Genomic DNA, 95,428 nt, shown 5'->3' with positions numbered 1-95,428 from the left:
CCTCTTTGCTTCCAGACCTGAAAAACCGGGTCTGCGACGTTATTAATTATTCATTATTAACTATTAATTAAATTTTCACCGTGCGTTTGACCGCCATCACCTGACTCATGGTGTTGTCGCCATGGGCGGTCAGCTGCCAGAGTGGCAGGCCCCGGCTGTCCTTTTCTGCCGACCGGTTGATCAATCCCAGTGCCCGGAGATGGATTTTCACCTGATTAAAGGCATGGGCTGCCAGCACCACATTGCGCACGGCGTGGGCTCGAGGGAAATCGTTCTGCACATCCCCCAGAGCCTTGCGGCCGATAAAATCTTCCAGCGCTTTCTGCAACACCGATTCCGCCGCCGGGTTCAACATCAACGGCGCCACACAGGAAAAGGCCTGATCCCAGCTAATCTTGGTGGTCACCATGGCCAGCTTGCAGTCACCGCCTTCATACACATTGCAGGAATAATCCAGCGCCACCTGGTCCCCGGCACGGGCCAGGGTCTTCAAGGGGGGGCGCGCCTGGCTGAGCGCTTCTTCACGCTCTTTTTCCAGCAGTTCAATGCGCGCCTTGAGCGCCTCCGCTTGGGCACCACCGCCCTCGCCCGCCTGATCGGCACGCACCCAACCCACTGCATGGTGTTCACGCATCAGGTGGGGAATCACCTTGCCAGCCAGCTCGTTCAGGCCTGCTTCAGTACTCCAGCGATAGCACGTCACCTTCTCTTCCAGCAGGCGCACAAAATCGTCACGGCGCACCTGACCGTCCCGGGTCGGCTCACGCTGCGCTTCCGGCAGGGCGGAGGGATTTTCATGGATAAAGGCAATAATCGGTTTGCGCTTGGTGGCGGCGAAGATGTACTCACGGTGGATCTCGCTGAGCCCCATCGGCGACAGGGTGCCGTAGCGGCCGCCCACAATCAGGATGAAATAATCACTGGTTTCGATCAGCTTCTGGATCACCGGCAACAAGGTATTGCCGTCCGCCGCCGCACTATCCAGGCCGGTAGGAATCAGCCCGTGCTCCAGCATGGGCAGTATCAGTGCCTGGCGCGCGCCCTGCATATCAGGGAACGTGGCGCTGATAAAGACTTGATAGCGTTTGTTGGCTGTCGCGCTCACCCTGATCAAAACCTCTTTCTTTGTTATTCCGGCCCGCCGGGCCGTGCCTGTGGAGGGCTATTAAAGCGCCTGAATGCCCTGATCACAAGCCAGCCCGCTGACCCAAAAGCCGGGTCTGGCCATGACATGGGACATTTCACCGGTTCGTGCTAGCCTGAGCCCAGCCTATAACGCGGCCGGGGCCGCTATAATGGCTGGTCGCACGGGCAGGCAGACGGGAGCCCCGGGCACTCCACTCTCAAAGCTTACAGGAAAGGGACGCCATGCAAACCATTGCCTTTTACAACCTGAAAGGGGGCGTAGGTAAAACCACCACCGCAGTCAATGTGGCCTGGCACGCTGCCCGCTGGAAACACCGCACCCTGCTCTGGGACCTGGACCCGCAAGGGGCCGCCAGCTTTTACCTGGGTGTGGACGATGGCGATGGCTACAAGGCCGCCAACCTGATCAAGGGCAAGCAGCCCATTGGCCGCCTGAAACGGGAAACCCGCTGGGCCAACCTGGATGCGATCCCCGCCGACCTGTCCATGCGCAATGCCGATATCAAGCTGCTCGAGAATGGCGGCGCCAAAAACCGCCTGAAACAGCTCATTGCCCCGCTGGGGGAAAGCTACGAACTGGTGATTCTGGACTGCCCGCCCACCCTGAGTCCGGTGGCGGAAAGTATCTTTGCCGCGGTGGATTACCTGTTTGTCCCGGTCATCCCCACCCACCTGTCCGTGCGCGCCTTCCAGCAGGTGCTCGACTGGATCGACAGCAAGAACTACAAGAACCTGACCGTAGTACCGTTCTTCAACATGGTCGACCGCCACCGCGATCTGCACGTGGAAATGCTGGTGAAACGCCCCAAGGCCATGAAGGGCGGATTGAAAGGCTGGATCCCCTACTCCACCCACGTGGAGCAGATGGGCGACCACCGGGCCCCGGTCGGCGAATTCGCCCCCTACACCCCCTCCGCCCAGGCCTTCCGCGCCATGTGGTTCGAGATTGCGGGGAAACTGAAACTCTAATGAATAGCTGGCGCGAGCCCGCTCCAGGGTGTTTGAAACGCAAGAGGCCGCGTCCAGTATCTGGACGCGGCCTCTTTGCTTTCGGAATCAGAAACTCCTGATCCGCGACGTTATTAATTATTCATTATTAACTATTAATTGCCTTCCCACGGGTTCGCCCGCTTCAGCACCTCATCCAGATCCAGCCCTTTGGGCAAGGTCCCGTAGTTGCGATCCCCATGCTCACCCAGTCGCGAAGCAATGAACGCTTCAGCCACGGCGGTATTGCCGGCGGCCACCAGCTGGCTGGCCTGCATGGTCAGTGATACCCGATCCACGATATCGCGGGCCCGGTATTCAGCCTCATCCATATCGCTGAATTCACGCTTGAGCGTGTCCACGGCCTTGTCCAGACGGGCATCACTCCCCTGGGTCTTGGCCAGTTCCGCAAACCAGGTATCCAGCACTGCCGGCGTTTTACCGAGGGCGCGAAGCATATCCAGCGCTTGCACATTGCCGGAGCCTTCCCAGATCGCATTGATTGGCGCTTCGCGATACAGGCGCGCCATGATGAAGTCTTCCGTCACGCCGTTGCCACCCAGGCACTCCATGGCCTCGTAGGCATGGAATGGGGTGCGTTTGCAGATCCAGTATTTGCCGGCGGGCAAGCCCAGACGCAGCAGCAGGCTTTCATGGCTGTTGGACGGGTCCAGCGTGGACTGATCCAACGCTTCGCCCATGCGCATGGCGATGGCCAGGGAGCCTTCCACTTCCAGCTGCAGATCCGCCAGCACATTACGCATCAAGGGCTGGTCCAGAAGCGTTTTGCCGAAAGCTGCACGCCCGGCCGCATGGTTCACGGCCTGGGCCACCGCCTGACGTTGCCCCGATGCCGATCCGATCATGCAATCGAAGCGGGTCATCGCCACCATTTCGATAATCGCCGGCACCCCGCGGCCTTCTTCGCCGACCAGCCAGCCCAGCGCACCGCGCAACTCGATTTCCGAGGAAGCGTTGGACACGTTACCCATCTTGTTTTTCAGGCGCTGTACCTGGATCGGGTTCTTGCTGCCATCCGGGCGCCAGCGCGGCACCAGAAAACAGCTCAACCCGCCTTGCGTCTGCGCCAGCACCAGAAAGGCATCGCACATGGGTGCAGAGGTAAACCACTTGTGCCCAACCAGCTCATAGGCCTCCCCCGGCCCTTCATTGCCAATGGCGGTAGCAACGGTGGTGTTGGCACGCACATCAGAACCGCCCTGCTTTTCCGTCATGCCCATACCGATGGTCAGCGCCTGTTTCTCGGTATGGGGCACATTGCGCGGGTCATAGGCGTTATTGAGAATCTTGGGCAACCACTCCTTCGCCAGTGCCGGCGTCAGGCTGATGGAGGGCACCGAGGCAAACGTCATGGTCAGCGGGCAACCGTGACCGGCGTCGACCTGCGCCTGTAAATAGCTCTGCGCTGCCCGGGCCACGTGTGCACCTGGCTTGGGGTTTGACCAAGGCGAGGAGTGCATGCCGGACTCCAGCCCCAGGGCCATCAACCGGTGGTAGGACTCGTGGTATTTCACCAGGTCCACCCGGTACCCCTGACGATCGTGGGAAAAAAACTGTGGCTTGTGTTCGTTGGCCAGAAAGCCCCATTCGATCACCTCGGCACTGCCGGTGCGGGCACCGTGGGCAGACAGGGCATCCTCCGCCCAGCTCGCGCCATGGCGGGCCACCGCCTCGCGCAGGGCCGTATCGTTGTCGTAAGCGTTGTAATCTTCCAGCGCCCGGGCCTGGTTGAAGACCTCATGGGTCTGGGCCAGCGGGTCCGCTTTCAGGGTATCGTGCTTGGCATTCATGTGAGCTCTCCCGGTTTATTAACGCAGCGTGTTTCACGCTTCATGCAACAAGCTCCACGCCCCACACAGGGAAAGCGCGCTGCCGTTGCCGCTTTTTACGCAGTCTGTTGCTGCTGAATAGCTTGCGCCTGTGCCCGGGGAGCACCCACCGCGCGCAGACAAAATTGGGTCAGGGATTCCGCCAGGCTGGCCTTGGGCAGCGGTTCGGACAGCGGCCCCACCAGCGCCTCGGCAATGGCACCCACCAACGCGGCGGCACTGACGGCTGTGTCCTGCAGCGGCAGGGAGCCCTGGCTGACACCGTCACTCAGCAGTTTCTGGTACAGCTCGGCATAACGCTGACGGTAGATCAGACGCTCCGCGTCCACGGCCGGGTCTACCGGCTCGGCGATCAACGACCAGGCCAACGTAGGCGCGGCTTGCGCCCGGCGTACAAACACCTGCAGCACGTATTCCAGTCGCTGGGCAAAATCGCCGTCTTGCTCCATGGCCTGGGCCACTGCCGCCACTTCCCGCTCGGTGGCCAGGCGAAACACCTCCGCCGCCAGCACCGCCTTGTTGTCGAAATAGCGATACAGGGTGCCGACGCCAACGCCAGCCTGGCGGGCCAGCGTCTGCATGGTCAGCCCGGCAAAACCGCTGTCACGCACCAACTGCTCTGCATTACGCAGCAAGTGGGCACGCTGAGCCGCCTTGCGGGCTTTCACATTGTCGGTTTCCCGGTACGCCATAAACGGAATCCACATTCATTTCTTATAAGAAGTGAATCATGGTTCCGACTTTCGAGCAAGCACCACCTGTCGCGCGGCTCTCTGCGGCAGGAGCGTCGCTGGCGACGCGCCTACAACAAGCCTGCCAACACCCCCAGCCCCGCCATGCCCAGCAGCATCCCCCACAAGGGCACCGTCTTGCTGCGCAGCACCACGAATCCCGCCACTACGACCAACAGGTCCCACCCATCATGCACCGCAGAGACGAACACCGGCTGATACAGCGCCGCCAGCAGCAACCCGACCACCGCCGCATTGATGCCCGCCACCGCACCGGCCAGTGCCGGGCGGGAGGACAACCATTGCCACCCTTCCATCATTCCCAGCACCAGCAAAAAGCCGGGCAAAAAAATCGCCAGTGTGGCCAGCAAGGCGCCCCACCAGGGGCTGGCTGGCAGCAAAACCGCCCCCAGATAGGCGGCCAGCGAGAACATCGGGCCGGGCACCGCCTGGGCAGCCGCATAACCGGTAAGGAACGAGTCCGGGCTCATCTGTGGCCCTACCAGCTCCTGCAATAATGGCAGCACCACATGGCCACCACCGAACACCAGCGCACCGGCGGTGAAAAAATCATTCCAGAGACCCAGCAGCCGCCCGGCGGGCAGCACCGCCACCAGCGCCAGCAGCACCAACAGCCCCAACGGCAACCAGCGCCAGACCGGCTTGCCCTGCAACGGCTCCACGTTTGCGGGGCGCAACCAGTGCCAACCCACCGCTGCCGCCAGCAGCAAGGCCGCCACCTGCCCCCAGAGCGCAGGCCAGAGCACCAGCAACAGGGCCACACCCAGTGCCAGCCCCCGTGTCAGCGGGGCCGTACAAAAGCGCGCACCCATATTCCACACGGCATCGGCCACCACCACCACCGCCAGCCACTTCAGGCCTGTGACCACACCGCCCTGGAGCCACTCCGGCAGTGCTGCCGCATACATGGCCAGCAGTGCCATCAACAGAAAGGACGGCAAGGTAAAGCCCACAAAGGCAACAAAAGCCCCCGCCACGCCACCGCGCACCCGACCAATGGCGAAGCCCAACTGGCTGGACGCCGGACCCGGCAGAAACTGGGTGAGAGCCAGCAAGCGGGCAAAGTCCGCCTCGCTCAACCATTGCAGTTGCACCACAAATCGCTGGTGAAAATACCCCACATGGGCCGCCGGGCCGCCAAAGCTGATCAACCCCAGCAGCAGAAACTGGCGAAAAATGTCTGTCATCACCTACACTCTTTCCCATCCACAGGCCCAGAACGCTACCACACCGTCATGGCAATCGAATGCCTGTTGCCCGGATGTCATCGTCCCGGCCCCACGGGTATACTCCCGGCCATGCAATCCAATGCCCACTCCGTTCTCGAACATGTCTTCGGCTACCACCAGTTTCGCGGTGAACAGCAGACCATTATCGATACCCTGATACAGGGCGACGACGCGCTGGTGCTGATGCCCACCGGCGGGGGTAAATCCCTGTGCTATCAGATCCCGGCCCTGGTCCGTGCCGGCACCGGTGTGGTGATCAGCCCGCTGATTGCCCTGATGCAGGATCAGGTGGATGCGCTCAAGGCACTGGGCGTGAAAGCCGGCTTCCTCAACTCCACCCTGTCACTGGAGCAAGTACGCGAGCTGGAAAACGCCTTGCTGCAAGGCCAGCTGGACATGCTCTACATCGCCCCGGAGCGGCTGATACAGCCGCGCACGCTGGCGCTGCTGAAACAGGCCGAGATCGCCCTGTTCGCTATCGATGAAGCCCACTGTGTGTCCCAGTGGGGGCATGATTTCCGCAACGACTATCTGCAGCTGTCCCTGCTGCACCGGGAATTCCCGCAGGTGCCCCGCATTGCATTAACCGCCACCGCGGACCAGCGCACCCGCACGGAAATTGCCGAGCGACTGGACCTGACCCAGGCGCGACATTTTGTCTCCAGCTTCGACCGCCCCAACATCCAGTACCGTATCGAGCGCAAGGACGGTGCCCGCAATCAGCTACTGCGCCTGTTGCGTGCCGAGCACGCCGGTGAAGCGGGGATCGTCTACTGCCTGTCGCGCAACAAGGTGGACCGGGTGGCCGAATGGCTATGCCAGCAGGGCATTAATGCCCTGCCCTACCACGCCGGGCTTTCTGGCCCTGTGCGGGAAAAACACCAGCAGCGCTTCCTGCGCGAGGACGGCATTGTCATGGTCGCCACCATTGCCTTCGGCATGGGCATCGACAAACCTGACGTGCGGTTTGTGGCGCATCTGGATCTGCCCAAGAGCATTGAGTCCTACTATCAGGAAACCGGCCGTGCCGGCCGTGATGGCAACCCGGCCACGGCCTGGATGGCCTATGGGCTGGAAGATGCCATCAAGCTCAAACAGATGCTCGCCCAAAGCAGTGGCAACGAGCAGCACAAGCGCAACGAAAACCAGCGCCTGGAAAGCATGCTGGGGCTGTGCGAAATCACCCATTGCCGCCGCCAGGCATTGCTGCACTACTTTGCTGAAACCCTGGAAAAGCCCTGCGGTAACTGCGACACCTGCCTGCATCCACCGGAAACCTTCGACGCCACCGAAGCCGCCCAAAAGGCCCTGAGCTGTGTCTACCGCACCGGCCAGCGCTTCGGCGTCAACCACCTGATCGACGTGCTTACCGGCAACCGCTCCGACAAGGTCGCCAGCGCCGGGCACGACCATGTGTCTACCTGGAACATCGGCAACGAATTCAACGCCAACCAGTGGAAAAGCATCTACCGTCAACTGGTGGCCCGCGGCCTGCTCACCGTGGACATGAACGGTTACGGCGCGCTGCAACTGACCGACGCCTGCCGCCCCTACCTGCGCGGGGAACAGCCGCTGCACCTGCGCAAGGAAATCGCCAAAGCGAAAAAAACCGGCACCCGTAAAAGCCAGTCCAACGTGGCGGAAGCGGATCGCACCCTGTGGGAAGCACTACGCGCCTGTCGCAAACGGCTATCCGAAGAAGAAGGGGTGCCGCCCTACGTGGTCTTCCACGACGCGACCCTGATGGACATGCTCGCCATCCGCCCGCGCAATCGCATGGAACTTTCCGCCGTGAGCGGCGTAGGGGATCGCAAACTGGAGCGCTACGGCGACGACTTTCTTGCCGTTCTCAATAAAGCCGCGAATGGCAACAACACCAGCGAGGCAGAAACCACCGGCCCGGACAGCAACGAGATTCTCACTCTGGCTCTGGCCAACATGGCCCCGTCCGCCATCGCCCGGCAGCAGAACCTGAACGAGCAGACCATCTACCGGGAACTGAGCCAACTGGTGGTCAACGGCAAGCTGTCACTGGAGCAGGCACTGGGCCTCAGCGACGTGGAAATCGGCATCATTCAGGACGCCCTGCTCAGCCAGGCCAACCTGGCGGAAGACACTTTCAGCTACCGCCAGATCAAGGAACAACTGGCTGACGACTGGCCCACCGGCGTCCTTCACTGTGTCCGCCAGGCCATTCTGGCGCAGTGCTGATCCGCACTGAGCCAGATTCAGCACGGACGTTCAAATAAAATTCACTGGATCGTCAATCCTCCCACACACGCCCTCTCCACAATCCCCCGACCGACTCTTATCTGACTGGGGAATCCATTGTGAAACGGCTCAATTACAACCTTGCGGCTCTGCTTACCGCACTTGCGCTTACCGGCTGCGGGGGCGATTCGTCGTCCTCGTCCGACGACACCGACACAACTGATAAAGGCAGCACCCCCGCCACCACAACCACCCTGCGCATCGGCTTGTTGCCCGATACCCAGGGCGGCGGCGACAACGTGGCCATGCACCCGATGAAAGCCGTGCTGGATAAAGAACAGGCGTTGGGCGCCAACATCGTCATCCCCGTGGGCGACCTGACCGACCACGGCACCACCGGCGAATTTGAACAGTGGACCTCCATTGCCGAAGGTTACCGCGATGCCGGCATCGAATTTCTGCCATTGATGGGCAACCACGAAGACAGCTATGCCTACTCCGTGGAGTGGGTTGAAAACATGAAGCACTACATTCCCGATGACGCCGTCCATATGGCCGGCGCGCAGTACCTGAATTATTACGTGATCCGCGACAACGTGATGATTGTTCTGCTCAAGTACTACAACCTGCCAATCGCTTTTCAGTGGATCAAGCAGGCGGTCAATACCCATCGCGATGAGGTAGACCATATCGTGATCGCCAGCCACGACGGCCTGATCGGCGCCAAATACGGGGAAACCCGCGAAATGATCGTGGAAGGCGTGACCGGCGACAATCTGCTGATGAACCAGTGGGATGATATTCGCGCCTTTTTCGCCCGCAATGACGTGATCTGGGTACAGGGCCACGAGCACATGTATCAGCGCTCTGTTATCACCGCCCCGATTTATGTGGATCCCGCCTCCTGGACCGAAGAGGAAGGCAACTACCGGCTGCCGCAGTACACCCAGATCGTTTCCGGCAACGCGTCCTACAAAGGCTACGAATTCCGTTACGGGGAACGCGAGCTGGTGCAGCGCATCGTGCAGCAAAAAATGAACACCAAGAGCAACGGCTCCACCGCCTACGATGTGAATGCCTCAGTACTGACCTTCCAGGGCCCGCGAGTGGATTACGAGTCATGGTTTGCCGAGCACACTATCAATAGCAACGAAGACGGCGTGAAAGAACTGGCTGATCCGAACTGGCAATTGCTGGACCGTTTTTCACGTACCAGCAACCGCTGCGAGCGCGTGGTCTACCCCAACTCCATTCCCGACGGCACCCGCCCGGTCATGTATCTGGACAGCCAGTACATCAGCAATGACTGCCGCGCAGACGATGGCAGTACTGCCCGAATGGTGGCCGGCACCAACAACACCTTTAACCGCCTGGAAAGCCGCACCCGGGACATGGAACTGACCCCCGGGTTCAGCCGAGCCGAGAGCGTGCCGGATCTGATGCGCCTGTCTTACCAATATTTGTTCCAGTACAACCAGCCCTGGACCCCGAACCTGAACGCGGAAAACCGGGTCATCCCCAACAGCGGCGACAGCAATGTGCTGGATATTCCGGAAACCACCATGGACCTGAAAGAAGATGTGGCCATGAGCTGGCAACCTGCCACGGAAGACACCCTTAGCGACATTCTGATCATCAGTGGCACCCAGAACCAGACCGGCACTTATTCCAGTGCCTATGGCGCGATCAAGGATCTGGAAGCCGATACTGGCCTGCCAGGCAGCCAGCCGGACGGCACCGCCAAGCAAGCCCATACCTTGCCCGCCAGCGCCAGCAAGGACTGGGATTTGAGCAGTGCAGTCTCAGATCGCTACGCCCTCACCTTTGATGCCGCCGCCGGCATCGCCACTGAGACTACTACTCTGGGTATGCATAGTGAGTCCGGTTGGCAGGCTGTCACCTCAGCGGGTTGCGTAATCAACCAACCTTTCGATGAGAGCTTCCTGGCTACCCCGCCGGTGCGCAGCGCAGGCTGCGACGCGAAACCACTGGTGGGCTTCGATGCTGACCACGGGCAACGCTGGTGGGTCGTCCTGGAGCAGGACGCAGAACTGGCCTTGCTGGCCCGCTAACCTGCCACGGAAAGCCCTGTTACCCGGCCCTTCCCGTCACGCGGGGAGGGTCACCCCTCCTCTTCCTGGCGTTTGAATGATCGAGAAAACTGCAGAATCAAAAAATTGATCAGCGACAGCACCAGGGCAATTTCATAACGACTGTAAGCTACCGAAATACCGATCGCCCCGGTATTCCACAGGCTCGCCGCCGTGGCGGTACCGCTCACATTAGCCCCATCCTTGAGAATCGCCCCACCGCCGATAAAACCCATGCCGGTAATAATCCCGTACATGACCCGCGCTTCCGCATCGGAACCGGTGTACACCTGCATTCCCACCAACATATAGCCACAAGCCGCAATGGAGACCAACGGGAAGGTACGCAAGCCAGCACCTCGCGCCCTCTGCTCCCGGTTCCAGGCCACCGGCAGCGCCAGCACAAAAGCGGCGCCAAGCTGAATCAGGTGGGTCCCCACCTGCGCCCAGTCCAGTTCCTGCATATCGCTCTCCTTGCTTAAGAGGGGTACGGGGTTTTGCCCACGGCCACTGACAGCAACCCAACCCGGCTACCATTGAGACGCATATGTAAGCAAAAGCTTACATCGACACAACAGAAGCCCGCCGCCCGATCACGCTACCGTTAGTACACAGAATAAACAGAGGGGAAGGAAAAATGGAACAGGATGAGTCTCTGGATCTGAACTGGCTCCCCGAGCAGCTTGATGGCATCTTCGAAGACAGCCATGCCGCCGACGCCGGCCAATGGGAATCCATAGAAAGCCACGATATCAGCTACCAGGCGGCCTGAACCGGCCGTCGGCTTTACCAAGCATTACTCGTGTTCACGCCCCGGATCAGTTAGGCTTGCCGCCCTTTTCCAGCTGATCCTCCCAACTTCATGCATTTTTCAGATCTCGGGCTGTGTGATGCCCTGCAAGCGGCCGTGGCTGAGCGTGGCTACGACACGCCTTCCCCTATTCAGGCCCAGGCCATTCCCGCCGTATTGTCCGGCCGTGATGTGATGGCCGCCGCCCAGACCGGTACCGGCAAAACCGCCGGCTTTACCCTGCCGCTTCTGGAACGTCTGCGCACCGGCACCCCCGCACGCAACAATCAGGTCCGCGCCCTGGTACTCACGCCAACACGCGAGCTGGCCGCCCAGGTGGCGGAAAGCGTCTCCACTTACGGCAAGAACCTGCCACTGACGTCCAGCGTGGTATTCGGTGGCGTGAAGATCAATCCGCAAATGCAGCGCCTGCGTGGCGGTTGCGATGTGCTGGTGGCCACACCAGGACGCCTGCTGGACCTGTATCAGCAGAACGCGGTGAAGTTCGATCACCTGGAAGTGCTGATCCTGGATGAAGCCGACCGCATGCTGGACATGGGCTTTATCCACGACATCCGCAAGATCCTCTCGAAACTGCCTCCCAAACGGCAGAATCTGATGTTCTCTGCGACCTTTTCGCCGGAAATTCGTGCGCTGGCCAAGGGGCTGGTCAACGACCCGGTGGAAGTGGATATCAGCCCGCGCAACACCACCACCGAACTGGTCACCCAGTGGATCGCACCGGTGGACAAGAAGCGCAAACCCGCCCTGCTGACCCACCTGATTCAGGAACACGGCTGGTTCCAGGTACTGGTATTCAGCCGCACCAAGCACGGCGCCAACAAGCTGGCCAAGCAACTGGAAGCCAACGGCATTGAAGCCGCCGCCATTCACGGCAACAAAAGCCAGAATGCGCGCACCCGCGCCCTGGCAGACTTCAAGAACGGCAAGGTCCGCGCCCTGGTCGCCACCGATATCGCTGCTCGCGGGCTGGATATCGAGCAACTGCCCCAGGTCGTCAATGTGGACCTGCCCAATGTGCCCGAGGATTACGTGCACCGTATCGGCCGCACCGGCCGGGCCGGCGCCACCGGACAGGCTATCTCCCTGGTCAGTGCCGACGAATTCCAGCAGCTCAAGGACATTGAACGCCTGACCCAGCAACAGCTGGAGCGCAAAATCGTGGCGGGCTTTGAGCCCGGCGAACCGCTTCCTGCTGGCCGCGCGCCCCTGCCTCCGAAAAGCTCGCGGCCCAAGAAACCGAAAAAGCCCTCCTCCGGTGGTCACCGGGGCGGGCAGTCGTCCGGTAACGGCCAACGTGCCCAGCAAGGCAACAAGGCCAGCGGCAATGGCGGCAATGCGGGCGCCGGAAAACCTGCCGGGAACGGGCAGCGTCGGCGCCGGCCGCAACGCAACAACCGTCCGGCAAATGGCAATAAAGCCTGAATCGCGACATGCGACGGCGCCTGACGCCGCACAAAAAAACGGGGCCAACTGGCCCCGTTTTTTATGCTGACGCCAACCCTTAACGCTGGCGTAACAGCCCCTGATAGTGGGCCATATAACCTTGCAGCTCGGCGTCACTCAGGTCTTTGAGCACCTTGTTGTTCACCGCATGCACCGCTTTGCGGCTGCCATCCACCCCCACATTCAGGGCCTTCTGGGTCACAAACCCCACCTTCACTTCCTTGGTGTTGGCGACAAAGACTTCATCAATAATCTTGTCTGCCACATCGCCCATGGCGCGGGTGACCAGCGCCACATCCTCGGTGCCTTTGCCCGCCGCACACAACTCGGTGGCCTTGCGGAAGGTCTCGGCAAAGGCGTCATCCACCGGGAATGAAATATGGGCCTGGTTACCGTTATCGTCACCGGCCTGCCAGTACATGGCTTTCACGTTCGCCAATACCGGTGCAAATTCCTTGTTGGTGATTTTCTTGAAGATCTGGCGAGTCAGCATGCTGGACGCTTTACCCGCAGTAGAAACGGCAAAATCGATGACTTTTTTCTGGCCACCGGACAGTTCGGTCATGTTGGCCGGCTCCACCAGAAACAGGCTGAGAACACGGTCGGTCAGATGATCTGCCATCTGGATAAACTTCTCCGCGCTGTCCTTGCGGTCGTTTTCAACAGCGTGGATGAAATCTTCCGTGCTGTTCACCAGCGCCGGGTTTGCGGGAATCGCCACCACATTTTGCATTGTTATGTCCTTGCCTGTTCTGTGTGCCCAGGCCGCCCATCAGGCAGCCGATCAAGCTGGCCATAATAACGGGGCGATGGGCACAGGGGAAACGCCGATCAGGCCGGAATAACAAAGCTGATACGTCTTCAGGGCGAACTCGCACTTTGTGTAACCGCACCGGTTTGCGACGGATGGCGGATATCCACCTGTGGCGTAGTCAGCATGGTGCCATTCATGGCGCAATCCGGCCCCAGGTTAACCTGTTCAAAGCTGGCCGAGGCCTCAGCATTGCGCCATACCAGCGACACCGGGCCCGGACCGCAAACACCCCCGAGCAAAGGCACCCGGACTGTTACTTGCATATCATGCACCGTGAGCTTGCGAGGGCTATCCACCTGCCCTTGCCAGGGCAGGCCCAACGCCTTGATGCTTTTACACAAAGGATTGAGGCCACCGAAAGACACAGCCGTAACGCGCAAAGCCCCGTCACCGCCCACGCGGCCATCGAAGGTGGTATTACAGGACACGGGTATCCGGCCTTTTTTCATGGCCAGTTCACCGCTGGCGGAGAAGGGGCCAGCGGGCGCCACAGCCACGTCGGCATAAGCAGTGAAGGAAAGCGACAACAACACGATGGGCAAGAGCACGGTGCTCCTGCGGGCAATGACAGTCCTTATCATTGTTATTATTCCTGTTTCTGTTCTTATTTTGTCCGGTGTTTTTCTGATTATCTCCCCACACCCATACTGTCACGGCAATTCAATGGCTGCCAACCACAGCACGGCGGATCTTCGCCGCGCTGCTACCGTTTATCGCTCTCCGGAAAATGAACAACATTCACACCAATTGGTAACTGACACTGCCCAGTACCGCCAAAACCACTGCCCACTTGGCAGTCACATAGAATCGCTTGTTCTTCCGCTTCACCGATTTTAGGAAGCCTTTGTAGGCGATCACGCCCTTGCCCAGCTTGTTACCAATACCGGTGTGGCTGCTGTCCACGTTGTCGATCATGAACAGGCGATTGAAAAACCAGCCGAAGAACCAGTAACCCTTTTGCACCCATTTGCTCTTCAAGGGACGGTCCACGTCGGTCATCAGGATGATGCGGGGCGTCTCGGTGCGGTTCCACGCAGAATGAATATAGGTTTCATCGAAGATAATGCTGTCGCCATCGCGCCAGATGTAATCCTCTTCGTTTACCGTCAACCCGCAGTTTTCATCATTGGGCGTGCTCAGACCAATGGAGTAGCGCAGCGTGTAGGCAAACGGATCGTGGTGACGGTTCAGCTTCTTGCCCGGCATCAATACCGCGAACAGGGCGATATTCAGGGTGGGAATCTGCTCCAGCAACGCCATGGTTTTTGGCGCCAGGTCGTAGGCCGAAGGCAGCTTGTTGTCGTACACCTTCAGATAAAAACTGGTCCAGCGATTGTCCTTGTAAAAACTGCTAGCCGGCAGATCCTCTTTCGCCGTAATCAGGCCACCGTGGTACAGCGCCACCGCCTCATCGCGAATGGTTTCCCAGTTGTCTTCGATCAACTGTAATTCCGGCAGATGCGACAAGCTCAGGCGCGGCGTGGTTGGCACCTTGGACAGCAGATAGGCCGGAATATTGAACGGCACCATAAAGGTGGAAAAGTCCGACAGCTGGCGCTTCAGGCCAAACGGTTCCCGGTTACGCATCCGAATAAAAATAATGCAGCCTGCATAAATCAGCAGACAGGCCAGAATCACGGTCATCTGTTTTCCTTTGGTTCATTGATTCCAGGTTCGAGGCAACCCGCGCTGCCCAAAAAATCGACGGACGGGATTTTAAAGCAAAATCCCCCGTAAAACCGGGATAATACCTGCCAATTGCCGCCATTGCTCTGTCTGACAGGCCCGTCGGTCTGTTCGCTCCGGCCCTGCCGGGGCCGCCATCATTGGCCGACACCCCGGTTAGCGGTACATTCTAGCCTTGCCTTTGCACAACAGCCGCCACCCTTGAGGAATCCACCCTGTGACGCACCGAATTCTGCCCCTGATCGCCTGCCTGCTGCTCTTGGCACAGTGGAGCCACGCCGACGATAGCTCGCTGACCATCAAGGATGTCATTGATACAGGGGAGAAGGCCGAGGCGGTGATTGCTGACTCCCTGCAAGATGACAGCATTCGACCCGGCGATACCCCCCTATCGACCATGCTGGCCATCATGAACGCCGCCCAGGACGGAAACTGGGGCGCTGCCGGGGCTTACCTGGACATGCGTTACCTGCCCGCAGACATGGCCAACAAGGACGCCGCCACCTTGATGGAGCAGCTGAACATTGTCTGGGGACAGCAGCGCATTCTGGACCTGACCCGGTTATCCACCCACCCGGAGGGGCACCGGGATGACGGCCTGCCCAGCTACCGGGACAAGATCGCCACCCTGACCCTGCCGGACGACACCCTGACCCTCTATTTGCAACGGGTACCCGGCGATGACGATCGTCGTATCTGGAAAATTTCCAACGCCACGGTGCAGCAAATCCCCCATCTCTGGGAGCTGTTCGGTTACAACCCGACCATCACCCGCCTGGCGGATTATCTGCCGGATTTCACGATCCTCTATATGCAGAACTGGCAGGTGGCCGGGCTGATACTGATCATCATCGGCGCCTGGCTGGCCTCTTCCCTGCTGCGCCGGCTGACACTGCGCCTGCTGGCGTTCTCGGACCGCTACCGCGATACCCTGCACCAGTTCTTCTCCATGCCGTTTCGCTGGTACCTGTTCTTCAAGATGATGCAGCTGGGCGTCGCCGAACTGGGCCTGTCCATCCGCGCCCAGGTGTACCTGAACCAGTCCGCCCTGGGCTATCTGGCCACCCTCTTCCTGGCGCTGGGCATTATCGAGCTACTCTCTGCCCTGTTCCTTAGCAGCGCCCAGAACCAGAAGTACTGGTCCGGGATCATCCGGCCAGTTCGTACCATCCTGAAAATGATCGCCGCTGTGGTGATTTTTCTGCTGTGGCTCAGCGACTCCGGCTATGACATCACCACGGTGCTGGCCGGGCTGGGCATCGGCTCCATCGCCGTGGCGCTGGCCGCACAAAAAACCCTGGAGAACGTGATTGGCGCCTTCACCCTGTACATTGCCAAACCCGTTCAACCCGGCGACTTCTGCCGGGTTGGCACCACCGCCGGCGTCATCGAGGAAATCGGCCTGCGCTCTACCCGCATTCGCCAGACGGACCGCACCGTGGTGTACGTTCCCAACGCGGTACTCGCCAGTGCCAGTATCGAGAACATCAGCGAGTCCGATTTCCGTCGCTACCACCGCGACCTGCATATTCGCCTGGGCGCCAGCACCGACCAGCTGCGCCAGTTACTGGTCGACCTGCGGCGCTTGATTTACAGCCACCCACGGCTCACCGAGCGTGCGGCCAGGGTGCGTTTCGAAGAAATCCTGCGGGACGGCTACCGCATCTCGCTGAACTGTTATGTGGACAGCAGCGCCTACAGCGAATTCCTGGCCGTGGCTGAAGACCTGAACCTGCGCATCCTGCAAATCCTGGAGGATAACGACGTCCACCTGGCGGTACCGGTTCAGCAATGGGTCAACAACACCGAAGGCAGCACAGCCACGGTGCAACGCAACCAGGATGACGCTCTGCCCTTCCCGGACTTCAGCGACGACGACAAGGCCGCCATGAAAGGCAGCCTGGACTATCCGTACAAGGGTTAAGTCAGAATGTATATACATTGACTATCTAAAAGATAGCCTATAGCCTCATTGAAAGTCGAGCGTGAACCGGCGACGATGCGGCGTGATTTTTCATGGTGATGACCAATGGCAAAAAGCAAAGCCAAAAAGAAAAACAGCCAGCTTATCGTCCGAATCAACGACGAAGAGCGTGTGCGCTTTATCGAGCTCTGTGAGGAACTCGATACCAGTGCAGCAAGGGAAGTGCGCCGGTTTATTCGCGACTTTATCAAGAATCAGGAAGCGCCTTCCGGCGACTGACTGAAACCGATAAAACCTGTATTCGATATAAACGACGGAGCACACCATGTCTCAGAAGAAAAAGCTGAAAAAAGCCATCAAGAACAGTAAAGCCAAGATCAGCAAGCAAGAAAATGTTGTGAAGAAACTGAAGAAAAAGCTCAAGAAGCTTTAATCTTCCATTGAAGGGGCCGGCATCGCCGGCCTCCTTCAACCACGTTCAGCTTTCTTCAACTTCCTCCCCCTCCCTTTCACCCTATTGCATATCACCCCACGCACCCAACCGCGTACGGATTCAGTTTCAATCATCAGCATCCCGCCAATGGCAGTGTTAACATCAAGCTTCACGGGTTCAGGGGATGTTTGGGAATGATGCAACGGCTCGCTTTGCTATTCAGCCTTTTCACTTTCGCTGCCGCATGCAGTTTTCAACCCGGCATCGTCGACGACAACGCTCTGCGCGAAGGCGCCACGCAACATGCGGAACAAGCGCTGACCGTACGCGCCAGCGTCATCAGTGACAGCGATGCCCACGACATCTTTGGCGTGGCTCTGGGCATACACGGCATTCAGGCCGTCTGGCTGGAGGTGGACAACAACACCGGAACGCCGCTGTATTACCTGCCCGTCACCACCGACCAACAATATTTTTCGCCACTGGAAGTGGCCTGGAAAGTGAAGGGAAAGTTCGGCAAGGAAGATGAAAAAGCCGTGGACCGCATGTTCGTTTCCCGTGCCATGCCCATCAACCTGCCAACCGGCAAGCGCACCAGCGGCTTTGTATTCACCAATCGCGATCTTGGCGTCAAGGTGGTCAATGTGGACCTGCTGGGAGGTGGAAAAAGCTGGCAATCGTCATTCATCATCGACGTGCCTGGCATCAAGCTCGATGTGGAAAAAGTCGATATCACCACCCTGTATAACGAGCAGGACCACCTGGAAGTGGATCGGGACGGGCTTCGCGAATGGCTGAGGGGCCAAACGTGCTGCACGGCCAACGCCGACAACGACGCCAGCGGCGACCCGCTCAATTTTGTCCTTGTCGGCGACAGTCAACTACTGCTCAGCGCCATGGTGCAACGGGGCTGGGACCTGACCGAACGCATCCATGGTGGCTCGATCTGGAAAACTACCAAGTCCTTCCTGATGGGCTCCAGTTACCGTTACTCCCCGGTGAGCTCCCTCTATGCCCTGGATCGCCCCCAGGATATGGCGCTGCAAAAAGCCCGTGGCAATATTCACCAGCGCAATCACCTGCGCCTCTGGCGGGCGCCACTGCTGTGCGACGGTGAACCGGTCTGGCTGGGACAAATCAGTCGGGATATCGGCGTACGCTTTACCTTCAAGTCGCCCACCCTGACCACCCACAAAATCGACCCGGATGTGGATGAGGCCCGGGACTATCTGCTCCAGGACATGATTTTTTCCCAACGGCTGGCCGAGTTCGGGTATGTGCGCGCCATGGAAGCCAAACACATCGACAATCCCGGCCATAACCTCACCGGGGATCCCTTTATTACCGATGGCCTGCGGCTGGTGATGTTCTTCCATAGCCCCATGACGCCCATGCATGAAGTCAAAGACCTCCACTGGGAACAGCCGGACCGGAACCGCCGCCACTGGATAGAAAGCGATTCGGCCCCGACGGTGCCATCACCGTAATTTTTTGCTTTCTTTACAGATTGTCGCTTGAGTCCTTCAAACCAACCCGTAGGCTTTGTGGATACTGCTCACCCACTGACTGGAGCCAACCATGTTCACTCGATTGCTGACCGTGCTTGCCGCCGCGTCCCTGGCCGCCTGCGTGACCGCCGCCTCCCCGATCCGGGTTGCTGACGGAAACCAGAATGAAGGCACCGTGACCCTGGCCACCGACTATAACCTGATGCAGAACCCACAGATGGACTGGCAACAAGGCCTGCAAAAAGCCAGCGCGCAATGCCAGGGCTGGGGCTACAGCGGCGCGATTCCCAGTGGCAAACCCAGCCAGAACTGCAGCAATGAAACCCAGGACGGTGACTGTATCGGCTGGACGGTGAACGCGACTTTTCAGTGCACCGGGCAGGCTCCCCAGCAGTAACTTCCGCCGGCAATGAAAAGGGGTTATCGCGGAGAGTGACTGGCGACTGATGTCCGACTTTACCTGCGCAAGGAGCCTGCCTGCTGGCAGCTCCTTCTCTTCGCGAGGTTCGTCCCCCAAGAGGAACGCCTACAGCGGCGCTGTAGCAGGATTTTGTTTCCTGTTTGTGTAGCTTTCACGTCTGGTGTTTGGTGTCGAACGTTCTGCAAAGTGCAAAATGTTCTCGGCAGGTCCATTTAAAGACTGAACGTTTTTTCACTCTTATCCGCGAAAAACAAAAAAGCCTCTTAAAAGAGGCTTTTTTGTTTATCTTTCTGATGCCTACTGAGCGAACGTGCTCAGGTCAGCCCTGATTACTTGTCGGCGTCCAGCGCCTGGTAGTAATCCATCAGGATCTGCGCCACTTCAGGACGGGAAAATTCCGGCGGCGGGGCAATGCCCTGACCCAGCATCTCACGGACCTTGGTGCCTGACAGCAGAACAAAATCGTCCTTGGTGTGATCCGGCACATCACGCATCATCACCACACGATCGAGCTTCTTGGAGTAGGCGGTATGGTCGGCTTCGAAGATCTTGATCTCCAGGGCGCCTGCCGGCACTTTTTCCTGGAAAATGGTTTGTGCGTCGAAGGCACCGTAATAATCACCCACACCAGCGTGGTCACGACCCACGATCAAGTGGCTGCAACCACAGTTCTGGCGGAACACCGCGTGCAGCACCGCTTCACGGGGGCCGGCATACAGCATGTCAAAACCGTATCCGGTGATCATCACGCTATTGGGTGGGAAATACACTTCTACCATCTTGCGAATAGAGGCATCACGCACTTCAGCCGGAATATCACCGGCTTTCAGCTTGCCCAGCAACATGTGGATCAGAATGCCATCGGCGTTCAGCGCTTCCTGGGCCATGCGACACAATTCTTCGTGGGCACGGTGCATCGGGTTACGGGTCTGGAAAGCAACCACATTACTCCAGCCGCGCTCAACAAACTCATTGCGGATGGAAACGGCGGTGCGGAAGGTGTCGGGGAAGTCGTCAGCAAAGTAGGAATAGCTCAGCACCTGGATATCGCCGGAAACGATAAAGTTGCCCGCCGCCAGGAAATTCGCCACGCCCGGGTGCTGCTTGTCGTTGGTAGCGAAGACCTGCTCGGCCACCGCTTCCAGCTCCGCGTCAGAGGCTTCTTCGATAGCCGCCACGTCCATCACCGCAATCACCGGCTGACCGTCCACATTGGGGTCACGCAGGGCGATGCGCTTGGCGCCTTCAATCGCGCTGACATCCTTCAGCATATTGACGATCGGTACCGGCCAGAACAGGCCATCGGCAGTGGTCAGGTTTTCTGCCACTGACAGCATATCTGCCTTGTTCATGTAACCAGACAGCGGGGTGAAATAACCGGCCCCCATCATCACCGCATTGGCGGCAGCCGCGGAACTGATCACCACCGACGGCAGGGACTCCGCTTCATGCTGCAGGGCAACGCGGACAGCTTCATCGGCGACGTACAGGGGGGTTAATGCGTCCGCACCATGCGGCTTGACCAAAGCGACCATCTATTCACTCCAAATGCTTAATCAACGAGGGATCCATTTCGCGGCGCAGTATAGCAAAGGATCGGCACCAGGTCGGCCCGGCAATAAGTAATAAGGAAAACACAAACAAGAATAAGACAGACAGCGGCAACCGCCGTCCAATCAGACCGCCAGGGGGGACTCGCCCCCCTGACGCCTGCCCGAGCTGCAACAGGTTGCGGGCCGGATTATACGATTGGCGGCTCCCCCGACAGGGTCGGCCCTTCTTCGATATCGTGGGTGAACTCTTCCAGCGACTGCGCCACTTCCCCCACCTCCTCGAAACGGGCGATGTGGTAGAGGGCTTCGCCTTCGTTAACCAACGGCAGATTGTTGCGGCCGACCAGAATGCCGGCGGCAGGGGCGTGGATATTGATGTCATCGCCGCCAAAGGGGCTGGAGATACGGCCGATCAGATCCCCTTTCTTGATCCAGGCGCCCAGGGCCACCAGGGACAGGAAGACGCCGTCGCGTTCGGCACGCACCCAGCTGGAGGAGCGGGCGATATAGGGCTCAGCGGGTGCCTTGGTGCGGCGGGAACCGGTCATGCCCAGATGATGCATCACGTTAAGCACGCCTTTGACGCCAGCACGAATGCAGGACTCGTCAAAACGCAGTGCTTCACCGGCTTCGTAAGTGATAACGGGAATGCCCTGAGCTTCCGCCACTTCACGCAGCGTGCCCTCGCCCAGCACCGAGTTGATCACCACGGGCACGCCAAAGGCGTTGGCCATGGCACCGGTATCGTCGTTGGACAGGTTGGCACGAATCTGTGGCAGATTATCGCGGTGAATGGCGCCGGTGTGCAGGTCCACCGCGTGGGTGGCACGGTCCAGCACCTGGGTCTTGAACTGCCACGCCATGCGCGCGCCCAGGCTGCCGGTTTCCGAGCCCGGGAAGCAGCGGTTCAGATCCCGGCGGTCCGGCAGATAACGGGATTTGTGAATAAAGCCGAACACATTCACCACCGGCACCGCCAACAGGGTGCCGCTAAGGTTTTTCAGGGCAGAATGGCGCAACAGGCGGCGGATGATTTCCACGCCGTTCAGCTCATCGCCATGGATAGCCGCGCTAACCATGAACACCGGGCCAGGCCGGCGGCCGTTGATCACGTGAATAGGCACATTCAGCGGGGTCTGGGTATAAAGCTGAGCCAGCGGCAGCTCCACTTTTGTGCGGGAGCCGGGCTGAACGGTGATGCCATCAATTTCAAAGGGAGCGTTTTTCGGTTCTTTTGGATTTTTCATTTCTCACCCGAAACAGGCACTAAAATTTCATCCACTGTAGGCGCCTCCCATGAAAGATAACCCTACGGTGCAACATCTTCGCGTTCGCGCCTCAAGTGGCGCTCCTACAGAAGCGAGGATCAGCCTTTGGATCCTTTCGTCTGGGTTCTGTAGGGACGGGCATCCTTTTCGATGAACTTGATGATCATGCCAGCCACATCCTTGTTGGTGGCCATCTCAATCCCTTCCAGGCCGGGGGAGGAATTCACTTCCATCACCACCGGACCATGGTGCGAACGCAGGATATCCACCCCCGCCACATTCAACCCCATGATACGCGCGGCTCGCACAGCGGTGGCGCGCTCTTCCGGGGTAATGCGGATCAGGCTGGCACTGCCACCCCGGTGCAGGTTGGAGCGGAACTCGCCCGGCGCGGCCTGGCGTTTCATGGCCGCAATAACCTTGCCGCCCACCACAAAACAACGGATATCAGCGCCGCCGGCTTCCTTGATGTATTCCTGCACCATCACCGACACATTCAGCCCCATAAAGGCTTCGATTACCGATTCCGCCGCCTTGCGCGTTTCCGCCAGCACCACACCGATGCCCTGGGTGCCTTCCAGCATTTTGATCACCAGCGGTGCGCCGCGCACCATGTTGATCAGGTCGGGAATGTCATCCGGCGAGTGGGCAAAACCGGTGATGGGCAACCCAACGCCTTTGCGCGAGAGCAACTGCAGCGAACGCAACTTGTCCCGGGAGCGAGAGATGGCCACCGATTCATTGATCGGGAAGACACCCATCATTTCGAACTGACGCACCACCGCCGTACCGTACTGGGTAATCGAGGCGCCAATACGTGGAATCACCGCATCAAACCCTTCCAGCACTTCACCCTTGTAGTGAATTTCCGGCTTGTGAGCCACCATGCTCATGTAACAGCGCAAGGTGTCGATCACATGCATTTCATGGCCCGCTGCTTCGCCGGCTTCGACCATGCGTCGCGTGGAGTACAAGCGCTTGTTTCGGGAAAGAATCGCAATTTTCATGGTTGCTCTTTTGTGCCGCCAAGGAGGAATGACGCTGTCGGGTCCACGGTAATCAGGTCCATGGCGGTTCGTCCCAGCAGCATGCGGAATTTCATGTTCTCACGGTCCGTGAGAGTAATCTCAATGGGCCAGTGACGCCCGCCCAACACAATCTCGGTGCGAATCACCGGGCGCTCTTCCTTGTGCCCACCGGAGTCGGTGACCACACGGCGATCCAGCACCGGGGCTTCGCATTCACGGATAGTATCCTGATCCTGGATCGGGTGAATGCAAAAACGCACCCACTCGGCACCATCGCGCTCAAAGGTTTCCACCTGATAGGCGTGCAACGCGGACGTGCGGGCACCGGTATCCACCTTCATCTTGATGGCGTCGATACCCAGTTCAGGCAACGTCGCCCATTCCCGCCAGCCAACGGTGACCTTGTTCGTCACTTGCGACTCCTTCAATGCCATCAATCGCGTCCCAGCAATTCGATTTTATAGCCGTCCGGATCCTGCGCGAATGCCAGCACCGTGGTGCCGTGCTTCATGGGGCCCGGTTCGCGGGTGATACGCCCGCCTCTTTCCCGAATACGTTCACAAGCAGCGTACACGTCGTCCACGGCCAGAGCCACATGGCCATAGCCGTCACCCAGATCGTAGGACGACTGGTCCCAGTTACAGGTCAGCTCCAGCACCGCGCCTTCAGATTCCGGCTGGTAGCCCACAAATACATTGGTAAAGCGCCCTTCCGGGTAGTCCTTGCGCCGCAATTCGGTCATCCCCAGCACCTGGGTATAGAAAGCGACGGACGCCTCAAGATCACCCACACGCAGCATGGTATGCAGGATTCGCATGGTTAGAAAAACTCCTGACAACAAGGAAATGCACAGGTGCCGGAAGCGCCTGCCGTGTCAGGGCGAAGTGTGGTGCGAGAAGGGTCGATTGACAATGAAAAAGTGGGTTTGCGGAGGGGAACACTGTAAAACATACAGGTCACCGTCGCTCATAGCGGACACGCCGGGGGCTATCCCGACATCAGGTGCAAGTGGGTCACGAGATACGAGTCGCGAGAACCTGAAGATTTCACTCTTTGAGGTTTTGCCTTTCCACACTCGCTTCTCGCAACTCGCCACTGCTGTTATCGCGACTCAGGGCAGGAACAGTGACCCCTGATCCTCTACCCAGGCTTCCGGCACACTGCCCTCACGGATACGCTGCGGGTGATCCCCCACATCCACCCGGGCCACTTCCTGGCCGCTGGCATAATTGAACACTGACATCTGGTCGGTGCCGCTCCAGGACACATAGCAATGGTCACCGTCCTTGCTGGTAGTGACCCAGTAGGGCTTTTCGCCGATGCCGGTTTTCAGTTCGTAGGAGAAATCGTCACGGTCCACCAGCGCCACATAGTCACTCATGGTGCCGGCCACACAGAAGGTGCTGTCGTCCGCGCTCAGGGCAATGCCGTGGTGGGCGGAATCGTTCACGTAGGTTTCCCGGGTCACCAACGGGCCGGTGAGATCCGGCAACTCGGCCAGACGCAACACTTTCTGCTCTTCCATGTCGTACTCGATAAAGCCGTGCAGAAAAGACAGCTGGAAGTAGAAATAACGCTCATCTGCCGTGTGCGCCATGGGCCGCACTGCGGTGCTCAGGTTGCCGTGGCCGGCCGCCTCCAGATCGGCTTCCAGATCCAGCGTTTTAATAATTTCCAGGCTGTCGGCATCCACTACCTGAAACACCCGCTCCCCCTTGGTCGCATCCAGCAGGTTCTTGCCCAGCAGAGCGTCAGTGACGCCGCCCAGCAGCTCGCTGTCCAGCGGGGTGTACACGGTACCGATACTGGCGTGATAAATGCGCTTGCCGTCCTCGGAGTAGATATTTTCATGGGGCGAGTCACCGGACGGGAACTTGCCCTGCTCTTCACCGGTTTCCACATCGAGAATATGGACCACGTTGCCGGTGGAGGCGGACACGGCCACCTGGGTGCCATCCGGAGACAATGCCATGTGATCGGAACGGTAGCCGTCGACCTCAAAACGCCAGACCACCTCACCGGTGGCAATATCAATGGCGGCCACATCCGCATAGCTGGGGCGGGAGACGATCAGCAGGCGGCCGTCATTGGAGCTGTACATATCATCCACGTACTGGTGATGGCCTTCGCCAATCAACACGCGGATGCCCTGGAAAAACACCAGATCCACGGGGTTCATGGCAATCGCCTGCTCCCGCTCGGCCTGGTCCGGTATGCCATTGATGCGCCCCAGCCGCGTGTAGGTATTCGCGTCGATCACATCGACCATGCCTTCCCAGTTATTGCCCACGAAAATCACCTTGCGCGGACCATCAGGCTCGGCAGCCGGGTTGTCAGGGGATTCGTCCGTCGGCGCTTCCGGCTCCGCCACCTCCCGCTCTGCTTCCTGCGCCGGGCTACTGGCGGCGGGCGCATCACTGCTGCCTCCCCCACCACACCCTGACACCATCAAGGCGGCACTCAAGGCGATAGCCCCCAAAGCACGGGGAAAGAACGGGATCTCGAAAACCGGTTGGCGCAGCAGCATGGCGATTCCTCAATAGGCCTGTTGTTGTGGATATAGAGCTGTCGATATATCGCTGCTCACAGACTAATTGAGACTGACGTACAACCTAAATGGACTTTCCTTATCGTTATGTAACGTATTACGCCGGACGCCTGACATAAAAAACCGCCGCGAGCCCAAGGCTCGCGGCGGTTTTTTGTGGTGCTTTACCCGTCAGGCGTCGGGCGTCATGCATCCAGCGTAGATCAACCCAACTTGCGGCCCGTCTTGGCGGCAATACGCAGGCGCAGCGCGTTGAGCTTGATAAAGCCTTCCGCATCTTTCTGGTCGTAGGCGCCGGCATCGTCTTCAAAGGTAGCAATGGACGCATCGAACAGGCTGTCGTTGTCGGAACGACGGCCTACCACGGTCACGCTGCCCTTGTAGAGCTTCAGGCGCACTTCGCCGTTCACGTGTTCCTGGGTGGCATCGATCAGCTTCTGCAGAGCAAGGCGCTCCGGGCTCCACCAGTAACCGTTGTACAGCAGCTCGGCGTACTTGGGCATGACGGAGTCTTTCAGGTGCGCGGACTCACGATCCAGAGTCAGGGACTCAATGGCACGGTGGGCCGGCAGCATGATGGTGCCCCCCGGTGTTTCGTAGCAACCACGGGACTTCATGCCCACATAACGGTTTTCCACGATATCCAGGCGGCCAATGCCGTTATCGCCACCCAGCTTGTTCAGTTTTTCCAGCACCTGCGCCGGGCTCAGCGCATCACCGTCGATGGAGACGATGTCGCCCTTTTCGAAGCCCAACGTGATGTAGGTGGGCTGATCCGGTGCCGCTTCCGGGCTCACACTCCAGCGCCACATATCTTCTTCCGCTTCCCACCACGGATCTTCCAGGTTGCCGCCCTCGTAGGAGATGTGCAGCAAGTTGGCGTCCATGGAGTACGGGGATTTCTTCTTCTTGCTGGAGAAATCCACCGGAATATTGCGCTCTTCGCAGTACGCCATCAGCTTTTCGCGGGAGTTCAAATCCCACTCGCGCCAAGGGGCGATTACCTGAATACCCGGCGCCAGGGCGTAGGCGCCCAGCTCGAAGCGCACCTGATCGTTGCCCTTGCCGGTGGCGCCGTGGGAAATGGCATCAGCACCGGTTTCTTCAGCAATTTCCACCAGACGCTTGGCGATCAGCGGGCGCGCAATGGAGGTGCCCAGCAGATACTCGCCTTCGTAGATGGCATTGGCACGGAACATGGGGAATACATAATCACGTACAAACTCTTCGCGCAGGTCTTCAATGTAGATCTCTTTCACGCCCATGGCTTCTGCCTTGGCGCGGGCCGGCTCTACTTCTTCCCCCTGGCCGATATCAGCGGTGAATGTCACCACTTCACAGTCATAGGTATCCTGCAGCCATTTGACGATAACTGAAGTATCCAGGCCACCGGAATAAGCCAGTACCACCTTGTTGATCTTGGACATTGAAAGACTCCGCAAATGGGCGACCGGCAGCGCATGGGCCGGCCCCCGATGAATCGTGGGGCATATCGAGGGGGCGTATTGTACCCGTCCGCCCCCTTGCACGTCACCTCCAGGCAGCGCCGGGCCCGGTTTCGCCTGTTGCCGGGGTGGGGATTCCGGTAGCATAAGCCCCGCTCGCAGCTGCGCTTGCGGTTTCTGCGGGGTCTTTGTGTTTGATGGAGTGATCATGAGCGATCAGCATCCCAGCCTGGCGCTACGTTTCCGCGGCTTTTTGCCGGTAGTCATTGACGTGGAAACCGGGGGATTCAATTCCCAGACCGACGCGCTGCTGGAAATCGCCGCCGTCCTGATAGAAATGGACGCCCAGGGCAACCTGCGCCCGTCCACCCGCATCCAGTTCCATGTGGACCCGTTCCCCGGGGCCAACCTGGAACAGGCGGCACTGGATTTCACCGGTATCGACCCGAGCAACCCGCTACGCGGCGCCGTCTCGGAAGAAACCGCCTTGAAAGGGGTATTCGAGCCCATACGCAAGGCCGTGAAGCAACACGGTTGCAGCCGCGCCGTACTGGTTGGGCACAACAGCTTCTTTGACCAGGGCTTTCTGAACGCCGCCACCGACCGGGCCGATATCAAACGCAGCCCGTTTCACCCATTCTCCAGTTTCGATACCGCCACATTGGCCGGACTGGTGTACGGGCAAACGGTGCTGGCCAAAGCCTGCGAAGCCGCGGGGATCCGTTTCAGCCAGCGCGAAGCCCACTCCGCGCTATATGACGCCACCCGCACCGCCGAGCTGTTCTGTTCCATGGTCAACCGCTTCAAGACCCTGGGCGGCTGGCCACCACCACCCGCCAAAACCATCCCGCCAACCCTGGCGAAAGCGCTGGATTGAATTAGCGCAACACGCTCCACGCAGGCACGCCACACGCTAAAACCACCGCGTGCCCGCGTGTTGCATGCCGCATGAAGCACAAAAAAAGGGGCGCTATTTCTAGCGCCCCTTTTTTTGTGCTGCTTTCTTTTTACAGCTTGTCTGCATTACCAGACAGGTACTCGGCCACACCGTCCGGGGTGTCCTTCATACCGGAATCACCTTTCTGCCAGCCCGCCGGGCACACTTCGCCGTGCTCTTCGTGGAACTGCAGGGCATCAACCAGACGAATCAGTTCGTCCATGTTACGGCCCAGCGGCAGATCGTTAACGATCTGGCTGCGCACCACACCGTTCTGGTCGATCAAGAACACGCCGCGGAAGGCCATACCGCCTTCAGACTCAACGTCGTAAGACTGGGCAATACCGTGGTTCATGTCAGCGGCCAGGGTGTATTTCACCGGGCCGATACCGCCATCATTAACCGGAGTGTTGCGCCATGCGTTGTGAGTAAAGTGGCTGTCGATGGAAACACCGATCACTTCCACGTTGCGCTCTTTGAACGCGTCCATGCGGTGGTCCAGAGCGATCAGCTCGGACGGGCACACAAAGGTGAAGTCCAGCGGGTAGAAGAACACCAGGCCATACTTGCCCTTGATGGCTTCGGACAGGGTGAACTCGTCAACGATGCTGCCATCGCCCAGTACAGCAGGAACAGTAAAATCCGGTGCAGGTTTACCTACCAGAACGCCCATTGTTTCTCTCCATTGTTTCCATTCTTACGGTATAGCCAAAGCAACGTACTCGCTCTGGCCGCTTGAAATTCTGTGGAGCAGCGATCATACAACGCCCGCAGCAATACTGCATGGGCCGCTGAGTGCTGCTACGCACAATCATGGGGATTCCTCCCCGGCTTTCAACAGGTTGACCTGGTTGTTTGGCACGAATGTGAAGACTTTGCGCAAAACACCGCCAATTCAACGACGGGATCGGCTCCAGATCACAGTCCCCGTCAGCGCCAGAATCACCAGCACCAGCGCCGCCAGATCCATGACCAACTGCCCGGCCAGGCCAAACAAGCGCCCTGCGTGCAGATCCAGCAACAAGCGCTGCCAGTTCAGTGACGGCGGCACACTCTGCGCCACAATGCGCTGCTTCATGGTGTCAGGCAGCGACTGCTGGCGGGAAGGCGTCCAGGCGGCATCATCGGGCAACGCCACGCTGGCCAGCTGATCCACATCGTACTGGCTCAGCCCCTGCTCGGTTTTCAGCACCAGCCCCTGATCATTGCGCCCCATGGCACTGAATGCCGGCACCCCGTAGGCCGGGCCCATGCGTTCCACCTGCTGGCCCTGAGCATCCAGCAGCAACAGTGCGTCAGCACAGCCGACCACCGTCCAGCCGTTATCCTGCACCACGCCACGCAACGGCGCCCGACAATAGAGGCTCTTTTCCCCGTCAATAAACAGGCTGTCATTGGCCTGGGCATACCAGCGGTGATCCAGGGCGATACCCGACACGGACTCTGGCACCGGCGCACCATACCAGCGAGCCAGCAGCGGCGGCAGCGGCCGGGACGACCAGCCAAAGGAGTCGATATGATTGAGCAGGACGCCGGTGACAGACAGCACCAGCACGGGCAGCGCCACGGCCAACCCCAACCAGCGATGCCAGCGGCGCCACTGCCGGGTCGGTTTGCGTTGGTTCATGACGGCCTCGGTATTCAAAAAAACCCGTTAATGCGCAGCAACCGCTACGGCGTAAGCTGCTGATCCAGCCACAGAGCCAACCGGGCCGCACGCTGCAAGGCCTCCACCGACAAGGTCGCACCGGTAATGCCATCGATGGAACGGTCCAGTTTGCCGTTTTCCAGTTGCGCCTGATCGAACTGCCGGGTGAAGAAGGCATGCCGCACTTCCCAGCCCCGGGATTCGCGATAAATCAACACGCGCAAAGAAGCGATTCTACCGTCTTTAACACTAATACCAAGGGTAATGGGGTGATCCCGCCCGATGACGTTTAGCACCCAGGCACTGGTTGTTCCATCTGACCAGTAACGCTGGCGGAACCCCGGGTCTTCCTTGCTGAGCGCAACCGCCTGCTGGCGCTGCGTCTCATCCAGCCAAAGCATGGCCGGCGCTGGCACAACCGCAAACTGCTGCGCCATAAAATCTGCGACGGAAAGATACACATCTTCCGCGCGGGCATTTCCTGACAGACACAGCAGCAGAGTGAGCGACGCCCACCCTGCTGCCTGTCGAAGCGATCTCAAGCGCAAGGCCTAGAAGCTCCAGCCAATACCGAGATTGATGCTGTCGTCAGCCTTATCATCCTCGGTGGAGTTTTTGTAATTCACATTCTGCATATCGGCCTTCACTACCACCTGCGGCACAATCCAGTAGTTCACACCGAAGGTGCTAATCATGGATGCTTCGTTGTCAGTACCATCTTCTGCCAGCAGGTTGATGTTCTCATAACGACCGAACACACCCAGCTTCTCGGTAGCCTTATAGGACAGCTCATACAACTCACCATCCTGACGGTCAGCAGCCGTATTAAAGCCGTTAAAGTCCCAGCGGGCTTTCTGTACCGTCGCGGTGATGCCCGCGATGGTGTAACGGGCGTGGGCTTCCACCAGGCGGGCGCTGACGTCTTCCGGACCCAGATCCTGGTTTACGTCTTGCTGGTACTGAACCGACGATGCCAGATCCAGCCCGGGAATGCCGACAAAGCGCAAACGACCCGTGGCCGCCCCTTTATTGGCAGCTGCTTCAGAGACTTTCTGGCGGCTGCCGCGAATGCTGGTGGTGCTGCCCTGGAAATCCAGGCCGGAATGCACCGCGATGTCATAGGTCAGACCCGCGCCCAGATCCTGGCTGAACATGGCGCCGGCTTCCCACCAGGTCGCAGGAATCACCGCGCTTTCCAGGCGATTACGCTCCACACCGTAGAAGGTGTTCGGCTCATGGGTTTCGTTGATAATCCCCACCGGCACCAAAAATTGCCCCAGCTTCAGCTTGGTATTGGCGGTCGTATCGATCTCGATGTAGGCCTGCTCAAGCTCAACTTCGCCGTCTTTGCCTTCCCCGGCCAGGCCATGTTCCAGCTCAAACTCGGAGAAAAAACGCACTTTGTCCGTAAAATCGTAGCCGAAGAAAAGAACGAAACGATGCGCATCGACTTCGTCATTCTGCTGCTTGCCACCGAACTCGGGGTCTTTATTGAAATGGTTGTAGTGCAGCTCGCCGTAACCGCCGATGCTCACTTTACCGAACGGATTGGAGGAGGCGCCCTGCTCTTTTTGCAGTGCTTCTACTTGCTGGGCAAGAATGTCGATCTGTTTCTGCAGGTCTTCGGCGGATTGCGCCGCCTGCGCAGAAAAAGGCACAGCGGCCATTGCCGCAGCCATAAGGGTACGCTTGAACATGTTTCTTCCCTTCCCTAATGAAGAAGAATTGAGTGATAACAACGGCGGGAATTTAAACGAAGAAGAAACAAGATTGAAACTTATTCTTAATACACTTTTTGTAGCCAAGCATTAAAAAACCCGGTTCACCCGGGTTTTTTAATGCTGAATATTATTCGGAGAAAAATAAAAAAGTTTCCCGAATTTAATTCAAATCAGGACTCGGACTCATCCGACTCCACTGCAACGCCGTCCACCAGCTCTTTGAGCTGACCGGAACGGTACATATCCATGATGATATCGCAGCCGCCAACCAGCTCGCCGCCCACCCACAACTGGGGGTACGTGGGCCAGTTCGCATACTCTTTCAGGTTCTGGCGAATTTCCGGCGCTTCCAGAATGTTCACATAGGCAAACGGCTTGCCAACGGCGGTCATGGCTTCCACCACCTGGGCGGAAAAACCGCACTGGGGAAACTGGGGAGACCCTTTCATGTAGAGGATCACCGGGTTTTTCTCGATCTGGTCTTTGATGACCTGCATCACATCCATTACTTCACCTATCTCGTATTGAGTGCCGTTACGCCTGTAAATCTCGCGGCACGTAATCATCTGGCAACACCTCTGCCACAGAGTTACGCCCTATAGTGGCCATTGTACCACTGTCACCCCCCATAACCGCCACCACCCGGGGAGGCGATGATCAGGCGGTCGCCGGGGGCGACCTCGGTACTGTACTTGGGGGGCAAAGCCTGATTATTCAAGCGGTTCTCACCGGCAGCGCCCTCTCCACCGCCAGCCAGCCCCCAGGGGCGGTAGCGGCGACGCTCAGTCAGCAGCGTTACACTGGCTGGCCCCAGAAATTCCAGTTCCCGCAGGATACCCTCGCCCCCTCGATGCTGCCCGCGCCCTCCACTGCCGTGGCGAAGCTGGTAGCGATGCACGCGCAGAGGGTAATGGGATTCAAGGCTCTCAATCGGCGTGTTCAGGGTATTGGTCATATGACTGTGAACCCCGGACAGCCCCGCACCAGAGGCATGGCCACCGGTGCCGCCGGCCATGGTCTCGTAATAATCCCAGCCCTGTTCGCCTGCGGCTCCCATGGCCACATTGTTCATGGTGCCCTGGCTCGCTGCCGGAATAACGTCAGGGGCCACTTGGGCCAGCGCCCCCAACACCACATCCACCACCCTGGAGCTGGTTTCCACATTACCGGCTGCCACTGCCGCCGGGCGACGGGCATTAAGCAGTGAACCTTCCGGTGCATACAACTTGATGGGGCGGAACAGACCATCGCAGGCGGGTACATCATCGTCCATCAAACAACGAAAACAGTAATAGGCGGCCGCCGCCGCCACGGACAAGGGGCAATTAATGTTGCCGGCAACCTGCCCGGCCGTGCCGGTGAAATCCAGCAACGCTTCTTCCCCACGGATCGTCAGCGCCAGCACAATGGGAATATCCTGTTGCCCCTGGCCGTCGTCATCCATGTAATCTTCAAAACGATATTGTCCATCTGGCAGCGCAGCGATACGCGCCCGGGCCCGCCGTTCACCGTAATCATTGAGCGCATCAAACGCCTGGGCCAGCGCCGCGCCATTGTGCTCCGCCAACGCCGCCAGACGAGCCGCCCCTGCCTCGCAGGCACTGGCCTGGGCGGCGAAATCGGCAAAGCGGGCATTGTCCACCGGCAACACCGCCCGGGCGTCAGCCTGCAGCCCTGCCAGGCGCCGGCACAGCGGCACATCCCACCGCCCCTGCTGCTTGAGCAACGTGGGCGCAATCACTATCCCTTCCTGGGCCAGGTCCGTAGACACCGGCATGGAACCCGGGCTGTGGGCTCCGATATTGGCGTGATGAGCCCGGGTCACGGCGAAGCCGATCAGGGCTACCGACTGAAATACCGGCGCGATCACCGTCACATCCGGCAGGTGCGTGCCGCCCAGGTAGGGGTCATTCACCACCATCAGGTCCCCCGCTTGCCACTCCCTGCCAGCAACCAGATCGGCCATGGCGTAGGCCATGGACCCCAAGTGCACCGGTATATGCGCCGCCTGGGCACACAACCGGCCCCGGGCGTCAAAAATGGCACAGGAGAAATCAAGTCGGTCCTTGATGTTCGGAGACAGGGCACTGAGACGCAGCACCGCGCCCATTTCATCGCAGACACCGGCAAGGCGGTTGGCAAAAATACTCAGCTGGACAGGATTCATAAAGGCGATCAATAGCTAACAGTGAATAGTTAATAGCTAAAACCATTAACCCTTGAGGCAAACAAGCCTAACGCCAATCCATGCAGGGTGTTAACTATTCACTGAAATGTGCGCTATTATCGGGGGTTCCCGGCAGCCTAACAGCTGCCGTTTTTTGTTTTGGTCATGCCAAAACAGACGAATTCGCTTTAACGAGTCAGGGTAATGAGCCAGCAATTTTTGATTCCCACCTACGCGCGCCAGCCAGTGGCTTTCGTGCGGGGCGAGGGCGTGTGGTTGTACGATGAAAACGACCACAAATACATGGATGCCATCTCCGGGATTGGCGTGTGCAACCTGGGCCACTGCCACCCGGCAGTCACCCGCACCCTGGCCGAACAGGCCGGGCAGCTGATGCACACCTCCAACCTGTACCGCATTCCCGCCCAGGAATCCCTGGCCCAGCGCCTGTGCGAGCTGAGCGGCATGGAGAACGTATTTTTCTCCAACTCCGGCGCGGAGGCCAATGAGGCCGCCATCAAGATTGCCCGCCTGTACGGCTCGCGCAAACAGATTGCGCGCCCCACCGTGATCGTCATGGAAGGCAGCTTCCATGGCCGCACCATGGCGACCTTGTCCGCCACCGCCAATGCCAAGGTGCAGGAAGGCTTTGCGCCCCTGCTGGACGGCTTCATCCGTGTGCCGTTCAACGATCTGGCAGCGGTGGAAGCCCTGGCTGACAATCACGATATCGTCGCCGTACTGGTAGAACCGGTACAGGGCGAAGGCGGTATCCACATCCCCGCCAACGATTACCTGGCCGGCCTGCGCACCCTATGCGACCGCAATGACTGGCTGCTGATGCTGGATGAAATCCAGTCCGGCAACGGCCGCACCGGGGACTACTTTGCCTGCCTGGGCGCCGGCATCACCCCGGACGTACTGACCACCGCCAAAGGCCTGGGCAACGGCTTCCCCATCGGCGCCTGCCTGGTGGCCGGCAAGGCTGAAGGTGTTTTCGGCCCCGGTAACCACGGCAGCACCTACGGCGGTAACCCGCTGGGCTGCGCGACGGCCCTGGCGGTGGTGAACACTCTCACCGACGACATCATCGACGGCGTGGCCGATAAAGGCAGCTGGTTGAAAGACGCCTTTCTGCAGGCGTTTTCCGATCTGCCCATGGTCACCGAAATTCGCCAAAAAGGCCTGATGCTGGGCATCCAGCTGGATCGCCCCTGTGCCGAACTGGTCAACCGGGCCCGCGACGCCGGCCTGCTGATCAATGTCACCGCCGGTTCCGTAGTACGGCTACTGCCGCCACTGGTGATCAGCCAGGCGGAAATGCAGCACCTGGTGGGCACCCTGTCGACGCTGATCCACCGTTTTGCCGACGAGCAGGAGGTCGCATGACCCGTCATTTCCTGACCCTCACCGACCTCACTCCGGATGAGCTCGGCTACCTGATTCAGCGCGCCATCGAGCTGAAAACCATGCTGCGCAATGGTCAGCACCACGAGCCACTGCAGGGCAAAACGCTGGGCATGATTTTCGAAAAATCATCCACCCGCACCCGTGTTTCCTTCGAAGTGGCGATGACCCATTTCGGTGGTTCCAGCATTTTCCTGTCACCCCGTGACACCCAGCTGGGCCGCGGCGAACCGATCGAGGATTCCGCCCGGGTACTGTCACGCATGGTCGACGCGGTGATGATTCGCACCTTTGACCACGCCACCCTGCAGACGTTTGCCGACCACTCTGCGGTACCGGTGATCAACGCCCTCACCGACGACTTTCACCCCTGCCAGTTGCTGGCCGACATGCAGACCTATGTGGAGCACCGCGGCAGCATTCAGGGCAAGAAAGTGGTGTGGGTCGGCGATGGCAACAACATGTGTGCCAGCTACATCAACGCCGCCAACCAGTTTGATTTCGAACTGGTGATCAGCAGCCCGGATGGCTTCACCCCGGACAGCGATCTGCTGGGCCGTTACCCGGACCGGGTCAGCCTGGAGCCGGACGTGGCCACCGCCGTGCAGGGCGCTCACCTGGTCGTCACCGATGTGTGGGCGTCCATGGGGCAGGAAGACGAACAGCAAACACGCCTGAACGCCTTTGACGGTTATCAGGTCACCCCGGAGTTGATGGACAGGGCCGACCCGGATGCGCTGTTCATGCACTGCCTGCCAGCCCACCGCGGCGAGGAAGTCAGTCATGAAATGATGGACGACCCTCGCGCCGTGGTGTGGGACGAAGCCGAAAACCGCTTGCACGCCCAGAAAGCCCTGCTGGAATTCCTGCTCACCGGGCAGCATTGATGGCAACGCTGCACGCACCATGCGAGGCACAGCACGCGGGCATCGCCCCGTGCTGCGTACAGCGGGACGCCTGGAGCGCACGACCATGAAAGAGCCACTACTGCGCCTTGAAAACCTGGCTTGCGGCTATCACCAGCAAACCGTGGTAAAGGGGTTAAAACTGGAACTGGCGGCGGGGGAAATTGCCTGCCTGCTGGGCCCCAGCGGCTGTGGCAAGACCACCACATTGCGTGCCATCGCCGGGCTGGAACCGGTAACCGCCGGCTCTATCAGCATTCAGGGAAAACAGGTCTCCGGCCCCCACCGTCAGCTGCCTCCCAACCAGCGCGGCCTGGGCATGGTATTCCAGGAACATGCCCTGTTTCCTCATCTCACCGTGGCAAACAACGTGGCTTTCGGCCTGCGACAGCAAAGCCGGGAGGAACGCGAAGAGCGGGTACACGCGAGCCTGCAGCGGGTACGGCTCAGCGGCCTGGAGCAACGCTACCCCCACGAACTCTCCGGGGGCCAACAACAGCGCGTGGCGCTGGCCCGGGCACTGGCCCCCCAGCCCGCCCTGCTATTGCTGGATGAGCCCTTTTCCAGCCTGGACCTGGATCTGCGCCGGGCTCTGGCCCAGGAACTGGGAGACATCCTGCGTCAGGAAAAGGTCACCACCCTGCTGGTGACCCACGACCAGGAAGAAGCCTTTGCGCTGGCCGACCGGGTCGGCGTCATGCAACAGGGCCACCTGGAGCAATGGGATACGCCCTATAACATTTACCACGCGCCGGCGAACCGGTTCGTGGCAGAGTTCGCCGGTTATGGCACCTTCCTGCGCGGCACCGTGCGTGATGGCAACACCGTTCACACCACCCTGGGCGATGTCACCGGCCGCAGCCATACCCCCCTGCAACCGGGCACTGAAGTAGAAGTGCTACTGCGCCCGGAAGACGTGATCGCCGACGAATCCGCCCCCCTGGCGCTCCCCGTCACCCGGCGCCAGTTCACCGGCGCCAGCATCCTCTACCACCTGCGGGTTGGCGCCAACGAAACCCTGCTCTGCCAGACCGACAGCCACACCAATGTGGTGGAAGGCGACAACCTGCATGTGCGGCTGGGCACCAAGCATTTGGTCACTTTTTCAATTAATAATGAATAGTTAATAACTCGCGACCAGACTAATCGTTGTCTGCACATACCAGGAGGCCGCGCCCAAGCTCAGGACGCGGCCTCTTGCGGTTCAAAACCACCAACTTTTTCCGCGTAACTATTAATTATTCATTATTAACTATTAACTGCCTTTTCATGCCACCTGACTCTGATCCCGCCCCCCGGACTTGGCCTTGTACAAACCCTGATCGGCCCGGTTAAGCAGCTCATCGACACTTTCGCCATCCCGATAATCCGCCACACCCACAGACAGGCTGACAGTGGCCGGGCCGCCCTGGGCATCGAAACGCTGTTCACGCCAACGCTGACGCAGACGTTCAGCCACCAGCAGGGCGCCGTGGGCATCACTTTGCGGCAACACCAACAAGAACTCTTCCCCGCCCAGGCGACCAAAGTAGTCACCATCACGCATGCCCGATAACGCCAGCTCGGAAAACTGGCGCAGCACCCGGTCGCCCCAGTCATGACCGTGCCGGTCGTTGATCTTCTTGAAGTGATCCAGGTCCACGTAGCACACGGCAAATGGCACCCCCTTGCCGTCAGACAGGGCGCGCTGGCGCTCCAGAATTTCCAGTAGGTGGCGACGATTAAACAACCCCGTGAGATCATCACGGATGGCCATTTCCCGCACCTTTTCCACCGCGTTGGCCAGCTCCCGGTTTTTTTCTGCCAGCGCATTCCGCAGGCGGTTTACGCCCCCACCGGTAACCGCAAAGCTGACCGAAATCATGGCGAACACCAGCCATTGCAACAGCTCCACCGACAGGCTCAACTGCACCCAGCGATCCATCAGTGCCACCCACAGCATCAGCGCATAGGCCGCACTGGCCAGAAACGCCACCGCAATCATCACTTTGCCACTCAGGCGGAACGACACCATCAATAACGCCGCAAAAAACAGGGTCACCACGCTGAGTCGAAACTCATCCACGTAATACCCCGACACCATGAACACCCCGGTGAAATACAGAATCAACGGCAGCGACAGGCTTGGCTCACGAAGATTCAAGGTAACACCGGTTGCCATCAACAGTTGGTACGCCAACAGGGAAATCCAGATCAACGACACCAGCACCAGCGCTTCCGGCAGCGCGATGTGCATATAACCCAGTTGAAAATAGACCACACAGAGCAAGGTATGCATGGCCATAATCGCCATGGCCGAACGGCTATGGCGTTGCATCAGGCGCTTTTCACTCAGCGTCAGTTTTTCTGCCTGGTGGAGATCCTGATTCATTCCTTCTCCCCGACAATCAATCTATCGCGTCCGGTTTCCTTGGCCCGGTACAGCGCCTGATCCGCCCGCCTGATCAACTGCGCAGGCGTCTCACCGTGATTCAGCATGGCCAGCCCTCCGGAAACCGTAACCACCAACCCGGGCGCATCCTTGAAACGCTGACTGCGCATGCCCATCAGGATGCCCTCCACCAGATTACGCGCCTCCTCAGGGTCACTCACCGGCAACACCAACATGAACTCCTCCCCACCCAGACGGGCGGCGAAGTCCTGATTGGTCAGGTGACGCTGTGTCACGTCCGCAAAGCGCTGCAGCACCAGGTCGCCCATGCGATGGCCATACTGATCATTGGTTTTTTTGAAATGGTCCAGATCCAGGTACACCACCCCCAATTGATAGGCACCGCGAGCGGATTGCCCACACGCCTTGCTCAGCAGTTCCATGGCATGGCGACGACGGTAAAAACCGGTCAGCTCGTCTTTCACCGCCATGTCGTGAATGCGTTCAACAATTTGCCCCAGTTGCTGATTACGCCTCCCCAGCTGGAAGCGGATGGTGGAAATTTCTGACGCCACCAGCATGGCCGCCAGCACCATGACACTGAACAGGCCCCACTGGATCCACTCGCCGCGAACATCCACCACTTCCGGCCAGTACACACAAACAACCCCCAGCACCACCGCGTAACCCAGCACGCAATACCCGGCCAGGGCGAGGAATTGCCGTAGCGACGCCTGCAACACCCCCATCTGAACAATGGCAAAGAAAATCAGCATGATGCACAGACGCACCTGATCGACGACCAGGGCAGTCACCAGCAGCCCGGTGGTGGACCACACCATCAGCGGCATGATCATGGAAGGTTCGGATAGCCGGCGGTTCAGCCCCACCAACATGAACAGAATAAACAGCAGATGCCCGGCCCAGAGGCCAGCAAAAAGAGAATAGAAAAGAACCTCGCCACCGCGGAAAAAATCCAGCTGCAAGGCAATCCAGCAAAGTAGCGTATGCGCACCACCTCCCGCGAGGATAGCGAAGAGCACGCGGCGTAGCCGTTGCGACTGCAAGGCCACAGGGTGGAGCGGTAACGTTTGATCCATGCGGATTCCCGATTCGGTGCGCCCCTCTCCCACTAGCAACCGCACCAACTGATAGCAAATTAGTATTAATATTGAACCAATAGTAATACCAAGTGCCTACTCCGTCACAGTTTGACCATCCCCTAAACCGAACCGCTCATCGTTGTAAAACGCATTTTACCGACGGCAAAACCCCTGATTTTTATGCCATTTACTGTTCTCAGGCACCCGGCGAAGCCTGACAGACCCGAGCGACGGCATCCCGCCAGCCCTCATACCGTTTCTGGCGCTCCGGTTCATCCAGTTGGGGGGAAAACTCCCGTTCACAGCGCCATTGCTCAGCCACGGCATCCAGTGATGTATATAGCCCGACCCCCAGGCCCGCCAGATAAGCTGCGCCGAGAGCCGTGGTTTCGGTCACCACCGGGCGGTCCACACAGACGCCCAGCACATCCGACAACGTCTGGCTCAACCAGTTGTTTACCACCATGCCCCCGTCCACCCGCAGGGTGGTCGGTCGGGTGCCACAATCCGCCGCCATGGCATCGAGAAGATCCCGGGACTGATAGCACACCGCTTCCAGCCCCGCCGTTACCACCTCCGCAATCCCGGTGTCGCGGGTCAGCCCCGTCAAGGCTCCCCGGGCATGGGGGTCCCACCAGGGCGCTCCCAGACCGGTAAAGGCCGGCACCAGGTACACCCCGCCGGCGGAACCGGCACGGCGGGCCAGGGCTTCAGTTTCGCTGGCATCGCGAATCAGGTTGAGGCCATCGCGCAGCCACTGGATCGCCGCACCCGCCACAAAGATGGAGCCTTCCAGCGCATAGGTTGTCTTGCCATTCAGGCGATACCCCACGGTGGTCAGCAAACGGTTATGGGATTCCACCGCCTCGCCGGTATTCATGACCATGAAGCAGCCGGTGCCATAGGTGCTTTTCACCATCCCCGGGGCAAAGCAAGCCTGCCCCACCAGCGCCGCCTGCTGGTCGCCGGCAATGCCGGCCACCGGCACGGCTGCGCCCAGCAGTTCCGGGCAGGTGGTACCAAAGTCTGCGGCACTGTCACGCACGTCCGGCAACACCGACGCAGGCACATTGAACAAGGCCAGCAACGCCTCATCCCAGCACTGCTCGTGGATATTGAACAACAGGGTCCGTGAGGCATTGGTGGCGTCGGTGGCGTGTACCTTGCCGCGGGTCAGCTGCCACAGCAGCCAGCTATCAATGGTGCCAAACGCCAGTTCACCGGCCTCGGCACGCTGGCGGGCGCCAGGCACGTTATCCAGCAGCCAGGCCAGCTTGGTGGCAGAGAAATACGGGTCCAGCAACAACCCGGTTTTGCTGCGCACCTGGTCTTCATGGCCCTGATCACGCAGCGCCTCGCAGGTGGACGCGGTACGCCGGTCTTGCCAGACAATGGCTTTGGCCAGCGGGTCGCCGGTTTCCCGATCCCACAGCACGGTGGTTTCGCGCTGGTTGGTAATACCAATGGCCGCCAGCTGCTGCGCCTCTACCCGGGCATTGCGCAAGGCTTGCTGACACATGGCCAGAGTGTCATTCCAGATTTCCATGGCGTCATGTTCCACCCAGCCATCCTGGGGGAAATGCTGACGAAACTCTTTCTGCGCCTGCCCACAGGCACGGCCACTGGCATCAAAAACAATGGCGCGGGAACTGGTGGTCCCCTGGTCGATGGAAAGGATATAAGACATGACTCGGCTAACCTTGTTATCAGTATGGGGGGCGGGATCAAACAAACACCGCGAGATACCACGGGAAGCGTATTTTAAATGAAGGCCAGATGACAGATTGCACGATAACGGCCAACCCGATAGACCTTATCGGCCATTGCGGGCTTGGGCTGGCCTGCGCTCTCCCGACGATATCGTACTGTCGCCCGACGCCATCACCCTTAACGGGGTCACTATTCGCCTAGCTCATCCGGCCCAGCACATGCTGGCCCTGTTGGCTCTTGGGCAAGGTCACGGTAAAGCGGGCACCGCCTTCCGGGCTTTCATCCACGCGGATTTCTCCGCCGTGCCAATCCACAATCCGCTTCACGATGGACAGGCCCAGACCATAGCCGCCGCTGGCCCGGTGACGGCTTTTATCCAGCCGGGCAAAGGGTTTGAACACTCGCTCGCGTTCGTGCTCAGGAATGCCGGGGCCATCATCATCCACATGGATCACCACCTGATCCTCGCTCTCTTCCACTCGCATGACAATGCGCGATTGGGCATAGCGCAGGGCATTGGTCACCAGGTTCTGCAACACCCGGTGCAGGTAACGCTCTTCCGCTTCCACTTCCAGGGTCGGATAGGGATTCGCCACAGCGATGGCGGTTTCATCGCGGATGGTTTCCAGCTCATCGCGCAATTGCTCGCACAGCTCGCCAATCACCACCGGCTGGAATTCGATATTGGGCGTACCCTGCTCCAAGCGAGCATAGGTCAGAATTTCGTCGATCAACTGATCCAGCTGTTCGATATCGTGATCCATGGCATTGAGCTTTTCACGGCGCCGCTCCGCCGACTCGATATCCGCCAGCATCTCCAGGCCAAAACGCAGGCGCGCCACCGGGGTGCGAAGCTCATGGCTCACCGCCCGGGTCATCTCCCGCTGGGATTCAATAAGCCGGCGAATGTGCGCCGTCATGCCATTAAAGGTCGCCGCCACCTGGCCGATGGCATCACTGCCTTCAATATTGGCATAGGCCCCCAGATCCCCACTGCCCAGCTGACTCACCGCACCGTCGAGTTGTTTCAGCCGCCGTTGCAACGGGCTCACCTGCAGGTAGGTGGCCAGCGCCACCGCCAGCAAGCTGGTGGCCCCGGCAATCAGCAACAGTTCAATGGGGAATTGATCAAACAGGCTTAGTGGGCCGATCATCAGCAGCTTGCCAGTCTGCGCCACCGGCGCATAAATGCGGATGCTGGAATCGCTGCGGGTACTGTCATCCAGGGCAATGACCACCTCACGGCGGTTGAGACGCTGCTCCTGCTCACCATCCAGGGAAACGTCATCACGCTGAACCAGTGTCAGGGGATAACCGAATTGATGCTGTAGATCAGCCAGTGCCGAAGCCCACTCGGACTCCTGAAAATGCGACAAATGATTGAGGATCAACACCGCCGTGGCCCGGGCCTGTTGCTCGGACACTTTGGTCATGCGTGTGTTGATATAGGCGTCTTCGTCGGGGATCTGGAACAGAATGTCGGCGTAGCCTTCATCGTCATTCAGGCGCATGACCACCAGGCCATCTTCCAGATGCAGGGTTTCCCGGTAGCCCAGCGCCAGCTCCTCGCGGGACTTCAGGCCTATCTCTGCACCGAACAGCTTGCTGAGCACCTGGCTCCAGCGATCACGCTCCCCGGCTTCATAGCGCTGGTAGCCCTCCGCCATCAGGAAGAAGGTACCGCGGGCCATTTTCTCCCGGTACAGATCGGATCGATAGCTGTTCACCAGCTCCACGGCGCCATAGGTGATGGCGCCGATAAAACACAGCGCCAGCAGCAGGCCCCCGTAGAGCCTCAGGAAAATACTATTCAAACGTCACCCAGCGTCATCCCTGCGCCGCGACGGCCAAAGCAGCCGTTATGCCGCGCCGATTTCCTTGACGAACAGATAGCCCTTGGAACGCACCGTCTTGATGCGCTTGGGATTTTCCGGGTCGTCCCCCACTTTCGGGCGAATCCGGGAAATGCGTACATCAATAGAACGATCCTGACCGTCATATTGAATGCCGCGCAGTTTCTCGAAAATCGTTTCCCGTGACAGCACCGTGCCCGCATTGGACGCCAGCAACCAGAGTAAGTCATATTCGGCGCTGGTCAGGTCCACCGACTCACCCGCCAGGGTTACTTCCCGGGCAGAGTTGTCGATCACCAGGGCGCCAAATTCCAGACGGGCCGGGGAGTTGTCGCGTTCGCTGTCGGTTTCCACCCGGCGCAACAGGGCACGAATCCGTGCCAGCAACACGCGGGGTTTCACCGGTTTGGCCACGTAGTCATCCGCGCCCATTTCCAGCCCCAGCACCTGATCCATGTCATCCGTGCGAGCGGTCAGCATGAGGATGGGATTCTTGTAGGCACTGCGCACTTCACGGCATACCGTCAGGCCGTCGGCGCCGGGCAGCATCAGATCCAGCACCACCAGATCCGGTTGTTCTGCACGAATACGGCGAATGGCTTCTTCACCGTCGCTGACGACCGTGACATCCAGGCCGTTGCTTTGAAGATATTCACAGGTTAAATCGGCAAGACGCTCGTCGTCTTCTACGATCATGATGGCTGGCGGGTTATCCTGCACCGTTGTCATCCCGTCCTTATCCTTTTGAATTTGTATCGTTATTGTCGTTTTGTTTCAGCGCCAACCCGGCGAACTGTAACAAACGTATCCCTATCGGATGTTTATACGCATACACGCTGTGCACGGCAACCTCTCGGGCTGCCCATCGTACAAACAACCGCCATACCGCGCTTTCGCATGGCGCCCCCTGCCTGCACACAGTGCACCACGTGACCGTTTTTCCCCATTGACAAACACTATATCTAGTATGTGTCTGCACAGAAAAAAAGCACCCTAATTGCACCCACATCGCCCCACAGGTTATCCACAAGATTTCCCCAGGCGAAGTGCTTGCAAAAAAGCGGACGCAACTATAACTTGTACTGAACTTGGACGCCGACCCCAAGATGTTGGGTTTTTGTAAAACAGGCGCCGCCCCAGGACAAAACAGTCTACAGCGTGGAAAAGTGCAGCCGCATCAGCGATTTAGCCTTTTCCCGACCAGAAGGGGAAAGCAGAACGTCATGGATAAGACACAACATATTGTGGTTCGCGCGCTCGCGATGCCACCAGGCACTACCCAAGACACGATTTAACACGCCATGGCCTAGCGGTCGTGGCGTTTTGCGTGGTGATGACGCCACGCCCACAACACACAACATAGACAGAACAGCACCGACAACGGAGAGGGCACCATGCAAACGGATATGAGCCAAAACCCACAGAACGCCGGCTCCCCTGCCAGCGACAGCAACGATCAGGACCAGAGCCTTGCCAGCACCGCCCCCGGCCAGCTGCGCGTGATCAAGCGTAATGGCAAGGTAGTGAGCTACGATGACGACAAGATTACCGTTGCCATCAGCAAGGCTTTCCTGGCTGTCGAAGGCGGCACCGCCGCTGCATCGTCCCGCATCCATGAAACCGTGGCGCGCCTGACCGAACAGGTCTCCGCCACGTTCAAGCGTCGCATGCCTTCCGGTGGCACCATCCACATCGAGGAAATTCAGGACCAGGTGGAACTGGCCCTGATGCGCAACGGCGAACAGAAAGTCGCCCGCGACTACGTGCTGTACCGCGAACAGCAGGCTTCCAAGCGCGCCGCCGAGCACAGCAGCGATCTGCCCGCACCGACCCACCAGGTGGACATGTCGGTCACCATGGAAGACGGCAGCAAGGCACCGCTGGACATGGCGCGCCTTGAGCACCTGATTCGCGCAGCCTGCTCCGGCCTGGAAGACGTGAACGCCGACAAGATCATCACCGAAACGGTGAAGAACCTGTACGACGGGGTCTCCATCCACGACGTGAACACCTCCATGGTGATCACCGCGCGCACCATGATCGAAGTAGAGCCCAACTACTCCCAGGTCACTGCCCGCCTGCTGATGGACAAGATCCGCGCCGAAGCCCTGCAGTTCCTGAATGTCGCCGAACGCGCCAGCCACGATGAAATGAACGCCCTTTACGGTGAAGCGCTGAAAGCCTACATCGGCAAAGGCATCGAGCTGGAACTGCTGTCTCCGCAACTGGCCGAGTACGACCTGGACAAACTGGGCGCCGCCCTGGATGGCAACCGCGACCTGCAGTTCTCCTACCTAGGCCTGCAAACCCTGTACGACCGCTACTTCATCCACCACAACGACACCCGCATCGAGCTGCCCCAGTGCTTCTTCATGCGTGTGGCCATGGGCCTGGCCGTGGAAGAAGACAACCGCGAAGCCCGCGCCATCGAGTTCTACAACCTGCTCTCCAGCTTCGACTACATGAGCTCCACGCCGACCCTGTTCAACGCCGGCACCCTGCGCCCGCAGCTATCCAGCTGCTACCTGACCACCGTGCCGGATGACCTGCACGGCATTTACGGCGCCATCCAGGACAACGCCATGCTGTCCAAGTTTGCCGGTGGCCTGGGTAACGACTGGACCCCGGTGCGCGCACTGGGCGCCTACATCAAGGGCACCAATGGTCGCTCCCAGGGTGTCGTGCCCTTCCTGAAAGTGGTCAACGATACTGCCGTGGCCGTGAACCAGGGTGGCAAGCGTAAAGGTGCGGTCTGTGCCTACCTGGAAACCTGGCACATGGACATCGAGGAATTCCTGGAGCTGCGCAAGAACACCGGTGATGACCGTCGTCGTACCCACGACATGAACAGCGCCAACTGGATTCCCGATCTGTTCATGAAGCGCGTGATCAACGAAGAAGACTGGACCCTGTTCAGCCCCAACGACGCCCCGGACCTGCACGACCTGTACGGCGAAGCGTTCGAGAAGGCGTACCTGGAATATGAAGCCAAAACCCGCAGCGGCGAACTGAAACTGTTCAAGCGTCTGCCCGCCATCAACCTGTGGCGCAAGATGCTCTCCATGCTGTTTGAAACAGGCCACCCCTGGTTCACCTTCAAGGATCCGTGCAACCTGCGCAGCCCGCAGCAGCACGTGGGCGTGGTGCACTCCTCCAACCTGTGCACCGAAATCACCCTGAACACCAACCAGGAAGAAATCGCCGTGTGTAACCTGGGTTCCGTGAACCTGGCCCAGCACGTGGACGAGAACGGCCTGGATATCGAGAAGCTGCAAGGCACCATCAACACCGCCGTGCGCATGCTCGATAACGTGATCGACATCAACTACTACAGCGTGCCCCAGGCGGAGCGTTCCAACATGAAGCACCGCCCGGTGGGCCTGGGCATCATGGGCTTCCAGGACGCACTGTATAAGCAGGGCATCAGCTACGCCTCCAGCGACGCGGTGACCTTTGCCGACAACTCCATGGAAGCGGTGAGCTACTACGCCATCCAGGCCTCCGCCAAGCTGGCGGAAGAGCGCGGTGCCTACCAGACCTTCGACGGTTCCCTGTGGAGCCAGGGCGTACTGCCCATCGACTCCATCGAGATCCTGGTCAACCAGCGTGGCGAGGACTACTGCAAGGTCGATCGCAGCCAGACCCTGGATTGGGACAGCGTGCGGGCCATGGCCAAGAAAGGCATGCGTAACTCCAACGTGATGGCCATCGCGCCGACGGCGACCATTGCCAACATCACCGGGGTCTCCCAGTCCATCGAGCCCACATACCAGAACCTGTACGTGAAATCGAACCTGTCCGGCGAGTTCACCGTGGTCAACCCGTACCTGGTCAGCGCCTTGAAAGAGCGCGGCCTGTGGGACAACGTGATGGTCAACGACCTGAAATACTACGATGGCTCCGCACAGCCCATCGAACGGATTCCGGCGGACCTGAAAGAACAGTTCCGTACCGCCTTTGAAGTGGAGCCGCGCTGGCTGGTGGAAGCAGCAAGCCGTCGCCAGAAATGGATCGACCAGGCTCAATCCCTGAACCTGTACATCGCGGAAGCGAACGGCAAGAAGCTGGACGTGACCTACAAGATGGCCTGGTTGCTGGGGCTGAAGACCACCTACTACCTGCGTGCCATCGGCGCCACCCAGACCGAAAAATCCACCATCAACGATGGCAAGCTGAACCGGGTTTCCTCCAAGGTGGAAGAGCCAGCCGCGGAATTCGGCCAGGCCGCCGACGTGCCCCAGGCCTGCTCCCTGGATGACCCGGACTGCGAAGCCTGCCAATAAACGCCGGACGCCAGATGCCGGACGCTCAACGCACGCCTTTCTTTAAGCGTCCAGCGTCAGGCATCCAGCATCAGGCCACTTAAAGAATGCACCACCGGTGACGCCATCGCGCCACCCTTGAAAGAATGGAGAGAACACATGCTGAGCTGGGACGAATTTAATGCGCAAGAGACGCCTGTCGCCAAACCGCAGCCCGCAAGCGCAACGCCGCCGCAATCTGAGACGGTATCTGACCAAGCGGCACCTGAAGCTAAAGCACCGGGAACGGGAAGTACTGCGGATGATGGAGTCGAGCAACAACGACGAGACAACACCGCCGCCGCCCGAGCCGCCTCAGACGCCGTAGCCCGCGCCCAGGCCACCGTGGCCAAGATGGATATCGAAGAAGGCGTTGCCGAGCTGGAAGGCGCCTCTGGCCGTGTGGAAGTTGACGACAAGCGCATGATCAACTGCCGCGCCGACCTGAACCAGTTGGTTCCATTCAAATACGACTGGGCTTGGCAGAAATACCTGGATGGCTGCGCCAACCACTGGATGCCCCAGGAAGTGAACATGAACGCCGACCTGGCGTTGTGGAAGAAAGCCGACGGCCTCACCGACGACGAGCGCCGCATCGTCAAACGCAACCTGGGCTTTTTCTCCACCGCCGACTCCCTGGTCGCCAACAACCTGGTGCTGGCCATCTACCGCCTGATCACCAACCCGGAATGCCGCCAGTACATCCTGCGTCAGTCCTTTGAAGAAGCCATTCATACCCACGCCTACCAGTACTGCATCGAATCACTGGGCATGGACGAAGGCGAAATCTTCAACATGTATCAGGAGATCCCCTCCGTCGCCAAGAAAGCGCAGTGGGGCATCCAGTACACCCGCGACCTGTCCGACCCGGAGTTCACCACCGGCACCGTGGAAACCGACAAGGCCCTGCTGGAAAACCTGATCGCGTTCTATTGCGTACTGGAAGGCATCTTCTTCTATTGCGGCTTCACCCAGATCCTCTCCATGGGTCGTCGCAACAAGATGACCGGCGTCGCCGAGCAGTTCCAGTACATCCTGCGTGACGAATCCATGCACGTGAACTTCGGCATCGACGTGATCAACCAGATCAAACTGGAAAACCCGCACCTGTGGGATGCCCAGATGCGCGACAAAGCCACCCAGATGATCCTGGAAGGCGCCGAGCTGGAAATCCAGTACGCTCGCGACACCATGCCGCGCGGTGTACTGGGCATGAACGCCGCGATGATGGAAGAATACCTGCAGTTCATCGCCAACCGTCGCCTGGCCCAGCTGGGCCTGCCAGAACAGTTCAAAGGCGTGAACAACCCGTTCCCGTGGATGAGCGAAATCATGGACCTGCGCAAGGAGAAAAACTTCTTCGAAACCCGGGTCACTGAGTACCAGGTGGGCGGGGCGCTTTCCTGGGAATAACGAAAAAAGGTGTGAGTTGCCATTAGAGAGGGCACGTTTGCCATTAGACGGTAACGTGCCCTCTTTTATATCAATCACTTACAGATTTCTTGCCATTAGGAGATCGCACTTAGCTGCAAACGTGCAACTAAACGCCCTCACACTTCTACCTCAGCAGCTCTTCGCCACAATCTACGCGCACCTCTTCCCCCTTCCTTATTGCCTGTCTCCACGATTAGCCACCTAGCAGGCTGACTGAAGCTTGAATTCTTCTTGGCAATACTTGCTGCTCATAGATACCTCTCTGGTTGCCATTTTGGATGACTGAAAGGTGTCTAGCGAACTGGTGCCAATTCAGTTTGTAGAAAACCCTCAGCACTCCCAAAGAAAAACGCCCAACTCAATTGAGCCGGGCGCTTACTGTGGCGATCAGAAAATGTAGCGAGCAATCTCTGTTGAGTCGCCCCACGTATTAGAGATCAAAGCCACTCCCCATACCAGGATGGATATCCTTGATCAGCTGGGTACCGGCGGCAGTGCCGTCAGTTTTCCATAGCTCTACACCAATATCAGAACGGTAGGCCACAATCAGTGCAACACCGGGCAACACTTCTACGAGGGGGGCTGCATCATTCTCATGGAAATAGGCTTCGCCGAGCGAGTAAAAGTCAGTGTCTGCTGTCCCTGGCTCGATATCCTTGAGAAAGACGGTACCGGCCACCGTCCCGTCCGTGGTCCACATGGCATGGCCGTTTGTGACATCCCAGCCACTAAACAGAATCGCCTCCCCCGTGGACATCAGGTAGTTAACATTATCGGCATCGAACAGAGGCAAAGTTCCCGCTTCAGAGCCATCGGATACCCACACCTCATTGAGGGTACTTGTAGGATCGGGGCGAGCCGTAAAATACAATTTGTCGTCAAGGGCATTCAGAAAACGAATCCTCGAGCTGGAATTATTGATGCTGGAGTTATTGACCACTGGATTGATGTCTTTCACCAGAACGGTGCCTGCTTCGGTCCCATCGGTACGCCACAACTCGTTGCCCTGGCCAGTACTTTCTGCCGCAATAAAGTAAATATCACCCCCCATGGCAACAAGATTGTTGGGTGAAGAGCTGGGCGCACCAACCGCGATATCCTTGACCAGTTCCGTGCCTGCGGTAGTACCATCACTCTTCCACAGCTCAGCGCCGGTAGTGCCATCCGTCGCTCTGAAATACAGCATGCCATCCACGCTGATCATTTCAGAGATACCGGATGACGCGGCTCCAGGCGCAATTTCCGCCACCATCACGGTTCCCGTTGCAGTACCATCCGTTGTCCACAACTCATAACCTGCGGTGCCATCATTGGCGGAAAAGTACACAGTAGAATCCATGGTGACCAAATTACTGACCCCCGCTCCGTTTACCCCGGGCTGTATGTCCTTGACCATGACCGTTCCCGCGGGAGTGCCATCGGTTTTCCATAGCTCGGTGCCACTGACGTCATCATAAGCGCCGAAATAGAGCGTGCCATCAGCGACCGTAAAACTGGAAATGTAAGTACTTGCCGTACCAACACGAATATCCTTGAGCAGGGTCGTTCCCGCCTCAGTGCCATCGGTTACCCAAAGCTCATCTCCATAGAGATCATCGTCATCCGCCAGGAAAATGGTTTTTCCACCCAGACTGCCAAGCACGACGATATCAGCCCCGCCGCCCACATGGATCACCTTGACCATGGACGTACCGGCTTCCGTACCGTCCGTTTTCCACAGCTGCAAGTTATTTGCACCATCGCTTGCCGGGAAAAATTTCACTGTGGGGCCTGTAGAAGATGGCACCGGAGCCGCCCCGCCACTGGAGCCACCACCACCGCATGCCGTCAAAAACAATGCCGCACCTAGCAAATACCACGCTTTCATAATCGATCCCTCTTTCATTTTTTTGGGTTTATTTTCCCATTTATTGAAATCTATCAGAAGGAACCTGCCCGTGCACACCCTTTTAATGGGTTAAAATTCAGTCACAACTGCCTGAAAAACGGCCCCTTTAATCAAAAAAACCATGTAATTACAGAGGATTGCACTTCATTCTTGGCCGCGTTACCGTTGAGGTAGACTCAGCAAAATATGGGTCACACATCCCATATTTTACAATTCGTCATCATGCGGATCGTGAGATTGCTGTACGTTGGGAAGTGTTCGACGAATCCAGGCCCTAACCGGGAGCAGGCTGCGAAGGGAGACAGGATTATGAGATATACTGCCTCGCCCCAAGATCCGAGAGCATCGGCAGTGTCGTTGCTGGCGCGATATACCAACACCCGGATAGCAAGGGAGCGCGCACGGGAAACAATGGGCCGCAGAAATTCATCTTCAGCACTTGGTTAGTATCCAATGTCCGGCACCTCATCCAACACAGGGTTTCACAAAGCGGTCCGCAAGCTGATGCGTCCGCTTGTGCGGATGGCCATCAAGCGCGGGATCTCAGTGAATGATTTCTACCTCTGGCTCAAGGCCATTTATGTAGAAGAAGCGGAAGGCTTCACCATTGAAGGCAAGAAACAAAGCACCTCCCGCATCGCTCTGCTTACCGGCCTGGACCGAAAGGAAACCGCCCGCCTTCGCAAGCTCAATCAGGACATGGGCGCCCTCCTGCAACAACAGACCAAGCGAACCAACCGGGCTGTCAGAGCCATCAATGCGTGGCAGAAAGAAGCGCTCTACTGTGATGAACAGGGCAAACCAAAGGCACTCCCCCTCTACGGCGATGGCACCAGCCTCGAAAGCCTGGTCCACCAGTACTGTGGCGATGTCACTGTCGTTACCGTGCTGGGAGAACTGGAACAGTCGGGGCTGGTTGATCTCCATGACGACGACACCGTGACCCTGAAAGACACCAGCTATATTCCCCACGAAGACAATGAAGAGCTGCTTTTCCTGATGGGACAGGCCGCTCACGACCTGCTGAACACCAGCACTTACAACACTGAACAACAGGGAAAAACCTCCCGCCTTCAGCTGAGCGTTGCCTATAACCGGGTTAACCCCGAGGTGATAGCCAAGTTAAAGGTGCTGATTGAAGCGGACAGCCTGGAGCTTTTGCAGAAGCTGGATCGATGGCTGGACAGGGAAATTGACCATCAAGAAGAGACCAGCCCCCAGCAATACCGAGCGGGCGTTGGTATCTATTATTTTGAAGAATCCATGGACTCGGGCTCAGAGCAATGAAAAAGACCACCCAACTTGCTTTCTTTCTTCTCGTTGCTCTGCTGCTCTCCTGCGGCGGGGAATCCTACCCTCTTGCCAGCAATGATGGCGGAATATCGGGCACAGGCAATGGTGGAAGTAAATCTTCGCTTTCGGGATCAGCCTATAAAGGCCCCTTTATTCAGGATGGCGAAGTCAATGTCCTCAAGATTGAGGGGGATACCAGCTCGCTGATCGCGAATTCACAAATCCAGGACAATCTTGGGGATTTCCTTCTTGAGGTGGAACCCGGACTGCTTTCCGTTAATACCACCGGGCGCTTTTACGATGAAACAGAGGCGACGTACTCCGAAGAGTCAGTCACGCTCAAGGCACTGGTCAACAAGGCCCCGGAGCAGCAAGCCAACATTTTTGTGAACACCCTGACGCTGCTGAGCCACGATTTAGCCGTGGAGTTGATCAACCAGGGCAACAGCTACGAACAAGCCACCGCCGACGCGCAAAGCAGGGTGAAAACCGTACTGGCAGCGGTGACCGGAGACATCCCGACCAACCAGCCCTTTATCAAAATGAACATCATCAATAGCCCGGGGACAACGCCTGAGGACAATGCCTACTCGCTCTATATTTCATCGCTTTTCACTGAGGCAGTGAATGAAAGAAGTATTGAAGAGCCTTACACCATGACCACTCTTCTCAACGCGTTACGGGCAGACGTTATCAACAACGATCCCATTGATGACGCCACCCTGCTGTCTTTGCAGGAAGCGAATGGAAGACTGGATGCAGCCTCGATTCAACAAAATCTGGAAGCGGTACTGATTGGTGAAACCATTGCCCCGGTCGGCAATGTGATTGAAGCGGTTTCACCCGGGCTGATTCCCCCGTCCAATCTGACCACATTTACAGACACGGCGAATCTCACTATCGCGCAACGCTTTTGCTTTGACATGAGCGCCGATTGCTCAGATCCGGGGCACAAGGCTGAAATCATTGTTGCTCAAGGCTACAGCTATGAACTCCAGATTGATGACAACGCCGATTTCTCCTCTCCCATCGTCGACCTGACAGGCTGGCAGCGTAACTTCTATAACATTGAGCACGCTTCCCTGGGCAGCGGCATCCGGTACTTCCGGGTCAGGAAAAACCATGATGACGGTCAGTTCAGCACCTGGACGCAGACGGATTTTATTGTGCCCTGAAGCAAAGCAGCGGGCTAACGGCCAACACCGACATTCGTTAACCTGCTTCATACTCAAACGCCCTATGCGATGCATGGGGCGTTTCCAGTTTTAAGCGCCGCACCGAACAAGCACAGGGAGAAACGCCTTTTGGACTGCCACAGGGCGCTTCCGCGCCCTTTTCCGCACTGCGGCTGCAATACGCTACAAGACCTGCTTCTGAAAAAGCCCCTCGCAAGGCATTATTTTTTCGCTGTCAGCTGCACCATCATCTTGCTGTAACCGCGCACAAAGTTTGACTGCACACACTCCGGCTCGCTGAGCACCTCAATGTCGTCAAAGCGCTGCAGCAGCTCTTCCCACAGGATACGCAGCTGCAACTCCGCCAATCGATTCCCCATGCAACGGTGTACACCGAATCCGAAAGACAAATGATTACGTGCACCCTTACGGTCGATCATGAAGGTATCCGGCTGATCAATATTGCGCTCATCGCGGTTGCCGGAGGCGTACCACATCACCACCTTGTCACCCTTCTTGATGGTTTTTCCGTTTAGCTCCACATCCTGTTTGGCAATGCGTCGCATGTAGGCCAGCGGCGTTTGCCAACGGATAATTTCGGAAACCATGTTGGGAATCAGGGCCGGGTTTTCCTTCAGCTTGGTAAATTCGTCGGGAAATTGGTTCAGGGCCAGCACGCCGCCGGTCATGGAGTTGCGAGTGGTATCATTGCCGCCAACGATCAACAGGGTCAGGTTCCCCATAAATTCCATGGGCCGCTTGACCATGTCTTTGGTTTCTTCGTTCGCCTGCATCAGGCTAATCAAATCAAACCCGGCTTCCTGCCCCGCCGCTCTCTGCGCGGCTTTGTCGTGCCAGAGCTTGACGAAGTGCTTGCCCGCATCCGCGGCAGCAGCAAAAATTTCATCTGAATCAACCCGCCCCCCGGTGGTTTCCGGGCTGGCGGTGGACACATCGGACCAGTACACCAGCTTGTGCCGCAGTTCGTAGGGGAAATCCAGCAGCGTAGCCAGCATTCGTGCAGTCAGTTCAATGGACACCGTTTTTACCCAGTCAAACGGTTGACCAACCGGCAGCTCATCCAGCACTTCCCGGGTACGCTGACGGATCAGCCCTTCCATCTCTTTCAGGTTTTTCGGGGCCACCACATTCTGTACCGCTTTACGCTGCTCATCGTGCTTGGGCGGGTCCATGGCGATGAAGGTTTCAATTTCCAGGCCTTCAGGGGTTCGCCCCAAGGTAATGATCGGCTCGGCAGAAAACAGATCATGGTGCTTGTCCACGAAGACGATGTCGTCATAACGGGTAATCGACCAGAACGGACCAAAGGGACTGTTTTTCTGGTAGTGCACGGGGCACTCATCGCGCAGACGCTTGAAGTAGGACTGCCATTTCTTTTGCCGAAACAGAAACGGGCTACTGACGTCGATATCTTCAATGGCCAGCGTATCCACTTCCGGGAGCGGGCTCTCAACAAAAGTGGGCACATAGGGCCCTTTAAATAGGGTGTTCTTGATCTTCAAAAAACGGTGTACGGCACGGATCTGCCAATGGGCGGGTATCACCGGGGCAGTGATATTCATCGCGGTGGATTTCAGTGACATGATTCTCTCCCTGTGGGTGGCGAAACAGCAAAGGTTTACATCTGGAATTCAGGTAACTGAACCACCAGGCCGTCCAGTGCTTCGCTGGCTTCAATCTGGCAGGCCAGACGTGAGGTATCAGCACGCTCGGGGGTCATCCCCAGCATCATGTCCTCCTCATCACTGGTGCTGCCGGTTTTGGCAAACCACTCGCTGGAGACAATCACATGGCAGGTGCCACAGGCACAGGCCCCACCACAGTCCGCATCAATGCCGGGAATGCTGTTATCCACGGCGATCTGCATCAGGGACTTACCAGCCTCGATCTCGACCTCATGCTCCGTTCCGCCAAACTCAATAATGGTCACACTGGCCATCGCTCTGCCTCACCTTGTTGTTGTGTTATCCCAACAGTGCGCCAAGCCATCGCGCATCAGCAGGTCATTTTTTGACAACAAGGGGTCATTTAAAGACAATCAAACTTGCCACCGCACAGAGCCTCCCATGACAACATCCCCCAGCCCAGCCAACAGCCAGGCGTCCAACCCGTCGCATTATGCTCGCTTGATTGCCCGCGAACTCGGCCTTCAGGCCCCCGATCTTGGCCGGCTGCTACCCAACACAGGGCTCAGCGTTGAACAGCTGCTTGACGAAGACAGCCTGCTCACCGGGCAGCAGCAGGTTCAGTTACTCAACAATGCGCTCTCTATAAGTGATGACCCAGCCTTTGGTTTTCGCCTGGGCCGACGGCTCACCCCTGCTACCCACGGTGCGGTGGGTTTTTTGGCTCTTAGCAGCGCGAACCTGTTTGAGGCTCTGCAAGCAATTCACCTTTTCGCACCAACTCGGATGAACTTTGTGCGTATTGAGCTTTTTGATCGTGGGGATTGGCTTGAGTGTTACGGGCACTTCGATATGACGCTAACGGATCAAATGCGCCGCTGTTTGACCGAAGCCTTTATCATGATGTTTTTCGAGACCGCCGAATCGATTCTGGGCCGACCGGCCCATGAAGTTGAGACCTTGATAGATTACCCGGCTCCGCCCTATGCCCCCTTCTACAACGAGTATCTACCCGGCCCATACGAGTTTTCAGCAGAAAACTTTATCGCAAAAATCCCTAAAGCCCTGTGCTTCTACCCCAACATTGCCGCCAACCATGAGAATTACCAGCTAGCGCTTCAGCAGTGCGAAACCATGCTGTCCGAACTGCGTACCAATACGCAAAGTTTTCGCTATCGGGTAGAAAAAATGATGCTGTCTTTTCCGCCAGGCACACTGGCTGAAGAAGAAGCCGCTGCGGCACTATTCATGAGCAAGCGCACCCTGGCGCGTAAACTGAAAAACGAAAATACCGGATTTCGCCAAATCCAGAAGGACATCCTGTCCCAACAGGCGGCGAACTATCTGCGCGACAGCAAGCTTACCGTCGACGCCATTGCCGCGCTTTTGAACTATCACGACAGCTCCAACTTCCGGCGCGCGTTCAAGCGGTGGTTTTCCGTTACACCAGAAACGTTCAGGCAATCTCTTTGATTCTGACCACCCACAAGCCAGAGCCTGCAGAATAGCGGGATGCCGCTTGCGAAATGCCTGTGACCTTTCATCATCAACGCTCAAACTTTCATCAATTTCGGGGAATTGCCGTTTGTTTTACGCCATCATCATTGGCAACATGGGAACGAGCCTGTATCAGGGCTCATCCCAACTGCAGGAGGCTTCGCATGAGCGATTACGACGACAGAGATGATTACCAGCAAGAAGCCGAAGACCTGTTGGAAACTATCGAGCAGGTGGAAGAAACCCTGACGGTCATGTCCAAGGTGGTCGGGCAGCTGAAAGAGCAAGTGGCGTCACATCTGGACCCGAATACGGTGGAAATGAGCGCCGAGGAATTCCTTGATCAGTGCGAGAACCTGGAAGGGACCTGGCACTAGCGCCGCACAGACCGCTTTCGCAGAGCACCTGAGCAAGGGCTCTGCGCACAGAGGGCCACATCGCTTGCCCTCGCTAGTCCGCCTGCCCATCCGGGTAGCGGCGAACCCCGCCAACCCAGGTGCCCAACACCTGGATCGATGCCCAGTCGCCAATCGCTTCCCGCGGATCCCGATCCAGCCAGACCAGATCCGCCCGCATTCCCGTACGCAACTGCCCCACCTGATCCGCAACCCCAAGCTGTCTGGCCGCATCCACGGTCACCGCCTGCAGCGCCCGCTCCACGTCCACAGCCTGCTCCGGGCCCAGCAAGGCCCCGGACGCCGTCTTGCGTTCCACCGCATTCCACACCAGCTGTAACGGCTCAAAAGGCACGACCGGCGAATCCGCATGCAGGGTAAAACGCAATCCGGCTTGCTCCGCTTGCGCCAACGGGCTGATCCGGCGAGCCCGTTCCGGCCCGAGAAAAGCATCCCGGTGGCGGTCGCCCCAGTAATACACATGGGTATTGAAGAACGAGGGGATCACATCCAGCGACACCATCCGCTGCAATTGTGCCGGGGTCGCCATCTGCGCATGAATCAAGACCGGCTGCACCTGCACCTGCGGGCAGGCCGCCCGCGCGCCGGCTATCGCATTCAGACTCATATCAATGGCCGCATCGCCGTTGGCATGCACCGCCACTTGACGACCCTGGCAATGAAACTGCTTTACCTGATCACTGAGCGCCTCCTGGGACAGTGTCGGGAATCCCAGATAGTCCGGCGGGTAATCCGCCGGCAAGGTGTAATACGGCTCACTCAGAAACCCGGTATAGCCCTGCAGGGAGCCATCACTGACCAGTTTGACCGGGCCCAGGTGAACGCGGTCCCCTTGCACAATGGCCAGGTCACCCGCCAGGCGCTGCTGCTCGGCATCGGCGCTGGGCCAGACACTCAGGCGTAGCGGAATCAGGCCGAACTGCAGCGCGGGTTTCAACGCCCGAACCGCCGCCGGGTCTGCCAGACCGTTCTGGGCAAAGGTAATGCCCCGCGACAGATAGATATGCGACGCCCGGGACAACACCCGTAAACCGTCCAGGGGCGCCAGTTCCAACGCCTGACTGCGCACCGGGTTAAACGCGGTTTCCGCCAGCAAACCATTGAGCCGCCCGGTTTCATCGCGACCATAAAACCCGCCCGGCGGGTCCTCAACGTCTTCCTTGATACCCATGCTTTCCAGCGCAGCGGAATTAACCACCCCCAGATGCCCGGAAATATGCATCACCATGATGGGCCGCGTCTTGCTCACCGAATCCAGTTCTGCCCGGGTCGGGTAACGCTGCTCGCCGATGGTGGTGTCATCAAAGCCATACGCCAGCAACATGCCATCCGGGCGGCGCTGGGCCAACAGGCGCAACCGCTCCAGCAGCGTGTCGATGCTGTACAAATCGCCAATCGGCGGGCTGTTGGCATCCACCGCCACCGCAGACAACCCTTCACCGGGGAAATGCCCATGGGCTTCAATAAACCCCGGCATTACCGTGCCGCCATCCAGGTCGATCACGGAAACGTCCCGGCTGACCTGCTGGCGCAACGCCTCGACCTCGCCCAGCGCCACAATCTCGCCCCGCTTCACCAGCATGGCATCCACCACCGGCTGTTGCGGGTCCATGGTCAGTACCGTGCCATTAAAAAAGAGCTGGGCCGCTGGCGCCGGCGGGTTAAACCAGCGATGCACGCCCGCCACGGCCAGCACGATCAGGGCAACGATGACCACCAATACCCACAATCCGGTTTTCTTCATAGCATCTCTCTCACTGCTGGCCCGGCATTTTCGCCGTTGTTTGTTATTGCGCAGACTCTGCCCTTCCGCTCCGGGGAGAACAAGTGGGATTGTCACCGGCTTTCTATCCCCACGGCGGTTTATCATCACATTTTTAAATGAAACAGATTCGTTAACCCCATACCGGCCTGCCCCCCGAGCGCGCTATAGTGAAGCCCGACATGGAGGTGTCGCACCTTTTGGGTGCGCCTTTTGTGCACCAGAACAAGGAAAAAGCGGCACCATCCTTGCATTAACCGCGATGATTATTTTTAACCACGCATCGTGGAACCCGCACGGCCACAAGCCGGCAACGGGATCAACTGGAGACAAAGAGTCATGAAAGCATCGGATTTGTTCGTTCGCGCCCTGGAAGCGGAAGGGGTAGAACACGTTTTTGCCATTCCCGGTGAAGAAAACCTGGACCTGCTTGAGTCGCTGCGCGGCTCCAACATCAAGCTGGTTATCACCCGTCACGAACAGGCCGCCGGCTTTATGGCATCCACCTATGGCCGCCTTACCGGCAAAGCCGGTGTGTGCATGTCGACCCTGGGCCCCGGTGCCACCAACCTGGTGACCGCCGCTGCTTATGCCCAGCTCGGCGCCATGCCCATGGTCATGATCACCGGCCAGAAGCCGATCAAGACCAGCAAACAGGGGCAGTTCCAGATCATCGACGTGGTCGACATGATGCGCCCGCTAACCAAGTTCACCAAACAGGTGGTCAGCGGCGACTCCATCCCCACCCGTATTCGCGAATCTTTCCGTCTCGCCCAGGAAGAGCGCCCCGGCGCCACCCACCTGGAGCTGCCGGAAGATATCGCCCGCGAACATTCCACCATGCCGGTCACTGAGCCCAGCGCGACCCGCCGCCCGATCGCCGAAGACAAGGCCATCTGCAAGGCCATCGAAGCCATCAAGGGCGCACGCAAGCCACTGCTGCTGGCCGGTGCCGGTGCCAACCGCAAGCTGACCAGCAAGATGCTGCGCCAGTTTGTGGAGAAACTGGGGATTCCGGTGATCACCACGCAAATGGGCAAAGGGGTAGTGGACGAAACCGGCCCCCATTTCCTGGGCAACACCGCCCTGTCCGACGGCGACTTTGTGCACCGCGCCATCGACCAGGCCGACCTGATCATCAACGTGGGCCATGACGTGGTGGAAAAACCGCCCTTCTTCATGCGCCCCGGCGGTGCCGAAGTGGTTCACATCAACTTCAACTCCGCCCAGGTGGACCCGGTCTACTTCCCACAGATCGAAGTGGTCGGCGACATTGCCAACAGCCTGTGGCAGCTCAAGGAGCGCCTGGATCCCCAGGAACACTGGAGCTTCTCGGACTTCCACCGCATCCGCGATGCGCTGCAAAAGCACATCAATGAAGGCATTCAGGACGACAGCTTCCCGATTCGCCCGCAGCGCCTGGTGGATGAAATCCGCAAGGTCATGCCGGAAGACGGCATCCTGACGCTGGATAACGGCATGTACAAAATCTGGTTTGCCCGCAACTACCCGGCCACCAAACCGAACACCGTGCTGCTGGATAACGCCCTGGCTACCATGGGCGCCGGCCTGCCTTCCGGCATGGCCGCCAAGATGGTGCACCCGGACCGCCGCGTCATGGCCATCGTCGGTGACGGCGGCTTCATGATGAACAGCCAGGAGCTGGAAACTGCGGTGCGCCTGAAGCTGGATATCGTGGTGCTGATTCTGCGCGACGACGGCTACGGCATGATCAAGTGGAAACAGAATGACATGGACTTCCAGGATTTCGGCCTGGACTTCCAGAACCCGGACTTCGTGGATTACGCCCGCGCCTACGGCGCCCACGGCCACCGCGTGGAATCCACCGCCGGCCTGGGCCCGCTGGTGGAAGAGTGCTACCAGCAAGGCGGCGTGCACGTGATCGACTGCATAGTGGATTACCGCGACAACAGCCGCATCCTCAACCGGGAAATCCGCGAACTCAGCAGCAAACTATAACGCTGACACGCAGCACGCTACACGCACCATGCTTTGTTGCGTGCCAGCGTGTTGCGTGGAGCGTGCTAGCTGACGATTGATCACGCCCAGCCTCATGGCCCACTAAACGCCATTAAGGAACCAAGATGCTAAAAGACGCCTACCCCTACTACCTGGCTAACGAAGCCGTCTTCGCCAACCAGGATCTGGATGTCACCGACAAATACAGTGGTGAAGTCGCCACCCGTGTGGCCATGGCTGACGCTGCCACCATCGACAAGGCCATCGACGCCGCCGACAAGGCCGCCAAGCCCATGGCACAACTGGCGCCCTACGAACGCCAGGCGATTTTGTACCACTGCGTAAAACGCTTTGAAGAACGCTTTGAGGAACTGGCCCTGGCCCTGTGCATCGAAGCGGGCAAACCGATCAAGGATGCCCGTGGTGAAGTGGGCCGCCTGATCGACACCTTCCGCGTGGCCGCCGAAGAAGCCGTGCGTATCGACGGCGAAATGCCCAACCTGGAAATTTCCGCCCGCGCCAAGGGCTATCGGGGCATGGTCAAGCGCGTCCCCATTGGCCCGTGCTCGTTTATTTCCCCGTTCAATTTCCCGTTGAATCTGGCCGCCCACAAGGTGGCGCCGGCCATCGCCGCCGGCTGCCCCTTTGTGCTCAAGCCGGCCAGCCGCACCCCCATCGGCGCCATCATCATCGGTGAAGTCCTGGCCGAAACCGACCTGCCGAAAGGCGCATTTTCCATCCTGCCCTGCCACCGTGAAGGGGCCGACCTGTTCACCACCGACGAACGCTTCAAGCTGCTCAGCTTCACCGGCAGCCCGGACGTGGGCTGGGACCTGAAAGCCCGTGCCGGCAAGAAACCGGTGATCCTGGAACTGGGCGGCAACGCCGCGGTAATCGTGGACGAAGATGCCGACCTGGACGACGCCGTGGAGCGCATCACTTTCGGTGCCTTCTATCAGTCCGGCCAGAGCTGTATCGGCGTACAGCGCATCCTGATTCACGATGCCATCTACGACGAACTGAAAACCCGCCTGGTGGAAAAAACCGCCGGCCTGAAAATGGGCGACCCGAAAGACGAAGACACTTTTATCGGCCCGGTGATCTCCGAAGGCGAAGCTACCCGGCTGGAAAACTGGGTCAATGAAGCCGTCGATGCCGGCGCCACCCTGCTGGTGGGCGGCAAGCGCGAGGGCGCCATGCTCGAAGCCACCCTGCTGGAGAACGCGCCCAAAGGCACCAACATCGTGGAAGAAGAAGCCTTCGGCCCGGTGGCCGTGATCAGCCGCTTCAGCGATTTCGACCATGCCCTGAACACCGTCAACGAATCCAAATTCGGCCTGCAAGCCGGCATCTTCACCCGCGACCTGTACAAGGCCCAGAAAGCCTGGGACGAACTGGAAGTGGGCGGCGTGGTGATCGGCGATGTCCCCAGCTGGCGCGTGGACAACATGCCCTACGGCGGCGTGAAGGACTCCGGCCTGGGCCGCGAAGGCATCCGCTGGGCCATCAACGACATGACCGAAGAACGGCTGCTGGTGATCCGTACGCCACAATAGGAGACGCAGTTAAGTATTTGTGCGTAAGCCGGGACTTACAGTCCCGGCGTTATTTCTTACATAAACACCCGCATATTCTCACATTACCAACAGCCCAAAACGCCTACCATCGAAGTGAACCCCATCAGGATTCAACTTCATGGCTGCGTCTATTCCTCTTGTTTCTGCGCTGGTTTCTGCCTTGCTTCCTGCCACGGCACCGCCTCCCGAAGGAAGCTGGTATCAGCCTGATATAGATTTGAGCTGGCAAATTCAGCTCCAGGGCCCGATCAACAGCGGTTATACCGCTGACCTCTATGTGCTGGACCTGTTCGACACGCCCCAGAATGTGATCGACGACTTGCACGCCAGTGGCCGCCGGGTGATCTGCTACTTCTCCGCCGGCACCTTCGAGAACTGGCGCGAGGACAAGGGTCGCTTTACCGCTGCCGACAAGGGGCGACGCCTGGGCAACTGGCCCGGGGAGCGCTGGCTCGATACCCGCTCGATCAATGTCCGCGCGATCATGTCTGATCGCATTGCCCTGGCCGCCAGCAAAGGCTGCGACGGGGTGGATCCGGACAATGTGGATGGCTACAGCAACCGCACCGGTTTCCCGCTGAGCTATAACAGCCAGCTGGACTACAACCGCTTCCTGTTCGACACCGCTCACGATCACGGCCTGGCCGTATCACTGAAAAACGATTTGGGTCAGATTGAAGACCTGGTCGAATACGCCGACTTCGCGGTTAATGAATCCTGCCACCAGTGGCAGGAATGCCACCTGCTGACCCCGTTTATTGAAGCCGGCAAACCCGTGCTGCACATTGATTACCTGTACGGATCGGACCCGCAAGGCCACAACATCCATTGCCAGCACATGAACAGCCTGAGCTTTCGCTCGCTGACACTGCCGGTGGCACTGGACGACAGCTACCGCTTTAGCTGCAACTAACGTTTTCTCCAAGACTCGCCAGGTAAACACCGAGACTGCCCCCGGCATCGGGGGCTGCTACACTGCCCTTTCGACCATTCGGAATGCAGTGTTATGCATGACACCCTGACACTTATTGTGGTTTTGCTCGGCAGTGCAGTGGCCGCCGTGGTGCTGTTCCGCCGCTTGGGCATGCCCCCCATTCTTGCCTACCTGCTTTCCGGACTCGCCGCCGGCCCCTTCGGATTCGGCTGGATCAGCGACGTGGAAGGGATCCAGCATCTGGCGGAATTCGGCATCGTTTTCTTGCTGTTTACCCTGGGCTTGGAGTTTTCCATTCCCCGTTTACTGACCTTGCGCCGCATTGTGTTCGGCGCCGGTCCGCTGCAGGTCATTCTTACCGGCGCCGCTGTATTCGCAGTAATGCGCTTGCTGGGCTTTCAACCCATGACCTCCGGCATCACCGCCGGGGCGCTGGCCCTGTCCTCCACCGCCATCGTCATTCGTGACCTGATCGGCCGCGGCGCGGTCAATACCGGTTACGGTCGGGCCTCCACCGGCATCTTGCTGTTTCAGGATCTGGCGGCGGTGATCATGCTGGTGATGTTGCCGGTAATCAGTAACAGCAATGATGACGCCTTGTGGGCCATGGCCGGCATCACCCTGGGAAAATCCCTGTTGCTGTTCGCCGGCATTTACGTGGTGGGAAAATGGATACTGCCACGGCTGCTGGAAGAAACCGGCCGCGCCCGCTCCGATGAAGTGTTTGTGATGACGGCCCTGTTGCTGGCGCTGGTCGCCGCCTGGGTCACCCACTGGCTGGGCCTCTCCATGGCACTGGGGGCCTTTCTGGCAGGCATGATGCTGGGGGAAAGCCACTTCCGCCATCAAATCGAAGCGGACCTGCGCCCCTTCCGCGATCTGCTGCTCGGCCTGTTCTTTATCAGTGTCGGCATGCTGGTAGACCCAAACCTGTTTGCCGAACAGTGGCACTGGATCATCCTCGCTGCTGTCTCGCTGATGCTGTTCAAGGCCGTGCTGATTTTCGTCTTGTTACGCCTGCTGGGAGAACCTGCCGACACCGCCACGCGCAGTGGTCTTATCCTGTCCCAGTGTGGCGAGTTCGGGTTTGTGCTGGTCGCCCTGGCGGTGTCTCATCAGGTCATGTCGCCGGGCAAAGCCGGCCTGCTGGTGTCCATCACCGTACTCACCATGGCGGTGACCCCCGCCCTGCTGCAACACAGCGGCAAACTCAGCCGTCGCCTGCTCCGTCCCTGGATGGAAATACCCAAGGACAGCCCGGTATCCGACGACATCACCGGCCATGTCATCCTGTGCGGCTATGGCCGGGTGGGCCAGAACCTGATGCGCTACCTGAACCGCTTCCACCACCATGCCGTAGCCGTGGATATGGATCTGGTACGCCTGCAGGAAGCCAGTGCCGCCGGCGAACATATCCTGTTTGGCGATGCCAGCCGCAAGGACATTCTCGAACGGGCGGGTATTCACCGCGCCCGCCTGCTGGTGGTGACCTTCGACGACGCGCGCCTGGCAGAACGGATCATCCACACCTGCCGGGATCTCAACAGTGATGTCCGCGTGCTGGTACGCACCCGGGACGACACCCACCTGGATGCACTCACGGCAGCCGGTGCCGCCGAGGTCGTACCCGAGGTGCTGGAAGCCTCCCTGATGCTGGTGGCCCATGCCCTGATGATGCTGGATGTTCCTTTTGAACGGGTGCTGGCCATGCTGCGCAAGACCCGCCGCGACCGCTACCGCATGCTGCAAGGCTATTACCACGGCGATTCCTTCCCCACCACCGACAGCGCCGGCAACCCGTACCGGCTGCTACACGCCGTGACACTCAGCGAGAAAGCCCGCAGCATCGGCCGGAGTATCCGTGAGTGCGCACTGCGTGACGTGGAAATTCGCGCCGTAAAACGCGCCGAACAAACCCGCGAAAGCCCGGACGAAGACCTGATACTGGAACAGGGAGATACCGTGATTCTCTACGGCCCGCTGGAAGCCGTGGAAGCCGCCGAGGTCCGTTTGCTGGGCGGCTGACCTGCCTGCAAGGCAACAGACAAGCGGAAGCCATTCCCCGGCCAAGGGCCTTGCCCGGGGCGCAGCAATATAACAATATTTCATCCCTGACGATGACAATTCGATAGACAAGAATAATGGCAAACCGCCGCAGGCCAGCGCCGGGGTTTCTGTGAGGAAAAACGCAGCATGCATTCCAGCTCTATCACTCTGGTGAACCCGCAGGAACCGGCTGACGAGCAGAGCCCGGCCGCTCCGTCACTGACACACGACGAACTGCAGCGCTTCAACCAGTTAGTAAGCACTCTCTACGGCTGCCTGCATTTCAGCCAGGGCTTCCAGCTTTTTTTCGATGCCTTCCAGGCCCATTTCAACGCACTCCAGGGTGGCATTCTCGGCTTGAGTAACCATCCACGACGGATGATCTATGGCTGGACCTTCGGTTACCCGGAAGGGTTTGAAGAGTGGTATATCCACAGTGATCTGCCCGAGCGCGATGAAGCCCTGGCCCGCTACGAGGCCCTGCCTCCCCGCCAGTTCGATTCCTTCCTGCGCGGCGATGCCAGCAAAACCATTCTCGATATGCTCAGCGAGGAAAGCCGCACCTGGGCGCAAGCCGTCGGCATGGGGGACAGCGCCGGCATGCTGGTGAGCCGCCAGAACGACTGCAATGTGGTCTTCCTGGCCAACCGCCATCAGGATTTTGGCCCCTACACGGACCATGACATTCTGCAGATGAACCTGCTCGCGCCCCATGTGGAGAATGCCGTCAGCCTGCACTTCAAGCTCTACCAGTCACGCAGCAACAACGAAAGCCTGGCGCTGGCGCTCAATCACGTCAACAAGCCCATCATCGTGTTCAACGCTCTGGCCACCATCGCCCAGGCCAACCGCAACGCCCTGGATTTGCTCGCCCACAGCGACACCCTCAGCATTTCTGAAAGCCAACGGCTCCAGTGTCGGGACACCCGCCTGAATCGCAAACTCAGCGACGCCATCAGCGCCTGCCTTATCCTCTCCCAGAAAGGCACCCCCGCCACCAGAACCCTGTTCGTCAGTAACCGCCACGAACGAATCGCCATCTGCCTGACACCACTGATCGCCGACGAGAAAGAGCACAACGGCGTGCTGGCAGAACTGTTCCGCTACGACAGCAACATGGAACCGGACCTGGGAAAACTGCAATCGCTGTTCCAGTGCACCCCGGCCGAAGCGGGCATTGCCGCCGAGCTGATCCACGGCCTCAATGCCGCTGAAATCGCCGATAAAAATGGCATTTCTGTTCACACAGCCCGCCAGCACATCAAAAGTTTGCTATCCAAGAACGGCTACCGAAAACAGACAGAGCTGGTCGCCATGCTGGTCAGAGCCCTTTCATAAGCAACAAACGGATACCAGGGGGCATTGTCAAACAAAAAGGAACACTTGTTCACTTTTGACTTGCCCGCTGCTCGGCTTCACAGTATTTTGTGAACACTTATACACAAATCCTGTGGAGGGCCCGTCCCCATGCGAGCCACATCAGTGCAAAACACCCCTGTCCAGCCTGCTCAGCCGCAGCCGGACCAGGTGCCGAACTGGCAGCCGCTCAATGACTTTGCCGAGCGCAAACAGCAAGACAGCGGACTGAAAGCCTGGATTGCCGTGGTCGAGGGCTGCATCAAGGCCATCGAGAAAACCGCCTGGCAAGGCCGGGAGATCGCCGACCAGGCCATTACTGCCTGCAAGGCCGTCACCCGTGGTGCCAGCGCGGTGAATGAAGAAATGCAGCTGCTCGCCGACGAAGCCCGCCGCTGGCCCGCACGCCTCAAGCGCCTGACCAAAACCGGCTGGATGCTCACCAAGGTGGTCACCAGCTACCGCCTGTGGGGCACCAGGGCCGCGTTCCTGCCGGGCAGCATGCGCGATGCCGCGCTGGCCAACCTGCACAAACGTAACGCCAAACGTTTTCGTGACACCTCCCTGGAGCAAGGCGGTGCCTTCCTGAAAATCGGCCAGCTGCTCTCCAGCCGTCCGGACCTGCTACCCCAGGCCTGGGTCGATGAACTGGCCGTGTTGCAGGACCAGGCCAGCCCGGTGGCCTTTGCCGACATTGCCGCAGTACTGGAACAGGAGTTCAACCAGCCACTGGATACACTGTTCGCCCATGTGGACCCCCAGCCCCTGGCGGCGGCCAGTATCGGCCAGGTGCACCGCGCCCGCTTGCACGATGGCCGCGAAGTGGCCGTCAAAGTACAGCGCCCGGGGCTTGATGAGGTGGTCGAACTGGACATGACGCTGCTCAAGGTCTTCATGGATGCGGTGAAATCCGCCCTGCCGCCCATGGATATCGACACCATCGTCAACGAAATCCAGCGCACCGTTCGTGAAGAACTGGACTATCAGCGTGAGGCCCGGGTCATGACAGACATCGGCCGGCAGCTCGCGGCCATCCCCGGGATTCGGGTGCCGACACTGGTGCCCGAGTGCAGCAGCCGGCATGTGCTCACCACCGAATTCATTCAGGGCGAGAAGCTCACACTGACTCTGGATCGTTTGAAAACATCGGATCCTGCACGGGTCAGCGCCCTGCTCAGTACGCTGCTGGATGCCTGGTTCTGCCAGGTACTGCACGGCGGCCTGTTCCATGCCGACCCGCACCCCGGCAATATCATGATCACCCCGGACAATACCTTGGTACTGCTGGATTTCGGCTGCGCGCAAGCACTCACCGACGACGCCCGCCGGGGCTACTTCCGGGTGCTGCAGGCTTGCATCGTGGGTGATGAAACCGTCATCGCCGATACCCTCACCGCCCTCGGCTTTGTCACCCGCAGCGGCGATCCGGCCACCCTGCTGGCATTCGTGTCTGCCGTGCTCGACCAGGTCCGCGATGCCATTATCAACCCCGATCAGCAGGCCGGCTGGCCCAGCCCGGAAGCCATGATGCAGCAGGTCAGCGAACTGCTCGGCCAGCTGGAACATGACCCGGTACAGACCCTGCCCGGCGATTTCATCATGCTGGCCCGAGTCTTCGGCACCCTGGGCGGCCTGTTTCTCCACTATCAACCCAATGTGGATGTGGCCACCCTGGTACTCGGCTACCTGACCCGCCCGCTGGACGGCCCCACCACCGCTCACACCACCAGCCAGGCGGCCTGACAGCCTACACAATCCCTCCGCTGGTCCCTGCAAACGGCAATGTCCGGCCCGTGTCCGGCTTTGCCGTTTTGTATCCCTATGAAAAGAAACTGTCACCAATACTGACAATAACGCTACAGCACCGCCCCCTGATTAATGTGCACACTTGTACCAATCAATGTGTACGATAGTGCCATAGAAACACGCACGCCCTGCACATTAGACCAATAAGAACAGTGCCCACTGCAGGCACCACCAAGGGGTTAGCGATGTTTTTACTCAGCCAGGCTCCCGCCTTTGCTTCTCACCGGCTTGCGCTGGCATTAATGCTCAGCGCCAGCCTGCTTGCCGCCTGTGGCGGTGGAGGCAGCAGCAGCGCACCCGCCGTTGCCAATGATTCCCCCACGACTCCGGAAACGCCCCGTGAGCCGGAAACGCCGGACCCCACACCCGAGCCTGAGCCGGAACCCGAGCCCCTGAACCGCTACCAATTCGCCAATGGCTGCTACACCCTGCAAAGCCAGCAACAGTTTCTGGCCACCAGCGAAGACGGCTATAGCCTCACCAACGACGCCGGTCAGGCCACCGCCTTCTACATGAAGCCCACTGACCTGGGCCGCTACCTGCTGCTTTCCGATTATCAACGTGATCCCGGCAGTGCCGGCAGCAAACAGTTGCTCGGCATCAGCGATCCAGCCGGAGAGTTTCTTGATCAGAGCGGCAACTTTGTCGGAGAGCTGAGCTATCTGGTATCCGGGCTGGGCGACACCCTCAATCTGGTTCTGGACCCGGTTGCCCCCCTCGGTGGCCTGCTGCGTGAACTGGGCGAAAGCCTGGGTGGTATCGGTACCGGGCTGGGTGACACCAATATCCAGCCCAGCCTGGCCATGGTCGATGACGCCAACGATCTGGCCGTCTGGAACCTGAACCGCAGCGACGGCGACACCTTTACTCTGGCCTCCAACGTGACCGGCCTGCTACTCACCGCCGGCGACGACGGTCTGACTCTCACCTCCCCGCAACTGGAAGCTGACAACAACCGTTTCACCCTGGCGCCCAGCGACGGATGTAGCACTTACCCGGAAGCCGAACTCAACGCCGCCGTCGCAGATGACGGCCCGGCCAATTACCTGACCGAGGTTCCCCGTTTCCAGAATGTAGACGGCTTGGACGACGATGACATCTTCGGTTTCGTGGATGCCCACAGCCATATTTCTGCCTACGAATTTATCGGCGGGCGGGTGAATTACGGCGACCCCTTCCACAAGTTCGGGGTCGACCATGCCCTGCACGACTGTGCCGTCAACCATGGCCCCCAGGGGCTCACCGGGCTAATCGAACAAGTCACCAGCAACCCTGGTCCCCATGAAACCCGGGGCTGGCCGGACTACACGTTCTGGCCCCGCAGCAACTCTTTGCAACACCATCAGAGCTACTACAAATGGATTGAACGGGCGCACCTGGCGGGCATGAAAATTCTCGTCAACCACCTGGTGCATAACGAGATTCTCTGCCAGCTCAATCCGCAGAAACAGAATGACTGCGACACTATGGCCGCCATTGAAATGCAGGCCACACAGATGCATCGCATGCAGGATTACATCGACGCCCAGAACGGTGGCCCCGGCAAGGGCTGGTTCCGCATCGTCACCGATCCCGCCCAGGCCCGGCAGGTCATCGGCGACGGAAAAATGGCGGTCATCCTCGGCGTGGAAGCATCCAAGGCACTCAACTGTGGCGAGTTTCTCAATGCACCGGAATGTACCCGCGAAGAAATCGTAGAGCGGCTGGACCGGCTCTACGCCATGGATGTACGCAGCCTGTTCCCGGTACACAAGTTCGATAATGCCTTCGGGGGCCACCTGCCCGATCTGTCGGAAGGTGTGGGTATTGGTGCCGTGCTGTATGGCGGCAACCTGCTGGAAACCGGGCACCTGGTGGAATTCGAGGACTGCCCGGATCATGACCACGAAGGGGACGCGATTGCGCTGGAAGACCCGCTGCAACCGCTGGGCATTTTTGACCAGCTGCTCTTCCAGATCGACTACGTCGGCGACCGCTTCCCGGCGACGCCGGAAGAGTTCGCCGCCTACGATCCACGCCGTGGCACCGACCACCTTTGTAACACCCGCGGCCTCACCGACCTGGGTTTCTTCCTGATCGAAGAACTGACCCGCCGCGGCATGATGATCGAGATTGATCACATCAGCCGCAAGGCCGCCACCCAGATTCTCGATGTTACCGGTGCACGCGATTACCCGATTATCAACAGCCATGGCAACTGGACCGGCACCGAAGCCCTGCGCGATCAGATTGCCAGCCAGGGCGGCGTGACGGCGTCCTTCGGTAGCGTGCGCGGCAATTGGGTAGACCAGCTGACCCGCGACGGCAATCGCCCCCGCGACCCGGCTTTCAAGGTTGGCCCCTTCGGTGGTGCCCCGTTTGCGTCTGACGTCAACGGCATTGCCAATCTGGCCGGCAACCCCGGCACACCCGATCAGGAAGCCGAGCTTTATCCCTTCACCTCGGTGGATGGCCAGGTGCAATTCAACAAACAAATTACCGGTGACCACGCCTTCAGTCTCTATGAAGGCCGTGGCGTGGCGCACTACGGACTCTATGCGGACCAGATCGCCGACATGATGCTCAACAGCGATCGTCCACAGGAAGAAATTGATGACGCGGTGAACCAGCTGTTCACCTCGGCAGAAGCGTACATACGGATGTGGGAACGACTGGAGCAGGCCGCGCAATAGCGGCCATACCTCCACATGAAACATGCAACCTTTCAGGCAGCAGCAACAATAAACGACAACGGGGAACCGATCATGAACATGAACCGATTCTGGCCTGCCATCGCACTGGCGGTCACTCTGGTACTCACCGCCTGCGGCGGTGACGGCGGCGGCTCATCACCGGCCAATAATTCCGCCACACCCAACAATCCCGACAATGGCGGCGACGGTGGAGATGACGGCGGCGATGGAGGGGATGACGGTGGTGACGGCGGCGATGATGGAGGCGATGGCGGTGACGGTGGCGACACCACGCCCCCCGATACCGTTGGCCGAACCTTCCTCATCAGCCCCGGTGAAGATGCCACCGAAGACATGGTCAACGCCATGGTCCAGCTGCGTCCAAAAGACACCCTGCAATTCGAGTGCGGCTACTTCGAACTGGACCAGGGTATCTTGATCCAGGCCACCGAAGATGTGTTAATCAAAGGTTGCGGCAAAGACGAAACCATTTTGTCGTTCAAAGACAGTGTCAACGTGACCGGTCTGGAAGCCCTGAACATTCGCGGCATTACCGTGGAAGACCTGACCATCCTCGATTCCCCCGGCGACGCCTTCAAATTGAAGAGCGTAAAGTGGGGCACCCTGCGTGGCGTACGTGCCATGTGGTCCGGTGGCGGCGAACCGATCACCGCAGATAACTACGCGGAAAAGATCCATGTATCCTGTACCGCGCCCCCCTACAACGAGGGAGATTCCAGCCCGGATTACACCCCCAGTTCCGCCAGCGGCCGCTACGGTATCTACCCGGTAGAGTCAGAGAACATTCTGGTAGAAGACAGTGAATCCATCGGCGCCAGCGATGCAGGCATCTATGTTGGCCAGACCAACACCGCCATCATTCGTAATAGCCGTGCCGCTTATAACGTCATGGGTTTTGAAATCGAAAACGTGCAGGGCGGCGAGTACGACAACAACATTGCCGAGTGTAATACCGGCGCCTTCCTGATCTACGACCTGGAAAACATCACCCGTTACGGTGATACCTCGGTGATGATCAACAACGTGGCCCGCAACAACAACACCTACAACTTTGCCCACAGCGGTCTGGTGTCAGTGGTGCCCCGTGGCACAGGTTTTATTACCCTGGGTTACGACAACATCGAAGTCCTTAACAACACCTTCGAAGATCACAGCACCGCGGCGGTGATCCACGTCAGCTATGAGCTGATTGATGGCAAGAACAACACCGCCGATAAAAAAATCGACCCCTATACCGAGGGGCTTCACATCCATAACAATGTGATGAAAAACTCCGGTTACGATCTGCCGCCACCGGACCTGGAAAAACTGGCCAACGGCGAAGTAGAAAGCGTACTGCCGACCCTGATCGGCCTGAAAAACCTGCCGGAGCTTTCTCCGAATCTTCTGGAAGTATTGGGCAGCCTGCCTAACCTTCTGAATCAGGGTAAAGGCGCGCATATTGTCTGGGACGGTCTGCGTGACGATCTGGATGAAGACTGCCCCTACCCGGTGGACAACAATGGCGATCCGGTTCCCATGTGGGACAGCGGCAAGCCCATTCATACCAACGAGCACCCGAACCCCAGCTGTCACTACAACGCCTACAAGTTCAACGAAAACGGCGACCGCATCCTGCCGGAGTGGGGCACCTGTATCCACGATAACGAGCTGAACAGCGACAGCGCCCCCTACCTGAACTTCCACGGCACCGATGGCCTGGAGCTGGTACTGGCCATTGCCGAGCAGGACTTCTCCATTCTCAATCCTGCAGGCATCAAAGGGGCCATTGAAGGGTTACTGAATATCGCCTCCGACACCGACATGTCCGAGCATGATTGCCAGGCCCGTTTCGGCAAAGTACTGGAAACACTGCCGCGGGTAGACATTCCGCCTTTCGAGCCCAGCGGTGAGTTCGACCCCGCACCTTCGGATGAAGTTGTAGAGTTCTACTGTAGTGCAGACGTTGCAGACGGCGAGATCAACCGCGAAGCACTGAACTACAACTGCCCGACGCTGGATCAGTACAACCTGTTTGCCGATGCGCAAGACCCACGTAGCACACCAAACGAGAGCGGCCAGCCTTTTGTGCTGAACACCAAGCTGTTCTCTGATTACTCAACCAAGTATCGAGTCGTGTTTGTACCACCCGGCGAGCAAGCGGTGTATAGCGATGGCCAGGACGGCAACAACGTTAACGGCAGCATCGTTTTCCCGGAAGGCACCGTGATTGCCAAAACCTTTGCTTTCACCGACGAAAGCCAGGGCACCGAAGTACCGGTAGAAACCCGCTTGCTGATCAAACGCAGGAACAGCCAGGACAGCGCCGTCTGGGTAGGCCTGCCCTACATCTGGGAGGAAGAAGACGGCAAGAGGGTTGCGCGCCTGGCCATGAACGGGGGCACCGCGTCGGTTGCCTGGCATTACCGTGATGCGGATTCCAACACCCTGCTCACCGGCAGCACCGATGGTTACACCATTCCTAACGGCAACCAGTGCGTGACCTGTCACGCCAATGATGACCAGCCGGCTGGCAGTGCCCCCATTGGGCCCAAGCCGCGTAACCTGAACCGTGCCTACAAAGCGGAATCTGCCTTTATGGGCACCAGCGGTCAGGCCGGTTTCCCGGCGGTAAACCAGATCAAGCAGTGGAAAGATCTGGGGATTCTGACCGGCGTGCCGGAGTTGACCATCAGCAATGGGGTGGCCACCAACATTGAGCATCTGCCACGCTGGAATGTGCCCGGTGACAGCGGTGAAACCGCCAACTCAGCGGCGGATATCGAAAGCCGTGTGCGGGCCTACCTGGAAGTGAACTGTCAGCACTGCCACAACGACAAGGGCGCCGCGTCCAACACCGGTTATTACCTGGATCACTTCCGCGATGTGAACGCCAGCTATGGCGTCTGCAAGAAGCCCACAGCCACCGGCGGCGGCTCCTGTGGACGCCAGCATGTGCTGGTACCCGGCAGCGCGGGCAGCTCCATCGTCTCTTGCCGTCTCAGCGCAGAAGATGATCCGCAGAAAATGATGCCACCGATTGCCCGCAGCGTTGCCCATGGCGAAGCCACCGCGCTGATGGATCAGTGGATCAATAATGTGGTGGATAGCAGCTATACGAACGCTAGCGCCTGTAACTGATCGACCCCCCTCCCTCCTCTCCAGCACCATCGGAGGGGAGTGCAACACCCCTCCCTGCAAAGGGAGGGTTCTTAGGGCCTGTTAACAGACCCTAGCCGCTCTGCGGCCGCTATACGCGTCAGGCATCAGGCGTTTGGCGTTTGGCGTCCAGCGCTCTTCTTTTTATCTCGAATGGCCTTCAACGGTGCAGACAATTTGTCCGGATGACGCGGGTGAATGGCCGCATAGCATTCAAAAATTTCGGCCAGATCCTTCTCCACATCCCCACACGGCTCAATGACACGGGCAAAGGTAATTTCCTTTTTGCGGTAATCTGCGGTGGCTACCACAATCGGCACACCGGCCTTCTGGGCGATCCGGTAGAAGCCGGTCTTCCATTGTGTCGCCCCACCCCGGGTGCCTTCCGGCGCCACCACCATCACCAGCTTGTCGCGGCTATTGAACTGCTCCACGGTCTGCTCAACCACACCACCCGCCTTGTGCCGGGCAATGGGCAACGCCCCCATCCAACGCAGCATGGCCCCAAACGGCCCCTTGAAGGCGCTGTCTTTGATCATCACGTGAGCATCCAGACCCAGCTGCATCATGGCCGCCAGCGTATAGATACCATCCCAGTTGGAGGTGTGCGGCCCGCCGATAATCACCGCCTTGGGCACTGCCGGCATGGGGTTGGTCACCCGCCAGCCTGCCAGGCGCAAAAACCCGCGGGCAAGCGACCGGGAGAAAGCATTACCGCGACGGGGATAATCAGAGTCCAGGGCTGATGACATGGGATTGTCCATTGCAAAGAGAGCGGCGATCATACGCACGCAGCCCAAGGATCACATTGGCACTAACGCCCAAAATACACACGAAGCGATAATCGGCCCCATGCATACCCTGCATTATCTGACAGGCTATCCCTCCCAGATTCAGCAACAGGCCCAGGCTCTGCTGGATCAGGGCCGGCTGGGTGACTATCTGCTACAGCGCTACCCCGACAAGCATGATATTCAAGGTGACAAAGCCCTGTTCCAGTATGCCAACAGCCTGAAGCAACAATACCTGCGCAAGGCGCCGCCGCTGGGCAAAGCCCATTACGATGCCAAGCTGAAAACGCTGAGTCAGGCATTGGGCATGCATACCCGGCAAACCCGCATTCACGGCAGCAAATTGCGCAGTCATAACAGCCTGCGTATCGCCAGCCAGTTCAAGGCAGCGCCGGAAGCCTTTCTGCGCATGATCGTGGTCCACGAACTGGCTCACTTCAAAGAAACCGACCACAACAAGGCGTTTTATCAGCTGTGTTCACACATGGCGCCGGACTACCATCAGCTGGAACTGGATACCCGGCTCTGGCTGCTCTGGCAGGACACACGCAACCGCTGACACAGGCACCGCCTGCAGACGCCAGATCGCCCCCTGACGCCCCGCCCCAACAGCACCAAAACGTCAAAAACCTCTTTATTCAACAAGCATTTACATTCCCGATCGCGAATATCGGCAAAGACCATGGCCGGCAGTTTCATGTCCCCGCCATAAGGGCGTAGTATGAAATGACTTAACGTCATAACGCAGGGTCATCAGTGCCTAGGTTTGTGGCAATGCTGTACTGATCCTGCGCCAGTGTTCCCGCTGGCGGCCGTTCTATCCGCCAGCGCGGGACTCCAATCAGAGCCCAGGAGGTGTGTAGTGACACGGATTGGCCAGGACACCCTGAACAGCAAGAAAACGCTGCAAGCCAACGGCAAGACCTATCATTATTTCGACATCAATACGGTCGCCGACAAAGGCTGGGGTGATCTCAGCAAGCTCCCCTTTTCCCTCAAGGTCCTTCTCGAAAACCTGCTCCGCTTTGAAGACGGTGACAGCGTCACCGGTGCCGACATCGAAGCCGTGATGCGCTGGCTGGAACAGAAACGCTCCGACAAGGAAATCAACTACCGCCCGGCGCGGGTACTGATGCAGGATTTCACCGGCGTCCCCGGTGTGGTGGATCTGGCGGCCATGCGCGATGCCATCAAGAAGGCCGGGGGAGATCCGGGCCGCATTAATCCGCTGACACCGGTGGATCTGGTCATCGACCACTCGGTGATGGTGGACAAGTTCGGCAACCCGCAAGCCTTCGAAGAGAACGTGGAAATCGAGTACCAGCGCAACCGGGAGCGTTACCAGTTCCTGCGCTGGGGCCAGAAAGCCTTCGACAACTTCCGCGTGGTGCCACCGGGCACCGGTATCTGCCACCAGGTGAACCTGGAATACCTGGCCAAGGGTGTGTGGTCGTCCGAATCCGACGACGGCAACACCTACGCCTACCCGGACACCCTGGTGGGCACCGATTCCCACACCACCATGATCAACGGCCTTGGGGTACTGGGCTGGGGCGTGGGCGGTATCGAAGCGGAGGCGGCCATGCTTGGCCAGCCTATCGCCATGCTGATTCCCGAGGTCATCGGTTTCAAGATCAGCGGCAAGCTGCGTGAAGGCATCACCGCCACCGACCTGGTGCTGACCGTCACCGAAATGCTGCGTCGCCGGGGTGTGGTGGGCAAGTTCGTGGAATTCTTCGGCGACGGTCTGGCCGACCTGACCCTGGCCGACCGCGCCACCATCGCCAACATGGCACCGGAGTATGGCGCCACCTGCGGCTTCTTCCCCATTGATGAGCGCACCACCGAATACATGGAACTGTCCGGCCGCGACGAAGACACCATTGCGCTGGTGGAAGCCTACTGCAAGGCCCAGGGCCTGTGGCGCTCCAGCAGCGACCCGGACCCGGAATTCACCGACGTGCTGGAGCTGGACCTGAACGATGTGGTGCCCAGTCTGGCTGGCCCCAAACGCCCGCAGGACCGGGTACCACTCACTGCGGTCAAGCGAACCTTTATCGACGTGGTCACCGACACGCTGAAACTCAATGACGAGGAAATCAGCAAGCTGGAAGGCGAAGGTGGCCAAACCGCCGTGGGCAATCACGAGCCCAGCGGCGGCGATGTACCGGTGGTCATCGATGGCAAGAAGCATCACATGAGCCACGGCGACGTGGTGATTGCCGCCATTACTTCCTGCACCAACACCTCCAACCCCAGCGTCATGCTGGCCGCCGGCCTGGTGGCCAAAAAGGCCGCCGAAAGAGGCATGAACCGCAAACCCTGGGTGAAAACCTCGTTGGCGCCCGGTTCCAAGGTGGTCACCGATTACCTGGATGTGACCGGCCTGCAAAAACCGCTCAACGATATCGGCTTCGACCTGGTGGGCTACGGTTGCACCACCTGCATCGGCAACTCCGGGCCACTGCCCCCGGAAATCGACAAGGCCATTTCCGACGGCGACCTGGTGGTGGCCTCCGTGCTGTCCGGTAACCGTAACTTCGAAGGCCGGGTACACCAGAGCGTGCGCACCAACTGGCTGGCCTCACCGCCACTGGTGGTGGCCTATGCCCTGGCCGGGACCGTGAAGATCGATCTGGATTCCGATCCACTCGGCAAGGACAAGGACGGCAACGCGGTCTACCTGAAAGACATCTGGCCCAGCTCCGATGAAATTCAGGCCGAGCTGGTGAAAATCAACGACGACATGTTCCGTAACCAGTACGCCAGCGTGTTCGAAGGGGATGAAATCTGGCAGAGCCTGCCCATTCCGGATTCACAAACCTACGACTGGGACAGCAGCTCCACCTACATCCAGAACCCACCCTTCTTCGACGGTCTCACCGCCGAGATGGACGATGTACAACCGGTGAAAAACGCGCGCATCCTGGCGATGTTAGGTGACTCCATCACCACCGACCACATCTCCCCGGCCGGGGCCATCAAGGCGGATTCCCCCGCCGGCCATTACCTGCAGGGGCACGATGTGGAGCCCATCGACTTCAACTCCTACGGCTCACGCCGGGGGAACCACGAAGTGATGATGCGCGGCACCTTCGCCAACATCCGTATCCGTAACGAAATGACCCCGGACATCGAAGGCGGCTTTACCAAGCACCTTCCCGAAGGCGAGGAAATTTCCATCTACGGCGCCGCCATGCGTTATCAGAAAGACGGCATCCCCACCGTAGTGGTCGCCGGCAAAGAATACGGTACGGGCTCCAGCCGTGACTGGGCTGCCAAGGGCACCAACCTGTTGGGTGCCAAAGCGGTGATCGCCGAGAGCTACGAACGGATTCACCGTTCCAACCTGATCGGCATGGGCGTGCTGCCCCTGCAATTCCCGGAAGGCACCGACCGCAAGACGCTGAACCTGGACGGCAGTGAAGAGGTGGACATTCCGGATCTGGACAACAACCTGAAACCGGGCGACACCGTCACCGTGGTCTTCCGCCGCGATGGCAAGGAGCAGAAAGTGGATGCCCTCTCCCGCCTGGATACCGCGGCAGAAGTGCAGTACTACAAAAACGGCGGCATCCTCCATTATGTGCTGCGGCAGATGATGCAGTAGACGAGAGACGCTGCACGCTTCATGCAACACGCAGCCTGCTAGCAGGCAATACCGAGGGCAAACCGTGTTGCCTGCCCTAACCCAAGAGGCCGCGCCCGGAAACGGGCGCGGCCTTCTGCATTTTTGTCACCCATCGTAGGTCGCATTAGCCTAAGGCGTAATCCGACATCTGGCGTGCCCCTCCTCCCCAGTTGTCGGCATACTCAACTTAGCAGACCTCAATAGAGCGGGAACTTTCCCAACCTCCTCTATCTATTTTTCGTAGCTCGTAGCTCGTAGCTCGTAGCTCGTAGCTCGTAGCTCGTAGCTCGTAGCTCGTAGCTCGTAGCTCGTAGCTCGTAGCTCGTAGCTCGTAGCACCCCTCGCCCAGTTTTTGCTATGCTGGCTGTCTTCCACACCGGGTTTCGGGGAACTCCGTGCGTATCGTCTTCACTTTTCTTTGCTGCCTACTGGGCAGTCAGGCCATCGCCCAATCGCAAACCAGCGACGCGGATCTGCTAACGGCAGAACAACGGGATGCACGCCTGCGCGAACAGCAGGAACTGGAAGCCCGGGCCAGCGAGCTGGAAGCCCAACAGCAAACCACCCGCGAACTGCTGGAACAACAAGAGCAGTATCTGGATGCACTGCGCGCCCAGATCCAGTCGATGAAAGCCTCGGATAACGCATCCGCCCCCGCCAACCCGGCAGGCACGCAGCCATGATTGGGCAATGGCTACAACGCCTGTTCCGTCGCACCCATCGGCCCACTGCGCCCGCCGGAGCGGCCACACCGGAACCGTCCACTCCAGCCGACGTCGCCCAGGATACCCCCGACACTGTTGACGATCCTCTCGCCCTGTTTCTGCCCTTCCAGATTCGCCCACTGGAAAGCACCGACCTGGGTGAACTGCTGGGCGTATTCCGCGAGGCCATCCAGATCAGCGCCGCCGACCAATACGACCAACAACAACGGGATGCCTGGAGCCGCGCACAAAGCCACGAGAGCCTGATTTCCGCTCTCAGTGAAGGGGAAGCCGTGGTCGCCGAATGGGACGACGCGCTGGTGGGTTTTGCTCACCGGGTCAATGGTTATATCAACATGGTCTTCGTACACCCGGATGCCAGCCGCGTGGGCATTGCCACGCTGCTCTACCAGCACCTGGAATACGGCGCGCGGGTGGAAGGCATCACCGAACTCAACGCCCACGCCAGCCTCACGGCCCACGACTTTTTCCATTTTATGGGGTTTACCAGTGAAGGCCAGGAAGAAGCTGAACGCGATGGCGTGCGCCTGCCCCGGCACCACATGCGCAAGTCACTGGTCTGAATCAAGAACCGCAACACGCCTCACGCAGAACGCAACACGGGCAACCGCTGCGCGCCAGATGCCCGACGACTGACGCTTTCATTCAAAACCTGAAAAGCCCAGGCTCCATGCGTTCTGGGCAACACGAATTACCGGAGCGCGCCCTGAATCTCCCTGCTCCGCCCATTGATCAATTAATCTGATCAAACCGGTCGAGCCATTCCCGTGGGTTGGTCGGCAGACGCCCCCTATACTTATCCCATTGCTGAAGAGAACCCCGCTTCAGCTACCCAATCACATTGCGCTCACTCTGTGGTTATACCCCGGGCTCATCAGGGCCCATTGATTCCCCCTTAAGGCCGTCCCCCCGACGGCCATTTTTTTGCCGCTTTGCGGCCGCCACACGCTTCACGCTGCATGCAGATCGTATATGTGATTCAGGACTTGTAGAGCAGCTTTCCCACACTGTTGAACGCCTTTTCCGACAGGCTCATACGAATCATGGCGCGGAATAAGGTTTCCGGCAGCCACCGGCGCGCCAGCAACAACATGCGAGCATCCGTACCCACGCTATAGCGCAGCCGTTGGCTGGAATCGTTGGCGGCCCTGTAGATCACCTTCGCCGCATCTTCCGGGCTAGAACCGCCCGGCCCGGTCTTGTCCATGACGCCGAACTGGGCTTTGGAATACTGATCGTAGGTACTGACACCGGTGCGGTTATCCCGATCCGCCGAGCGGCCGAAGAACGCTGTATTCACCGCCCCCGGCTCAATGATTTTCACTCCGATGCCCAACGGACAAAGCTCATACACCAGCCCTTCGGTAAATCCTTCCACCGCCCATTTGCTGGCGTTGTACACACTGTAAAGCGGCAACGGTACGCGCCCGACCATGCTGGCCACATTCACCAGCGCGCCGCTTTTGCGTTCGCGAAAATGCGGCAACACGGCCCGGCACGTTTCCATCAGCCCAAACACATTGGTATCGAACTGACGAATGATCTGGGCTTCGTCCAGGGTTTCAAACGCCCCCATCAGGCCGTACCCCGCATTGTTCACCAGCACATCAATGGCGCCAAAATGTTCAATGGCCTTTTCAACCGCCGCATGAATGCTGGTACGGTCATTCACATCAAGTGGCAGACACAACACCCGCGGCAAGGCGGCCAGCGCTTCGGCCTGTTCCGGCTTGCGCAGGGTCGCGACCACATTCCAGCCCTTGTCCTGAAACAATCGTGCCGTGGCATAACCGATGCCGGAGGACGCACCAGTGATAAAAACGGTTTTCGTTTGCACTGCAGTCATTCTGTTTTCCTTTATTGCTGATCCGTTGAGCCATCGCCCTCAGGCATGGCCAGGGTGATTGGCGTCCGGTCGGATAAGATCCTGTTTCGCTTCACCGAACATTTGCGCCAGGACCTGGCGCTGAGCACGACGGCCCCTTTGTTGCTGCCATTGGCGCAGCCCTGGCACATAGTGCTGGCCACTGAACGAAAGCAGTCGCGGCAACAGTGTGGCCAGCGGGTACCAGGCCGATACCGATTCCGGCAGCCCCAGCTGCGCCATCTTGTCGCGGCTCAGAAAGTAACGGCTGACACTCAGGTGTTTCTGGTAGGCAAGCTTGCGCTGCAGGGATTCAAATCGGCGGAAGTGACGCTCCAGCGGTTCTTCAGCCAGGGCCTTGCCCAGCTCCCGACTGGTCCAGTCCGGCTGGCTCTGGGTCATCAAGGTATGGTGCAGCAACACAATGCCGTCCTGCTCCCGATCCACCAGCCACTTTTCGTCCACGCCCATCAGCCAGCAGGTATATTTCCACAGGTGCATCACCGCACGGGATTCCCGCGGCGTCACCGGCACCCCCATCTTGCGCAGGCCACCCAGCATCACCACACAGAACCCCAGGTAGGTGGCCACCATGTCCACCTGACTCAGGGGCATGCCCCACCGGGTAGCATCCCACTGGCCACGGCTCGCCAGGTTGCGGCGCACCAGCGAATGCACCAGACGCACGTGCAAGGTGCCCCGGAAACCCGCACTGAAACGTCTCAGTCCGCCTTGCTCGGTGCAATCGACCCACCACTTCCCGGTCTCGGCAATGCGTCGCGAAGCGCCCTGATTCAACGCCCCGGTCAATACCAGCGATTGATTGAAACCGGACAGCAGGTAGCCCCCCATCAATGCCAGATCGCGCAGTACATAGGGCGCGGTCATCCCGGTGGAGTGAATAAAGCGGGCGCCCTCATCAATCAGGTCGAAGTCGACCCAGGCCGGGCGCCTTTCCACACTTTTGATAAACAGCCGCAGCGGTTCCGGGCAATCCGGGATGGCCGCCAGTCCCTCGGTAATGGCGGTTTCAAACAGCGCCCGTGACTCACGGGGGCCATAATCCATCATCCAGTCCACCAATAAATCCATGGCCGGATCCCCCACATTGAGCGCCTCCAGCACCGCACTGAATTCGCCCCGGCTGGGGGCCAGATCACGGCCCAGCAGCTTGCGCAGCAACGCCGGCGTGGGTTGCTGGGTTTTCTCGAACGGGCGCGCCCGGCTTGGGGTCGCATCAATATGAGCCTGAACCGTCATCTCGGCCTCCACGGTGTGCTTGCATTGGCCGGAAACATAATGCGAATATGTATTCGCATTCAATTCGCATTAGAGGTTCCATGCGTAAACGTCCCCAACAGCAGCGTTCCCGGGAACTGGTGAAAGCACTGATCGACGCCACCGCGAAAGTCATCCAGCAGCAGGGCCTGGACAACACCACCACCGCCCGCATCGCCGAAGTGGCCGGCGTCAGCGTAGGGTCGCTGTACCAGTATTTCGGCGACAAGGACGGCCTTATCGAGGCGCTGATGGAGAGTCTGGCAGACGATATCGGTGCGGGCCTCAAGCGCCTGCCGCTGCTGGATAATGTGGATATGAACGCAATGATCAGCAGCGCCATCCAGTTTGGTTTCGCCGTGCTCAACTCCCGCGACGGGCTCTACCTGGAGCTGGTACGCAACTGGCACCGGCTACCCACCGACCGGGTCGTGAATACCTTGCAGCAGCATTTCATGGACCTGGCCAGGCTCTACTTCCTGCGCCACTATCAGGACTACCCGATTCGCAATCTGGAGGTGCGGGTGTTTATCGTCACCAACAGTGTGCTTTTCACCATGGTTCGCCATATCAGCCAGCACAACGGCCTGATTCGCGAGGACGACCTGGCCAACGAGCTGACCCGCATGGTCGCCGGTTACATGGCCACACCCCCCGATCATCAGGGCACGCTTTCATGACACCGGACCTGGCCATGACCTACTGCCGCATGATTGCCCAGACCCTGGGCCTGGATCAGGCTGGCCTGGAAAAGCTGGTGGCCGATACCGGGGTGGACGTGGACACCCTGCAGCACAGCGATGGCTTCATCGACTGGCCCGGCGCCTGCCAGTTAATCAGCAATGCCCGCCAGCTCAGCGACCGCCCGGATATCGCACTGCAAACCGGCCTGCGTGCCCTCCCCGCCATGCACGGCCCCATGGGCATGGCGGCCATGGCCAGCCCCACCCTGCGCGATGCCATGCAGTTGTTTGCCCGCTTCATCAACACCCGCACACAAGTCTTTACCACGGTGTTTGAAGAACAGCAGGACACCATTACGCTGCGACAGGAATTCGCCTACCCACTGGATGACAACGTGCAGTTTCTGGTCGAATCCGTCATGGCCTCCGCGTTCGCCTGCCATGTGGTATTGCGCGGCAAATCGATTGACGGGGGAGAAGTCCATTTCAATTACCCGGCCCCTGACTACGCGGAGTGTTACGCACAAACCTTCCCCGGCACCCGGCTGGTCTTTGACGCGGCTTACACGGCCATCAAATTGCCTGCCCGCTACGGCGATGAAACCTTGCCCAGCCATGATCGAGACCTGCTGTGGATCGCCATCGAGCAATGCGAGGCCCGCCAGGAAGCACTGCGCAACCGTGGCACCGTCAGCGACCAGGTGCTGGCGCTACTGCATCAACACCATGGCAAGGCCAGCCTGGATACCGTGGCCGATCAGCTGCACATGAGCCCACGCACCCTGATCCGCAAACTCAAACAGGAAAACACCCGCTTCCAGCAGCTCCGTGACCAGACTCTCAGCCGCCGCGCCGCCCAACTGCTCGGGCTGCCGCACTACACCGTGGCCGCCGTGGCCGAAGATCTGGGCTACACCGACGTGGCCAGCTTCCGCCGCGCCTTCCAGCGCTGGTTCGGCACCACCCCCGGCAGCTTCCGGCGGGAATAAAACAACGCGACAAGCCTCAAGCTACAAGCTGCAACGCGGGAGAAAGGGGTCGGGATGCGGCGGCAGTGCCCGCGCCAGACCTGAATTCGCAAGCACAGTGCTGCTGGTGCGAGGGCCTGTACCGTGTTGCAGCTTGTAGCTTGAGGCTTGCTGCTGTTCTTTGTCACTTTTTATCCCCCTGATGGCAATTTCGGTTCTTACCTTTTCCTTGTCAACGGTAAACACTGTGTTTTCAGACTAAGCGGGAGACTGCCATGACAAGTACAACAACCGATAGCGACGCCCTGAAAACACTGGCCAGGCTGAAAGTGTCGCCCAAAATCGCCTGGCCCACAGTCACCCTGATGATCCTCGCGCACGGTGCCAACATCCTCAGCTGGGTCATGGTGTTGAATGATCTGTGGCCCGCCTGGGTTGGCCTGATCATTAACAGCATTGGCGGCTACATCATGTTCACCCCCGCCCATGAAGCCATCCACCGGGCGGCGGCGCAGAAGTCCGAGCACAACGACCTGATCCTCTCCATTGCCACCTTTGTGGCCGTGCCCTTTGGCAAGGGCAAAATGTTCCGTCTGCTGCACATGCGCCACCACCGTTTCGCCAACGACCCGGAGAAGGATCCGGATCACTGGATGGCCAGCAGCCTGTGGACCATGCCGCTGTGGGGGTTCTGGCCTTTCATTTACCTGATCAACTTCCTGCGCAAACCGGACGTGCTGCCCAACGTGAAGCCGACTGAAGTCTGGCGTGAACTGGCCGTGGCCGGCGTCGCCCTGACCGCCCTGTTTCTCTGGGCGCCCTACGAAGCGCTGATGCTGTGGCTGATCCCCTCCTACATTTCGTTCTACTTGATGTGCCTGGTGTTCATGGTGCTGCCGCACTACCCGCATACGGGCCGTCAGGATGAGAACCCCAACACCACCGCGCTGATGCGCATGGGCAAGGAGTGGCTGCTCACGCCGATTCTCATGTACCAGAACTATCATCTGGTCCATCACCTCTACCCCACCGTGCCGTTCTACCGCTACGGCAAGGTGTGGAAAGCCCGTGAGCAGTACCACCGGGAACACTCCGGCAGCATGATTATTTCGCCTTTTCAGCTCGGTCCAGACAACCCACCCGGCAACGCCTGACAGGAGAACAACAATGACAAAAACCGTTTTGATCACCGGCGGCGCCGGCGGCATTGGTCGGGAATTCTGCAAGCTGTTTAATTCCGACGGTTACCGCATCGTGGTGTTCAGCCTGCTTCAAGAGGAACTGGATGCACTGGGGCAGCAGCTAAAAAGCCAACGAGCTGATGTGGATTACCGCCCGGTGCAGATGGATCTGTCACAACCCGGTGCCGCTGAAGAAATCATCCAGTGGCTGAATCGTGAAGACATCGAGCTGGACGTGCTGGTGAACAACGTGGGCTTCGGCATGATGGGTGAACATGTGGAACAGGACAGCCAAAAGCTGGAGCGCATGCTTACCCTGAACAACATCCTGCTCAGCAAGCTATGCATGTTGGTGGGTGCAAAAATGAAGGCCCGCGGCGAAGGCAAAATCATGAACATCGGCTCCCTGGCCGGATTCTGCCCCATGCCCTTCTTTGCCGCCTACAGCGCCAGCAAGGCCTTCGTGATTAACCTGAGCGCCTCGCTACAGGAAGAACTGAAACCCTACGGTGTGCAGGTCACCTGCTTCTGCCCCAGCACTACCAAAACGGCGTTTCTGGATACCGCCGAAAGCAAACATCAATCCTCCAGTGGCATCAGAGAGTTTGTCTCCGCACAAATCGCCACCCCGGAGGAGGTGGCTCAAGCGGGTTACGCCGCCCTGAACAAGGGCAAGCGTTACGCCCTGCCGGGCCTGTCTGTCACCCTGCAAAGCATCTGGATCCGCATGATGCCCCTGCGCGCCATGGCCAGTTTCGTTTATAAAAAATCGGTAAAAGAGATGAATGGCTGACCGACAAACCGCTAGAAACGAAGCTCCCCATGCCCTGCGGATATGAGGCGCGAACAAGACCGTTGCGGGTCGCGGGAAGCGAGTTTCGAAAGCCCTCCCAAAGATCCCGGTTTTGTTTTTTGCCTTTCGTAACTCGAAACTCGTCACTCGCTGCGCGGCTCAAGCGCCCCACCGGCGCCCGTTTCGCTCACCCCATGTCGCTTCCCTGCCGAATCCGTTATGTTGAGGATATCGCAGGAAAAGGAATGGCTCATGGCAGGCGCAAACAGTGACACGGACTCCCCACCGCTCAGCACCACATCGTTGGCGGTATTGATCGATGCAGACAATACACCCCCCAAAATCGTCGACGGACTGTTCGAGGAAATTGCCAAATTTGGCACCGCCAGCGTCAAGCGAATCTACGGCGACTGGACCAAACCCAATCTGGGTGGCTGGAAAAGCGTGCTGCTGAAACATTCCGTACAGCCGATCCAGCAATTTGCCTACACCCAGGGCAAGAATGCCACCGATTGCAGCATGATCATCGACGCCATGGATCTGCTCTACACCAAACAGCTTTCCGGGTTCTGTCTGGTGTCCAGTGACAGTGATTTCACTCGCCTGGCGGCAAGGTTAAGGGAAGAAGGCCTCACCGTGTATGGCTTCGGTGAACGTAAGACACCGGGGCCTTTCGTGGCCGCCTGCGACAAGTTCATCTACACCGAAGTACTGCGCTCCGACCATGCCCCCGAGAGCACCTCAGACAAACCCGATGCCCCCGCCCAGGCAGAAACACCTGTCAGCAAGGAGCCCCCGCCGCTGCAACTGATCGCCAACGTGATCGATGATATTTCCGATGAGGACGACTGGGCCAATCTGGGCACGGTGGGCCAGCACCTGAGCAAACGCAAACCCGATTTTGACACCCGCCTGTTCGGCCACAAGAAACTCAGCGACATGATTCGTGCCTACCCCAAATGGTTCCAGATTCAGAAAGGGCAAGGCAAAAGCATTCAGGTCAAGACACTCCGGAAGTGATGCCTCTGATGTAGGAGCGTCGCTGGCGGCGCGATAAGTCCAGTTGCGAGTAACGAGTTACGAGAAGCGAAAATCACCAGGCTTTACCCCCGGTTCCGGGTTTTGCCTTTCGAAACTCGCTTCTCGCGACTCGATGCTCTGGTTATCCCGCCACCAGCGGCGTATTCGCTTCACTCCTGCACAAGTTCAGCGCACCAACCAGAGACTGAGCTGCGGAATATAGGTAATCATCAACAAGGCAATGATCAATATCAGCATGAAGGGAATCGTCGCCGCGAACAGTTCGGTGACTTTCTTCTTGAAGCGGTAACTGGCAATAAACAGGTTCATGCCTACAGGCGGAGTGATGTAGCCGATCTGCATGTTCGCCACGAAGATAATCCCCAGATGCACCGGGTCAATCCCATACCGCAACGCCACCGGCAGGATCAGCGGCACCATAATCACCAGCGCGGCAAAGATATCCAGCAACGCGCCCAGCAACAACAGCAGGATATTGAGCAGGATCAGGAAGGTAATCTTGCTCTCAACGTGTGTCTGGATCAGTTCAAACAGCTTCTCCGGCACACCGGCATACACCAGGTAATCCGAGAAAGCCTGCGCCACCGCCAGAATCAGCAGAATACCGCCCACCATGATCATGGAATCGCGCATGATGGTCGGTAGCTTGCGCAGCGAGATCTCCCGGTACAGGAACACCTCCGCCACCAACACATACAGCGCCGTCACCGCCGCCGCTTCACTGATCACCAGGAAACCGGAGAAGATCCCGCCGAGCACTACCAGCGGCAGCGGCAGCTCCCAGCGCGCTTCCCAGAGCGCATCCACCAATTCACGAAAATCAAACGCCTGCCGAGGCACATCGGTGCCCCGCGTGGCCCACACACAGTAGCCGTAAAGCAGCACGATCATCAGCAGCGCAGGCAACAGACCAGCCAGATACAGATCGACAATTTCTACCGTCGGCATCTCCAGCTGCTGGGACATTTGCTGGGCAATAATGCCGTAGATCAACAGGGGTACCGACGGCACCAGCAACAACCCCAGACTCCCCGAGGAAGTCACCAGACCGAGGCTGAATTTTTCCGGATAATTGCCTTTCACCAGCGCCGGTAGCAACAGCGCACCCAGTGCCACAATGGTGACACCGGAGCCGCCAGTCAGGGCGGTGAAGAACGCACAGGCAATCAGCGCAACAAAGGCCATGCCACCGGGCATCCAGCCGAACGCGGCCTGGCTGAGCCGCAACATGCGATCGGCGGTTTTCGATTCACTGAGCAAAAAGCCGGCGAAGGTAAACAGCGGTAACGCCATCAGCACGACGGAATTACTCAGCTGGTAGATGTCGATGTGCAGCACCGCCAGCTCGATTTCCAGGGTATAGAAACCCAGTGCGGCTGCGCCGAGAATAATGGCAAACAGAGGAGCGCCCATCAGCGCCAACACCACCAGCAGGACAATCGCCGCAATGATCATGGCGTCGGCTCCTGCATTTTCGGCCGTTTGCCAATCAATCCCAAGGCAAACAGCACCACGTAGCGCAGTGCCATGACCGAGAAGCCCACCGGGATAATGGCTTGCAACAACCAGCTCGGCACACTGGCAAAGGCCGGCGAAGCGTACTCATACTCTTCGATTACGAAGTGCACGCTATACCAGGCCACCAGCAGACAGATAAAGGCGGTGAACAGATCCACGAAGGTGGTCAGGAAGGGATGGTACTTTTCCGGTAACAGTGACGAGGCCACATCAATGCGGATGTGCTCGTCATTACGTGAGGCAATCATCGCGCCCAGCAAGCCAATCCATAGCACCGCGTTCTGCAGCAGCGGCTCGATCCACACCAAGCTGGTGCCAAAGAAATTACGCAGCACAATCTGCGCCACCGCCAGCAGGATCATAAACAAAAGGACGGCCACGATAAGGCCGTCCTCGATATGATGAAGGGTGCGATGCACCCCACGTAATAGCGCTGCCATCATTGCCCGTCGCGTTGCTTGGCAAGAATGCCGTTAAGTCGATCCAGCATGGCCTGGCTGATTTCACCTTCTTCCACCAGTTCTGCAGTAGCACGCTCGGCGTAGCTGTGCCATTCCTCGCGTTGTTCGTCGCTGGGCTTGATCACTTCCAGCCCCTGCTGCTGGACAGCGGCAAAGGCACTCAGGTTTTCCTTGCGGCTTTGCGCATCCAGTTTGTCAAAGGTGGCTTCCAGTACCGTACGGACCACCTGCTGATCTTCCGGGCTCATACGCTTGAAATATTTTTCATGGATACCCAGCATGCCGAAGGTATAGAGCAGCGGCATGTCGGTCAGGTAGTTCACCCGGGAATACCATTGCAGGGTCAGGGCCGCCACCGGGGGGGCTGCGAAGGCATTCACTGCACCGGTCTGCAGGGAGGTGAGCACCGAACCGATGTTGAGCAAAATGGGGGACAGTTCGAACGCCTTGGCCGCCTTGGCAGAGGCTTCATCATTGGCCGGCAACCACAGTTTCTGTTCACGCAGATCGGATACGCTTTTCACTGGCTGCTCAGACATGACATACGCAAAGCCGCCATCCAGCAGACCAAAGCTGACCCAGCCGCCATCTTCCAGGCCTTTCTGGATGACCGGGTCCAACTCGCTGCGCACCGCGTCTACTTCATCGTAATTGTTGAAGGCCAGCGGCACGTTGAGAATCTGGCTGTCCTTGTAAGCGGAGGCAAAGGCACCGCCCTGGGCCACCAGGCCATGGAGCTGGCCGATGCGGATTTTGCGCTCTACCGCCCGGTCATCCCCCATCACTCCACCAGGGTAGATTTTCAGCTTTACCCGGCCTTCGGTTTGCGCCGCAATGTCTTTGCCGGCTTTTTTCAGGCCGGTGACGATGGTGGTGCCATCCGGGTACAGGGTGGAAATTTTCAAGGTGGTCGCAGCGGTGGCTACCAGCGGCAACAGCGCGATCAGAACAGTGACAAGGCGCAGCATAAACACTCCTAGAAATAATCATCCGCGTCGGCAAGCAAGGCTTCAGCCTGCTGCTGCGCATAGGTATTTTGCAGGGTCAGGCCGTGGACATCCGGGTCCGCCGCCAGCACCTCATTGAGCAAGCTGTCGTGCAGCTCCCGATCGAACACCAGACGCGCGTATTTTTCTGCATACAGCACTTGGGCCAGCAGGTTCTTGCCGTCGGACAGCAATACCGCCTCTTCAAAATGCGCCTTGGCCTGTTCCGGCTTGCCACCCAGCGACGCCGGCAGGATGCTGTTCAGCACCCCCAGGTACATATGTGCCTGGCCGTACTGGTAACCTTCATCCAGCGCCACGATGCGCGCCATGATGGCTTCCACCCGGCCCAGTTCCGCTACCGCATTCCAGTCGCTGGTGTTCTGCTGGATATAACCGGCCCAGGCGCTGCCCAGGGAAAACAGCACCGGCACATCGCCTTTACCGGCATCGTCCAGCAGGGATTCAAATTCGGGCACCGACAGGCTGCGCAAATCGCAGTAATCCTTGTGGTGGGCGCAGGCAGCGCGAAAACCGTATTCCAGCGCCTTGTTGCTGAGTTTGCGGGCCCGCTCCGGGTCTTCCACAAACAAGCCAGCGTAGGCACCGTAGAGGTCTGCACCGCTACTCAGCAGGGATTCACTTTCCGGCCAGTTCTCAATCAGGCCATCAACCATCAGCAAATAGGTGGGCAGGCCGTCTTCGACCAGCTGCAGGTCATTGTTGTTGAGGACACCGTAGGGCAGGTTGTCGTCAACATGGGCCAGAGAGCAGCCTTGCAGGGTAACCACCGCTGCGAAAAAGAGAGAAGGTACCGAGTAAGGTACAGAGCGCCACTGCATAGGTCGCTGGCATCCTTTCATTATTGTGACTTCATTGTTTTGGCTGTCTTTATAGCAGCCCCCCGGGGGTAACTCAAACCGCCCTGCTCTTCTGGCTGCGCCGCACCATGCCGAAAATGCCACCCAGCAAACAACCGCTTACCAACCCGGCCAGATGCGCCGCATTCGCCACCACATCCGATAGCCCTACGAAACAAATTGCCATCCATGCCAGCATGAAGACCACAATCTGCCGGCGCAGAGCAAACCCGGCCCCGGGATTCAGCCGCCCGAAGATCCACAGGTAGCCCAACAGACCATACACCACGCCGGACAAGCCCCCGAACATGGGGCCGCTGTACAAGAACTGAGCCACATTGGACACCGCGGCCGTCACCAGCGTCACCAGCAGCAGCTGGGCGCTTGATTGATGGCGTTCAATCAAGCGCCCCAGATCCGCCCACCACAGCAAATTGAAGATGATATGGAGCAGGGAAAAGTGCAGCAGCATGGGGGTGATCAAGCGCCAGGGCTGGCTAGTCAATCCCTCCATGGACGCGGGGAACAGCAAGGCACGATAGACCCCGTCACCGAATAAATAAGGGGTCAGGAAGATGGCCACACACAGCACCAGCCCAATCCTGGTCACCCACCCCATGCTGGCTAGCCAGCCACCAGACAACAATGGCTGCGGCTGGCCGGTCAGAGGCTCCACAGCCTGTTGGCTTTGGCCCCGTTTCAAGTCGGCAATCAGCTCTGCGGTCAGCTGGCGCGCATGGGGGTATTGCTCCGCATCGGGGACCCCCAGCACGAATTGCCCTTCATCTTCATGACGGTCCACCTGAAAACCATTGCGCTTCAGCGTGCGCTCAATCAGGTCCGCCAGCTCTGCCTGGGGGGTGCGAATCAGTTCCATGCGAGTGCCTCCAGGGCCTGTTTGCGTTGCGTATCCTTCATGGCCACCAGGTTATCCACCTGTTGCCAGAAGCAGCCCCAGTCCCGCCGACACTGGTCCAGCAGGCGGGCAAAGGCCGGCACATAATCGTTATAGTCACTGACGCCGTTAAGGCGGGCATTGTTCAATCGCCCGTCGAAAAACCCCGCGTAGGCTTTCAGGGCCGGTTGCGCCTGGCTATCGCGGGCAAAGCGGTCTCGGGCCTGCTGCAGGATACGGGTTTTCTCCCGCGCCAGCGCGTCTTCATCCTGCTGCGACGCATACAGTGTTTTCAGGGCCCCACGCGTCGCCTGCACAATGGCCATAAAGGCGTCCTGCACCTGTTCGCGCTGCTCCCAGTAGTCCGCCGCCAGCGGCTCACCGCTATGGGCAAAATAATCCACTGCACCCTCCCGGCCGACCAGGGTCGCCAGGGATTCATTGAAACGGGTGTCATCCTTGATATACAGCTTGCGGTGCACCAGCTCGTGGATCAGCAATTGCGCCAGCGACGGGCGGGATCGGTCGAGCATGGGCGTGGTCAGCGGGTCGGCAAACCAACCCAGGGTGGAGTAGGCAATGGCGCCACCCACGAAGGTGTCCATCCCGTCTTCAGCCAGGGCCTCCGCCTCGCGGGTAGCACGCCCCTTGTCAAAATACCCCCGGTAACTGACACAGCCAATCATCAGGTAGCACCAGGTTTTCGGTGCCAGGGAATATGCCGGTGCCGCCAACACATTCCACACCACCGCATCCTGCTCCAGCGCCACATACTGGTGGTAGACATCGTCGGCCGGCAACGACAGGGCCTCACCGGCAAACGCGATGACCTGCTGGCTGAAGCGCAACTTGCCGGCCAGTGCCGGCGACGTATTGGCATCCGCCAGCACCGTGCTCACCGGCTCGCGCTTGCCCATCAGCGACCAGTGGCCTTTCACCGCCTGGCCGTAATACCCCACCTGACACCCCGCCAAAACGCCGCACAGCAGCAACACAGCGACAGCAGGCAACTTGCACAGGGGAGATAACCGCATCTGCTGGCAATCAGGCCCGGGACATGAATTTACGTTCGGCGGTATTCACCCGCACCTTTTCCCCTTCCACGATATATTCCGGCACCTGCACTACCAGGCCGGTATTCAGGGTGGCTGGCTTGGTGCGGGCGGATGCAGACGCAGCCTTCATGGCCGGGGTGGTTTCAGTCACTTCCAGTACCACCGACGCCGGCAGCTCCAGGCCGATGACCGATTCTTCCACTCTCAGGGCCAACACCCCTTCGGTTTCTTCCGTGATGAACGCCAGCTCATCGCTGATATCTTCCTGCTTGAGCAAGTATTGGGAGAAATCCTCATTATCCATGAAGATGTAGTCATCCCCGTCCACGTAGGAAAACTGCACCGGGCGGCGCTGCAGCTCCACCGTGGCCACGTCGTCATCCCCCTTGAAGCGCTCTTCAAACTTGGGACCACCGCCAACCGCACTGGCCTTCACCCGATACAAGGTGGCCGCGCCCCGGGCAGAAGGCGACTGCACCTCAATCTGGCGGATGGCATACAGGGTGCCGTTGACTTCGATAACGTCGGATTTTTTCAGTTCACTGGCGCGGGTCATGGAAAGCGGTCCTGGGCAATTGATGCGCCAATGCTACAACAAAGCGAGACGACAGGCAGGGAGAGCCGAGAGACAAGTTGAACGTTCTTGCGCTTTTAAGCTTTCAACTTTGAACTTTCAATTGCCCCTCAAGCCGTTCGTAAGCTTGGGCACACAATTGTTTGCGGTCCATGCCTTCACCATCCAGGGGCGTACAGAAGTGCAGGCGAACGCGGATTTTTTGGCGGAGCAACATGGCCCACAGGTGATGATGAAACTCATCGTCACCAATAAAGGCCAGGCCCCGGTCCGGAGCGCCCATGTTATCCAGGTAGCGTACCGCTAACGGTTGCACCGGCACGCCCGCCAGCAAGGGGGCATCAAACAATTGCGGAAAAAAGCGGCGCAGGCTGGAGCCATCGGTGGTGGTGCCTTCCGGGAACACCAGCACCGTGTGCCCCTGCTGCAAGCGACCGGCAATTTCCTGGGCCTTGCGAACCGACTCACCACTGCCGCGCTTGATAAACAGGGTCCCCATGGCCCGGGCCAGTGTGCCGATCAACGGCCAGTCACCCACCTCCGCCTTGGAGAGAAAATACAGATGCCGCTGGCTGGCAATCACAGGAATATCCAGCCACGACACATGGTTGCTGACCAGAAACACGGGGGCTTCCACCCGGCTCCCCGTGACCGTCAACTCCACCCCGAGGATACGCAGAAAATGCCGGCACCAACGCTGTTTCGCCGCCAGCACCACAGGCCGATACGGAGACCAGAACGCCCCCAGCAAGAACGCCAGCACAAAACCCCGCAACAGATAGAGTACAACGCGGATCACCCGCCCCACTCGGCGCAGTTGCGGCCAGAGCCCGCCCTGGGAATACGCGCAAACGCTGGCGCTATGATTCATCTCGCTCATCTATCCCGCCCGTTAGTCGCCAACTGCCCACGATTCATTGCCAACCGGCTTTACACCGCCTGGGCCGGCTGCATGAAGTGCTGCACATAACGGGCGGGCAAGTCCTCCACCGCCATCAACACAAAGAAATCCAGGCAGTTAAAATCCGGGTCCCAGCACGGTTCACCGCACACTTGAGCCCCCATGCGCAGGTAGGCCTTGAGCAGCGGAGGCATTTTCACACTATCCGCCTGGGCATCTCCTGGCAGCGCCTGCAAGCGCAGATGCGGCTGCACGCGATGCCCTGCCTGGCTCAGGTGGCGCGCCTGGATACGCTGATTCACCGCTGCCACGTTATAACCTTCACTCAGAGCGATACTGGCGCAGCCCAGCAGGTAGCGCACATCGTTTTCCAGCATGTACTGCGCCAGCCGCGCCCACAGCACACTGATAACGGCCCCGTTGCGGTGTTCCGGGTGGATACAGGTACGGCCGATCTCTGCCAGCTTGCCATCCAGTCGACCCAGCATGGTGAGATCAAATTCACCGCTGGAATAGAAACCCCCGGTCCGGTGCAAGCGATCACCAGGCAGCACACGGGTGTAACCCACGATTTCCCCGTTGCGGTTATCACGCACCACCAGGTGCAGGCAGTGACGATCAAAGCGGTCCCGGTCGAGCCCGAATGGGGCACTGAAACTGGCGCCGTATTCCTGGGAAAAGATGCGATAGCGCAGGCGCTGGATTTTCAGAATCTCGCGGCGCGACCGGGTGAAATACGCCGTGAAACGCCCCGGCGCCGGGGCGTCAACTACCCTCTCGGCGGCCATATCACGGGGAAAGCGAAGAATCTCGGCGGTGGCCACGAACGGCTTGGCGAAGGCCCCTTTCAATTGCGGGCTTAACGCTTTGATCTTTCCTGCAGCTTGCGCAAGCATAGTGTACTCCACTGGCAGTTTCGGCCAGTGTCGTCAGCCGCCGTGGCAAGGCAGTGACATTTGCATGACATTTGCGCGACACACGAAAAATGCGCCTGACGTTAACGAAAGCCCCCTGGAGAGCACCATGGACGCCCCCCGCATCGCCCACACCGTACCGTTCCCGCTACCCGTCAAAAAAGGCGATACGGTCTACTGGTGCGCCTGCGGCCTGAGCCAGACACAGCCCTATTGCGACGGCAGCCACAAGGGCACCGGCCTCGCTCCGGTTCCCTACACCGCCACGCGGGACAGGATTGTGTTTTTCTGCGGCTGTAAACACAGCAGCAAAGGCATGATCTGCGATGGCAGTCATTCGAAGATAGTGGACAGTGAATAGTCACCAGGCAAAAACGTCGCGATTGCGTTGCCAT

The 95,428-nt window shown here is 58.9% G+C and carries 79 protein-coding genes; 37 read left to right on the top strand and 42 right to left on the bottom strand.

Annotated features, from left to right (window positions below; genetic code table 11):
* Window positions 1–67: 67 nt before the first annotated feature.
* Window positions 68–1,105: a DUF4062 domain-containing protein gene (locus ADG881_RS15620; RefSeq protein ID WP_007148600.1), complete on the bottom strand. Its 1,038-nt coding sequence runs from the start codon at window positions 1,103–1,105 to the stop codon at window positions 68–70.
* A 263-nt stretch (window positions 1,106–1,368) separates the two neighbouring features.
* On the opposite strand from ADG881_RS15620, the gene ADG881_RS15615 reads away from it, so the two are divergent.
* A complete protein-coding gene (locus ADG881_RS15615) occupies window positions 1,369–2,115 on the top strand; it encodes a ParA family protein (protein WP_007149533.1) in 747 nt (248 codons plus the stop codon).
* A gap of 134 nt (window positions 2,116–2,249) precedes the next feature.
* Here the strand turns inward: ADG881_RS15615 and ADG881_RS15610 are convergent, their stop codons facing one another.
* From ADG881_RS15610 to chrA, 3 genes are all read right to left on the bottom strand, one after another.
* Window positions 2,250–3,944: an acyl-CoA dehydrogenase family protein gene (locus ADG881_RS15610; RefSeq protein WP_007151237.1), complete on the bottom strand. Its 1,695-nt coding sequence runs from the start codon at window positions 3,942–3,944 to the stop codon at window positions 2,250–2,252.
* Window positions 3,945–4,039: 95 nt separating this feature from the next.
* The gene (locus ADG881_RS15605) at window positions 4,040–4,675 is read right to left on the bottom strand and encodes a TetR/AcrR family transcriptional regulator (protein WP_039926960.1); all 636 of its coding nucleotides are present in this window, start codon (window positions 4,673–4,675) and stop codon (window positions 4,040–4,042) included.
* 110 nt (window positions 4,676–4,785) lie between these two features.
* Window positions 4,786–5,922, bottom strand: a complete 1,137-nt coding sequence (chrA, locus tag ADG881_RS15600) for a chromate efflux transporter (RefSeq protein ID WP_007149145.1) — start codon at window positions 5,920–5,922, stop codon at window positions 4,786–4,788.
* A gap of 111 nt (window positions 5,923–6,033) precedes the next feature.
* Between chrA and recQ the strand changes: the two genes are divergently transcribed.
* Together recQ and ADG881_RS15590 are read left to right on the top strand one after the other, a co-directional pair.
* Entirely contained in the window at window positions 6,034–8,175 is a 2,142-nt protein-coding gene (recQ, locus tag ADG881_RS15595) for a DNA helicase RecQ (protein ID WP_007151063.1), read from the top strand.
* A 119-nt stretch (window positions 8,176–8,294) separates the two neighbouring features.
* On the top strand, window positions 8,295–10,247 hold the full coding sequence (locus ADG881_RS15590; RefSeq protein WP_007151121.1) for a metallophosphoesterase: 1,953 nt from the start codon (window positions 8,295–8,297) through the stop codon (window positions 10,245–10,247).
* Between the two features lie 50 nt (window positions 10,248–10,297).
* Here ADG881_RS15590 and ADG881_RS15585 read toward each other — a convergent pair whose 3' ends face one another.
* Window positions 10,298–10,729 (bottom strand): MgtC/SapB family protein, encoded by a 432-nt coding sequence (locus ADG881_RS15585; protein WP_007148851.1) that lies wholly within the window; start codon window positions 10,727–10,729, stop codon window positions 10,298–10,300.
* A 173-nt stretch (window positions 10,730–10,902) separates the two neighbouring features.
* On the opposite strand from ADG881_RS15585, the gene ADG881_RS17820 reads away from it, so the two are divergent.
* The gene (locus ADG881_RS17820) at window positions 10,903–11,037 is read left to right on the top strand and encodes a hypothetical protein (RefSeq protein ID WP_007148563.1); all 135 of its coding nucleotides are present in this window, start codon (window positions 10,903–10,905) and stop codon (window positions 11,035–11,037) included.
* A gap of 90 nt (window positions 11,038–11,127) precedes the next feature.
* Window positions 11,128–12,501, top strand: coding sequence for a DEAD/DEAH box helicase (locus tag ADG881_RS15580; protein WP_007149722.1), 1,374 nt, complete (start codon window positions 11,128–11,130; stop codon window positions 12,499–12,501).
* 79 nt (window positions 12,502–12,580) lie between these two features.
* Here the strand turns inward: ADG881_RS15580 and ADG881_RS15575 are convergent, their stop codons facing one another.
* The 3 genes from ADG881_RS15575 to ADG881_RS15565 all read right to left on the bottom strand — a co-directional run bounded on the left by ADG881_RS15575 (window position 12,581) and on the right by ADG881_RS15565 (window position 14,980).
* Window positions 12,581–13,255, bottom strand: a complete 675-nt coding sequence (locus ADG881_RS15575; protein WP_007149471.1) for a hypothetical protein — start codon at window positions 13,253–13,255, stop codon at window positions 12,581–12,583.
* 128 nt (window positions 13,256–13,383) lie between these two features.
* Window positions 13,384–13,884, bottom strand: a complete 501-nt coding sequence (locus ADG881_RS15570) for a hypothetical protein (RefSeq protein ID WP_007150742.1) — start codon at window positions 13,882–13,884, stop codon at window positions 13,384–13,386.
* A gap of 190 nt (window positions 13,885–14,074) precedes the next feature.
* The gene (locus ADG881_RS15565) at window positions 14,075–14,980 is read right to left on the bottom strand and encodes an aspartyl/asparaginyl beta-hydroxylase domain-containing protein (protein ID WP_007149091.1); all 906 of its coding nucleotides are present in this window, start codon (window positions 14,978–14,980) and stop codon (window positions 14,075–14,077) included.
* A 259-nt stretch (window positions 14,981–15,239) separates the two neighbouring features.
* On the opposite strand from ADG881_RS15565, the gene ADG881_RS15560 reads away from it, so the two are divergent.
* The 4 genes from ADG881_RS15560 to yecR all read left to right on the top strand — a co-directional run bounded on the left by ADG881_RS15560 (window position 15,240) and on the right by yecR (window position 19,284).
* Entirely contained in the window at window positions 15,240–16,946 is a 1,707-nt protein-coding gene (locus ADG881_RS15560; RefSeq protein WP_007148338.1) for a mechanosensitive ion channel family protein, read from the top strand.
* Window positions 16,947–17,051: 105 nt separating this feature from the next.
* Window positions 17,052–17,225, top strand: coding sequence for a hypothetical protein (locus ADG881_RS17695; RefSeq protein WP_007150661.1), 174 nt, complete (start codon window positions 17,052–17,054; stop codon window positions 17,223–17,225).
* 348 nt (window positions 17,226–17,573) lie between these two features.
* The gene (locus ADG881_RS15555) at window positions 17,574–18,866 is read left to right on the top strand and encodes an LssY C-terminal domain-containing protein (RefSeq protein ID WP_007151110.1); all 1,293 of its coding nucleotides are present in this window, start codon (window positions 17,574–17,576) and stop codon (window positions 18,864–18,866) included.
* A 91-nt stretch (window positions 18,867–18,957) separates the two neighbouring features.
* Entirely contained in the window at window positions 18,958–19,284 is a 327-nt protein-coding gene (gene yecR, locus ADG881_RS15550; RefSeq protein ID WP_007149494.1) for a YecR family lipoprotein, read from the top strand.
* A gap of 353 nt (window positions 19,285–19,637) precedes the next feature.
* Here the strand turns inward: yecR and sat are convergent, their stop codons facing one another.
* The 7 genes from sat to ADG881_RS15515 all read right to left on the bottom strand — a co-directional run bounded on the left by sat (window position 19,638) and on the right by ADG881_RS15515 (window position 27,132).
* On the bottom strand, window positions 19,638–20,843 hold the full coding sequence (gene sat / locus ADG881_RS15545) for a sulfate adenylyltransferase (RefSeq protein ID WP_007150320.1): 1,206 nt from the start codon (window positions 20,841–20,843) through the stop codon (window positions 19,638–19,640).
* Between the two features lie 206 nt (window positions 20,844–21,049).
* The gene (locus tag ADG881_RS15540) at window positions 21,050–22,108 is read right to left on the bottom strand and encodes a succinylglutamate desuccinylase/aspartoacylase family protein (protein WP_007149096.1); all 1,059 of its coding nucleotides are present in this window, start codon (window positions 22,106–22,108) and stop codon (window positions 21,050–21,052) included.
* A 119-nt stretch (window positions 22,109–22,227) separates the two neighbouring features.
* Window positions 22,228–23,136: a 30S ribosomal protein S6--L-glutamate ligase gene (gene rimK, locus ADG881_RS15535; RefSeq protein WP_007148982.1), complete on the bottom strand. Its 909-nt coding sequence runs from the start codon at window positions 23,134–23,136 to the stop codon at window positions 22,228–22,230.
* Complete coding sequence (locus ADG881_RS15530) at window positions 23,133–23,591, bottom strand: ATP-dependent zinc protease (protein WP_007150043.1); 459 nt, start codon at window positions 23,589–23,591, stop codon at window positions 23,133–23,135. The genes rimK and ADG881_RS15530 overlap by 4 nt, the downstream gene beginning before the upstream one ends.
* A complete protein-coding gene (gloA, locus tag ADG881_RS15525; protein ID WP_039926957.1) occupies window positions 23,591–23,974 on the bottom strand; it encodes a lactoylglutathione lyase in 384 nt (127 codons plus the stop codon). The genes ADG881_RS15530 and gloA overlap by 1 nt, the downstream gene beginning before the upstream one ends.
* A gap of 294 nt (window positions 23,975–24,268) precedes the next feature.
* Window positions 24,269–25,684, bottom strand: coding sequence for a YncE family protein (locus tag ADG881_RS15520; RefSeq protein WP_007149635.1), 1,416 nt, complete (start codon window positions 25,682–25,684; stop codon window positions 24,269–24,271).
* Window positions 25,685–25,908: 224 nt separating this feature from the next.
* Window positions 25,909–27,132: an argininosuccinate synthase gene (locus ADG881_RS15515; protein ID WP_007150960.1), complete on the bottom strand. Its 1,224-nt coding sequence runs from the start codon at window positions 27,130–27,132 to the stop codon at window positions 25,909–25,911.
* Between the two features lie 226 nt (window positions 27,133–27,358).
* Here ADG881_RS15515 and rnt point away from each other — a divergent pair, with 226 nt between their 5' ends.
* A complete protein-coding gene (gene rnt, locus ADG881_RS15510) occupies window positions 27,359–28,027 on the top strand; it encodes a ribonuclease T (RefSeq protein WP_039926955.1) in 669 nt (222 codons plus the stop codon).
* Window positions 28,028–28,157: 130 nt separating this feature from the next.
* Here the strand turns inward: rnt and ADG881_RS15505 are convergent, their stop codons facing one another.
* The 6 genes from ADG881_RS15505 to ADG881_RS15480 form a co-directional block, all read right to left on the bottom strand.
* Window positions 28,158–28,760 carry a peroxiredoxin gene (locus tag ADG881_RS15505; protein ID WP_007148668.1) on the bottom strand — a complete coding sequence of 201 codons (603 nt, stop codon included), beginning with the start codon at window positions 28,758–28,760 and terminating at the stop codon, window positions 28,158–28,160.
* 222 nt (window positions 28,761–28,982) lie between these two features.
* The gene (locus ADG881_RS15500) at window positions 28,983–29,714 is read right to left on the bottom strand and encodes a PepSY-associated TM helix domain-containing protein (RefSeq protein ID WP_007149202.1); all 732 of its coding nucleotides are present in this window, start codon (window positions 29,712–29,714) and stop codon (window positions 28,983–28,985) included.
* Window positions 29,715–29,758: 44 nt separating this feature from the next.
* Complete coding sequence (locus ADG881_RS15495; protein ID WP_007149067.1) at window positions 29,759–30,172, bottom strand: FMN-binding protein; 414 nt, start codon at window positions 30,170–30,172, stop codon at window positions 29,759–29,761.
* 114 nt (window positions 30,173–30,286) lie between these two features.
* The gene (locus ADG881_RS15490) at window positions 30,287–31,432 is read right to left on the bottom strand and encodes a porin (protein ID WP_007148647.1); all 1,146 of its coding nucleotides are present in this window, start codon (window positions 31,430–31,432) and stop codon (window positions 30,287–30,289) included.
* A 194-nt stretch (window positions 31,433–31,626) separates the two neighbouring features.
* Window positions 31,627–31,962, bottom strand: coding sequence for a Grx4 family monothiol glutaredoxin (gene grxD / locus ADG881_RS15485; protein WP_007151000.1), 336 nt, complete (start codon window positions 31,960–31,962; stop codon window positions 31,627–31,629).
* 113 nt (window positions 31,963–32,075) lie between these two features.
* A complete protein-coding gene (locus ADG881_RS15480; protein ID WP_007150878.1) occupies window positions 32,076–33,623 on the bottom strand; it encodes a hydantoinase B/oxoprolinase family protein in 1,548 nt (515 codons plus the stop codon).
* 204 nt (window positions 33,624–33,827) lie between these two features.
* Between ADG881_RS15480 and ADG881_RS15475 the strand changes: the two genes are divergently transcribed.
* The 3 genes from ADG881_RS15475 (at window position 33,828) to ADG881_RS15465 (ending at window position 37,058) form a co-directional block, all read left to right on the top strand.
* Complete coding sequence (locus ADG881_RS15475) at window positions 33,828–35,012, top strand: aspartate aminotransferase family protein (protein ID WP_007148947.1); 1,185 nt, start codon at window positions 33,828–33,830, stop codon at window positions 35,010–35,012.
* A complete protein-coding gene (gene argF, locus ADG881_RS15470) occupies window positions 35,009–35,917 on the top strand; it encodes an ornithine carbamoyltransferase (protein ID WP_007151445.1) in 909 nt (302 codons plus the stop codon). The genes ADG881_RS15475 and argF overlap by 4 nt, the downstream gene beginning before the upstream one ends.
* A gap of 85 nt (window positions 35,918–36,002) precedes the next feature.
* Window positions 36,003–37,058, top strand: coding sequence for an ABC transporter ATP-binding protein (locus ADG881_RS15465; RefSeq protein WP_007151226.1), 1,056 nt, complete (start codon window positions 36,003–36,005; stop codon window positions 37,056–37,058).
* Between the two features lie 144 nt (window positions 37,059–37,202).
* On the opposite strand, the gene ADG881_RS15460 is transcribed toward ADG881_RS15465, so the two are convergent.
* The 5 genes from ADG881_RS15460 to ADG881_RS15440 all read right to left on the bottom strand — a co-directional run bounded on the left by ADG881_RS15460 (window position 37,203) and on the right by ADG881_RS15440 (window position 43,701).
* Entirely contained in the window at window positions 37,203–38,306 is a 1,104-nt protein-coding gene (locus tag ADG881_RS15460; RefSeq protein ID WP_007151577.1) for a GGDEF domain-containing protein, read from the bottom strand.
* The gene (locus ADG881_RS15455) at window positions 38,303–39,406 is read right to left on the bottom strand and encodes a diguanylate cyclase (protein ID WP_039926950.1); all 1,104 of its coding nucleotides are present in this window, start codon (window positions 39,404–39,406) and stop codon (window positions 38,303–38,305) included. The genes ADG881_RS15460 and ADG881_RS15455 overlap by 4 nt, the downstream gene beginning before the upstream one ends.
* Before the next feature lie 199 nt (window positions 39,407–39,605).
* Entirely contained in the window at window positions 39,606–41,096 is a 1,491-nt protein-coding gene (gene glpK, locus ADG881_RS15450) for a glycerol kinase GlpK (RefSeq protein WP_007148586.1), read from the bottom strand.
* 220 nt (window positions 41,097–41,316) lie between these two features.
* On the bottom strand, window positions 41,317–42,933 hold the full coding sequence (locus ADG881_RS15445; protein ID WP_007149140.1) for an ATP-binding protein: 1,617 nt from the start codon (window positions 42,931–42,933) through the stop codon (window positions 41,317–41,319).
* Window positions 42,934–42,978: 45 nt separating this feature from the next.
* On the bottom strand, window positions 42,979–43,701 hold the full coding sequence (locus ADG881_RS15440; RefSeq protein WP_007149065.1) for a response regulator: 723 nt from the start codon (window positions 43,699–43,701) through the stop codon (window positions 42,979–42,981).
* A gap of 665 nt (window positions 43,702–44,366) precedes the next feature.
* Here ADG881_RS15440 and ADG881_RS15435 point away from each other — a divergent pair.
* Both ADG881_RS15435 and ADG881_RS15430 read left to right on the top strand, forming a co-directional pair.
* A complete protein-coding gene (locus ADG881_RS15435) occupies window positions 44,367–47,255 on the top strand; it encodes a ribonucleoside-diphosphate reductase subunit alpha (RefSeq protein WP_007149902.1) in 2,889 nt (962 codons plus the stop codon).
* Between the two features lie 138 nt (window positions 47,256–47,393).
* The gene (locus ADG881_RS15430; RefSeq protein WP_039926948.1) at window positions 47,394–48,686 is read left to right on the top strand and encodes a ribonucleotide-diphosphate reductase subunit beta; all 1,293 of its coding nucleotides are present in this window, start codon (window positions 47,394–47,396) and stop codon (window positions 48,684–48,686) included.
* Window positions 48,687–49,137: 451 nt separating this feature from the next.
* On the opposite strand, the gene ADG881_RS15425 is transcribed toward ADG881_RS15430, so the two are convergent.
* On the bottom strand, window positions 49,138–50,574 hold the full coding sequence (locus ADG881_RS15425) for an ELWxxDGT repeat protein (RefSeq protein ID WP_155133818.1): 1,437 nt from the start codon (window positions 50,572–50,574) through the stop codon (window positions 49,138–49,140).
* A 474-nt stretch (window positions 50,575–51,048) separates the two neighbouring features.
* Here ADG881_RS15425 and ADG881_RS15420 point away from each other — a divergent pair, with 474 nt between their 5' ends.
* On the top strand, window positions 51,049–51,882 hold the full coding sequence (locus ADG881_RS15420; RefSeq protein ID WP_007148857.1) for a DUF6502 family protein: 834 nt from the start codon (window positions 51,049–51,051) through the stop codon (window positions 51,880–51,882).
* Window positions 51,879–53,063, top strand: coding sequence for a hypothetical protein (locus ADG881_RS15415; RefSeq protein WP_007150529.1), 1,185 nt, complete (start codon window positions 51,879–51,881; stop codon window positions 53,061–53,063). The genes ADG881_RS15420 and ADG881_RS15415 overlap by 4 nt, the downstream gene beginning before the upstream one ends.
* A gap of 221 nt (window positions 53,064–53,284) precedes the next feature.
* Here ADG881_RS15415 and ADG881_RS15410 read toward each other — a convergent pair whose 3' ends face one another.
* Window positions 53,285–54,667, bottom strand: coding sequence for a cytochrome P450 (locus ADG881_RS15410; RefSeq protein ID WP_007150924.1), 1,383 nt, complete (start codon window positions 54,665–54,667; stop codon window positions 53,285–53,287).
* Between the two features lie 35 nt (window positions 54,668–54,702).
* Complete coding sequence (locus ADG881_RS15405) at window positions 54,703–55,023, bottom strand: 2Fe-2S iron-sulfur cluster-binding protein (protein ID WP_007151144.1); 321 nt, start codon at window positions 55,021–55,023, stop codon at window positions 54,703–54,705.
* A 127-nt stretch (window positions 55,024–55,150) separates the two neighbouring features.
* On the opposite strand from ADG881_RS15405, the gene ADG881_RS15400 reads away from it, so the two are divergent.
* Together ADG881_RS15400 and ADG881_RS15395 are read left to right on the top strand one after the other, a co-directional pair.
* Entirely contained in the window at window positions 55,151–56,182 is a 1,032-nt protein-coding gene (locus tag ADG881_RS15400) for an AraC family transcriptional regulator (RefSeq protein WP_007149487.1), read from the top strand.
* A gap of 188 nt (window positions 56,183–56,370) precedes the next feature.
* Window positions 56,371–56,583 carry a hypothetical protein gene (locus ADG881_RS15395; RefSeq protein WP_007149518.1) on the top strand — a complete coding sequence of 71 codons (213 nt, stop codon included), beginning with the start codon at window positions 56,371–56,373 and terminating at the stop codon, window positions 56,581–56,583.
* A gap of 73 nt (window positions 56,584–56,656) precedes the next feature.
* Here the strand turns inward: ADG881_RS15395 and ADG881_RS15390 are convergent, their stop codons facing one another.
* Complete coding sequence (locus tag ADG881_RS15390) at window positions 56,657–58,366, bottom strand: amidohydrolase (protein WP_007149983.1); 1,710 nt, start codon at window positions 58,364–58,366, stop codon at window positions 56,657–56,659.
* Between the two features lie 357 nt (window positions 58,367–58,723).
* Here ADG881_RS15390 and ADG881_RS15385 point away from each other — a divergent pair, with 357 nt between their 5' ends.
* The 8 genes from ADG881_RS15385 (at window position 58,724) to ADG881_RS15350 (ending at window position 73,896) form a co-directional block, all read left to right on the top strand.
* A complete protein-coding gene (locus tag ADG881_RS15385) occupies window positions 58,724–60,364 on the top strand; it encodes an acetolactate synthase large subunit (protein WP_007149909.1) in 1,641 nt (546 codons plus the stop codon).
* A gap of 125 nt (window positions 60,365–60,489) precedes the next feature.
* Window positions 60,490–61,920, top strand: a complete 1,431-nt coding sequence (locus ADG881_RS15380; protein WP_007148478.1) for an aldehyde dehydrogenase family protein — start codon at window positions 60,490–60,492, stop codon at window positions 61,918–61,920.
* A 139-nt stretch (window positions 61,921–62,059) separates the two neighbouring features.
* Complete coding sequence (locus ADG881_RS15375) at window positions 62,060–62,854, top strand: endo alpha-1,4 polygalactosaminidase (protein WP_007151137.1); 795 nt, start codon at window positions 62,060–62,062, stop codon at window positions 62,852–62,854.
* Window positions 62,855–62,947: 93 nt separating this feature from the next.
* Window positions 62,948–64,900, top strand: coding sequence for a monovalent cation:proton antiporter family protein (locus tag ADG881_RS15370; RefSeq protein ID WP_007148961.1), 1,953 nt, complete (start codon window positions 62,948–62,950; stop codon window positions 64,898–64,900).
* Between the two features lie 168 nt (window positions 64,901–65,068).
* Window positions 65,069–66,259 (top strand): helix-turn-helix transcriptional regulator, encoded by a 1,191-nt coding sequence (locus ADG881_RS15365; protein WP_007148740.1) that lies wholly within the window; start codon window positions 65,069–65,071, stop codon window positions 66,257–66,259.
* Window positions 66,260–66,388: 129 nt separating this feature from the next.
* The gene (locus ADG881_RS17280; RefSeq protein ID WP_007149854.1) at window positions 66,389–68,020 is read left to right on the top strand and encodes an AarF/ABC1/UbiB kinase family protein; all 1,632 of its coding nucleotides are present in this window, start codon (window positions 66,389–66,391) and stop codon (window positions 68,018–68,020) included.
* Window positions 68,021–68,268: 248 nt separating this feature from the next.
* Window positions 68,269–70,755, top strand: a complete 2,487-nt coding sequence (locus tag ADG881_RS15355) for a membrane dipeptidase (protein ID WP_007149314.1) — start codon at window positions 68,269–68,271, stop codon at window positions 70,753–70,755.
* A 72-nt stretch (window positions 70,756–70,827) separates the two neighbouring features.
* Window positions 70,828–73,896: a parallel beta-helix domain-containing protein gene (locus tag ADG881_RS15350; RefSeq protein WP_232211736.1), complete on the top strand. Its 3,069-nt coding sequence runs from the start codon at window positions 70,828–70,830 to the stop codon at window positions 73,894–73,896.
* A 125-nt stretch (window positions 73,897–74,021) separates the two neighbouring features.
* On the opposite strand, the gene ADG881_RS15345 is transcribed toward ADG881_RS15350, so the two are convergent.
* Complete coding sequence (locus ADG881_RS15345; RefSeq protein ID WP_050760176.1) at window positions 74,022–74,666, bottom strand: lysophospholipid acyltransferase family protein; 645 nt, start codon at window positions 74,664–74,666, stop codon at window positions 74,022–74,024.
* Between ADG881_RS15345 and ADG881_RS15340 the strand changes: the two genes are divergently transcribed.
* From ADG881_RS15340 to ADG881_RS15325, 4 genes are all read left to right on the top strand, one after another.
* The gene (locus tag ADG881_RS15340) at window positions 74,665–75,264 is read left to right on the top strand and encodes a M48 family metallopeptidase (protein ID WP_083787514.1); all 600 of its coding nucleotides are present in this window, start codon (window positions 74,665–74,667) and stop codon (window positions 75,262–75,264) included. The two genes, ADG881_RS15345 and ADG881_RS15340, sit on opposite strands and share 2 nt — an antisense overlap.
* A gap of 303 nt (window positions 75,265–75,567) precedes the next feature.
* Window positions 75,568–78,315 (top strand): aconitate hydratase AcnA, encoded by a 2,748-nt coding sequence (acnA, locus tag ADG881_RS15335; RefSeq protein WP_007150180.1) that lies wholly within the window; start codon window positions 75,568–75,570, stop codon window positions 78,313–78,315.
* A 416-nt stretch (window positions 78,316–78,731) separates the two neighbouring features.
* A complete protein-coding gene (locus ADG881_RS15330) occupies window positions 78,732–79,019 on the top strand; it encodes a hypothetical protein (RefSeq protein WP_007148661.1) in 288 nt (95 codons plus the stop codon).
* Entirely contained in the window at window positions 79,016–79,624 is a 609-nt protein-coding gene (locus ADG881_RS15325; protein WP_007149393.1) for a GNAT family N-acetyltransferase, read from the top strand. Before ADG881_RS15330 ends, ADG881_RS15325 begins: the two co-directional genes overlap by 4 nt.
* A gap of 416 nt (window positions 79,625–80,040) precedes the next feature.
* Here the strand turns inward: ADG881_RS15325 and ADG881_RS15320 are convergent, their stop codons facing one another.
* Window positions 80,041–80,907: an SDR family oxidoreductase gene (locus ADG881_RS15320; protein WP_007150038.1), complete on the bottom strand. Its 867-nt coding sequence runs from the start codon at window positions 80,905–80,907 to the stop codon at window positions 80,041–80,043.
* Between the two features lie 39 nt (window positions 80,908–80,946).
* The gene (locus tag ADG881_RS15315; protein ID WP_007150819.1) at window positions 80,947–82,185 is read right to left on the bottom strand and encodes an oxygenase MpaB family protein; all 1,239 of its coding nucleotides are present in this window, start codon (window positions 82,183–82,185) and stop codon (window positions 80,947–80,949) included.
* 80 nt (window positions 82,186–82,265) lie between these two features.
* Here ADG881_RS15315 and ADG881_RS15310 point away from each other — a divergent pair, with 80 nt between their 5' ends.
* The 5 genes from ADG881_RS15310 to ADG881_RS15290 all read left to right on the top strand — a co-directional run bounded on the left by ADG881_RS15310 (window position 82,266) and on the right by ADG881_RS15290 (window position 86,848).
* On the top strand, window positions 82,266–82,883 hold the full coding sequence (locus ADG881_RS15310) for a TetR/AcrR family transcriptional regulator (protein WP_007148632.1): 618 nt from the start codon (window positions 82,266–82,268) through the stop codon (window positions 82,881–82,883).
* The gene (locus ADG881_RS15305; RefSeq protein WP_007150707.1) at window positions 82,880–83,875 is read left to right on the top strand and encodes an AraC family transcriptional regulator; all 996 of its coding nucleotides are present in this window, start codon (window positions 82,880–82,882) and stop codon (window positions 83,873–83,875) included. Before ADG881_RS15310 ends, ADG881_RS15305 begins: the two co-directional genes overlap by 4 nt.
* Window positions 83,876–84,129: 254 nt before the next feature.
* A complete protein-coding gene (locus ADG881_RS15300; RefSeq protein ID WP_007148407.1) occupies window positions 84,130–85,008 on the top strand; it encodes a fatty acid desaturase in 879 nt (292 codons plus the stop codon).
* A gap of 13 nt (window positions 85,009–85,021) precedes the next feature.
* On the top strand, window positions 85,022–85,828 hold the full coding sequence (locus tag ADG881_RS15295; RefSeq protein ID WP_007148483.1) for an SDR family oxidoreductase: 807 nt from the start codon (window positions 85,022–85,024) through the stop codon (window positions 85,826–85,828).
* A gap of 252 nt (window positions 85,829–86,080) precedes the next feature.
* Window positions 86,081–86,848: an NYN domain-containing protein gene (locus ADG881_RS15290; protein ID WP_039926941.1), complete on the top strand. Its 768-nt coding sequence runs from the start codon at window positions 86,081–86,083 to the stop codon at window positions 86,846–86,848.
* Window positions 86,849–87,034: 186 nt separating this feature from the next.
* Here ADG881_RS15290 and ADG881_RS15285 read toward each other — a convergent pair whose 3' ends face one another.
* The 9 genes from ADG881_RS15285 to ADG881_RS15245 form a co-directional block, all read right to left on the bottom strand.
* Complete coding sequence (locus ADG881_RS15285) at window positions 87,035–88,324, bottom strand: TRAP transporter large permease (RefSeq protein ID WP_007150563.1); 1,290 nt, start codon at window positions 88,322–88,324, stop codon at window positions 87,035–87,037.
* Window positions 88,321–88,830, bottom strand: coding sequence for a TRAP transporter small permease (locus ADG881_RS15280; RefSeq protein ID WP_007149913.1), 510 nt, complete (start codon window positions 88,828–88,830; stop codon window positions 88,321–88,323). Before ADG881_RS15280 ends, ADG881_RS15285 begins: the two co-directional genes overlap by 4 nt.
* A complete protein-coding gene (gene dctP, locus ADG881_RS15275; RefSeq protein ID WP_007148727.1) occupies window positions 88,827–89,816 on the bottom strand; it encodes a TRAP transporter substrate-binding protein DctP in 990 nt (329 codons plus the stop codon). The genes ADG881_RS15280 and dctP overlap by 4 nt, the downstream gene beginning before the upstream one ends.
* 8 nt (window positions 89,817–89,824) lie before the next feature.
* A complete protein-coding gene (locus ADG881_RS15270; protein ID WP_039926939.1) occupies window positions 89,825–90,676 on the bottom strand; it encodes a TRAP transporter TatT component family protein in 852 nt (283 codons plus the stop codon).
* 73 nt (window positions 90,677–90,749) lie between these two features.
* Window positions 90,750–91,571 (bottom strand): rhomboid family intramembrane serine protease, encoded by an 822-nt coding sequence (locus ADG881_RS15265; RefSeq protein ID WP_007150573.1) that lies wholly within the window; start codon window positions 91,569–91,571, stop codon window positions 90,750–90,752.
* Window positions 91,562–92,623 (bottom strand): aminopeptidase, encoded by a 1,062-nt coding sequence (locus ADG881_RS15260; RefSeq protein ID WP_007148640.1) that lies wholly within the window; start codon window positions 92,621–92,623, stop codon window positions 91,562–91,564. The genes ADG881_RS15265 and ADG881_RS15260 overlap by 10 nt, the downstream gene beginning before the upstream one ends.
* Window positions 92,624–92,633: 10 nt before the next feature.
* A complete protein-coding gene (gene yeiP, locus ADG881_RS15255) occupies window positions 92,634–93,200 on the bottom strand; it encodes an elongation factor P-like protein YeiP (protein WP_007149168.1) in 567 nt (188 codons plus the stop codon).
* 103 nt (window positions 93,201–93,303) lie between these two features.
* Window positions 93,304–94,098 (bottom strand): 1-acyl-sn-glycerol-3-phosphate acyltransferase, encoded by a 795-nt coding sequence (locus ADG881_RS15250; protein ID WP_007150061.1) that lies wholly within the window; start codon window positions 94,096–94,098, stop codon window positions 93,304–93,306.
* A gap of 50 nt (window positions 94,099–94,148) precedes the next feature.
* On the bottom strand, window positions 94,149–95,015 hold the full coding sequence (locus ADG881_RS15245; RefSeq protein ID WP_007148543.1) for a GNAT family N-acetyltransferase: 867 nt from the start codon (window positions 95,013–95,015) through the stop codon (window positions 94,149–94,151).
* A gap of 127 nt (window positions 95,016–95,142) precedes the next feature.
* Between ADG881_RS15245 and ADG881_RS15240 the strand changes: the two genes are divergently transcribed.
* Window positions 95,143–95,394, top strand: a complete 252-nt coding sequence (locus ADG881_RS15240) for a CDGSH iron-sulfur domain-containing protein (protein WP_039926938.1) — start codon at window positions 95,143–95,145, stop codon at window positions 95,392–95,394.
* The last annotated feature ends 34 nt before the right edge of the window (window positions 95,395–95,428 follow it).

Source organism: Alcanivorax sp. DG881 (genome assembly GCF_000155615.1).
Taxonomy (GTDB): domain Bacteria; phylum Pseudomonadota; class Gammaproteobacteria; order Pseudomonadales; family Alcanivoracaceae; genus Alcanivorax.
Note: the sequence above shows the minus strand (reverse complement) of the source record. Positions and strands in the feature narration are given on the sequence as shown.

Bases quoted from the DNA above. Each gene is read 5' to 3' on its own strand.
- ADG881_RS15565 (WP_007149091.1), bottom strand. From the start codon at position 14,980: ATGACCGTGATTCTGGCCTGTCTGCTGATTTATGCAGGCTGCATTATT.
- ADG881_RS15585 (WP_007148851.1), bottom strand. From the start codon at position 10,729: ATGCAGGAACTGGACTGGGCGCAGGTGGGGACCCACCTGATTCAGCTT.
- ADG881_RS17695 (WP_007150661.1), top strand. From the start codon at position 17,052: ATGGCAAAAAGCAAAGCCAAAAAGAAAAACAGCCAGCTTATCGTCCGA.
- ADG881_RS15440 (WP_007149065.1), bottom strand. From the start codon at position 43,701: ATGACAACGGTGCAGGATAACCCGCCAGCCATCATGATCGTAGAAGAC.
- recQ (WP_007151063.1), top strand. From the start codon at position 6,034: ATGCAATCCAATGCCCACTCCGTTCTCGAACATGTCTTCGGCTACCAC.
- ADG881_RS15435 (WP_007149902.1), top strand. From the start codon at position 44,367: ATGCAAACGGATATGAGCCAAAACCCACAGAACGCCGGCTCCCCTGCC.
- ADG881_RS15500 (WP_007149202.1), bottom strand. From the start codon at position 29,714: ATGAACCAACGCAAACCGACCCGGCAGTGGCGCCGCTGGCATCGCTGG.
- rimK (WP_007148982.1), bottom strand. From the start codon at position 23,136: ATGAAAATTGCGATTCTTTCCCGAAACAAGCGCTTGTACTCCACGCGA.
- ADG881_RS15520 (WP_007149635.1), bottom strand. From the start codon at position 25,684: ATGCTGCTGCGCCAACCGGTTTTCGAGATCCCGTTCTTTCCCCGTGCT.
- ADG881_RS15420 (WP_007148857.1), top strand. From the start codon at position 51,049: ATGTCCGGCACCTCATCCAACACAGGGTTTCACAAAGCGGTCCGCAAG.
- ADG881_RS15515 (WP_007150960.1), bottom strand. From the start codon at position 27,132: ATGTCCAAGATCAACAAGGTGGTACTGGCTTATTCCGGTGGCCTGGAT.
- ADG881_RS15615 (WP_007149533.1), top strand. From the start codon at position 1,369: ATGCAAACCATTGCCTTTTACAACCTGAAAGGGGGCGTAGGTAAAACC.
- dctP (WP_007148727.1), bottom strand. From the start codon at position 89,816: ATGCTGCGCCTTGTCACTGTTCTGATCGCGCTGTTGCCGCTGGTAGCC.
- ADG881_RS15400 (WP_007149487.1), top strand. From the start codon at position 55,151: ATGACAACATCCCCCAGCCCAGCCAACAGCCAGGCGTCCAACCCGTCG.
- yecR (WP_007149494.1), top strand. From the start codon at position 18,958: ATGTTCACTCGATTGCTGACCGTGCTTGCCGCCGCGTCCCTGGCCGCC.
- yeiP (WP_007149168.1), bottom strand. From the start codon at position 93,200: ATGACCCGCGCCAGTGAACTGAAAAAATCCGACGTTATCGAAGTCAAC.
- ADG881_RS15475 (WP_007148947.1), top strand. From the start codon at position 33,828: ATGAGCCAGCAATTTTTGATTCCCACCTACGCGCGCCAGCCAGTGGCT.
- rnt (WP_039926955.1), top strand. From the start codon at position 27,359: ATGAGCGATCAGCATCCCAGCCTGGCGCTACGTTTCCGCGGCTTTTTG.
- ADG881_RS15430 (WP_039926948.1), top strand. From the start codon at position 47,394: ATGCTGAGCTGGGACGAATTTAATGCGCAAGAGACGCCTGTCGCCAAA.
- ADG881_RS15580 (WP_007149722.1), top strand. From the start codon at position 11,128: ATGCATTTTTCAGATCTCGGGCTGTGTGATGCCCTGCAAGCGGCCGTG.
- grxD (WP_007151000.1), bottom strand. From the start codon at position 31,962: ATGGATGTGATGCAGGTCATCAAAGACCAGATCGAGAAAAACCCGGTG.
- ADG881_RS15460 (WP_007151577.1), bottom strand. From the start codon at position 38,306: ATGAATCAGGATCTCCACCAGGCAGAAAAACTGACGCTGAGTGAAAAG.
- ADG881_RS15410 (WP_007150924.1), bottom strand. From the start codon at position 54,667: ATGTCACTGAAATCCACCGCGATGAATATCACTGCCCCGGTGATACCC.
- ADG881_RS15555 (WP_007151110.1), top strand. From the start codon at position 17,574: ATGATGCAACGGCTCGCTTTGCTATTCAGCCTTTTCACTTTCGCTGCC.
- ADG881_RS15385 (WP_007149909.1), top strand. From the start codon at position 58,724: ATGAAAGCATCGGATTTGTTCGTTCGCGCCCTGGAAGCGGAAGGGGTA.
- ADG881_RS15295 (WP_007148483.1), top strand. From the start codon at position 85,022: ATGACAAAAACCGTTTTGATCACCGGCGGCGCCGGCGGCATTGGTCGG.
- ADG881_RS15495 (WP_007149067.1), bottom strand. From the start codon at position 30,172: ATGGCGCAGCAGTTTGCGGTTGTGCCAGCGCCGGCCATGCTTTGGCTG.
- ADG881_RS15380 (WP_007148478.1), top strand. From the start codon at position 60,490: ATGCTAAAAGACGCCTACCCCTACTACCTGGCTAACGAAGCCGTCTTC.
- ADG881_RS15260 (WP_007148640.1), bottom strand. From the start codon at position 92,623: ATGCGGTTATCTCCCCTGTGCAAGTTGCCTGCTGTCGCTGTGTTGCTG.
- ADG881_RS15245 (WP_007148543.1), bottom strand. From the start codon at position 95,015: ATGCTTGCGCAAGCTGCAGGAAAGATCAAAGCGTTAAGCCCGCAATTG.
- ADG881_RS15455 (WP_039926950.1), bottom strand. From the start codon at position 39,406: ATGGATCAAACGTTACCGCTCCACCCTGTGGCCTTGCAGTCGCAACGG.
- ADG881_RS15365 (WP_007148740.1), top strand. From the start codon at position 65,069: ATGCATTCCAGCTCTATCACTCTGGTGAACCCGCAGGAACCGGCTGAC.
- chrA (WP_007149145.1), bottom strand. From the start codon at position 5,922: ATGACAGACATTTTTCGCCAGTTTCTGCTGCTGGGGTTGATCAGCTTT.
- ADG881_RS15305 (WP_007150707.1), top strand. From the start codon at position 82,880: ATGACACCGGACCTGGCCATGACCTACTGCCGCATGATTGCCCAGACC.
- ADG881_RS15290 (WP_039926941.1), top strand. From the start codon at position 86,081: ATGGCAGGCGCAAACAGTGACACGGACTCCCCACCGCTCAGCACCACA.
- gloA (WP_039926957.1), bottom strand. From the start codon at position 23,974: ATGCGAATCCTGCATACCATGCTGCGTGTGGGTGATCTTGAGGCGTCC.
- ADG881_RS15310 (WP_007148632.1), top strand. From the start codon at position 82,266: ATGCGTAAACGTCCCCAACAGCAGCGTTCCCGGGAACTGGTGAAAGCA.
- sat (WP_007150320.1), bottom strand. From the start codon at position 20,843: ATGGTCGCTTTGGTCAAGCCGCATGGTGCGGACGCATTAACCCCCCTG.
- ADG881_RS15240 (WP_039926938.1), top strand. From the start codon at position 95,143: ATGGACGCCCCCCGCATCGCCCACACCGTACCGTTCCCGCTACCCGTC.
- ADG881_RS15405 (WP_007151144.1), bottom strand. From the start codon at position 55,023: ATGGCCAGTGTGACCATTATTGAGTTTGGCGGAACGGAGCATGAGGTC.
- ADG881_RS15350 (WP_232211736.1), top strand. From the start codon at position 70,828: ATGAACATGAACCGATTCTGGCCTGCCATCGCACTGGCGGTCACTCTG.
- ADG881_RS15610 (WP_007151237.1), bottom strand. From the start codon at position 3,944: ATGAATGCCAAGCACGATACCCTGAAAGCGGACCCGCTGGCCCAGACC.
- ADG881_RS15540 (WP_007149096.1), bottom strand. From the start codon at position 22,108: ATGAAAAATCCAAAAGAACCGAAAAACGCTCCCTTTGAAATTGATGGC.
- ADG881_RS15465 (WP_007151226.1), top strand. From the start codon at position 36,003: ATGAAAGAGCCACTACTGCGCCTTGAAAACCTGGCTTGCGGCTATCAC.
- ADG881_RS15390 (WP_007149983.1), bottom strand. From the start codon at position 58,366: ATGAAGAAAACCGGATTGTGGGTATTGGTGGTCATCGTTGCCCTGATC.
- ADG881_RS15300 (WP_007148407.1), top strand. From the start codon at position 84,130: ATGACAAGTACAACAACCGATAGCGACGCCCTGAAAACACTGGCCAGG.
- ADG881_RS15530 (WP_007150043.1), bottom strand. From the start codon at position 23,591: ATGGCATTGAAGGAGTCGCAAGTGACGAACAAGGTCACCGTTGGCTGG.
- ADG881_RS15490 (WP_007148647.1), bottom strand. From the start codon at position 31,432: ATGTTCAAGCGTACCCTTATGGCTGCGGCAATGGCCGCTGTGCCTTTT.
- ADG881_RS15285 (WP_007150563.1), bottom strand. From the start codon at position 88,324: ATGATCATTGCGGCGATTGTCCTGCTGGTGGTGTTGGCGCTGATGGGC.
- ADG881_RS15345 (WP_050760176.1), bottom strand. From the start codon at position 74,666: ATGTCATCAGCCCTGGACTCTGATTATCCCCGTCGCGGTAATGCTTTC.
- ADG881_RS15270 (WP_039926939.1), bottom strand. From the start codon at position 90,676: ATGCAGTGGCGCTCTGTACCTTACTCGGTACCTTCTCTCTTTTTCGCA.
- ADG881_RS15395 (WP_007149518.1), top strand. From the start codon at position 56,371: ATGAGCGATTACGACGACAGAGATGATTACCAGCAAGAAGCCGAAGAC.
- ADG881_RS15325 (WP_007149393.1), top strand. From the start codon at position 79,016: ATGATTGGGCAATGGCTACAACGCCTGTTCCGTCGCACCCATCGGCCC.
- glpK (WP_007148586.1), bottom strand. From the start codon at position 41,096: ATGTCTTATATCCTTTCCATCGACCAGGGGACCACCAGTTCCCGCGCC.
- argF (WP_007151445.1), top strand. From the start codon at position 35,009: ATGACCCGTCATTTCCTGACCCTCACCGACCTCACTCCGGATGAGCTC.
- ADG881_RS15575 (WP_007149471.1), bottom strand. From the start codon at position 13,255: ATGCAAAATGTGGTGGCGATTCCCGCAAACCCGGCGCTGGTGAACAGC.
- ADG881_RS15480 (WP_007150878.1), bottom strand. From the start codon at position 33,623: ATGAATCCTGTCCAGCTGAGTATTTTTGCCAACCGCCTTGCCGGTGTC.
- ADG881_RS15355 (WP_007149314.1), top strand. From the start codon at position 68,269: ATGTTTTTACTCAGCCAGGCTCCCGCCTTTGCTTCTCACCGGCTTGCG.
- ADG881_RS15265 (WP_007150573.1), bottom strand. From the start codon at position 91,571: ATGGAACTGATTCGCACCCCCCAGGCAGAGCTGGCGGACCTGATTGAG.
- ADG881_RS15605 (WP_039926960.1), bottom strand. From the start codon at position 4,675: ATGGCGTACCGGGAAACCGACAATGTGAAAGCCCGCAAGGCGGCTCAG.
- ADG881_RS15320 (WP_007150038.1), bottom strand. From the start codon at position 80,907: ATGACTGCAGTGCAAACGAAAACCGTTTTTATCACTGGTGCGTCCTCC.
- ADG881_RS15315 (WP_007150819.1), bottom strand. From the start codon at position 82,185: ATGACGGTTCAGGCTCATATTGATGCGACCCCAAGCCGGGCGCGCCCG.
- ADG881_RS15375 (WP_007151137.1), top strand. From the start codon at position 62,060: ATGGCTGCGTCTATTCCTCTTGTTTCTGCGCTGGTTTCTGCCTTGCTT.
- ADG881_RS15415 (WP_007150529.1), top strand. From the start codon at position 51,879: ATGAAAAAGACCACCCAACTTGCTTTCTTTCTTCTCGTTGCTCTGCTG.
- ADG881_RS15280 (WP_007149913.1), bottom strand. From the start codon at position 88,830: ATGATGGCAGCGCTATTACGTGGGGTGCATCGCACCCTTCATCATATC.
- ADG881_RS15505 (WP_007148668.1), bottom strand. From the start codon at position 28,760: ATGGGCGTTCTGGTAGGTAAACCTGCACCGGATTTTACTGTTCCTGCT.
- ADG881_RS17820 (WP_007148563.1), top strand. From the start codon at position 10,903: ATGGAACAGGATGAGTCTCTGGATCTGAACTGGCTCCCCGAGCAGCTT.
- ADG881_RS17280 (WP_007149854.1), top strand. From the start codon at position 66,389: ATGCGAGCCACATCAGTGCAAAACACCCCTGTCCAGCCTGCTCAGCCG.
- ADG881_RS15340 (WP_083787514.1), top strand. From the start codon at position 74,665: ATGGGATTGTCCATTGCAAAGAGAGCGGCGATCATACGCACGCAGCCC.
- ADG881_RS15370 (WP_007148961.1), top strand. From the start codon at position 62,948: ATGCATGACACCCTGACACTTATTGTGGTTTTGCTCGGCAGTGCAGTG.
- ADG881_RS15250 (WP_007150061.1), bottom strand. From the start codon at position 94,098: ATGAGCGAGATGAATCATAGCGCCAGCGTTTGCGCGTATTCCCAGGGC.
- ADG881_RS15425 (WP_155133818.1), bottom strand. From the start codon at position 50,574: ATGAAAGCGTGGTATTTGCTAGGTGCGGCATTGTTTTTGACGGCATGC.